At 36.8% G+C, this 115,343-nt stretch carries 105 protein-coding genes, 1 tRNA gene and 4 pseudogenes (2 of these 110 cut by a window edge); 66 read left to right on the top strand and 44 right to left on the bottom strand.

What is annotated here, in order from left to right; translation table 11 throughout:
* Window positions 1-225, top strand: partial view of a stress-induced protein YchH gene (ychH, locus tag LW139_RS11495; protein WP_072068239.1) — the 3' portion only. Its footprint begins 54 nt before the window's first position; 225 of the gene's 279 nt are visible here — the last part of the coding sequence; its start codon lies off the left edge, out of view; its stop codon occupies window positions 223-225.
* Between the two features lie 244 nt (window positions 226-469).
* Here the strand turns inward: ychH and prs are convergent, their stop codons facing one another.
* From prs to lolB, 3 genes are all read right to left on the bottom strand, one after another.
* Window positions 470-1,417 (bottom strand): ribose-phosphate diphosphokinase, encoded by a 948-nt coding sequence (gene prs, locus LW139_RS11490; protein ID WP_036912921.1) that lies wholly within the window; start codon window positions 1,415-1,417, stop codon window positions 470-472.
* A gap of 87 nt (window positions 1,418-1,504) precedes the next feature.
* Window positions 1,505-2,380, bottom strand: coding sequence for a 4-(cytidine 5'-diphospho)-2-C-methyl-D-erythritol kinase (gene ispE, locus LW139_RS11485; RefSeq protein WP_247849967.1), 876 nt, complete (start codon window positions 2,378-2,380; stop codon window positions 1,505-1,507).
* Window positions 2,377-3,015 carry a lipoprotein insertase outer membrane protein LolB gene (lolB, locus tag LW139_RS11480; protein ID WP_247849966.1) on the bottom strand — a complete coding sequence of 213 codons (639 nt, stop codon included), beginning with the start codon at window positions 3,013-3,015 and terminating at the stop codon, window positions 2,377-2,379. Before lolB ends, ispE begins: the two co-directional genes overlap by 4 nt.
* Before the next feature lie 240 nt (window positions 3,016-3,255).
* Between lolB and hemA the strand changes: the two genes are divergently transcribed.
* Genes hemA through LW139_RS11450 form a run of 6 tightly spaced genes read left to right on the top strand, consistent with a single transcriptional unit; the run spans window position 3,256 to window position 9,113 of the window.
* The gene (gene hemA, locus LW139_RS11475; RefSeq protein WP_166539997.1) at window positions 3,256-4,518 is read left to right on the top strand and encodes a glutamyl-tRNA reductase; all 1,263 of its coding nucleotides are present in this window, start codon (window positions 3,256-3,258) and stop codon (window positions 4,516-4,518) included.
* Window positions 4,519-4,546: 28 nt separating this feature from the next.
* Window positions 4,547-5,629 carry a peptide chain release factor 1 gene (gene prfA, locus LW139_RS11470; RefSeq protein WP_072064034.1) on the top strand — a complete coding sequence of 361 codons (1,083 nt, stop codon included), beginning with the start codon at window positions 4,547-4,549 and terminating at the stop codon, window positions 5,627-5,629.
* The gene (gene prmC, locus LW139_RS11465; RefSeq protein WP_166539996.1) at window positions 5,629-6,477 is read left to right on the top strand and encodes a peptide chain release factor N(5)-glutamine methyltransferase; all 849 of its coding nucleotides are present in this window, start codon (window positions 5,629-5,631) and stop codon (window positions 6,475-6,477) included. The genes prfA and prmC overlap by 1 nt, the downstream gene beginning before the upstream one ends.
* Window positions 6,461-7,270, top strand: coding sequence for an invasion regulator SirB1 (gene sirB1, locus LW139_RS11460; RefSeq protein WP_166540030.1), 810 nt, complete (start codon window positions 6,461-6,463; stop codon window positions 7,268-7,270). The genes prmC and sirB1 overlap by 17 nt, the downstream gene beginning before the upstream one ends.
* Before the next feature lie 57 nt (window positions 7,271-7,327).
* Entirely contained in the window at window positions 7,328-8,182 is an 855-nt protein-coding gene (kdsA, locus tag LW139_RS11455; RefSeq protein ID WP_166539995.1) for a 3-deoxy-8-phosphooctulonate synthase, read from the top strand.
* Window positions 8,183-8,189: 7 nt separating this feature from the next.
* Window positions 8,190-9,113: a TIGR01212 family radical SAM protein gene (locus tag LW139_RS11450; protein WP_247849965.1), complete on the top strand. Its 924-nt coding sequence runs from the start codon at window positions 8,190-8,192 to the stop codon at window positions 9,111-9,113.
* A 147-nt stretch (window positions 9,114-9,260) separates the two neighbouring features.
* Here LW139_RS11450 and dauA read toward each other — a convergent pair whose 3' ends face one another.
* Together dauA and LW139_RS11440 are read right to left on the bottom strand one after the other, a co-directional pair.
* Window positions 9,261-10,961 carry a C4-dicarboxylic acid transporter DauA gene (dauA, locus tag LW139_RS11445; protein ID WP_247849964.1) on the bottom strand — a complete coding sequence of 567 codons (1,701 nt, stop codon included), beginning with the start codon at window positions 10,959-10,961 and terminating at the stop codon, window positions 9,261-9,263.
* A gap of 578 nt (window positions 10,962-11,539) precedes the next feature.
* Window positions 11,540-11,627: transfer RNA gene (locus tag LW139_RS11440), tRNA-Ser, on the bottom strand.
* Window positions 11,628-11,944: 317 nt separating this feature from the next.
* Between LW139_RS11440 and ghrA the strand changes: the two genes are divergently transcribed.
* From ghrA to LW139_RS11425, 3 genes are all read left to right on the top strand, one after another.
* The gene (gene ghrA, locus LW139_RS11435; protein ID WP_166539993.1) at window positions 11,945-12,886 is read left to right on the top strand and encodes a glyoxylate/hydroxypyruvate reductase GhrA; all 942 of its coding nucleotides are present in this window, start codon (window positions 11,945-11,947) and stop codon (window positions 12,884-12,886) included.
* A 416-nt stretch (window positions 12,887-13,302) separates the two neighbouring features.
* Window positions 13,303-13,911 (top strand): 2OG-Fe(II) oxygenase, encoded by a 609-nt coding sequence (locus LW139_RS11430; RefSeq protein WP_247849963.1) that lies wholly within the window; start codon window positions 13,303-13,305, stop codon window positions 13,909-13,911.
* A 253-nt stretch (window positions 13,912-14,164) separates the two neighbouring features.
* Window positions 14,165-14,737 carry a TorD/DmsD family molecular chaperone gene (locus LW139_RS11425; RefSeq protein ID WP_247849962.1) on the top strand — a complete coding sequence of 191 codons (573 nt, stop codon included), beginning with the start codon at window positions 14,165-14,167 and terminating at the stop codon, window positions 14,735-14,737.
* Between the two features lie 109 nt (window positions 14,738-14,846).
* Here LW139_RS11425 and LW139_RS11420 read toward each other — a convergent pair whose 3' ends face one another.
* The gene (locus LW139_RS11420) at window positions 14,847-15,401 is read right to left on the bottom strand and encodes a lipoprotein (RefSeq protein ID WP_166541098.1); all 555 of its coding nucleotides are present in this window, start codon (window positions 15,399-15,401) and stop codon (window positions 14,847-14,849) included.
* A gap of 42 nt (window positions 15,402-15,443) precedes the next feature.
* Window positions 15,444-16,646: a multidrug efflux MFS transporter MdtH gene (gene mdtH / locus LW139_RS11415; protein WP_109407572.1), complete on the bottom strand. Its 1,203-nt coding sequence runs from the start codon at window positions 16,644-16,646 to the stop codon at window positions 15,444-15,446.
* 197 nt (window positions 16,647-16,843) lie between these two features.
* Between mdtH and rimJ the strand changes: the two genes are divergently transcribed.
* A complete protein-coding gene (gene rimJ / locus LW139_RS11410) occupies window positions 16,844-17,425 on the top strand; it encodes a ribosomal protein S5-alanine N-acetyltransferase (protein ID WP_166541099.1) in 582 nt (193 codons plus the stop codon).
* Between the two features lie 107 nt (window positions 17,426-17,532).
* Here rimJ and LW139_RS11405 read toward each other — a convergent pair whose 3' ends face one another.
* Window positions 17,533-18,168 carry a GNAT family N-acetyltransferase gene (locus tag LW139_RS11405; protein WP_247849961.1) on the bottom strand — a complete coding sequence of 212 codons (636 nt, stop codon included), beginning with the start codon at window positions 18,166-18,168 and terminating at the stop codon, window positions 17,533-17,535.
* 101 nt (window positions 18,169-18,269) lie between these two features.
* Between LW139_RS11405 and LW139_RS11400 the strand changes: the two genes are divergently transcribed.
* From LW139_RS11400 to LW139_RS11390, 3 genes are all read left to right on the top strand, one after another.
* A complete protein-coding gene (locus LW139_RS11400) occupies window positions 18,270-18,866 on the top strand; it encodes a TetR/AcrR family transcriptional regulator (RefSeq protein ID WP_109407569.1) in 597 nt (198 codons plus the stop codon).
* Between the two features lie 147 nt (window positions 18,867-19,013).
* The gene (murJ, locus tag LW139_RS11395) at window positions 19,014-20,549 is read left to right on the top strand and encodes a murein biosynthesis integral membrane protein MurJ (RefSeq protein WP_166541101.1); all 1,536 of its coding nucleotides are present in this window, start codon (window positions 19,014-19,016) and stop codon (window positions 20,547-20,549) included.
* A gap of 1,027 nt (window positions 20,550-21,576) precedes the next feature.
* Window positions 21,577-21,849 (top strand): hypothetical protein, encoded by a 273-nt coding sequence (locus tag LW139_RS11390; RefSeq protein ID WP_109407567.1) that lies wholly within the window; start codon window positions 21,577-21,579, stop codon window positions 21,847-21,849.
* 141 nt (window positions 21,850-21,990) lie between these two features.
* On the opposite strand, the gene argS is transcribed toward LW139_RS11390, so the two are convergent.
* On the bottom strand, window positions 21,991-23,721 hold the full coding sequence (argS, locus tag LW139_RS11385; RefSeq protein WP_166541102.1) for an arginine--tRNA ligase: 1,731 nt from the start codon (window positions 23,719-23,721) through the stop codon (window positions 21,991-21,993).
* 172 nt (window positions 23,722-23,893) lie between these two features.
* Between argS and LW139_RS11380 the strand changes: the two genes are divergently transcribed.
* Together LW139_RS11380 and cutC are read left to right on the top strand one after the other, a co-directional pair.
* Window positions 23,894-24,448 (top strand): VOC family protein, encoded by a 555-nt coding sequence (locus LW139_RS11380; RefSeq protein ID WP_247849960.1) that lies wholly within the window; start codon window positions 23,894-23,896, stop codon window positions 24,446-24,448.
* A gap of 154 nt (window positions 24,449-24,602) precedes the next feature.
* The gene (gene cutC, locus LW139_RS11375) at window positions 24,603-25,355 is read left to right on the top strand and encodes a copper homeostasis protein CutC (RefSeq protein ID WP_166541104.1); all 753 of its coding nucleotides are present in this window, start codon (window positions 24,603-24,605) and stop codon (window positions 25,353-25,355) included.
* Window positions 25,356-25,404: 49 nt separating this feature from the next.
* Here cutC and LW139_RS11370 read toward each other — a convergent pair whose 3' ends face one another.
* The 5 genes from LW139_RS11370 to LW139_RS11350 form a co-directional block, all read right to left on the bottom strand.
* Complete coding sequence (locus LW139_RS11370; protein WP_247849959.1) at window positions 25,405-26,979, bottom strand: ATP-binding cassette domain-containing protein; 1,575 nt, start codon at window positions 26,977-26,979, stop codon at window positions 25,405-25,407.
* A 224-nt stretch (window positions 26,980-27,203) separates the two neighbouring features.
* Window positions 27,204-28,028, bottom strand: a complete 825-nt coding sequence (locus LW139_RS11365) for a hypothetical protein (RefSeq protein ID WP_247849958.1) — start codon at window positions 28,026-28,028, stop codon at window positions 27,204-27,206.
* Between the two features lie 152 nt (window positions 28,029-28,180).
* Window positions 28,181-29,155 (bottom strand): tRNA 5-methoxyuridine(34)/uridine 5-oxyacetic acid(34) synthase CmoB, encoded by a 975-nt coding sequence (gene cmoB, locus LW139_RS11360; RefSeq protein WP_109407562.1) that lies wholly within the window; start codon window positions 29,153-29,155, stop codon window positions 28,181-28,183.
* Window positions 29,155-29,907 (bottom strand): carboxy-S-adenosyl-L-methionine synthase CmoA, encoded by a 753-nt coding sequence (gene cmoA / locus LW139_RS11355; protein WP_099660455.1) that lies wholly within the window; start codon window positions 29,905-29,907, stop codon window positions 29,155-29,157. Before cmoA ends, cmoB begins: the two co-directional genes overlap by 1 nt.
* Before the next feature lie 187 nt (window positions 29,908-30,094).
* A complete protein-coding gene (locus LW139_RS11350) occupies window positions 30,095-30,493 on the bottom strand; it encodes an MAPEG family protein (RefSeq protein ID WP_023582071.1) in 399 nt (132 codons plus the stop codon).
* A gap of 266 nt (window positions 30,494-30,759) precedes the next feature.
* Between LW139_RS11350 and aspS the strand changes: the two genes are divergently transcribed.
* The 6 genes from aspS to ruvB all read left to right on the top strand — a co-directional run bounded on the left by aspS (window position 30,760) and on the right by ruvB (window position 36,156).
* Window positions 30,760-32,544, top strand: a complete 1,785-nt coding sequence (aspS, locus tag LW139_RS11345) for an aspartate--tRNA ligase (RefSeq protein WP_166541109.1) — start codon at window positions 30,760-30,762, stop codon at window positions 32,542-32,544.
* Window positions 32,545-32,547: 3 nt separating this feature from the next.
* Window positions 32,548-32,982: a dihydroneopterin triphosphate diphosphatase gene (gene nudB / locus LW139_RS11340; RefSeq protein WP_227335350.1), complete on the top strand. Its 435-nt coding sequence runs from the start codon at window positions 32,548-32,550 to the stop codon at window positions 32,980-32,982.
* A 27-nt stretch (window positions 32,983-33,009) separates the two neighbouring features.
* Complete coding sequence (locus LW139_RS11335; protein ID WP_166541111.1) at window positions 33,010-33,765, top strand: YebC/PmpR family DNA-binding transcriptional regulator; 756 nt, start codon at window positions 33,010-33,012, stop codon at window positions 33,763-33,765.
* Between the two features lie 125 nt (window positions 33,766-33,890).
* Entirely contained in the window at window positions 33,891-34,412 is a 522-nt protein-coding gene (gene ruvC, locus LW139_RS11330) for a crossover junction endodeoxyribonuclease RuvC (protein ID WP_006536599.1), read from the top strand.
* 103 nt (window positions 34,413-34,515) lie between these two features.
* Window positions 34,516-35,136 (top strand): Holliday junction branch migration protein RuvA, encoded by a 621-nt coding sequence (gene ruvA, locus LW139_RS11325; RefSeq protein WP_109407558.1) that lies wholly within the window; start codon window positions 34,516-34,518, stop codon window positions 35,134-35,136.
* 12 nt (window positions 35,137-35,148) lie between these two features.
* Window positions 35,149-36,156: a Holliday junction branch migration DNA helicase RuvB gene (gene ruvB / locus LW139_RS11320; RefSeq protein ID WP_072068210.1), complete on the top strand. Its 1,008-nt coding sequence runs from the start codon at window positions 35,149-35,151 to the stop codon at window positions 36,154-36,156.
* 93 nt (window positions 36,157-36,249) lie between these two features.
* Here ruvB and znuB read toward each other — a convergent pair whose 3' ends face one another.
* Window positions 36,250-37,035 (bottom strand): zinc ABC transporter permease subunit ZnuB, encoded by a 786-nt coding sequence (gene znuB / locus LW139_RS11315; protein ID WP_166541112.1) that lies wholly within the window; start codon window positions 37,033-37,035, stop codon window positions 36,250-36,252.
* Window positions 37,028-37,753 carry a zinc ABC transporter ATP-binding protein ZnuC gene (znuC, locus tag LW139_RS11310; RefSeq protein WP_109408092.1) on the bottom strand — a complete coding sequence of 242 codons (726 nt, stop codon included), beginning with the start codon at window positions 37,751-37,753 and terminating at the stop codon, window positions 37,028-37,030. Before znuC ends, znuB begins: the two co-directional genes overlap by 8 nt.
* A 74-nt stretch (window positions 37,754-37,827) precedes the next feature.
* On the opposite strand from znuC, the gene znuA reads away from it, so the two are divergent.
* The 3 genes from znuA (at window position 37,828) to lpxM (ending at window position 41,190) form a co-directional block, all read left to right on the top strand.
* Complete coding sequence (znuA, locus tag LW139_RS11305) at window positions 37,828-38,772, top strand: zinc ABC transporter substrate-binding protein ZnuA (RefSeq protein WP_166541113.1); 945 nt, start codon at window positions 37,828-37,830, stop codon at window positions 38,770-38,772.
* 12 nt (window positions 38,773-38,784) lie between these two features.
* Window positions 38,785-40,110 carry a murein DD-endopeptidase MepM gene (gene mepM / locus LW139_RS11300; RefSeq protein ID WP_109408094.1) on the top strand — a complete coding sequence of 442 codons (1,326 nt, stop codon included), beginning with the start codon at window positions 38,785-38,787 and terminating at the stop codon, window positions 40,108-40,110.
* Window positions 40,111-40,215: 105 nt separating this feature from the next.
* Window positions 40,216-41,190: a lauroyl-Kdo(2)-lipid IV(A) myristoyltransferase gene (gene lpxM, locus LW139_RS11295; RefSeq protein WP_109408095.1), complete on the top strand. Its 975-nt coding sequence runs from the start codon at window positions 40,216-40,218 to the stop codon at window positions 41,188-41,190.
* Window positions 41,191-41,268: 78 nt separating this feature from the next.
* Here lpxM and pyk read toward each other — a convergent pair whose 3' ends face one another.
* A complete protein-coding gene (pyk, locus tag LW139_RS11290) occupies window positions 41,269-42,711 on the bottom strand; it encodes a pyruvate kinase (protein WP_227335344.1) in 1,443 nt (480 codons plus the stop codon).
* 231 nt (window positions 42,712-42,942) lie between these two features.
* Complete coding sequence (locus LW139_RS11285; protein WP_109408097.1) at window positions 42,943-43,785, bottom strand: MurR/RpiR family transcriptional regulator; 843 nt, start codon at window positions 43,783-43,785, stop codon at window positions 42,943-42,945.
* Between the two features lie 351 nt (window positions 43,786-44,136).
* Here LW139_RS11285 and zwf point away from each other — a divergent pair, with 351 nt between their 5' ends.
* From zwf to LW139_RS11265, 4 genes are all read left to right on the top strand, one after another.
* The gene (gene zwf / locus LW139_RS11280) at window positions 44,137-45,612 is read left to right on the top strand and encodes a glucose-6-phosphate dehydrogenase (protein ID WP_166541114.1); all 1,476 of its coding nucleotides are present in this window, start codon (window positions 44,137-44,139) and stop codon (window positions 45,610-45,612) included.
* 576 nt (window positions 45,613-46,188) lie between these two features.
* Entirely contained in the window at window positions 46,189-46,629 is a 441-nt protein-coding gene (gene mdtJ, locus LW139_RS11275; RefSeq protein WP_247851215.1) for a multidrug/spermidine efflux SMR transporter subunit MdtJ, read from the top strand.
* A gap of 2 nt (window positions 46,630-46,631) precedes the next feature.
* A complete protein-coding gene (gene mdtI / locus LW139_RS11270; protein WP_006536614.1) occupies window positions 46,632-46,964 on the top strand; it encodes a multidrug/spermidine efflux SMR transporter subunit MdtI in 333 nt (110 codons plus the stop codon).
* Window positions 46,965-47,224: 260 nt separating this feature from the next.
* Window positions 47,225-48,199, top strand: a complete 975-nt coding sequence (locus LW139_RS11265) for a lysozyme inhibitor LprI family protein (protein ID WP_166541115.1) — start codon at window positions 47,225-47,227, stop codon at window positions 48,197-48,199.
* A gap of 68 nt (window positions 48,200-48,267) precedes the next feature.
* Here the strand turns inward: LW139_RS11265 and LW139_RS11260 are convergent, their stop codons facing one another.
* Window positions 48,268-48,612 (bottom strand): RidA family protein, encoded by a 345-nt coding sequence (locus tag LW139_RS11260; RefSeq protein ID WP_072068200.1) that lies wholly within the window; start codon window positions 48,610-48,612, stop codon window positions 48,268-48,270.
* Window positions 48,613-48,695: 83 nt separating this feature from the next.
* On the opposite strand from LW139_RS11260, the gene LW139_RS11255 reads away from it, so the two are divergent.
* The 5 genes from LW139_RS11255 (at window position 48,696) to rnd (ending at window position 55,323) form a co-directional block, all read left to right on the top strand.
* Window positions 48,696-50,639: an ATP-dependent DNA helicase gene (locus LW139_RS11255; RefSeq protein WP_247849957.1), complete on the top strand. Its 1,944-nt coding sequence runs from the start codon at window positions 48,696-48,698 to the stop codon at window positions 50,637-50,639.
* Between the two features lie 92 nt (window positions 50,640-50,731).
* The gene (tsaB, locus tag LW139_RS11250) at window positions 50,732-51,433 is read left to right on the top strand and encodes a tRNA (adenosine(37)-N6)-threonylcarbamoyltransferase complex dimerization subunit type 1 TsaB (protein WP_227335337.1); all 702 of its coding nucleotides are present in this window, start codon (window positions 50,732-50,734) and stop codon (window positions 51,431-51,433) included.
* Window positions 51,434-51,519: 86 nt separating this feature from the next.
* Window positions 51,520-52,116, top strand: a complete 597-nt coding sequence (locus LW139_RS11245; RefSeq protein WP_109408102.1) for a Slp family lipoprotein — start codon at window positions 51,520-51,522, stop codon at window positions 52,114-52,116.
* Window positions 52,117-52,417: 301 nt separating this feature from the next.
* Entirely contained in the window at window positions 52,418-54,106 is a 1,689-nt protein-coding gene (fadD, locus tag LW139_RS11240) for a long-chain-fatty-acid--CoA ligase FadD (protein ID WP_109408103.1), read from the top strand.
* Window positions 54,107-54,204: 98 nt separating this feature from the next.
* Window positions 54,205-55,323: a ribonuclease D gene (gene rnd / locus LW139_RS11235; RefSeq protein ID WP_247849956.1), complete on the top strand. Its 1,119-nt coding sequence runs from the start codon at window positions 54,205-54,207 to the stop codon at window positions 55,321-55,323.
* A 369-nt stretch (window positions 55,324-55,692) separates the two neighbouring features.
* On the opposite strand, the gene minE is transcribed toward rnd, so the two are convergent.
* The 3 genes from minE to minC are packed head-to-tail and all read right to left on the bottom strand — an operon-like array spanning window position 55,693 to window position 57,502.
* Window positions 55,693-55,962 (bottom strand): cell division topological specificity factor MinE, encoded by a 270-nt coding sequence (gene minE / locus LW139_RS11230; RefSeq protein ID WP_023582089.1) that lies wholly within the window; start codon window positions 55,960-55,962, stop codon window positions 55,693-55,695.
* Window positions 55,963-55,965: 3 nt separating this feature from the next.
* The gene (gene minD / locus LW139_RS11225; RefSeq protein ID WP_036936680.1) at window positions 55,966-56,778 is read right to left on the bottom strand and encodes a septum site-determining protein MinD; all 813 of its coding nucleotides are present in this window, start codon (window positions 56,776-56,778) and stop codon (window positions 55,966-55,968) included.
* A gap of 22 nt (window positions 56,779-56,800) precedes the next feature.
* Window positions 56,801-57,502 (bottom strand): septum site-determining protein MinC, encoded by a 702-nt coding sequence (minC, locus tag LW139_RS11220; protein ID WP_166541120.1) that lies wholly within the window; start codon window positions 57,500-57,502, stop codon window positions 56,801-56,803.
* A 133-nt stretch (window positions 57,503-57,635) separates the two neighbouring features.
* Between minC and LW139_RS11215 the strand changes: the two genes are divergently transcribed.
* The 4 genes from LW139_RS11215 to LW139_RS11200 are packed head-to-tail and all read left to right on the top strand — an operon-like array spanning window position 57,636 to window position 60,263.
* Complete coding sequence (locus LW139_RS11215; protein ID WP_109408311.1) at window positions 57,636-57,923, top strand: YcgL domain-containing protein; 288 nt, start codon at window positions 57,636-57,638, stop codon at window positions 57,921-57,923.
* A gap of 24 nt (window positions 57,924-57,947) precedes the next feature.
* A complete protein-coding gene (locus LW139_RS11210) occupies window positions 57,948-59,075 on the top strand; it encodes a lytic murein transglycosylase (RefSeq protein ID WP_247849955.1) in 1,128 nt (375 codons plus the stop codon).
* Between the two features lie 51 nt (window positions 59,076-59,126).
* Window positions 59,127-59,783, top strand: a complete 657-nt coding sequence (locus LW139_RS11205; protein ID WP_109408108.1) for a fumarylacetoacetate hydrolase family protein — start codon at window positions 59,127-59,129, stop codon at window positions 59,781-59,783.
* Window positions 59,784-59,819: 36 nt separating this feature from the next.
* A complete protein-coding gene (locus LW139_RS11200; protein WP_109408109.1) occupies window positions 59,820-60,263 on the top strand; it encodes a YcgN family cysteine cluster protein in 444 nt (147 codons plus the stop codon).
* A 61-nt stretch (window positions 60,264-60,324) separates the two neighbouring features.
* Here the strand turns inward: LW139_RS11200 and LW139_RS11195 are convergent, their stop codons facing one another.
* The gene (locus LW139_RS11195) at window positions 60,325-61,212 is read right to left on the bottom strand and encodes a PhzF family phenazine biosynthesis protein (RefSeq protein WP_247849954.1); all 888 of its coding nucleotides are present in this window, start codon (window positions 61,210-61,212) and stop codon (window positions 60,325-60,327) included.
* 658 nt (window positions 61,213-61,870) lie between these two features.
* On the opposite strand from LW139_RS11195, the gene LW139_RS11190 reads away from it, so the two are divergent.
* Window positions 61,871-62,731 carry a DNA/RNA non-specific endonuclease gene (locus LW139_RS11190; RefSeq protein WP_227335334.1) on the top strand — a complete coding sequence of 287 codons (861 nt, stop codon included), beginning with the start codon at window positions 61,871-61,873 and terminating at the stop codon, window positions 62,729-62,731.
* 78 nt (window positions 62,732-62,809) lie between these two features.
* Here LW139_RS11190 and fetB read toward each other — a convergent pair whose 3' ends face one another.
* From fetB to LW139_RS20600, 4 genes are all read right to left on the bottom strand, one after another.
* A complete protein-coding gene (gene fetB / locus LW139_RS11185) occupies window positions 62,810-63,583 on the bottom strand; it encodes an iron efflux ABC transporter permease subunit FetB (RefSeq protein WP_247849953.1) in 774 nt (257 codons plus the stop codon).
* A 50-nt stretch (window positions 63,584-63,633) separates the two neighbouring features.
* On the bottom strand, window positions 63,634-64,284 hold the full coding sequence (fetA, locus tag LW139_RS11180; protein ID WP_247849952.1) for an iron efflux ABC transporter ATP-binding subunit FetA: 651 nt from the start codon (window positions 64,282-64,284) through the stop codon (window positions 63,634-63,636).
* An 84-nt stretch (window positions 64,285-64,368) separates the two neighbouring features.
* Window positions 64,369-65,289 (bottom strand): acyl-CoA thioester hydrolase/BAAT C-terminal domain-containing protein, encoded by a 921-nt coding sequence (locus LW139_RS11175; RefSeq protein ID WP_247849951.1) that lies wholly within the window; start codon window positions 65,287-65,289, stop codon window positions 64,369-64,371.
* Window positions 65,290-65,420: 131 nt separating this feature from the next.
* Window positions 65,421-66,335 carry a helix-turn-helix domain-containing protein gene (locus LW139_RS20600; RefSeq protein WP_282186872.1) on the bottom strand — a complete coding sequence of 305 codons (915 nt, stop codon included), beginning with the start codon at window positions 66,333-66,335 and terminating at the stop codon, window positions 65,421-65,423.
* A 90-nt stretch (window positions 66,336-66,425) separates the two neighbouring features.
* Here LW139_RS20600 and LW139_RS11160 point away from each other — a divergent pair, with 90 nt between their 5' ends.
* From LW139_RS11160 to LW139_RS11150, 3 genes are all read left to right on the top strand, one after another.
* Entirely contained in the window at window positions 66,426-67,046 is a 621-nt protein-coding gene (locus LW139_RS11160; RefSeq protein ID WP_109408113.1) for a TetR family transcriptional regulator, read from the top strand.
* 65 nt (window positions 67,047-67,111) lie between these two features.
* A complete protein-coding gene (locus tag LW139_RS11155) occupies window positions 67,112-67,600 on the top strand; it encodes an NUDIX hydrolase (RefSeq protein WP_166541125.1) in 489 nt (162 codons plus the stop codon).
* Window positions 67,601-68,117: 517 nt separating this feature from the next.
* Window positions 68,118-69,716, top strand: coding sequence for a methyl-accepting chemotaxis protein (locus tag LW139_RS11150; RefSeq protein ID WP_166541126.1), 1,599 nt, complete (start codon window positions 68,118-68,120; stop codon window positions 69,714-69,716).
* A gap of 95 nt (window positions 69,717-69,811) precedes the next feature.
* On the opposite strand, the gene LW139_RS11145 is transcribed toward LW139_RS11150, so the two are convergent.
* The gene (locus LW139_RS11145; RefSeq protein WP_166541127.1) at window positions 69,812-70,810 is read right to left on the bottom strand and encodes a 2-hydroxyacid dehydrogenase; all 999 of its coding nucleotides are present in this window, start codon (window positions 70,808-70,810) and stop codon (window positions 69,812-69,814) included.
* Between the two features lie 149 nt (window positions 70,811-70,959).
* Between LW139_RS11145 and LW139_RS11140 the strand changes: the two genes are divergently transcribed.
* From LW139_RS11140 to LW139_RS11130, 3 genes are read left to right on the top strand one after another with little or no spacing between them, the layout of a single operon-like run.
* Complete coding sequence (locus LW139_RS11140) at window positions 70,960-73,596, top strand: YdbH family protein (RefSeq protein WP_247849950.1); 2,637 nt, start codon at window positions 70,960-70,962, stop codon at window positions 73,594-73,596.
* On the top strand, window positions 73,593-73,799 hold the full coding sequence (locus tag LW139_RS11135; RefSeq protein ID WP_109408118.1) for a YnbE family lipoprotein: 207 nt from the start codon (window positions 73,593-73,595) through the stop codon (window positions 73,797-73,799). Before LW139_RS11140 ends, LW139_RS11135 begins: the two co-directional genes overlap by 4 nt.
* Window positions 73,800-73,809: 10 nt before the next feature.
* A complete protein-coding gene (locus tag LW139_RS11130) occupies window positions 73,810-74,142 on the top strand; it encodes a YdbL family protein (protein WP_247849949.1) in 333 nt (110 codons plus the stop codon).
* A gap of 82 nt (window positions 74,143-74,224) precedes the next feature.
* On the opposite strand, the gene LW139_RS11125 is transcribed toward LW139_RS11130, so the two are convergent.
* The 5 genes from LW139_RS11125 to LW139_RS11105 form a co-directional block, all read right to left on the bottom strand.
* Window positions 74,225-74,776: a fimbrial protein gene (locus LW139_RS11125; protein ID WP_166541130.1), complete on the bottom strand. Its 552-nt coding sequence runs from the start codon at window positions 74,774-74,776 to the stop codon at window positions 74,225-74,227.
* Window positions 74,777-74,802: 26 nt separating this feature from the next.
* A complete protein-coding gene (locus tag LW139_RS11120) occupies window positions 74,803-77,172 on the bottom strand; it encodes a fimbria/pilus outer membrane usher protein (protein ID WP_247849948.1) in 2,370 nt (789 codons plus the stop codon).
* Window positions 77,162-77,857, bottom strand: coding sequence for a fimbrial biogenesis chaperone (locus LW139_RS11115; RefSeq protein ID WP_247849947.1), 696 nt, complete (start codon window positions 77,855-77,857; stop codon window positions 77,162-77,164). Before LW139_RS11115 ends, LW139_RS11120 begins: the two co-directional genes overlap by 11 nt.
* A gap of 77 nt (window positions 77,858-77,934) precedes the next feature.
* Window positions 77,935-78,495, bottom strand: coding sequence for a fimbrial protein (locus tag LW139_RS11110; protein ID WP_247849946.1), 561 nt, complete (start codon window positions 78,493-78,495; stop codon window positions 77,935-77,937).
* Window positions 78,496-78,838: 343 nt separating this feature from the next.
* Window positions 78,839-79,462 (bottom strand): FMN-dependent NADH-azoreductase, encoded by a 624-nt coding sequence (locus LW139_RS11105; protein ID WP_166541134.1) that lies wholly within the window; start codon window positions 79,460-79,462, stop codon window positions 78,839-78,841.
* Between the two features lie 234 nt (window positions 79,463-79,696).
* Between LW139_RS11105 and hrpA the strand changes: the two genes are divergently transcribed.
* On the top strand, window positions 79,697-83,593 hold the full coding sequence (gene hrpA / locus LW139_RS11100) for an ATP-dependent RNA helicase HrpA (RefSeq protein WP_227336928.1): 3,897 nt from the start codon (window positions 79,697-79,699) through the stop codon (window positions 83,591-83,593).
* A gap of 239 nt (window positions 83,594-83,832) precedes the next feature.
* Here hrpA and LW139_RS11095 read toward each other — a convergent pair whose 3' ends face one another.
* The gene (locus tag LW139_RS11095; RefSeq protein ID WP_166541135.1) at window positions 83,833-85,227 is read right to left on the bottom strand and encodes a basic amino acid/polyamine antiporter; all 1,395 of its coding nucleotides are present in this window, start codon (window positions 85,225-85,227) and stop codon (window positions 83,833-83,835) included.
* Between the two features lie 265 nt (window positions 85,228-85,492).
* The gene (ydgH, locus tag LW139_RS11090; RefSeq protein WP_166541136.1) at window positions 85,493-86,446 is read right to left on the bottom strand and encodes a DUF1471 family protein YdgH; all 954 of its coding nucleotides are present in this window, start codon (window positions 86,444-86,446) and stop codon (window positions 85,493-85,495) included.
* A 386-nt stretch (window positions 86,447-86,832) separates the two neighbouring features.
* On the opposite strand from ydgH, the gene pntA reads away from it, so the two are divergent.
* Entirely contained in the window at window positions 86,833-88,362 is a 1,530-nt protein-coding gene (gene pntA, locus LW139_RS11085; RefSeq protein WP_210813585.1) for a Re/Si-specific NAD(P)(+) transhydrogenase subunit alpha, read from the top strand.
* 11 nt (window positions 88,363-88,373) lie between these two features.
* Window positions 88,374-89,762: a Re/Si-specific NAD(P)(+) transhydrogenase subunit beta gene (gene pntB, locus LW139_RS11080; RefSeq protein ID WP_166541138.1), complete on the top strand. Its 1,389-nt coding sequence runs from the start codon at window positions 88,374-88,376 to the stop codon at window positions 89,760-89,762.
* Between the two features lie 71 nt (window positions 89,763-89,833).
* On the opposite strand, the gene uspE is transcribed toward pntB, so the two are convergent.
* Window positions 89,834-90,784 (bottom strand): universal stress protein UspE, encoded by a 951-nt coding sequence (gene uspE / locus LW139_RS11075; protein ID WP_166541139.1) that lies wholly within the window; start codon window positions 90,782-90,784, stop codon window positions 89,834-89,836.
* Window positions 90,785-90,927: 143 nt separating this feature from the next.
* A complete protein-coding gene (locus LW139_RS11070) occupies window positions 90,928-91,686 on the bottom strand; it encodes an FNR family transcription factor (RefSeq protein WP_072068170.1) in 759 nt (252 codons plus the stop codon).
* A 571-nt stretch (window positions 91,687-92,257) separates the two neighbouring features.
* On the opposite strand from LW139_RS11070, the gene LW139_RS11065 reads away from it, so the two are divergent.
* From LW139_RS11065 to LW139_RS11025, 9 genes are all read left to right on the top strand, one after another.
* Complete coding sequence (locus tag LW139_RS11065) at window positions 92,258-94,648, top strand: DMSO/selenate family reductase complex A subunit (protein WP_227336925.1); 2,391 nt, start codon at window positions 92,258-92,260, stop codon at window positions 94,646-94,648.
* Window positions 94,645-95,274, top strand: coding sequence for a DMSO/selenate family reductase complex B subunit (locus tag LW139_RS11060; protein WP_109408131.1), 630 nt, complete (start codon window positions 94,645-94,647; stop codon window positions 95,272-95,274). Before LW139_RS11065 ends, LW139_RS11060 begins: the two co-directional genes overlap by 4 nt.
* Complete coding sequence (locus tag LW139_RS11055; protein WP_166541141.1) at window positions 95,271-96,143, top strand: dimethyl sulfoxide reductase anchor subunit family protein; 873 nt, start codon at window positions 95,271-95,273, stop codon at window positions 96,141-96,143. The genes LW139_RS11060 and LW139_RS11055 overlap by 4 nt, the downstream gene beginning before the upstream one ends.
* A gap of 14 nt (window positions 96,144-96,157) precedes the next feature.
* The gene (locus LW139_RS11050) at window positions 96,158-97,042 is read left to right on the top strand and encodes a 4Fe-4S binding protein (RefSeq protein ID WP_166541142.1); all 885 of its coding nucleotides are present in this window, start codon (window positions 96,158-96,160) and stop codon (window positions 97,040-97,042) included.
* A gap of 132 nt (window positions 97,043-97,174) precedes the next feature.
* Window positions 97,175-98,203: an NAD(P)H-quinone oxidoreductase gene (locus LW139_RS11045; RefSeq protein WP_166541143.1), complete on the top strand. Its 1,029-nt coding sequence runs from the start codon at window positions 97,175-97,177 to the stop codon at window positions 98,201-98,203.
* A 508-nt stretch (window positions 98,204-98,711) separates the two neighbouring features.
* Complete coding sequence (locus LW139_RS11040; RefSeq protein WP_247849945.1) at window positions 98,712-100,553, top strand: tyrosine decarboxylase; 1,842 nt, start codon at window positions 98,712-98,714, stop codon at window positions 100,551-100,553.
* 455 nt (window positions 100,554-101,008) lie between these two features.
* Entirely contained in the window at window positions 101,009-101,860 is an 852-nt protein-coding gene (locus tag LW139_RS11035) for a PadR family transcriptional regulator (protein ID WP_247849944.1), read from the top strand.
* Window positions 101,853-102,008 (top strand): hypothetical protein, encoded by a 156-nt coding sequence (locus tag LW139_RS11030; RefSeq protein WP_164526352.1) that lies wholly within the window; start codon window positions 101,853-101,855, stop codon window positions 102,006-102,008. Before LW139_RS11035 ends, LW139_RS11030 begins: the two co-directional genes overlap by 8 nt.
* A 666-nt stretch (window positions 102,009-102,674) precedes the next feature.
* On the top strand, window positions 102,675-104,192 hold the full coding sequence (locus tag LW139_RS11025; RefSeq protein WP_247849943.1) for a carbohydrate porin: 1,518 nt from the start codon (window positions 102,675-102,677) through the stop codon (window positions 104,190-104,192).
* A 138-nt stretch (window positions 104,193-104,330) separates the two neighbouring features.
* On the opposite strand, the gene LW139_RS11020 is transcribed toward LW139_RS11025, so the two are convergent.
* Window positions 104,331-105,116, bottom strand: coding sequence for an ATP-grasp domain-containing protein (locus LW139_RS11020; protein WP_247849942.1), 786 nt, complete (start codon window positions 105,114-105,116; stop codon window positions 104,331-104,333).
* A 253-nt stretch (window positions 105,117-105,369) separates the two neighbouring features.
* On the opposite strand from LW139_RS11020, the gene LW139_RS11015 reads away from it, so the two are divergent.
* From LW139_RS11015 to ahpF, 3 genes are all read left to right on the top strand, one after another.
* The gene (locus tag LW139_RS11015) at window positions 105,370-106,017 is read left to right on the top strand and encodes a hypothetical protein (RefSeq protein WP_109408139.1); all 648 of its coding nucleotides are present in this window, start codon (window positions 105,370-105,372) and stop codon (window positions 106,015-106,017) included.
* A gap of 284 nt (window positions 106,018-106,301) precedes the next feature.
* Window positions 106,302-106,865 carry an alkyl hydroperoxide reductase subunit C gene (gene ahpC, locus LW139_RS11010; protein ID WP_006536680.1) on the top strand — a complete coding sequence of 188 codons (564 nt, stop codon included), beginning with the start codon at window positions 106,302-106,304 and terminating at the stop codon, window positions 106,863-106,865.
* A 69-nt stretch (window positions 106,866-106,934) separates the two neighbouring features.
* A complete protein-coding gene (gene ahpF, locus LW139_RS11005) occupies window positions 106,935-108,500 on the top strand; it encodes an alkyl hydroperoxide reductase subunit F (RefSeq protein ID WP_166541149.1) in 1,566 nt (521 codons plus the stop codon).
* A 131-nt stretch (window positions 108,501-108,631) separates the two neighbouring features.
* Here the strand turns inward: ahpF and LW139_RS11000 are convergent.
* A pseudogene (locus tag LW139_RS11000) lies at window positions 108,632-108,814 on the bottom strand (phage integrase); the annotation flags it as partial.
* Entirely contained in the window at window positions 108,781-108,909 is a 129-nt protein-coding gene (locus LW139_RS20595; RefSeq protein WP_282186870.1) for a hypothetical protein, read from the bottom strand. The pseudogene LW139_RS11000 and the gene LW139_RS20595, both read right to left, overlap by 34 nt.
* Window positions 108,910-108,996: 87 nt before the next feature.
* On the opposite strand from LW139_RS20595, the gene LW139_RS20590 reads away from it, so the two are divergent.
* Genes LW139_RS20590 through LW139_RS10990 form a run of 3 tightly spaced genes read left to right on the top strand, consistent with a single transcriptional unit; the run spans window position 108,997 to window position 109,978 of the window.
* Window positions 108,997-109,173: a DNA adenine methylase gene (locus LW139_RS20590; protein WP_282186869.1), complete on the top strand. Its 177-nt coding sequence runs from the start codon at window positions 108,997-108,999 to the stop codon at window positions 109,171-109,173.
* Between the two features lie 11 nt (window positions 109,174-109,184).
* Entirely contained in the window at window positions 109,185-109,697 is a 513-nt protein-coding gene (locus LW139_RS20585; protein WP_166541430.1) for a DNA adenine methylase, read from the top strand.
* Window positions 109,697-109,978, top strand: coding sequence for a hypothetical protein (locus tag LW139_RS10990; RefSeq protein WP_166541151.1), 282 nt, complete (start codon window positions 109,697-109,699; stop codon window positions 109,976-109,978). The genes LW139_RS20585 and LW139_RS10990 overlap by 1 nt, the downstream gene beginning before the upstream one ends.
* A 62-nt stretch (window positions 109,979-110,040) precedes the next feature.
* Here the strand turns inward: LW139_RS10990 and LW139_RS10985 are convergent, their stop codons facing one another.
* Window positions 110,041-111,390 carry a KAP family P-loop NTPase fold protein gene (locus tag LW139_RS10985; RefSeq protein ID WP_166541152.1) on the bottom strand — a complete coding sequence of 450 codons (1,350 nt, stop codon included), beginning with the start codon at window positions 111,388-111,390 and terminating at the stop codon, window positions 110,041-110,043.
* A gap of 263 nt (window positions 111,391-111,653) precedes the next feature.
* On the opposite strand from LW139_RS10985, the gene LW139_RS10980 reads away from it, so the two are divergent.
* Window positions 111,654-112,508, top strand: coding sequence for a hypothetical protein (locus LW139_RS10980; RefSeq protein WP_166541153.1), 855 nt, complete (start codon window positions 111,654-111,656; stop codon window positions 112,506-112,508).
* Between the two features lie 70 nt (window positions 112,509-112,578).
* On the opposite strand, the pseudogene LW139_RS10975 reads toward LW139_RS10980, so the two are convergent.
* Window positions 112,579-113,535: pseudogene (locus tag LW139_RS10975) on the bottom strand (phage portal protein).
* Window positions 113,496-113,648 (bottom strand): annotated as a pseudogene (locus LW139_RS10970) (hypothetical protein); the annotation flags it as partial. The pseudogenes LW139_RS10970 and LW139_RS10975, both read right to left, overlap by 40 nt.
* On the opposite strand from LW139_RS10970, the pseudogene LW139_RS10965 reads away from it, so the two are divergent.
* Window positions 113,643-114,122, top strand: a pseudogene (locus LW139_RS10965) (contractile injection system protein, VgrG/Pvc8 family); the annotation flags it as partial. The pseudogenes LW139_RS10970 and LW139_RS10965 sit on opposite strands and share 6 nt — an antisense overlap.
* Before the next feature lie 52 nt (window positions 114,123-114,174).
* Complete coding sequence (locus LW139_RS10960; protein WP_166541154.1) at window positions 114,175-114,393, top strand: ogr/Delta-like zinc finger family protein; 219 nt, start codon at window positions 114,175-114,177, stop codon at window positions 114,391-114,393.
* Between the two features lie 65 nt (window positions 114,394-114,458).
* Here LW139_RS10960 and LW139_RS10955 read toward each other — a convergent pair whose 3' ends face one another.
* Window positions 114,459-115,343, bottom strand: partial view of an AIPR family protein gene (locus LW139_RS10955; protein ID WP_166541155.1) — the final stretch only. It continues 915 nt past the right edge of the window; 885 of the gene's 1,800 nt are visible here — the last part of the coding sequence; its start codon lies beyond the right edge, outside the window; its stop codon occupies window positions 114,459-114,461.

The following is a 115,343-nucleotide window of genomic DNA, read 5'->3' as shown; positions in this document are numbered from 1 at the left end:
GTCGTGATGCTCGGTAGTCTTGGTTATACGCTTCTTAGTCATATATTCCCATTAGGATTGCCTGAATTTTTAGCAGATATCTCTTTAATGGGGATTTTTATTGGTGCTCTGGTTTGGCTAGCTGGTGCCCGTATCGGTGGTAGAGAAACAATAGCAGAAAGATATTGGTGGTTACGTAATCATGATGAGCGTTATCGTCGCCATGATAATCACCGTTATCCATAATATTGTTAATGCAATTAATATCAGAATAGATAAAAAATAATAACTAAGTTTAAGATAAACTGGTATTAAGTGAATAACCGCTATCATTATGAATGTAATACACACCAATAGACCCGTTGATATTATGGCGGGTTTTTTTATTGCCTAAACTACCTTGTTTTTGGAAAACATTAACAAAAAACCCGCTATAACAAACGCTATAGCGGGTTTAGTTATCTCAAATTGCAATGAATGTTATAACAAATTAATGTTCAAACATCGCAGAGATTGACTCTTCATTGCTAATACGGCGAATTGCTTCTGCCAGCATGCCTGAAAGAGTCAATGAACGGACTTTATTTAATGCTTTGATTTCTGCTGACAATGGAATTGTATCGCAGACAACCACTTCATCAATAACAGAGCTTTTGATGTTCTCAACAGCATTACCAGAAAAGATTGGGTGAGTTGCGTAAGCAAATACGCGTTTAGCACCACGTTCTTTCAACGCTTCAGCTGCTTTACACAATGTACCACCTGTGTCGATCATATCGTCAACAAGGATACAGTCGCGGTTAGCAACATCACCGATAATATGCATAACTTGAGAAACGTTAGCACGAGGGCGACGTTTATCAATGATAGCCATATCAGTGTCGTTTAGCAGTTTAGCGATAGCACGAGCGCGAACAACACCGCCAATATCTGGAGAAACAACAATAGGGTTGTCCAAATCTTTTTGAAGCATATCTTCTAAAAGAATTGGGCTGCCGAAGACATTGTCAACCGGTACATCAAAGAACCCTTGGATTTGTTCTGCGTGTAAGTCACAGGTTAAAACACGGTCTACGCCTACACTAGATAAGAAATCCGCAACAACTTTTGCCGTAATAGGAACACGGGCTGAACGAACACGGCGATCCTGACGGGCATAACCGAAGTAAGGAATAACAGCAGTGATACGACCAGCGGAAGCTCGACGTAATGCGTCAACCATGACCACTAATTCCATTAAATTATCATTAGTAGGTGCACAGGTTGATTGAATGATAAATACATCACCACCACGTACGTTTTCGTTGATTTGCACACTGACTTCACCGTCGCTAAAACGACCTACAGCCGCGTCTCCTAGGCTAGTGTAGAGTCGGTTGGCAACACGTTGAGCCAGTTCCGGGGTTGCGTTACCAGCAAAAAGCTTCATATCGGGCACGAGAAAAACCTCAGGCTTGCGTCCAGAGAGAGATATTGTTGACCTGTAAAGAACGTGTTTATGAACATAGGGTTTGTAAACATCATCTTACGGGTGCAATAACACAGGTATCCTTGAGCGGAATAAATGCAGAGGAGAAATGTTGACGCCTTGCGCTACAAACCCATGCACCCACTCAGGGGCGTTAATTAACACTTCACTAGCGGCAACTTGTGATCCGAACTCACCGAACACACAGGCACCTGTCCCAGTTAAGCGTGACGGTGCATATTCTAACAGCCACGAAAGCAGATATTCAACCTCACGAAAACGTTTTCTTGCGATCATTTCACAGTCATTTTCGAACGGAGCCTTTAATAATGCGCCAAGAGAGCGAATAGGAGAATTACGTTTTAATTCTGGATCTGTGAAGATTGTCGGGGTTGGAATGGAAATTCCGGGGTGTGCGACCAAATACCATTGCTCTTTTGGCTCCGCTGGGGTCAAAATTTCACCAACGCCTTCGGCAAACGCAGCATGACCTTTTACAAAAACAGGAACATCAGCCCCTAAATTTACCCCTAATTCGGCTAATGTTTCATCACTTAAACCCGCTTGCCAGTGGTAATTAAGTGCAATTAATGTGGTTGCGGCGTTAGATGAACCTCCACCTAAGCCACCTCCCATAGGAAGTTTTTTATCAATACTGATATCTGCACCGTGATACTTCAAAGGAACATTATGTTGCTGGCAATAATCACGAAGCAATTTAGCGGCTTTAATAATTAAATTATCTTTATCTTCTACGCCATCAATCGGCGTTAAGATAGTTAACTGGGTATCATCACGAGGTGTAACAGTTAGTGTGTCGCCATAATTTAAAAATTGAAATAACGTTTGTAAATTATGATAACCATCGGGGCGTTTTCCCGTGATGTAGAGAAAAAGATTTAATTTGGCAGGAGAAGGCCAACTTAGTGTCATTGCTGTATATCCCAGTTATCCATTTTTAATTTGATAATACGTTCACCTTGTTTTAACTCAAGGCGTTGTGGCAGGTTGGGTGTGGTGCTTGAATCATAAGCTTGGTAAGTCACAAGCCAATCGCCTTCAGGTGCAGGTAATGTGACAGATTTTAATAAGTGATTAGCATCTAATTCGAAATCAGTTGCGTCACCCGGTAAACCAACAAGCCAAGCACGCAGATTTTTGAGTGGAATAACCATACCTGTGAGTTGGTAAATCATCTCAGCAGGGTTATCGCTATAATATTTTTTACCATTATTATCGGTAACTTCAATGACACCAGGCATGACATTTAAATCGAGTTCTGTTGTGCCTAAAGGATTGGTAAGCAATAAGCGATAACGCTCATCTGCTTTGTCTTGCCAATAGAATCGGGCATAGGTTTTGTTTGTATCTTCGATATAAGCAAAAGCACCTCGAGTTTCATATTGTGAAATTTTCTTTAATGCTTGTTGGCGAGCTTGCCATTGCACATCGTTATCAGATGCTGAGCCTTGTGTCTTTATCTGATTTAGATTACAGGCACTCAGCAACAACGCCGTAAGCGGGATGATACGCAGGAGTTGTTTGGTTGAAAAAAAGCGTGAACGCATAGCTGAGACATTCCTTTAATTCGTTATTAGTTAAAAAAAAGAGTATCATAAACCTTATGATATAACGATATTTCGTTAAATTGTGTATAGAAATCTCCTATCACTCAAGTAAGCTCTTTTATTGAATCTGTTCATCAAGTAGAATGGCGGAAATGAAGAGTCCATACTAAATGCGCTGTTTTAGGTTTACACTAAGTCAAGTCGCGAGGCGGTATTTATTCATAACTCGATATAGTTGATATGACGTTATTAGCATTAGGTATTAATCATAAAACAGCCCCCGTTGCTTTACGTGAGAAAGTTTCTTTTTCTCCCGATACCATGGGTGATGCCTTAAATAACCTTTTACAGCAACCTGCTGTCAGAGGTGGTGTTGTGCTGTCCACTTGTAACCGTACTGAGCTTTATTTAAGTATGGAAGACAAAGAAAATAGCCATGAACAGCTTATTCGCTGGTTATGTCAATATCACCAAATAGAGCCAAGTGAGCTGAAAAATAGTGTTTATTGGCATCAAGATAATCAAGCTGTCAGCCACCTAATGCGAGTGGCAAGTGGTTTAGATTCTCTTGTATTAGGTGAACCTCAAATTTTAGGGCAAGTTAAAAAAGCCTTTGCCGATTCCCAAAATTATGACTCGCTCTCTTCAGAGCTGGAACGTTTGTTTCAGAAGTCTTTTTCAGTTGCGAAAAGAGTGAGAACAGAGACACAAATCGGTGCCAATGCCGTTTCTGTTGCTTTTGCCGCTTGTACTTTAGCGCGTCAAATCTTCGAATCGTTATCCTCTTTGACTATTTTATTGGTCGGCGCGGGCGAAACTATAGAATTAGTCGCTCGTCATCTTCGTGAGCATCAAGTTGAAAAAATCATTATTGCTAACCGAACTAAAGAGCGTGCTCAGCGTTTAGCCAATGAAGTCGATGCGGATGTTATTACATTATCAGAGATTGATGAATGTCTATCACAAGCTGATATTGTTATTAGTTCTACTGCAAGTCCTTTGCCTATTATTGGTAAAGGGATGGTTGAAAGGGCGCTTAAAAAACGTCGCAATCAACCTATGTTGCTGGTGGATATTGCGGTTCCGCGAGATATTGAGCAAGATGTTGAAAAACTCAATAATGTCTACCTTTATAGTGTCGATGATTTAGAAGCGATTATTCAACATAACCGCGAACAACGCCAAGCGGCTGCTATTCAAGCCGAACATATTGTTCAACAAGAAAGTGGACAATTTATGGATTGGCTACGAGCGCAAGGTGCCGTGGGTGCGATTCGAGAATATCGAGATAGCGCTGAAATGTTACGTGCAGAAATGACAGAAAAAGCCATCACATTGATACAAAATGGAGCAGATGCAGAAAAAGTTATTCAGCAACTCTCACATCAATTGATGAATCGTCTAATTCACACACCAACGAAATCTCTTCAACAGGCTGCCAGTGATGGTGATATTGAACGCCTGAATCTATTACGTGAAAGTTTGGGTATTACCCATAATTAACTTTGTCTAACAGGATCTTAATCTACGAATGAAGCCTTCTATTGTCGCTAAGTTGGAAGCTCTACAAGAGCGTTATGAAGAAATTCAGGCACTTCTGTCAGAAGCCGATGTGATTGCCTCTCAGGAGCGTTTTCGTGCGCTTTCAAAAGAATACTCTCAATTAACCGACGTCACGGCTTGTTTTAGTCAATGGCGGAAAGTGCAAGACGACATCGAAGCAGCAGAAATGATGCTTGATGATCCTGAAATGAAAGAGATGGCGCAAGAAGAGCTGAAAGAAGCGCAAGCACTAAACGATGATTTAGAGCAACAGTTACAAGTGCTGTTATTGCCTAAAGATCCTGATGATGAATTTAACTGTTTCCTTGAAATTCGAGCAGGAACAGGAGGGGATGAAGCCGCATTATTTGCGGGTGATTTATTCCGTATGTATAGCCGTTATGCAGAATCACGTCGCTGGCGTATTGAAGTCATGAATGCTAACGAAGGTGAGCATGGTGGCTATAAAGAAGTCATTGCAAAAGTAGTGGGTGATGGCGCTTATGGGGTATTGAAATTTGAATCAGGCGGTCACCGTGTTCAACGTGTACCAGAAACCGAATCTCAAGGTCGTATTCATACCTCGGCTTGTACGGTTGCAGTATTAGCTGAAGTGCCAGAAGCTGAGTTACCTGATATTAGTCCAAGCGATTTGCGTATTGATACATTCCGTTCGTCAGGTGCGGGTGGTCAGCACGTTAACACCACTGATTCTGCAATTCGTATCACGCATATTCCAACGGGTATTGTGGTGGAATGTCAGGATGAGCGTTCACAGCACAAAAACAAAGCCAAAGCGATGTCTGTATTAGGTGCGCGTATTCGTGCTGCTGAAATGCAAAAACGTCAAGAAGCAGAAGCGTCTGAACGTCGTAACTTATTAGGCTCTGGTGATCGTTCTGACCGTATTAGAACGTATAACTTCCCACAAGGGCGAGTTACAGATCACCGTATCAACCTCACATTTTATCGTTTAGATGAAGTGATGGAAGGAAAATTAGATCCTCTAATTCAGCCTATTGTCACTGAGTATCAAGCGGACCAACTTTCTGCACTTTCTGAGTTAAATTAATGAATTATGAACAATGGCTGCGTCAAGCAGCCTTGCAATTAATTGAAAGTGACAGCCCTAAACGTGATGCTGAAATTCTACTTGGGCACGTAACACAACGTGCTCGAACGTACTTAATGGCTTTTAATGAAACGTTGCTTTCACAAGATGAATTAACACAATTATCGCAACTACTTACTCGACGTATTAAAGGTGAACCTATCGCTTATTTAGTAGGCGAAAGAGAATTTTGGTCACTGCCTTTAAAAGTCTCACCTGCAACATTAATTCCTCGACCTGATACCGAATGTCTTGTTGAACAAGCGTTAGAAAAACTGCCAACAGTGCCAACAACTATTCTTGATTTAGGAACGGGAACGGGGGCTATTGCACTTGCTATGGCATCAGAGCGCCCTGATTGCCATATTATTGGTGTGGATTTTCAAGCCGAAGCCGTGGCGTTAGCGCAAGAGAATGCGACCCGCTTAGCATTAAACAACACAGAATTTATGGAAAGTTGCTGGTTTAGTTCACTCTCTGGGTATCAATTTGGTATGATAATTAGTAATCCTCCTTACATAGATGAAAATGATGAGCATATTCATCAGGGGGATGTTCGTTTTGAACCTTTAACCGCGTTAGTCGCTGGTAATAACGGTTTTGCTGATATCGAAATTATCATCGAAACCGCCCGTCAGTTTTTAACTGATAATGGCTGGGTATTACTGGAACACGGTTGGCAGCAAGGTGAGGGTGTTCGCAAAATTTTTACTGATAAGGGTTACTGCTGTGTGGAAACTTTCCGTGATTATGGCGGTAATGAGCGAGTGACAGTAGGTCGTTGGAATTATGATAGAAACCATAGCTGATTACGAATTTAATAAAGCCCCTTTAGTGAAGGGCATGATCCTTATCTCTCAGGCTATTCGACCTGATTTTCCGACCACTTCTGTTGGTTATCAACTAGCACAACTTGTTGAGCAAGCAGAAGCTGAAATTCCTAAGCAAGGAAACATCAAAGAACAAATAGAAGCATTACTAAAACTGTTTTATAAGCAGTGGCACTTTAGTGGTGCAAGTGGTAAATATTGTCTTTCCGATACTTTATGGTTAGATAAAGTATTAGCGACACATGTGGGTTCTCCTGTTTCACTAGGTTCGATTCTTATTTATATCGCACAAGCGTTAAACCTGCCGTTAGCTCCTGTTATTTTTCCTACACAACTTATCATCAGAATAGATATTCCCAATGAAAAAACGTTATTTTTAAACCCAATAAATGGCGAATATCTATCACAACATACCTTAGAAGTTTGGTTAAAAGGGAATGTAGGAAATAATTCGGTGTTACTAGAGGCCGATTTAGAAGAATCAGAATACAGCTCCATTATTCGCAAGCTGCTAGATACCTTGAAAGTGTCTTTAATGGAAGAAAAGAATATGGAACAAGCGTTAAAAGCCAGTGAAACGGTATTAATGTTTGATCCTGAAGATCCCTATGAGATACGTGATCGTGGACTGATTTTTGCTCAGTTAGAGTGTCATCATGTGGCCATTTCCGACTTAAACTATTTTGTTGAGCAATGTCCCGAAGATCCAATTTCAGAAATGATCAAAATTCAAATTCATTCGATAGAGCAAAATCCAGTTGTTCTACATTAAAAGTTTACGCAACGTACTTGATTAACACAGTACATTACAAACAGTATAGGGATAAATATGCAACATAAAGTGGTGAATATTGGTGATATCAAGGTAGCAAACGACCTACCATTTGTGCTTTTTGGTGGCATGAATGTATTAGAATCGCGCGATTTAGCCATGCGTATTTGTGAGCACTACGTCACTGTGACTCAAAAACTGAATATTCCTTATGTATTCAAAGCTTCTTTTGATAAAGCAAACCGTTCTTCTATCCACTCTTATCGTGGTCCAGGTTTAGAAGAAGGAATGAAGATTTTCCAAGAGTTAAAAGAGACTTTTGGTGTCAAAATTATTACGGATGTTCATGAATCAGCGCAAGCTCAACCTGTATCAGAAGTCGTTGACGTTATTCAGTTACCTGCATTTTTAGCGCGTCAAACCGATCTTGTTGAAGCAATGGCAAAAACAGGTGCTGTGATTAACGTAAAAAAACCTCAGTTTGTTAGCCCAGGCCAAATGGGAAATATCGTCGATAAGTTTAAAGAAGGCGGTAACGACCAAGTTATTTTATGTGATCGTGGTAGTAACTTTGGCTATGATAACTTGGTTGTAGATATGTTAGGTTTTCATGTCATGATGCAAGCCTCTCAGGGCGCACCTGTTATTTTTGACGTAACGCATTCATTACAATGTCGTGACCCATTTGGTGCTGCATCGGGTGGCCGTCGTGCGCAAGTCGCTGAATTAGCACGCGCAGGTATGGCGGTAGGTCTTGCAGGATTATTTCTTGAAGCTCACCCAGATCCAGATAATGCACGTTGCGACGGCCCATCTGCTTTACCATTAGCAAAATTAGAGCCATTCTTAGCGCAAATTAAAGCCATTGATGACTTAGTAAAAAATTTCCCTGAGTTAGATACCAGCAAATAAAATTGTTATGCAACTGCATACGGTAGTGAATATGTTCGGCGCTGATCTTCAGCGCCGTTATCACGAAAAGATCCATAAAATCGCCCTCCATGGCGGTTTCAACTGTCCTAATCGAGATGGCACATTAGGGCGAGGTGGCTGTACTTTCTGTAATGTCTCTTCTTTTGCTGATGAACAAACGCAATATCATTCGATAGAAGAACAAATAGCGTTACAAGCCAAAAATATTAACCGAGCACATCGTTACCTAGCTTATTTCCAAGCTTATACCAGCACTTATGCCGAAGTAGAATACTTACGTACTTTATATGAAACCGCACTATTACAAGCAGATATGGTAGGGTTATGTGTAGGAACTCGGCCAGATTGTGTTCCTGTTAGTGTATTGGATTTATTGCAAGGTTATCGCGATCAAGGCTATGAAGTGTGGTTAGAGCTGGGTTTACAAACAGCTCATGATAAAACATTGAAACACATTAATCGTGGGCATGATTTTCAGTGTTATCAAGCGACAACGCGAGAGGCTCGTCGTCGTGGTTTAAAAGTGTGTACGCACCTTATTGTCGGGTTACCACGAGAAGATCATCTGCTTAATATGCAGACATTAGAACGAGTGGTTGAAACGGGTACTGACGGACTTAAATTACATCCTTTACATATTGTTGAAGGTAGTACGATAGCTAAGGCATGGAAAGCAGGGCGTATTAATGCATTGACGCAAGAACAATATGTTTATACAGCGGGTGAGATGATCCGCCATACTCCCTGTGAAATTATCTATCACCGCGTTTGTGCCAGCGCGAGAAAACCGACCTTACTTGCCCCTGAATGGTGTGAAAATCACTGGCTGGGTATGAATGCGCTTTATCAAGATTTATTAAAAAAAGGTGTGCAAGGAAGCGGGATTGGTAATGCGTTTATTTCTTATTAAGTAAATTATTTCTTATATTAAGAATAAATGTTGAAACTAATAATTTCTCAAATTAAATCTTATAATTACTCATAATAAAAAAACGCCTTTAATCTTTATTTAATATTAATTAAAGGCGTTGGTTTTTTATCTGAAAAATCTAAATAACTACTGAATTAATTCCAAATCATCCAGTGCTTTTTGTAATGAAGGATAAAAATTAAGTTCTCCTTCAATAGGCGTGACTCTTGCTCTTGCCAACGTTTTTAAAGGTTGGAAGGGAATATCACACACAATCACATGAGTATCATGTTTGACATCAGTTACGAAATGTTGGAAGGCATGTAAGCCCCCTGCATCTAAGACTGGCACAGCATCCCATTGCATAATAACGGTTTTATAACCTTTGCTACGCTCACGTAATTCATTAAAAATACGCTCAGCAGCTGCAAAGAATAGCGGGCCATTAACACGCACAACTAATAATTGTTTATCATCATCGGTATAAGGAGATTCAGTTATTTTGGTCATATTGGCAATACGACGCATAAATAACAGTGAAGCTAATACAATACCGATAGTAATGGCAATGACCATATCAAAGAGAACGGTGAGTGATAAACATAATACTAAGACAATAATATCATCTTTAGGAGCGTGACGAATGAGATCAATAACTTTACGCGCTTCACTCATATTCCATGCAACAATTAACAGTAGTGCTGACATTGCGGCTAAAGGTAAATATGAAAGAAATGGGGCTAATACCAGTAAAGTTAATAACACTAACAATGAGTGAACAATCGCTGAAACTGGTGATGTTGCACCTGCGCGGACGTTAGCTGCTGAACGTGCAATCGCTGCAGTTGCTGTTATACCACCAAAGAAAGGGGCGACAATATTACCGACACCTTGTCCTAGTAATTCACCATTAGAGTGGTGCTTTTTACCTGTCATGCCATCAAGCACAACGGCACACAGTAACGATTCGATTGCACCTAACATTGCCATTGAAAAAGCCGCCGGTAACAAAGCAGAAACTGTACTCCAATTTAATTCAAGAGATACCCCAGTGCTTGGTAAATTCCAAGGTAAAACAAACTGAGGCAGTATCGGTGGAATACCTTGTCCAGTTGATCCATCTGGAAGTAGATAACTAAACTGCGAGCCAATCGTTGCAACTTCATGGCCGAACATATTCACAATACCCATTACTGCAGTACCCGCGATTAAAGCGGGTAAATGCCCTGGTAAGCGTAAATTTAATTTTGGCCAGTAGATTAAAACAAACAGTGTTGTTAAGCCGATAAGCGTATCACCAAGGTGAATGGTAGGTAATGCAGAACCTAAGGCAATAATTTTATCGATATAAGTTTCTGGTACATGCGCCATCTCAAGACCAAAAAAGTCTTTTATTTGCATGGTCGCAATGGTGATAGCAATCCCTGAGGTAAATCCCAGTGTTACAGAAACAGGAATATACTCAATGAGTTTACCAAAGCGGGCTAATCCCATAACAACTAAAATAACGCCAGACATTAATGTGGCAATCAATAAACCACTTAAACCAAATTGCTGAGATACCGGATAAAGTATTACAACGAAAGCTGCTGTGGGGCCTGAAACACTGTAGCGAGAGCCACCAGAAACAGCAATGACTATACCGGCAATAGCTGCGGTATAAAGACCGTATTGCGGAGGAACACCGCTACCAATTGCCAGTGCCATGGCTAATGGTATCGCGATAATTCCGACGGTGATCCCTGCAATAATATCTTTTAATAAACGTGCAAAAGAGTAAGGCTCTTTTACACATGCATCAATAAATGCACTAAAGGGGCGAACCCGGTTAACTTTATGAGTTTTCATTTAGGCTTAAACCAAAATAAGAAGTCAGATGCCGAATAACGGCGATAAGGAAAAGAGAGGATATCGCTTTTATTCGCTGATAATAATGTGATACATCAAATTATTAATGTATATCTTAAAGCTTAGTGAAAATTAAATCAATTAAACTAATAAGTTAACGTAAAGAGATAATACAATGTATCTTATTGTATTTATTCTGTTGCTTGCTTGAAAATAAAGTTTAAATTTATTTAAAAATTATAAAAAGCGTTTTATTTTAGAATAAATGTCATTTATAGAGAGATAATAAAAGTCGTTTTCTGTCATAAAAATACGAATAGAGTTAAATAGCAACTAGATAAGCTATTTTTGATCATTAAAAATTAATTATTAGAGATTGTTAACTGATAAAAAATTATTAAATAAAACGATTAAGCCAAAATAAAATAAGTGGGTGTTGTATACTAAAGAAATAGTATCGAAAAATGAGTTTAAATGGGCTATAGATGGAAGCGAGAAAAAATAACTAGAATGAAAGTTGATATTTTTTCTACAAAAAAATAGAGCCTAATTAAAAAACTAGGCTCTATCTTAGAATATGGCGGTGAGAGAGGGATTCGAACCCTCGATACGTTGCCGTATACACACTTTCCAGGCGTGCTCCTTCAGCCTCTCGGACATCTCACCGTATTGTTGTTGGATATGTACTTAACATCTCTCAACGGGGCGCTACTATAGGGAAAAGGAGCATAAGCGTCAACAGCTAAATGCATTTTTCTTTTAACTTTTGTATCAAGCAGTCAAATAAAAAACAATATGCACAAATGCTAGACAAATTATGTAGTAAACCAATTCACGCAATAGGTTAGCGTATTGAAAAAAGAATTGAGATTTTCGTTAACTGGTTAACATTCTCAACATTTTTATTAACAACTTATTCAAAGAGACTTGAAATCAGAACGTAACCCTCGCACCCTATGATAAAAATGCTGGAGGAAGGCACAATGAATATTATTTATTATCATCCTTTTTTTGACGCAGAGACATGGATCAACGGTATGAAGGCGCGTTTGCCGAATGCCAATATACGCATTTGGGAACCAGGCGATAATCAACCTGCTGATTATGCTATGGTTTGGCTTCCTCCTTATGAAATGCTTGCAAGTCGCAATCACCTTAAAGGTATTTTTGCATTAGGAGCGGGTGTTGATGCTATTTTAAAACAAGAACAACAAAAGCCTGGCACATTACCAACAGGTGTTCCTGTTATGCGTTTGGAAGACACCGGAATGGGGCTTCAAATGCAAGAATATGCGATTGCGAAAGTAATGTATTATTTTCGTCGTATGGATGATTATAAACGCCAACAATCACAACGTTTATGGAAACAGCTTCCTTCTCACTCTTATGATGATTTTGTGATTGGTGTTTTAGGTGCTGGTGCTTTAGGCGGGAGTGTCGCGACTAAACTCGCTGAACTAGGTTTTAAAGTGCGTTGCTGGAGCCGTAGTGAAAAGCAAATTAAGAATGTTGAAAGTTTTTATGGTAAAGAGCAACTTAATGACTTCCTTAAAGAGAGTAATTTACTGATTAACTTATTACCTTATACACCGGAAACTCATGGTATTTTAAATTTTTCTCTTTTTGAACAACTTAAACCTTCATCCTATTTAATTAACCTTGCTCGTGGTGCACATTTAGTTGATCAAGATTTATTAGAAGCGATAGACCAAGGATACATTGCTGATGCAACTCTTGATGTTTTTGCTCAAGAGCCTTTAGCAGGTATGCATCCATTCTGGACTCATCCTCGAGTTTCTATTACACCACATATCGCGGCCTTTACCATTCCAAATATTGCAATGGATACTATAGTTGAAAATATTCAACGAATTGAAAAAGGAGAGACTCCTTTTGGTGTGGTTGATATGGATAGTGGCTATTAAGTTTCTTTCTCTTATATTTTGATTTTAGAAAGTGGGCGATAAAATTTATATTTATCGCCTATTTTTATCTCTAATTATTAAATAATATTACATTTTTAGTGTGTTATATAAATCCATAAAATTTTAATTGTAAAAAAAGATATATATTAATTATTATCAATGCTTAGAACATATTATTAAAAATAACATTTAATATTAATAAATATAAAATTTAAATTTATTAATATAAATTTATTCGTTTAAACAGAAACCGCTTTTACTCTTAACGCTAGAAGAATACACTGTGTGTTTTTGTGGTTTTTATAGAATTAAACTCTAATTAATTGGTGTTATCGAAAAGATAAGTTTATTAAATTGTCATTTTAGTCAACTTGGTGATATAAAGTAGTTTCCCATGTTTATCAGACAATATACCTATGAATATAGCAGAACTTCTTGAGCAAATAGCAGAGAAAGGATGGTGTGTATGGGATGATTTCCTCACACCAGAAGCTGTTCAACAACTACGCACTTGTTTTGGTGACAATGCACAACAAGCTCGTATTGGTCGTCATGAAAATCGTCAAGCAGAAGCAGCAATACGTAGCGATAAAATAAGTTGGCTAGAGCCAGAAATGGGTGAACCAGTACAACATTATTTAATGCAAATGGAATCTATTCAACGTGCTGTTAATCGAGAGTTTTATTTAGGACTATTTGAATACGAAGCACATTTTGCGTGTTATGAGAAAGGAGCATTTTATAAAAAACATCTTGATGCTTTTAAAGAAAATGTAACTCGGCGCTTAACCACAGTGTTATATCTTAATGAGGATTGGACAACCGAAGATGGTGGCGAATTAGTTATCTATGATTTAAAGAATAACGAACTTGCGACAATCACACCAAAAGGAGGGCGTTTAGTTGTTTTCCTTTCAGAACAATTCCCTCATGAAGTGCTCCCTACTAATAAAGAGCGAGTGAGTATTGCTGGGTGGTTTCGAGTCAATGGTGTAAGAGATAATTTTCTTGATATTGCAAGTTAACTAATGCAACAAAAATGCTGTTGTCATAAAAGAGTTTTAAAATCGTTATAATAAAACTGTTTTAAAAGATAAGTAGCATGGGATTAGGCGCGTTTCTTATATTAAGCAAAAGCTTAATTATTAAGAGCGCGCTTTTTCTGTTTTAAAAGCTCCCTTTGGTTAAATTAATACTTATAATCATAAAAAAGAAAAAAGTTGATTTTCTTGTCGTTAAACGCACAATAACGCGAAACCTTTTAGGATAAAAAATACAATGAATGAATTCTCAATAGTTTGCCGACTTTTAGGCACATTATTTCAACGTGACCCAAATGATCCTATTTTAGCGCCAATTATTAAAATGGTTGGTGAAGGAAAATTGAGCCAGTTATGGCCATTGGAGCAAGATGAGTTATTTAATACATTAAAAAATAGTGTCAAAGATTTGGCTATTGTTGAAGCTGATTACCAATCTCTTTTTGGTGGAAATGCGCCTGCTGTATCCATTTATGCTCATGATTATGAAGAGATCAAAGAAGACGATGTTCGTCAATTCTTAATTGCAAGAGGTATGCCAGTTACTGATAGTTCAACAGACAGTTTTGGCGCTTTATTACTTGCTGCTTCATGGCTGGAAGATAATTCAGCAGAAGATGAAGTATTAGCTCAAATACAGTTATTTGATGAATACTTATTACCTTGGGCTGGGGCATTTCTTGGTAAAGTGGAAGCTCACGCAACAAGTGGTTTTTATCGTACATTAGCCGCAATTGCGCGTGGTGCGTTATCGGCATTACGTGAAGAGCTTTCTGATGATGAAAAGAGTGAAGATACTGAAGCAGAGTAATATCTTATTTTCTTTGCAAAGGTATTTTACTATTCATAAAAAAGGCAAACCATTAGGTTTGCCTTTCTCATTAATGTCGATAAATATTTTTAATCAACTCACGTAACTATTAGAGTTGGATCACGAATTTACCCGGTTTAACTTCAATGCCTTTTGCCAGTTTAAATGCCGCGGCTTCAGCGCTATTTTTCTCAGGATTGAGGATATAAACAGGGTGATTATCAAAATACGTTGCAATGGTGGCATCTAAATAAGGCTTTAATGCGACAACGACAGCATCCATTTTTTCTGGCGATACTTTATAGTTATCAATAGTCATGGACTTTATGTATATCGCACCTTGATCGGCTTGATAAGAAGGTTGACCTGATAATGTAAGATCAACTTTGGCACTTGTTTTACCAAAAAATGAATTAATTTTTAGATCGGCAGTACCTGAAAGGTTAATTTTACCCGGCTCTGTACGACCAATTTGGATTGAAAGATTACTTAACTTGATATCAGCGGATACAACTTCATCTTCACCAATATGTTTTTGAAGATTTGTTTTCCGGCTAATATAGTCATTAATCAAATTTTCACTTACATCAAATTGCTTGAGCTGATCACAACCCACCACAAAGCTTGTTAGTAATAATATGGTTGTTAGAAAAATAGCTTTCATAAACACTCCTTGATCATTGATAACTAAAAGTTTACCTGATATCTAAGGAGTAAGCATGGCTGTTTCTATTTTTTTACGATTAAATTGGCGATGTAGTGCGTAAAGCGTTATTAATCCTACCGTACCTAATAAGAACCAAGGTAATTCAGGCATATCAAATTGGTTACCTAAATCGTACATCCATCCACCACCGGTATATCCGATTGCGCCACCAAAGGCCAAGCCTAAGCGACTAAATCCCATATAACTGCCACGAGCGCGAGGATCAGCCAGGGAGGCACTTAATGTTTCGCGCGCAGGCTCTGCAGTGATCGTGCCGAGATAAAATAAACCAATAATTAAGAAGATGCCTTGTAATGAATGGATCATTCCAACAGGAAACATGCTGATGCTCATTAAAAATAAGCCTGCCATTAAACGCTGTTCCAATTTGAAACGTTTTTCACTCCAGCGCGCAATAGGATAGAGCAAGGTTAAAGAGAGTAATGCTTCAATGGCATACATCCATTTTACTGCTGTGGGAGTACCAGCGATATCGTTAACGATAATAGGGAACATCAACATGACTTGAACAGACAATACAAAATAGCCTGTTAACGTTAAGACATAACTGACAAAACGTTTATCCAGTAATACACGATTTAGCCCTTCTTTAATCGGTGTTCTGGTAGTAGATATGCGGTAAGCAGGTAATAACCAAGCATTAAATAAAGCAGCAATAACAAAAACACCAGCACCAACCCAGCATACTAAATGAAAATCATATAATAATAACCAGCTACCAATCAGCGCCCCAATAACTGCTCCTGCACTATCTTGCATTAATAATAGAGAATAAAAACGACCACGTTCATAAGGACGGGTTAATTTAATAACTAGGGCTGTGCGAGGTGGATCAAATAACGTTCCCCCTAATGCAGATAAAATGCAAGATAACCAAAGTATCCACGGTTGGTCTGCCATTGCCATTAAAGCAAAACCTAAAGCACGTAATAACATTCCAGTTATTATCATTGGTTTTGCACCAAAGCGGTCTGCGATGGCGCCACCAAAAATACCTAGGCCTTGCTGGACTAATTGTCTAAGCCCTAATGCAAAACCGACAATAACACCAGCCCAACCCAATTGTTCGACGAAACGAATAGAAATCAGAGGAAAAACGACGAAAAAACCTAAGACAACTAACATATTGTCAATTAGGAGGAAGTATTTACCCAAAGTACGGGCTTGTGTTACCAGTGCCATTACTCACCATCAATAAGCAAATAATTTAAATAAAATAAGGGGGGAATGAAATAATTTATTTCTTCGACTATTCTGTCTCTAAATGTGCATAATTCCTAGTAAATTAAAGATGATATTTTTTTATTAAGGTTAGTGGCAGAATAAGAAGAGTTACTTCAGAATTAGGCTTATTTATATCAAAGGATAATGGGATCGCAATGTTTGGTTATCGTGGTGGAGTTCCTAAAATTCGTTTCGAAACGACAAGAATGATAATTCGTTTAGCTTATGAACGAGATGCGGAAAAATTGGCTGATTATTATACATTAAATCGTCGTTTTTTAATTCCATGGGAACCCTTAAGAGATAAAACACATTATTTGCCTTCCGGTTGGGAACATCGTTTGCAATATATGAACGAATTACATCGACAAGAAAGTGCATTTCATTTTTTGTTGTTAACACCAACTGAAGATGAAATTATTGGTGTGGCTAATTACAGTAATGTGATGCGTGGTGCCTTTAATGCCTGTTTTTTAGGTTATTCCGTAGGTGAGAAATGGCAAGGTAAAGGTTATATGTCTGAGGCATTAACTGAAACGTTGCGTTATATGCAACGCCAGCAAGGTATGCATCGTATTATGGCGAATTATATGCCTCATAATTTACGTAGTGGTAATTTATTGGCGAAGCATGGTTTTGAACGAGAAGGCTATGCAAAAAATTATCTACAAATAAACCAAGAATGGCGTGATCATGTATTAACCGCATTAACAACAAGAACTTACTGCAAAAGATAAATAGCTCATGTTGTTAAGGATAAAGCACTGTTTATAATTATAGTGATATCTTTTTTTCAGTGCTTTTAATCCATATATTGATGCTAATAGTGATATCGAATTTGCCTTTAGTTGATTTTTTTCAACATATAATACCAATGTTGAATATGAAAAATAGATTGTGTTAGGCGCGATGATTCTTTTCTTTCAATATAAAACCCATCTTTTTGATATAAATAAAGAGCACCTTTATGATGAGTATCCACATAAAGTGATAAATATACTTTTTTCAGAATATCTTTACTGTATTGCGATATCCATTGAAGTATTGCATAAGCGATACCATGACCTTGATAAGTGGGTAAAACAGCAATATGAGCTAAATAAACTTCATTTTCTTTTGGCGTATAATCAAATAATGAAAAGAAAATTTTTTGCTTAATATAATGAGTAATGCCATAGCGCCAATAATTAGAGAAAGGTGTTTTAGCAAAAGAATTTGACATAAATTGAGCTTCTTTTGTGACTAAACAAAATGTTGCAATTATCTTTTCATTTTCGGTGACAACAAATTGTTGGCTATTCTTTTTACACGCTAGTGTATTCCAAATGGCTTCTAATTGCTGACTCTGTTTAGGGTGAGCACTATCAATATTAAAAGCATTCAATTTAAAACGAAAAGCTTGTGCAAACAATTGAATAATTTCAGGAATATCTGAAGGCTCTGCAACACGAAGCTGATAGTGTCCATTAAGTAATTGCATGATATCGTTACTCTGCAATAATAGGGTTAACTTTTAGACTGTTTGGTCTACTTTATTCTAGACTAATCAGTCTGATTTATTTTGTCTAGAGATTTTAGGTTATGAACAAGACAGCGACTGAAAAACAAAAAGCAAAAATGAAGCACATCATTGATGCTGCAATGCGTTGCTTTGCCGTAAAAGGCTTTCATTCCACATCAACAGCAGAAATTTGTCATGAAGCAGGGATGAGTCCCGGAAATGTATTTCATTATTTTCCCAATAAAAATGCGATTATTGAAGCGATTGCATTAGAAGATGCACAGCTTTTTGATGAGATTTTTTGTCGTTATGAAGCGCAAGAAGAGAGTATTCAGGCAGTTATTGGTTTAATGACAGAGATTATAGCGCTTTATAATCATCCAGAGTACGCGCGCATTAGTATTGAAATTTTTGCTGAAGCTTCACGTAATGCGAGTATTCACGAAATTTTCATTGAAAATGAAAGAAACAATAAGCAACGTTTGATTGCCATGTTAGAAAACGGTATTAAAAAAGGGCAAATTGATCCGCTATTAGAGCCAGAAAAAATGGCTACTTGGTTATTTGTGATTGCAGATGGTTCTATGGGGAGAAATATTATCGATCCTGAGTTTAGTGAAAATGATAGCCAAACGATGTTGGAATTAATGTTGAGAAAAATATTAGCTAGACCATAAATTATAGGTGTTTTTCTCTTATTGGAATTAGTTAAAAGTAAGTTGAAACTGCTTATTTTTAGCCAATTGATGATTGATTTTTCGATGTTAGAGACGGAGTATAGTCCCTTTCTTTTTATTCCATTCAACAAAAATTAGAATGACTTTATGAATTTACTTAAATCACTGGCCGCAGTGAGTTCTATGACTATGTTTTCACGGGTTTTAGGATTCATTCGTGATGCAATCATTGCGCGTATTTTTGGCGCAGGTATGGCAACAGATGCTTTTTTTGTTGCATTTAAATTACCGAATTTACTTCGTCGTATTTTTGCAGAAGGGGCATTTTCTCAAGCCTTTGTGCCAATATTAGCTGAATATAAAAGTCAGCAAGGTGATGAAGCAACACGTACTTTTATTGCTTATGTTTCAGGTATGCTAACACTGATCCTTGCCGTTGTTACGGTGATTGGTATTATCGCTGCACCATGGGTTATTTATGTCACAGCGCCAGGTTTTAGTAGCTCGCCAGATAAGTTTCAACTTACGACCGATTTATTACGAATAACCTTTCCTTATATTTTCCTTATTTCTTTGGCTTCATTAACGGGCTCTATTTTAAATACATGGAACCGTTTTTCCGTACCTGCTTTTGCACCGACATTACTCAATGTCAGTATGATATTTTTTGCTTTGGTAGTTGCACCTTATTGTAATCCACCAATTATGGCATTGGCATGGGCGGTTGTTGCTGGCGGAATATTACAACTTGGTTACCAATTACCACATTTGAAAAAAATCGGTATGCTTGTACTACCTAGAGTCTCATTTAAAAACAGTGCTGTTTGGCGTGTTTTAAAATTAATGGGGCCTGCTATTTTAGGTGTTTCGGTTAGCCAAATATCTTTAATTATCAATACAATTTTTGCTTCTTTCTTAGTGTCAGGGTCGGTTTCTTGGATGTATTATGCTGATCGTCTTATGGAGCTACCGACTGGGGTGTTAGGGGTTGCATTAGGCACTATTTTATTACCTTCATTATCGAAGAGTTTTGCTAGTGGTAATACTGAAGAATATAGAAAGCTAATGGATTGGGGATTAAGGCTGTGCTTTTTATTGGCACTACCTTGTACGATTGGTTTAGCTGTATTATCAGGGCCGTTAACAGCATCTTTATTCCAGTATGGTAATTTTAATGCTCATGATGCGTTAATGACACAACAAGCGTTAATCGCTTACTGTGTTGGGCTGATGGGACTTATTATCATAAAAATCTTAGCGCCTGGATTCTATTCTCGTCAGGATATTAAAACACCTGTAAAAATTGCTATCGCAACATTAATACTGACACAATTAATGAATCTCGCATTTGTCGGTAGTTTAAAGCACGTTGGTCTTGCGCTTTCTATTGGTATTGCAGCTTGTTTTAATGCCTCTATGTTATTTTGGCAAATTCGTAAAAAAGATATTTATCAACCTTTGGCGGGTTGGCCAGTCTTTTTGTTAAAACTAACAATTGCGTTGGTGGTAATGGGGGCTGTTTTAGTTGGAATGTTATGGATCATGCCAAGCTGGGATATCGGAAGTATGCTTATGCGTATTTTACGTCTATTACTCGTCGTTGTAGTTGGGGCTGGCAGTTATTTTGTTGCTTTGTATGTATTAGGTTTTAGGCCTCGTCATTTTTCATTACGCGCTTTATAGTTCATAAAATATGCTCCCCGCTTTTTGTATAAAAGCGGGGAGGTTTAAATTAACAATTTTTTTATCATTACTATTCCTCTCATTTAGATCCTTTCTCTATTTCTAGACTATTTATAATGCAACATTGATCACACTTTTGGCATTTAGTTAGATTAGCTCTATGCTGTTCAAAAAGAAAAATAGAATAAAAAAATACAGAAATTTTTTTTCTTCATTATTTTTTTATTAAATTTTTTTTCCAATTTCTGAATGATTTATACAGTTTTTCGGCATTGGAATGTGTTTTTTAAGTGAGATGCATAAATTAATTTAATCATTATTCATACCGAATATCTTTAGACAATTTGTTTACTTGTATAGCTATTCTACATAAAGTAAAAAAATAGACGCTATATTCTAAGCACTTACGGTTTGACGAATTATCTTTTTTTAGATAAACTCTCTGGTGTTGTTTAGGTTTAAAAAATGACACATCTGTTAAATATTTCTTACTTAATGATGAGATATTGCAAATATTTCAAAATATTGCAGTATATTTTAAAATATTTAATTTTTTTGATTTAAGACATATTATTATTTCTTTATTCAGGTAGATTAACCGTGACTGTAAAGTTATTTGCTTGTTATCGTTCAGTACTACTGAAAGTGATCATATCTATTTTGTCTGCGCTTCAAATAGGTAATACGATTGCTAGGGATAAGCAGTAAACAATAAGTCGTGTGAATAATGAAATTAATGCTAAATCTATTATTAATAGATAATTAGATTACTGGTAATTCGGTATGGTACACTAATTGTTGCTTTCATTTGTCCGCCATTGTTTTCTGTTTTTCCCTCTCTTTTCAAAACCTTCGCAATAGTTCTTATTTTTTTCCTTAATAGCTCAATAACTCAAATATTTCTCCATTTGTTCGCTATACTCAAGGCAGTTATAAACGATTAGATATTTCTAGTTTAAAGACTACTAAATAATCAATTAGACGGTTTTTAGTAAAAATAAAAATAAAAGAGTGTCAAGGAGCTACTATGAAAAAAGCAATTATCATTTCTGTATCATTAGCTACGTTATTTCTTGCTGGTTGTACTGCTGATGGAAAAATCAATACCTCAAAATTAACGCCAGTTAACTGTGTGGGTGTATTTGACAAAACAAATGAGCAACTGTCATTTACGGCTAAAGACGTCAACGATCGCCTTTATAGCCCAAGCAAGCCAATAGATAGTGTTGATGGTTGGATTGAGGTAAAAGATATCAGAGGGCTATTGTGTCAGGATGTTATAACTGCTAATGAAGATTAATGATTAAGTAGCATTGGAAGTGAGATTGAGTAATCGTTTGAAGTGTTTTTTAGCTATATCGAATTAAGAATTAATGTATAAAAAAACCGATGGTCAAATGCCATCGGTTTTTTGTTTCTGTAATTTGTGCGCTTAAGCTAATTACATTCTATCAACCGTTTCGATCCCTAAAGTATCTAAACCTTGTTTTAAGGTTCTTGCGGTCAAGCGCGCCAGTTTTAGACGGCTTTGGCGAGTGTTTTCATCTTCAGCAGATAAGATAGGGCAGTTTTCATAAAAACCAGAGAAGGTTTGTGCCAAATCGTAGAGATAAGCACACATCACATGAGGTGTTCCTTCACGAGCAACTTGCATGATGGTCTCATCAAATTGCACTAAACGTAATGCAAGTTGTTTTTCATGAGACTGTGCTAATGTGATCGGCTGAGTTAATGTGTTTTCATCAATTTCAGCACGTTTAAAAATTGAAGCAACACGAGTATAAGCATATTGCATATAAGGTGCGGTATTACCTTCAAAGCTTAACATCAGATCCCAATCAAAGATGTAATCCGTTGTACGGTTTTTAGATAAGTCAGCGTATTTCACAGCACCAATACCAACAACGCGAGCAACATTATTTAATTCATCTTTATCCATATCTGGATTTTTTTCAGCAATTAATGTGCGCGCTCTTTCTTGTGCTTCATCGAGTAAATCCGTTAAACGGATAGTACCACCAGAACGTGTTTTAAATGGACGACCGTCTTTACCTAACATCATGCCGAACATATGGTGTTCAAGTAACATTGAATCAGGGATATAACCTGCTTTACGGACAATTGTCCATGCTTGCATTAAATGCTGATGTTGGCGAGAGTCGATATAATAGAGAACACGATCAGCATGTAGATTATCGTGACGATATTTAGCACAAGCAATATCGGTTGTTGTATAAAGGTAGCCACCGTCTTTTTTCTGAACGATAACACCCATAGGTTCGCCTTCCTTGTTTTTATATTCATCAAGGAAAACAACGGTTGCACCTTCACTTTCTACAGCAAGGCCTTTTGCTTTTAAGTCAGCAACAATACCAGGTAACATTGGGTTATAGAGACTTTCACCCATAATGTCATCTTCAGTTAATGTGACGTTAAGGCGCTGATAAGTCACTTGGTTTTGTTGCATCGTGATATCAACAAGTTTGCGCCACATTGTACGGCAATACTCATCACCGCCTTGTAATTTTACAACGTAATTACGCGCACGCTCTGCAAAGACTTCATCTTCGTCATAGCATTTTTTTGCTTCACGATAGAACTCTTCGAGATCAGATAACGCCATATCTGCGGCATTTTCGTTTTGTTTTTTTTCTAAATACGCAATTAACATACCAAATTGCGTACCCCAATCACCAAGGTGATTAGCACGAATAACGTTATGACCTAAGAAAGATAATGTACGCGCACTTGCATCGCCAATAATCGTAGAGCGTAAGTGGCCGACATGCATTTGTTTTGCAACGTTGGGAGAAGAATAATCAATAACAATAGTTTGAGGTGTAACAGATGTTACATTCAGATGTTCATCGACTAATGCGTCTTCTGCTTGCTTTGCAACCCATTGTGGCGATAAGAAGATATTGATAAAACCAGGGCCCGCGATTTCAACTTTATCTGCAATACCTGTAATATCAAGCTGTTCCAGAATTTTCTCTGCGAGTTGTCGGGGTGGGATCCCCATTTTTTTTGCTGCTCCCATGACACCATTTGCCTGATAGTCACCAAATTGCACTTTGGCTGACTGACGGACAAGTGGTTCGCTATCAGCGGGTGCGCCAGCAGCACACATTGCCACACTGATTTTTTCTGAAAGAAAAGCCTGAATATTCACCGGGTTACCTTAAATTATTGAGAAAATAAAACCTGACGACAAAAGCCTGACAGGTTTATTATAAAGAATTAGGATTAACCTTGAATTTATAACATATTCCGGCTAGAACATGCTACCATCTGCGCCTTATCTTTAAGGTTTTTTCTCTGTTTTTTCATTAAGGTTACTCAAAATGGCGTTATTTTCTTCAATCACTCAATTAAATGATTTAACTCACGAGCTTCCACAGTTTGAAGAAAAAATGATACAGCTTGCCAATCAGTTAGGTTTGAATTTTTCACTTTATCTTATTGATCATATTTCGTTACGTTGTCACGACTTAATATTGGCTGAACAATGGAGAAAAGGTCTTAGTCAATGTGGAAAGTGTATTTCTGATAATATTATTAACGGACGTCCAATTTATCTTTTTCAATTAGACACACCATTAACGGTTTTAAATCAAGCGGTTTCCATTGTTGAATTACCATTTCCCACCCATAAAAAATATGAGTACCAAGGTTGGGAACATATTGAGCAAGTGATCTCTGTTGAAGCTTCTGATTTAGTCAATAATGTTATGGCATTTTTACCATCTCCTTTACCAGAGAGTATTAGCTTAAAAATCAGTGAACCTAAAGGTGAAAAAGAACGCTTGCCCAATCCCACTGTGGCTATTTCTAATGGTAAAGTGACTGTGAAGTATCATCCTTATTCGTTACTTGAAATCGTAGAAAGTGAGTGTTGAACGACACTTTCAGAAAATAGTTTGCTTGTGTCAGCACAAAATTCTGATAGTGGAATTGAATGAATAACGATATTCGACAACTATTGTTAGTAATCGCTGAGAAATGATATTTATTTTCTGATTACTTTCTGTATTAAGGATAAAGAGGGATGATATGGCTACGTTGGAGATTTGTTGTTTTGGCGCAGAATGCGCGCTGGTGGCAGAACGAGCAGGTGCGGATAGAATTGAACTATGCACCAGTCCATCAGAAGGTGGCATTACGCCAAGCTTTGGAATGCTAAGACAAGTCAGAGATCTGGTTCGTATTCCCGTTCATCCTATTATTCGCCCTCGAGGGGGGGATTTTTGTTACACACAAGCCGATTTTTCAGCAATGAAAAATGATATTAGCCTTATTCGTGATATGGGCTTCCCTGGTGCAGTTGTTGGTTTATTAAATGAAGAAGGACATATTGATTTGCCTAAAATGGAAATTCTAATGGAACTTGCGGGTCCTTTAGCTATTACTTTCCATCGTGCTTTTGATATGTGTATTAATCCATTATTAGGGTTAGAACAACTGACTCAATTAGGTATTTCTCGTATTTTAACATCAGGCCAGCAAGCGAATGCAGAATTAGGTTTACCTTTATTACGAACATTAAATGAAAAAACACAAGGTCCCGTTATTATGGCGGGAGCTGGTGTAAGACTAAGTAATATCCAAAAATTCTTAGATGCAGGTTTAAAAGAAATACATAGCTCTGCAGGTAAAGTTGCACCCTCAACCATGATTTATCGTAAAGCCGGTGTCACAATGAGCTCAGACAGTGAAGTTGATGAGTTTACCCATTATTGTGTGGATGAAGACACGGTTGAAGCAATGAAAGATATTATGAGTATTCATGCACCATTAGCATCTTAATTAGCACAAATTAACGATTTTAGAACTGCGCCTTTATGGCGCAGTTTTTTTATATAACCTCGCCTAATAATAATGTATGTGTAATACCACAGCGTTCCACAAAAGCTTCATCATGCGAAACCAGTAATAATGTACCTTGATATTCAACGAGTAAATTTTCCAATAATTGTTTAGATCCAATATCAAGGTGATTATCTGGTTCATCAAGCAATAATACCGCAGGGGGAATTGGACTCTGGGTTAAAGCCAATAACGTTGCTTTTAATTGTTCGCCACCACTTAGTTTTTCTAGAGGGAGTAATGAGTTATCGCCTCTGATCCTTAACATACCCAGCCGTGTTCGCCATTGCTCGATAGAAATAGCGGGTTGATATTGGTGTAGTGCTTGTGCAACAGGTAATGTTTTATCAAGTAGTGCAAGATGTTGATCAAGATAACAAAAGTTTTTATTAAGACGAAACTCACCAGAGCGTGGGCTAAATTGTTGGATCAGACATTTCAATAATGTCGATTTTCCACACCCATTTTTACCTTTAATATGCCAATGCTCATTACCGTAGGCTGAGAATGAAATAGGGCGCTGATAACCATACGGAAGCTGAAGATTATCTACAAATACATTTAAACGATGCCCATCGCTTTGATAATTCAAGATCATTTTCTGCTGATGAATATGCACTTTTTCTTCATCGACACCTTGTTTTTGAGATTGCATATCTTCTATTACACGCTGATGCCGTTTTGCTACGGCTGATTGGCGTTGTTCTGCTCTATTTTTTTGCATATCCAATAAAAGTAAGCACTGGGAGCCACTTTGCCTAATTGATTCGCCTTGTCGTTTTCGTTGTGCGGCTTTTTGTAATGTCGCTTGTTGCTGGCGTTTCTCATTTTTAATTTGGCTGTTTAGTCGATCACTTGCGGCTTCCAACGAGGCTATTTCTGCACTTTTTTGTGTTTCATATAAAGCATAATTTCCACCATATTCAGATAAACCTTTCTCACTTAATTCAAGAATAGTGTCCGCATATGAGAGCAAGTTTCGATTATGACTAACAATAAGAGAGCCTGCTTTGTGCTGAGCTAACTGTTTTATTAGCCATTGTTGTCCTTGATAATCAAGATGGTTATCTGGCTCATCTAAGAGTAGAAAACTCTGCTCGCATAAAAAAGCGCGGCAAAGTGCTAAACGTGTTTGTTCTCCACCACTTAAATGCGTAATAGGAGTCTCTAATGCGACAGGGAGTTGTGCTGAATCTAATAAATTCTGCCACGTAACAGGAAGTTGCCATTTGCCATCAAGCAACTCAATATCTTCTAATGTAGCAATACCGGCATCAACACGTTGGAATGCTTGATAAATTTCATGAATATCTAACGCTTGGGCAAGTGTATTACCTTGTAATCGTGTTAATTGATCAACGTGAACAAAAGGCATATTCCAATTAACTTGCCCAGATGAAGGTATTATTTTTTGTGCTAATAATCTTAGTAGTATAGATTTCCCTTTACCGTTATTGCCGATTAATGCATTTTGCTGACAAGCCAATGAGCGAGTTAATGGTGGAAAAAGACGTTTTTGATTAAACTCGATTGTAAGTTGTGAGAAGTGACAGGCTATTGTCATAGTAATACCTCCTAAGCGAAATAGGTGGCAGACAGCCGAGATCTTTTTCTAGATGCGACGAAATAAATTATTGTCTGCCAGTAACAGAAAATGAATACCCCAAAAGGTATTTGAATAATTTTCTGGCAGAATTTAATTCATCGTAGGGGAGTGCCTTCTTAAAAATAAAATAGGATAGGTAACCAGCTCATTATAGCGATAAACATCCCCTGATCAATAGGCAATTAACGTTGTGACCTTCGAGTTACTTTTTCTCTGTTATAAATAAATTTAATTTTTTTATAAAGAGGTGAAAACATTGTAATTGTCAAAAAAATAAAAGGAATGGTATATAGAAGTGTACCTAATGCCATACCAACATGAGGCGCATTAAAATATTCACTATGCGAGGTAATTAAATTTAGATAATTTATTTTATCTAGATATTCGGGTGTTAAACCACCGTAAGGAATAATAAATCGAATTATTGCAATTAAGAAAATACAAAATAGAAAATTTAGCGTCATATATGCAGAATTAAGAATGTTTTTATTCCAAGCTTCTCTACTTTTTGCTTGATAGCTACCAATAAGGCGATTAGCGATGATAACGGCGTAGAGCCAAAGCACAATATTTTCATCGCCCATGACAAAACTATTAATCATAAAGGCAAATACGCTATAAACGGGGATAAGAACAAAGATAAGCTTAGTGCGTGCTAATACAGCCATAAATAGGCCTGAATGGACCAGAATAAATTCAAAGATAAAAATAACGGTTAAATTATAAATGGTCTGAACACTAAATAATGCGGGATAGCACCAAACGGTAATAATAAAAGCGATATAGAAAAATTGGGTAAAATAATCAAACCAAGAGAATAACTCACTGATTTTACGCTGTAATGGTGTAAGTATAACAGGTGATTCTTCTGCTAAAAAATTTTGCTTAGCAAAAAACAGCTCTCGCTTTTCACTCTCTTTTCGTTGCTTATTAAGAACCAGAGATTGCTGCTTTTGTTGTGCGATCCTTTTTTGTTTAGCTTGCTTATTTTCTTTATATTTTGCCATAGTGAGCTTTTATAGAGCCAATTTTATAGTTATAAATAGATCCAAGTTTGATGAAGTCATTTTTAAATACAATTTAATATAGAAAAAAGGATATCTCTATAAGATATCCTTTTTATAATGATTATTTGTAGCACACTTAAAATAAATCAAATTTAAGGCTTAGTTGCAATTAATATTGCACGCTTAGGTGCTGGATAACCTTCAACTGTTTTTGTTTTATCGTCAGCATCTAAGAATGCATCTAATGAATCCGTTATCATCCAATCTGTTTTACGTTGTTCATCCAGAGAGGTTGTGTTTTCATCGACAATGCGTACATCTTTAAAACCACATTTCTCTAACCAAACTTTTAGCATTTTTGCCGATGGAATAAAATACACGTTACGCATTTGTGCATAACGTTCACCAGGGATCAGACATTGAAATTCATCACCATCAACAACGAGGCTTTCTAATACTAATTCACCGCCTGAAACCAATTGATTTTTTAATTGCCATAAATGATCAAGCGGTGAACGACGATGATAAAGTACACCCATTGAGAATACGGTATCAAAGGCTTTTAATTCTGGCATTTGTTCAATACCAACAGGAATTAAATGTGCACGTTGATCATTCCCTAATAATTTTCTGACGGCTTCAAATTGGCATAAGAAAAGTTGAGTAGGGTCGATCCCCACAACAAACTCAGCACCTTCACCTAACATTCGCCACATGTGATAGCCACTGCCACAACCTACATCCAACACTAAACGGCCTTCAAGAGGGGAAAGGTGAGGTAAAACACGATCCCATTTCCAATCTGAACGCCACTCTGTATCAATATCGACCCCATAAAGAGAGAAAGGGCCTTTTCGCCATGGCATTAAGGATTTCAGAATATTATTTAAACCTAGTTGTTCGCCGGCACTTAATGTAGGTGTTTTATTGGCAATCACTCCATTTTTTAAGTCAAGCTCAGTAGGGGTTATTTCAGGCAAACCATCGAGCATTCTTTCCCATGAGGAAAAGTGACCGTGTAACGCGTTTGAGCGCCATTCTGATAATTGAGCAGGTAATGTATCTAACCAATGAAATAAGCGCTCATCTTGCGCAATAAGTTGATAGAACGAACCAAAATTAATCATTAGTTATTGCCTTTAATCGCTAAAAGAGAGCCAAAATTAAAACATTGGAACCAAACTTCTGCATGAGGGAAACCCGCATTATGTAAGCGAGTTTTATGGGTTTCAACAGAGTCTGTCAGCATGACATTTTCTAACATGCTACGTTTTTGGCTAATTTCTAATTCGCTGTAACCATTAGCGCGTTTGAAATCATGGTGCATATTAAACAATAATTCACCAATTTCTTTATCTTCAAAACTGAATTTTTCAGAAAGAACTAACACACCCCCAGGATTAAGGCCTTGGTAAATGCGGTTTAATAATATTTGGCGATCGTTTGGTGCTAAGAATTGTAAGGTGAAGTTAAGCACGACCATTGAGGCATTATTGATCTCAATATCGAGTATATCCCCCTCAATAATATCGACGGGAGTATCTGCTTTATAGGCATCAATATGGCGTTGACAACGCTCTACCATAGCTGGTGAATTATCAACACCAATAATTTTGCAGCCTGTCACATCAATATTACGACGCATCGAAAGGGTTGCTGCACCTAAAGAACAGCCTAAATCATAGACTTGGCTATTGGGTGTAACAAAGCGGCCTGCAAGCATACCAATCATAGAGATGATATTTGAATAACCGGGTACTGAGCGTTTTATCATATCAGGAAACACTTCAGCGACTTTTTCATCAAAGCGCCAGTCACCAAGGTTTGCAATAGGTGTCGCAAATAAGCTGTCTTGTTGTGATGATTTTGAATTCGACATAACTAAAATAGGTTTAAGGAATAAAAGAAGCAAGCATTCTACCAGAAGCGACGGTGCTCACAAAGTTGCATTATTTAGAAAGAAATTGGAAAAAATAAATAAACCTTTTTGATACCTTGCCGTTATTAGACACAACAGCAAGGATGTCGGTTTTGATCATGGATGATCATGTTATTCCCACGAGGACTTAGTAATAAAAGGAAAAGATTTGAATCCAAGGAAGGAAATAAATATTAGCAATGATCATCAATACCATTGATAAGTAAGTGGCGGCCATGCCTGAACGACGCCAGCGAAGTTCACGGTGTTTTAATCCATAAGAGTGTAAGAAGCGACCTGCGATTAAAATTGAGCCACAGATGTGTACCATCCAAACAAAAGCACCATTCATTTCCATGACCAGCAATAAGATCATAGAAATAGGAATATATTCTACCGCATTGCCGTGAACACGGATGGCTGTTTGTAATTCATAAAAGCCACCATCACCATAAGCAACCCGATATTGTGTTCTGAGTTTTACGACATTGAGGGACAATTTAATCAATAATAGTGCGCCCAGTACGATATAAAGCGAGCTAACCATCTTTTCTCCATTGCCAAAGCCAAAAAACGGCGAATTTAATGATAAACCTCAAAGCGACTTCTGTCGCTATAAATAATTATTATTAATTAATTGTTTGGGGATTAGCAAATCCTTGAAAAGATGTATCATATAAACTAGGTCTATACTCTTATCTCTAGGAAGAATTTTCGTTATAATGTCTGCCTTTTTTTTGACACTACTCGAAAAAGACTATTGCCAAAATTTCCGCAGCAGAAAGCACAACAAGCTGAGTAAAAGGATATTGTATGCGTACTAATTATTGTGGGCAGTTGAATAGTGCCCATGTGGGCCAAAAAGTGACTCTTTGTGGTTGGGTTAACCGTCGCCGTGACTTAGGTGGACTTATCTTTATTGATATGCGAGATCGCGAAGGTATTGTTCAAGTTTTCTTTGACCCAGAGCAGAAAGAGGCATTTTCTCAGGCATCAGAACTGCGTAATGAATTTTGTATTCAAGTCACAGGAACAGTACGCGCTCGTCCTGATAGCCAAATTAACAAAAATATGGCAACAGGTGAAATTGAGTTAGCGGCAGAATCTCTGTCTATTTTTAACCGTTCAGAGCCATTACCGTTAGATAGTAATCAAACAAATACTGAAGAGCGTCGTTTAACTTATCGTTATTTAGACCTGCGTCGCCCTGAAATGTCTGATCGCTTAAAAACCCGAGCTAAAATCACAAGCTTTGTTCGCCGTTTTATGGATGGTGAAGGTTTCCTTGATGTTGAAACTCCAATGCTGACAAAAGCGACACCAGAAGGGGCGCGTGACTATTTAGTACCAAGTCGTGTACACAAAGGTAAATTCTACGCATTACCACAATCACCACAGCTTTTTAAACAGCTGTTAATGATGTCTGGCTTTGACCGTTATTATCAAATCGTAAAATGCTTCCGTGATGAAGACTTACGTGCCGACCGTCAGCCTGAATTTACACAAATCGATGTTGAAACCTCTTTCATGAGTGCAGATCAAGTGCGCGAAGTGATGGAGCGTATGATCCACGCATTATGGTTGGATATTCTTAATGTTGATTTAGGTGCGTTCCCTGTCATGACCTTTGCTGAAGCAATGCGTCGTTATGGTTCAGACAAACCTGATTTACGTAACCCAATGGAACTCAAAGACATTGCTGATTTAGTCAAAGATGTTGAGTTCAGTGTATTTGCTCAAGCCGCTAATGATGAGAAATGCCGTGTTATCGCACTGCGTGTGCCAGGTGGCGCATCATTAACCCGTAAAAATATCGATGAGTATACACAATTTGTTGGTATTTACGGCGCTAAAGGCCTTGCGTGGATGAAAGTCAACGAAAGTGCTAAAGGCATTGAAGGTGTACAAAGCCCAATTGCTAAATTCCTGACTAATGATGTTGTTAACGCCATTTTAGAAACAACAGGTGCAACTGATGGTGATTTAATCTTCTTTGGTGCAGGCCGTAAAGGCACTATGAGTGATGCAATGGGTGCTCTGCGTTTGAAAGTGGGTCGTGATCTTGAACTGACAGACTTAAATGCATGGAAACCATTATGGGTTATTGACTTCCCAATGTTTGAAGAAGATGAAGAAACGGGGAGTTTAAGTGCAATGCACCATCCATTTACTTCACCAAAAGACTTATCACCTGTTGAGCTGACAGCACATCCAGTGGGTGCGGTAGCAAATGCGTATGATATGGTTATCAACGGTTATGAAGTAGGTGGTGGCTCTGTACGTATTCACCGTAATGAAATGCAACAAGCGGTATTTAGCATTTTAGGTATTTCGCCAGATGAGCAACAAGAGAAATTCGGTTTCTTATTAGATGCACTTAAATTTGGTACACCACCACATGCAGGTTTAGCTTTTGGTTTAGACCGTTTAGTGATGTTGTTAACAGGGACTGATAATATCCGTGATGTTATTGCATTCCCTAAAACAACAGCTGCAGCGTGTTTAATGACTAACGCACCGAGTTTTGCTAATGCTGATTCTTTAAAAGAACTAGCAATTGCAGTAACTCAAAAAGAAGTTAGCGAAGATAAAGAGTAAATAATGAAATATAAGCGCCCGATATCCGTTTTAGTTGTTATTTATGCAAAAGAGACCAAACGGGTGCTTATGCTAAAGCGTCGAGATGATCCTGATTTCTGGCAATCTGTGACTGGTAGTTTAGAAGCGGAAGAAATGCCTTTTCAAACGGCGTTGCGCGAAGTGCAAGAAGAAGTTGGAATTGATATCATAAAAGAAAATCTTGAGTTGGTGGATTGCCATCGCTCAATTCTTTTTGAGATTTTTGCACATTTTCGGCATCGTTATGCACCCGATGTGACACATTGTCAGGAACATTGGTTTACATTAGCACTGCCCGCAGAGCGAGAGCTTGTGCTAACTGAGCATTCGCAATACCAATGGCTAGACGCGCCACTGGCGGCAAAATTAACAAAATCCGCCAGTAATCAGCAAGCGATTGAAGAATTTGTTATTTAATGATTAGACCACGTTTGGAGATATTTCATGGCAGGTCATAGTAAATGGGCCAATACAAAACACCGTAAAGCAGCGCAAGATGCGAAACGCGGTAAAATTTTCACTAAAATCATCCGTGAATTGGTTACAGCAGCACGTTTAGGTGGTGGTGATCCTGCAACTAACCCGCGTTTACGTGCGGCAGTTGATAAAGCATTATCGAACAACATGACTCGTGACACCTTGAACCGTGCAATTGCACGCGGTGTGGGTAATGATGATAACGATAATATGGAAACTATCATCTATGAAGGCTATGGCCCAGCAGGTACTGCTGTGATGGTTGAATGCTTAAGTGATAATCGTAACCGTACTGTTTCCGATGTTCGCCATGCATTTACCAAAACAGGTGGTAACTTAGGAACAGATGGTTCAGTTTCTTATCTTTTCACCAAAAAAGGCGTCATTTCTTACGCACCAGGTGTTGATGAAGATGCGGTTATGGAAGCTGCGTTAGAAGCGGGTGCGGATGACGTTGAAACTTATGATGATGGCGCTATTGATGTTTACACCACACCAGAGTCGTTTGGTGAAGTGAAAGATGCGATGGATGCGGCAGGTTTTGTTGCGGAATCAGCAGAAGTTTCCATGATCCCATCAACAAAAGCAGAATTGGATATTGAAACAGCACCAAAATTAATGCGTCTTATTGATATGTTAGAAGACAGTGATGATGTGCAAGAAGTGTATCACAACGGTGATATCTCTGATGAAGTTGCAAAACAACTGGAAGATATCCTGTAATCGTTCTAACGTTTATCGAAAATAACAGTGTTGATTGCTGTTATTAAAAAGTGCGAAGAGAAGAGCAGAGCAGATTTTTTTGCTCTTTTCTCTCGCCATCGACCATATCGGCAACAGGAATTGATATGGCTATCATTCTAGGTATAGACCCCGGTTCGCGCGTTACAGGCTACGGTGTAATTCGACAACAAGGGCGACAACTTATCTATTTGGGAAGCGGTTGCATTCGCACACAAGTTCCCGACCTTCCTAATCGACTTAAACGTATTTATGCAGGTGTTAGCGAAATAATTACGCAATTTTCGCCAGATGTGTTTGCGGTTGAACAAGTGTTTATGGCTAAAAATGCGGATTCTGCATTAAAACTAGGGCAAGCACGAGGTGTGGCGATATTGGCTGCGGTAAATAACGATTTACCTGTTTTTGAATATGCGGCTCGCCAGGTTAAACAAACGGTTGTGGGTACAGGTGCTGCCGAAAAAAGCCAAGTGCAACATATGGTGCGTTCAATATTAAAGCTATCTGCCGCACCACAATCAGATGCCGCCGATGCCTTAGCAATTGCTATCACACATTGCCACTTTAACCAAAATTTATTACGTGTGGGTGATCCTCGATTAGTTTTAACGCGAGGTAGATTAAGATAAGTTGTTATCTTGGTAAATGTCTTTGGTTTTTCACAGGCTGGATATACGTCCAGCTTTTTTTATGTTATAAACTTGGCGTAAATATATTTGCGGAGGCGTTAGGGTGATAGGTCGTATCAGAGGAATTATTCTTGAAAAACAGCCGCCAGTGGTGCTGATCGAGGCAGGTAATGGTGTAGGTTATGAAATTAATATGCCAATGACCTGTTTTTATGAACTGCCCGATATTGGCCAAGAAGCCATTATCTATACGCAATTTATCGTACGTGAAGATGCTCAATTACTTTATGGTTTTAACCAAAAACAAGAGCGCGCACTCTTTCGTGAATTAATTAAAGTCAATGGCGTCGGCCCGAAACTGGCACTCGCTATTTTATCGGGTATGTCGGCTCGCCAATTTGTGACAGCGATTGAAAATGAATCTATCTCTTCATTAGTAAAATTACCCGGCGTGGGTAAGAAAACAGCAGAACGTTTAGTGGTTGAAATGAAAGACCGCTTCAAGGGTCTTAATGGTGATTTATTCGAAAATAGCGATATTGAATTACCAGAAAGTGCTTCACCTAAAGCGCCAAAAGCGGCTGATATTGAAGCTGAAGCTTCTGCTGCATTAATCGCATTGGGCTATAAACCACAAGAAGCAGCAAAAATGATCAGTAAAGTAGCAAAACTGGGTTCAGATAGTGAAACGCTTATCAAAGAAGCATTGCGCGCGGCTATTTAGGAGTAACACATTGTGATTGAAGCAGATCGCCTGATTTCAGCAGAAATTCAACAACCTGAAGAAGAAATAATAGATAGGGCTATTCGCCCTAAATCTCTTGCCGAATATGTTGGGCAACCACAAGTTCGTGAACAGATGGAGATTTTTATTCAGGCGGCTAAATTACGTCATGATGCACTCGACCATTTGCTTATTTTTGGCCCTCCTGGATTAGGCAAAACTACATTGGCAAATATCATTGCTAATGAAATGGGGGTTAACTTGCGTACGACATCAGGCCCTGTACTTGAAAAAGCAGGAGATTTAGCCGCGATGCTAACTAACCTTGAGCCTCATGACGTACTGTTTATTGATGAAATTCATCGACTTTCCCCGGTTGTTGAAGAAATCCTTTATCCTGCGATGGAAGATTACCAGCTTGATATTATGATTGGTGAAGGGCCTGCCGCACGTTCAATTAAAATTGATCTACCGCCATTTACTTTAGTGGGAGCAACCACAAGAGCTGGCTCTTTAACATCACCTTTGCGTGACCGTTTTGGTATTGTTCAACGCCTTGAGTTTTATAATGTTGACGATCTCCAACACATTGTCTCTCGCAGCGCCAGCTTTATGGGATTAGAGATGACAGATGAAGGTGCGCGTCAAATAGCAATGCGCTCACGAGGTACACCACGTATTACTAACCGATTATTACGCCGAGTACGAGACTTTGCACAGGTTAAAGGTAATGGAGCCATCGATGAGGATACTGCCTCTAAAGCGCTTGATATGTTAAATGTGGATGCTGCGGGTTTTGACTATTTAGATCGCAAACTTCTTTTTGCCATTATTGATAAATTTATGGGTGGCCCAGTAGGATTAGATAACCTTGCGGCAGCTATTGGTGAAGAGCGTGAAACTATAGAAGATGTGTTAGAGCCTTATTTAATTCAACAAGGGTTTATTCAGCGCACACCAAGAGGCCGGGTTGCCACTAACCATGCCTATCGCCATTTTAATCGTATCGTAGAAGACTAAATTTACGTTCTGCCATTTATCATAAATAAAAAATAACCCTTGATGGAGTCATTTCATCAAGGGTTATTTTTGTATTAAATTTGGATTATTTGATTACTGTTTAGTGGGTGCAAATAAACTCAAGATAAATAGGCAACTCGCCGCTAAAACAACAGAAGGGCCTGCAGGAGTGTCATAGAAAGCAGAGAAGGTTAAACCGCCAGTAATTGCCAGCATACCAACAGCGATTGCGATCACAGCCATTTGTTCTGGTGAACGAGCAAAACGACGCGCCGTTGCGGCAGGGATAATGAGCAGTGAGGTGATAATTAATGCTCCAACAAACTTCATGGCTAAACCAATGGTTAGTGCGGTGATCATCATTAGCTTTAAGCGTTCTCTCTGAATATTTACGCCATCAACAAAGGCCATATCTTGATTAATAGTCATAGAAAGCAATGGACGCCATGAACGGATAATCACAAATAAAACAATCACAACGCCAATAAAGATACTGATAACGTCTTGATAGTTTACAGAAAGTAAATCACCAAATAGGTAAGCCATTAAATCAACGCGTACATTGGACATTAAACTAACAACCACAAGCCCTAAAGAAAGCGCACTGTGTGCCATGATCCCTAAAAGGGTATCAACAGAAAGTTGTGGTTTTAATTCTAACCATACTAATAAAATAGCTAAAAGAAGTGTGACGGCAATAACGGCATAAAAAGGCTCAATATTAAATAGCAAACCAAAAGCAACACCAAGTAGTGAGGCATGAGCTAAGGTATCACCAAAATAAGACATACGACGCCAAACGACAAAAGAGCCCAGAGGGCCTGCCGCCATTGCTAAGAGCATACCGGCAATCCAACCCGGTAACAGCAACTCAATCATGACGACACTCCTTACTATGCTGGTGATGATGACGATAAATACCTAGTTGTTCAGCACCACGACTACCAAACATAGCAATAAATTCTGGGTGAGATGAAACAACATCTGGTGTGCCTGAACAGCAAATATGACCATTTAAACAGAGCACTTCATCTGTTTTTGCCATGACTAAATGAAGATCATGAGAAACCATCAAAATGGCGCAACCTAATTCATTACGAAGTTGATTAATTAAATCATAAAGGGCCAGTTGCCCATTAACATCAACACCTTGAGTCGGTTCATCTAAGACTAAAAGTTGAGGTTGATTAAGCAAGGCTCTTGCTAATAACACGCGCTGAGATTCACCACCAGACAGTTTTTGCATGGGTTGATTGATTAATTTAGCTGCATTAACACGCTCAAGGGCAGGGAGAATATCTTTATCTTGTACACCGGGTTTTAGCGTCATAAAGCGCTTAACTGTCAATGGCATTGTAGGGTCAAGATAAAGCTTTTGAGGAACATAACCAATACGTAACGTATTATGGCGTTCTACTTTTCCTGAGGTTGGATTTAATAATCCAAGAACTAAACGGATAACCGTGGATTTACCCGCACCATTAGGGCCAAGTAAAGTAAGAATACGGCCTGCTTTTAAATCAAAAGAGATATCTTTTAAAATTTCTCTTTCACCAAAAGAAACAGAAACCGATTTTAAACAAATCAAGTCAGACATAAAATTAGCACTTGCAGAATCATTGAAACGTTATAATATAACATTTCCAATGATGATTCACGAGAATTCTTCCTATGTTACATAAAAACAACAAATTTGCGCATCGTTTTTTATTGAAATCATTTTTAGCGACAGCGATGATAAGTTCATTCAGCGCTTCTGTTCAGGCTGATGTGGTGACTTCTATACGACCTATCGGGTTTATTGCCGCCGCTATCGCTGACGGGGTGACCCCAACGGAAGTTTTATTACCGGATGGTGCATCTCCACATGATTACGCATTAAAACCCTCTGATTTGAAAAAAATTACTTCTGCAGACCTAATGGTATGGGTTGGGCCTGATATGGAAGTGTTTTTAGATAGGCCATTAAACAGACTTACAGACAATCATAAGTTGGCTTTAGCGGAAACTGACGAAATAAAGTCGCTTTTATTGAAAGATGATGATGACAATGTGCATAAACATGAGGAAAATCACGAACATCATTCTCATGGTGATTATAATATGCACATCTGGTTATCACCAGAGATTGCGTTGTCGTCTGCAAAACAGATCCATGAAAGGTTAATTGCACTTTATCCAGATAAAAAAGAACTTCTGGACGTAAACCTAGGTAAATTCAGCGAACAACTCAAGCAAACTGATAAGAATCTTGTTAATATTCTGTCGCCTGTTAGAAATAAGGGTTATTTTGTCTTTCATGATGCTTATGGCTACTTCGAAAAACATTATAATTTAAAGCCATTAGGTCATTTTACTATCAACCCTGAAATACAGCCAGGTGCGCAGAAATTACATCAAATACGAACACAGTTGGTTGAGCAAAAAGCAACCTGCATTTTTGCTGAGCCACAATTTAGGCCGACAGTAATAGAAACAGTGGCGAAAGGCACTGGGGTTAAAATGGGTGTATTAGACCCCCTAGGAAGTGGGATTGCTCTAACTCAAGAGAGCTATGTGAAATTCCTTACCCAACTAGCTAACCAATATGCGAGCTGCCTGAATGAAACACAATAAGGAATTAAGAGCGTGCAGCAGAAGAAATCCATTGCACAGGTATATTTAAGTTTACCACTCCCACATAAAATCATGCTTGGTTCGTTAACTGCAGCAACATTGGCCGTCGCGATTTGGCGGCCAGTGGTTCTTCAAAATGAACAAAGCCGAGAAGTCCCTGTCAGTATTCAAATGCCTCTCGCTAATCAAGGCGAAAATACCGATGACATCATCACTGATAGTAGCGATCAACTTACAGACGAAGGCTTAGTTGGTGCAGATGACGGCACAGATACAAGTACAACCGTCGCACAAGTTCCTCATACTTATATTGTGTCTAGTGGGGATTCATTGAGTTCAATACTGACTCAGTTTGGTATTGATTCTGCTGATATCGCAACTATCTCTAATCAAAATAAAGATCTCAGAAATCTTAAAATTGGGCAACCAATTAGCTGGGAACTTGATGATAATGGGTTACTGCAAGAATTAAGCTGGGGTGTTTCTCGTCGTGAAACTCGCGTTTATACCCGTACAGAAACGGGTTTTAAAGAAACAAAAGAGTTTCAAAAAGGGGAATGGAAAAATAGCGTAACGACAGGTGTTATTCGAGGCAGTTTTTCTGTTAGTGCAACAAATGCCGGTTTAACTAACGCTGAAGCTCGTGCTGTTACTAAAGCATTACAGTGGCAAGTAGACTTTAAAAAATTACAAAGTGGTGACCAATTTGCGGCACTGTTTTCTCGTGAAGTGCTTGATGGGCGCACTGAACAAAGTGAGCTAATTGGTGTTCGTTTACGTAGTGCAGGTAAAGATTATTATGCGTTCCTTGCTGAAGATGGCCGTTTTTACGATAGCCAAGCGGGTGGATTAGAACGTGGTTTTATGCGTTTCCCAACGGTCAAGCAATTTAGAGTGTCTTCTCAATTTAATCCTCGTCGTATTAACCCTGTTACAGGACGTTTAGCTGCTCATAAAGGTGTCGATTTTGCTATGCCAGTAGGTACACCAGTATTAGCAACAGGAGATGGCGAAGTGATTGTGGCAAAATATAGCGGTGCTGCAGGTAACTTTATCGCTATTCGCCATGGTAGCCAATACACCACGCGTTATATGCATTTACGTCAATTATTAGTAAAACCTGGCCAACGTGTTAAACGTGGCGATAGAATTGCGTTATCAGGTAATACAGGGCGTTCTACAGGGCCTCATTTACACTATGAACTGTGGATCAACCAACAAGCAGTTAATCCATTAACAGCAACATTACCTCGTGCTGATGGTTTAACAGGCAAAGACAAACAAGAATATCTAGCGAAAGTCAAAGAGATTAAGCCTCAATTAGTGCTAGCCGATTGACAATAAACACGATCTTAAAGACATAAAAGCGGATGATTGATATCATCCGTTTTTGTTTTAACGTTTTTTACGCCTATTAGGGGTGTCAGTTCAGAGAGTTATCTGATGAATAAAGAAAAAGATACAGATAGCAAAGCGGGTTATGTGCCTACTTTTCACCGTGCATATTTACATCCTCGTCATTGGGGAACTTGGATAGGTGCTGGTGTTTTAAGTGCATTGGCTTATATGCCAGTAAAATGGCGTGATCCATTTCTTGCTTCTATTGGTCGTTTTGTTGGGCGTAAAGCGAAAAGCGCAAGACGTCGTGCAGATATCAACTTGAGATACTGTTTTCCAAAATGGGATAAAACACAACGTGAAACAGTTCTTGATAGTATGTTTGAAACGGCTCCCCAATCCTTTGTGATGCTAGCAGAGCTTTGTTTAAGAGGGCCTGAGCACATATTAAAACGAACAAGCTGGCAAGGCTTAGAGATCATCGAACGTTTTAAAGAGCAAGGCCGTAATGTCATTTTTATGGTGCCACATGGTTGGGCGGTTGATATCCCTGCCATGTTATTAGCCGCCAAAGGTCAGCAAATGGCGGCGATGTTTCACCACCAAAAAGATCCCGTGGCTGATTATTTATGGAATAAAGCACGCCACCATTTTGATGGGCGATTACATTCCCGCGAAGCAGGTATTAAGCCTTTTATTTCTTCTGTGCGGCAAGGTTACTGGGGCTATTATCTACCAGATCAAGATCATGGTGCAGAGCATAGCCAATTTGTGGATTTTTTCGGTACCTATAAGGCGACATTGCCTGCGATTGGGCGATTAATGAAAGTATGCCGAGCAGCTATTGTGCCGTTGTTCCCAGTGTATTGTCATAAAACACATCAGCTTCACATTATTATTCGTGAACCAATGGATGATATTGAAGATAAAGATGATGCGTACATTGCACGCAGAATGAATGAAGAGTTAGAAGCACTAGTGACACCGACACCCGAGCAATATACGTGGATATTAAAATTACTGAAGACACGTAAAGAGGGCGAAATAGAGCCTTACGCTCGTGAGAATATTTTGGACTAGTTCTTGAACGAAAAAGAAGTAAATAAAGCGGGCACTTAATTAAGTGCCCGCTTTACTGTTAAGCTTTATAGCTCGGTATTATTCAACCGTCAAAATACGGCATGTATTAGTGCTACCGATTGTACCCATAAGGTCACCTTGAGTGACTAACACTAAATCACCAGAAACTAAGAAACCTTTATCACGTAAACGAGCAATTGCTTCGTTAGCTGCAGCAATACCATCAGTATGCGTACTACAATAAACAGGTGTCACGCCACGATAAAGTGCCGTTTGGTTTAGTGTTTTCTCATGGCGAGACATTGAGAAAATAGGTAAACCAGTACTGATACGAGACATCATGCGCGCGGTACGACCTGATTCTGTCATCGCAATAATCGCATTAACACCTTTCATATGGTTAGCGGCATACATGGTGGACATCGCAATGGCTTCTTCCACAGTATCAAACACCATATCTAAGCGATGCTTAGAAACATTAGCTGCAGGCATTTTTTCAGCCCCTAAACAGACTTGGGCCATTGAAGAGACGGTTTCTGCTGGGTATTGTCCTGCTGCAGTTTCTGCAGAAAGCATAACGGCATCAGTACCATCTAACACGGCATTAGCAACGTCCATAACTTCTGCTCGTGTTGGCATTGGATTTGTTATCATTGACTCCATCATTTGAGTAGCAGTGATAACAACACGATTAAGCTGACGAGCACGACGAATTAATTTTTTCTGTACACCAACAAGTTCAGGATCGCCAATTTCAACGCCTAAATCACCACGAGCTACCATCACAACATCTGATGCCATAATGATTTCATCGATAATTTCATCATTAGCTACTGCTTCAGCGCGCTCTACTTTAGATACAATTTGGCATTCACAACCTGCATCACGGGCTAAACGCCGAGCGAGGTGAAGATCTTCACCTGTTCTTGGAAATGAAACAGCAAGGTAATCGACACCAATTTTAGCTGCCGTAATAATATCTTGTTTATCTTTTTCTGTTAATGCATCTGCGGAAAGACCGCCACCGAGCTTGTTAATTCCTTTATTATTAGATAAAGGACCACCCACAGTGACTTCAGTAAAGACTTTTAGTCCATCAACTTTGAGAACTTTTAACTGAACGCGACCATCATCGAGCAGTAGAATATCACCAGGAACTACATCGGCAGGTAGGCCTTTATAGTCAATGCCGACTTGATTTTGATTGCCTTCGCCTTTTTCAAGGGCGGCATCAAGCAAGAATTTATCACCGACATTCAGGAAAACTTTTCCGTCTTTAAATGTAGAAACACGGATTTTAGGGCCTTGTAAATCCCCAAGAATAGCAACATGGCGACCAAGTCTTGCTGCAATTTCACGCGTACGATTAGCACGAGCAAGATGATCTTCCGCAGAACCATGAGAGAAATTTAATCGAACAACATTTGCACCAGCAATAATAATTTTTTCTAAGTTATTATCACGATCTGTTGCTGGGCCTAAGGTGGTAACAATTTTTGTTCTTCTGAGCCGTCTGGACATGTATTACTCCGTTGACCTTGAACGAAAGGTGTTGGCTATTGGATAAAACAGAAATTAGACAATATTTTATCCAATATGTTAAGTGAAACGCATCAAGCTAATTGCAACATACACTACTGTTTTCATTATATGCGAGAGTTAGCTCGCAGATATGCTACCAGTTTTCAAAAAGTTATCTAGTCAGGGGCACAATAGGAAGTGTGACAATACTAACAGAATAATTAAAAACGGTTACTTATCAAACCGTGAATCACGTAAAGCTTCTTTGACGCGCTTCAAGTTATCTCTGAATTTTGGTCCTCGACGTAAAATAAATCCTGTCGCGAGAACATCAATAATAGTGAGTTGTGCAAGGCGGGAGATCATTGGCATGTAGATATCAGTATCTTCAGGTACATCAAGTAAAATAGGGAGGGTGGCTTCAGAGGCTAAAAGTGATCCGGGTGTTGTAATAGCAATCACTGCGGCATCATTTTCACGCGCAATTTTAGCTATTTCCACGAGATTTTTAGTCCGCCCCGTATGAGAGATAACCACGACAACATCACCATCAGTGCTATTGATACAACTCATACGTTGCATAACAACGTCATCAAAGTAAGTGACAGGAATATTAAAACGAGAAAACTTATTCATGGCATCGTGAGCCACAGCGGCTGATGCGCCTAAGCCAAAAAAAGAGATTTTCTTAGCTTGCGTCAAAATATCAACAGCACGATTGATTGCGGCGATATCAATATTATTTTTAACGTTCTCAAGTCCCGCCATGGCGGATTCAAAAATTTTATTGGTATAAGAGGATACTGTATCAGAATCATCAATATTACGATTTACATAAGGTGTGCCATTGGCAATGCTTTGTGCTAATTGTAATTTAAAATCAGGAAATCCCTTGGTTGCCATGCGACGGCAAAAACGATTAACCGTGGGTTCACTGACATCAGCCGTTTTAGCCATTAAGGCAATACTAGAATGGATAACAGTTTGTGGCGCAGTTAAAACAGCTTCTGCAACTTTTTTTTCTGATTTGCTCAAGATGTCCAGATTAGACTGAACCCTTTCCAATATATTCATTAAATATACAGATCCTTGGCTTTGCCAATTTCAATAAAAGGAGAAATCTATAACGGTTTTATGAAAATATACTACGCAAAGAACAAGGCTTGCAGTGTAAACCATCGGTAAACAGGGCTTTTTTCGTTAAAGTATGACGTGTGTCTAACTTTCAAAGCTGAAAACCAGAAACAAAACTGTTGTAAAGTTACAAGAAAGGATAAAACACTAGACATAAAATGAAGCGTTACAATATGTATGGTAAGTTAGAGACTAAAATGTGCGAGCGTATTTACTGAATACACCCAAAAGAGTACATTAATACAAAATTCTGTAACAAAATTACAAAATCTCATCATGAGGAGACGTACTATGGCAGCGATATCGACTGCTCAGGCCTGTGATCTGGTTATCTTCGGTACGAAAGGGGATCTAGCACGCCGTAAGCTTATTCCATCATTATATCAATTGGAAAAAGCAGGATATATTCACCCTGACTCTCGCATTATTGGTGTAGGTCGTGCTGATTGGGATGCTGAGGCATATAAAAATGTTGCCCATGAAGCATTAAAAACCTTTTTAAAAGAAGAAATTAATCCTGAAATTTGGCAGCGTTTAAGTGATCGCTTAGATTTTTGTAATCTTGATGTCAATGAAACAGACCATTTCATTGAGCTATCAAAGCACCTCAAACAAGACAAATTACCGGCTATTTATTACTTTGCAATGCCACCAAGTACCTTTAGTGCGATGTGTAAAGGTTTAGGCCATGCAAAACTTAATAAAGAGCCAAACCGTGTTGTGATGGAAAAACCATTGGGCACAGACTTAGCATCTTCGGTTTCTATTAATGATAGTGTGGCTAAATACTTTAAAGAGAGCCAAATTTATCGTATCGACCACTATTTAGGTAAAGAAACAGTTTTAAATCTATTAGCACTGCGCTTTGCAAACTCACTGTTTGTTAATAATTGGGACAATAAAACGATTGATCATGTCCAAATTACGGTTGCAGAAGAAGTGGGTATTGAAGGGCGTTGGGGATATTTCGATCAAGCGGGTCAAATGCGTGATATGGTGCAAAACCACTTGTTGCAGATCTTAACGATGATTGCAATGTCACCACCCGCTGATTTAACCGCTGACAGTATTCGTCAAGAAAAAGTGAAAGTCTTACGTTCATTACGCCGTATTGATAACACTAATATTCGCGAAAAAACGGTTCGTGGGCAATATACAGGTGGTTTTGTACAAGGTAAAAAAGTACCAGGTTATCTTGATGAAGAGGGTGCAAATAAAGCTAGTCATACAGAAACGTTTGTTGCTATCCGTGCGGATATTGATAACTGGCGTTGGGCAGGGGTTCCCTTCTATTTAAGAACGGGTAAGCGCCTACCAAGTAAATGTTCAGAAGTTGTGGTTTATTTTAAAAAGCCTGCGCTGAATATTTTCAGTGAAACTTACCAAGAGTTACCTCAAAATAAGCTAACTATTCGTTTACAGCCAGATGAAGGTATCGATATCGAAGTGCTAAATAAAGCTCCGGGACTCGATCATAAACACCGTTTACAAACAACCAAACTGGACTTGAGCTTCTCTGAAACATTCAATCAAACACATTTAGCGGATGCTTACGAGCGCTTATTGTTAGAAGCCATGCGTGGGATCCAAGCGCTATTCGTGCGTCGTGATGAAGTGGAAGAAGCCTGGAAATGGGTAGATTCAATCATTAACGCATGGGAGTGTGATAATGAACTGCCTAAGCCATATCAAGCAGGTACTTGGGGACCAGTGGCATCTGTTGCAATGATCACCCGTGATGGTCGCTCTTGGAATGAAATTGAATAACTGATTTTGATTATCCATTCTAAAGAAAAAACACCCAGCATAGCTGGGTGTTTTTGTATCAGACAAATATCTTTAAGCATAATTACAGCAATTGAGATGAATAAAACTACTGAAGGATCGTAAAAACACTGATTAACTATGCAATCTGATTTTGGTTAGAAACTAAAACTTAAATAAAACCAATCAATTAACAAAAATATTTTGCAAAAAGGCATTGCTTTAAATAATTCGGCATGATAGAAATATCATGTAACATTTAACCATCTTATATGAGGGTTCGGAGTATATCGTGCGGATGGTCTGTGCGATGAAAGAATAAATAATCATGACTAGCGCCAAAAGCGTCAAAGTTAAACGTTCTACCTATAAGTTATTCCTTTCTGCTATTTTGTCCAGCGAACACTACTGGTGTGGCGCATTATAGAAATCTCTCATCTTAATTCCTGACGCAATCAGGAAATGACGTTGCCTTAACGTTCGGCTTTTATTGCCGCCAGAAAGACTATCTACATATTCTCTATCTTCCTGCGCAAGAAACGTTTCGGCGTATTTCAAATGTGTATGAGAGATGAAAAAATGATTTATTGGATATTTTTAGCATTAGCTATCGTTTGTGAAGTTATTGGTACTTTATCAATGAAGTACGCCAGTGTAAGTGGTGGTTATACTGGCATGATAGTGATGTGGTTAATGATTGCCACTTCCTATATCTTTTTAGCCATAGCCGTTAAGAAAGTGGCATTAGGTGTAGCGTATGCACTATGGGAAGGTATTGGAATTGTCATTATTACGACATTCAGCGTTCTGTGGTTTGGTGAATCGCTGTCACCATTAAAGTTAGGTGGTCTAGCGATGTTAATTGCAGGGATCACGCTTATCAAATCAGGTACTAAAAAATCGACTGTTGCTAAGAAAACAACTGACTCGGTAAAAAGTATCGCGGGTAAAGCCAAGCACGTTGCAAGTGCCGTAAAAGGAGCGAATAAGCCAATTTCTGCCAATATCAAGGAGGCTTAATTATGTTAGCTCAATTTGAATGGTGGCATGGTGCATTCCTAATACTTGCCGTAGTGCTTGAGATTGTTGCGAATATATTCTTAAAAATGTCTAACGGCTTTAGCCGAATGGGATTAGGAATATTATCACTGGTTTGTGTGTTAGGGGCCTTTAGTGCGCTGGCAATGGCAGTGAAAGGGATAGAACTTTCAGTTGCTTATGCACTTTGGGGAGCATTCGGCATTATTGCTACTATCGCTGCCGGTTGGATTTTATTTAATCAGAGACTCAATTATAAAGGATGGGGTGGAATTATATTATTACTGGTTGGTATGGTAATGATTAAATTTGCCTAAATCTACTTAATGCAATGAGTAATGAATAGGTAAGAGCAATAAAATTAATATCACAGTAAAATTAGAAAACAACCAAGGGCTGAGTTTTTCTGAACTCAGCCCTTTATTTTTATACCTAAAATATTATTGTTCTATTTTTTGAGTCAAAATTGTGTTTCTGATATCAGTTAAATAAAGTGAAATTAAATATATTTAATATAAAATATATTTAACTATTTTTACTTTAAAATGTGATTGCTTGAGATTATCGGAAAATGACAATGAAAATGAAATATATCGCTCTATGCTTTCCTTTATTATTAACAGCTTGTGGTGAAAAAACAGAACCTATTGGTTGTTCTTCAGAATTAACACAATCTGCTTTTAAAGATGCTTTAAAAAAAACAACACTAGAAGAAATTTCTCGACAAACAAGTAATTATTCTGATGTCACAAATCAATTAAAACGAGCAACATTAGAAGAGATTAGTTTTAATGTGTCTGAAATAATGACTAAAGCGAACGATCCTAATAGTACGATGAAGTCATGTTCTGCAATGGTGTCAATGACCATACCTGCAAATAATTATGAAATATTACATGATTATTATCGTACTGAATTCAATAGTAATCTTGATAAAACTCTTGAAACTTTATCATTAGAGCAAAACGCGAATACTTTCTCTGCGAGAATAGATTATAGTGCTCAGCCAACTGATGATAATAAAACAGTATTCGTAAATATTGCGCCAAGAAATAGTATTTCGAATGGTGCTGCTTTTGTTTCTACTCTATCTATAATAAAACCGATTAAAGAACAGCAAAGAATATTGCAACAACAGCAACAGCAAGAATTACAAAAGAAACAAGAAGAACTTCGCCAACAGCAAGAATTGAATCGTCAACAACAATTATTAGACCAACAAGCAGAGCAAGAATCACTACGCCAACAGGCGTTAGAGCAACAAGAAGTTCGTCGTCAAAGACAAGCTTTGCAAGAAGCGCAAGAAACACCAGAACTTTCACTTTCTCAAGCAAAACAAGATTTTCTTACAGCAGATGCTGAATTAAATAATAGATGGCAAAGTTTAAGTAGTGAACAAAGAAAAGCTTTATTATTAGGTCAGCGTCAGTGGATAAAAAATAAAGATCTTATTTGTGGAAAAGTCACCTCTGAAGGTGGTGATGAAAAATTAGCCAAAATATACCGTTGTCATGCCGAGACAATAAAAAATAGGATCCCTGAGTTAAAATAACATTATAAAAATAGGTTAAATCAAAGAAAATAAGCACCTATAAAAGTAGGTGCTTATTATAAATATATTTACATTGCCGCAATAATTTTAATTTCGACTTTATACTCAGGATGCATTAATTGTGCTTGCACTGTACAACGTACAGGTGCACTACCTTTAGCAACCCAAGCATCCCATGCTTTATTCATCCCTTCAAAATCGGCTTTATCAGCTAAAAAGATTGTCGCATCAAGAATTTGGGTTTTATCAGAACCTACACGTTGTAATAAGACATCGATTGCCGCTAATGTATCTGCTGTCTGTTCAATAATATCGCCCGATAAATTTTCTGGTACAGCGGTGTAATAAATAGTGTCATTATGAATAACCGCTTCAGACCAGCGATCTTCAGGGTCGATACGTTTAATTGTCATTGAGTTCTCCTTTGTATTAACGGCATAGGTGGTACTTTTGATTATCCACTGGCATAATTTACGTCTTATTTTATAAAAAGAGTATGCCTGTGTCAGACGATTTTGCAGAAAACGGGATTTTAACCCGAACTATTCCTGGATTTCATCCCCGTGAAGCTCAACGACAAATGGCGAAATCAATAACAGATATTATTGATAAGCAGGGTGTACTTATTGCGGAAGCTGGCACGGGAACAGGGAAAACCTATGCATACCTTGTACCTGCTTTGCGTTCAGGTAAAAAAACCATTATTTCAACAGGCTCTAAAGCCTTACAAGATCAACTCTATAGTCGGGATTTACCGACAATCATTGAAGCAATTAATTATGATGGCAACACCGCCTTATTAAAAGGACGTTCAAATTATTTGTGTTTAGAGCGACTCGATCAACAAATGCTCAGTGGTGGTGATCTGGAAGCAGAAGTATTATCTGATGTGATGTATGTACGCCAATGGTCAACACAGACAGAAGATGGTGATGTTAGCCGTTGTCATAGTGTTGCAGAAGATAGCCGAGTTTGGCCTTTAGTTACGAGCACCAACGATAACTGTTTAGGGAGTGATTGTCCTCGCTACAAAGAGTGCTATGTTTTAAGCGCGCGTAAAAAAGCAATGGATGCGGATGTCGTGGTAGTTAATCACCATTTATTTATGGCGGATACTGTCGTTAAAGATACGGGTTTTGGTGAGCTAATTCCGGAGGCTGAAATTATGATCTTTGATGAAGCTCATCAAATACCAGATATTGCCAGCCACTATTTTGGTCAACAACTTACCAGTAGACAGCTTTTTGATCTCGCCAGAGATATGACCGTTGCTTATCGCACAGAAGTGAGAGACCAAGTTCAGTTACAAAAAAGTGCCGATCGATTAACGCAAATGGTGATGGATTTTCGCTTAGCGTTAGGTGAGACGGGTTATCGTGGAAATTTACGCGAGTTATTGCAAGGTGGCGAAACAAAACGTTTTCTAACGTTACTGGATGATGCCTTAGAACTGAGTTATGACGTAATGAAACTCTCGTTAGGGCGCAGCCAATTACTTGATAGTGCTTTTGAACGTGCCACCGTTTACCGCAATCGCTTAAAACGCCTGATTGATACCACAATCCCGGGCTATAGTTACTGGTTTGAAAGTTACGGTCGCCATTTCTTACTCGCTATTACGCCACTTTCTGTTGCAGATAAATTTCGTGAATTAATTAAATCACATAAAAGTAGTTGGGTATTTACCTCGGCAACACTCTCTGTAAATGAACAAATGTCCTATTACACAGATAGGCTAGGTTTAGAAAACGCAACAACATTGATTTTAAACAGCCCGTTTGATTATCAACATCAAACATTATTGTGTGTCCCACGTTATTTGCCTCCCTTAAATCAGCCTTATACGGCGAAACGTTTAGCCGCTATGCTAACGCCTGTCATTTTAAAGAATCAAGGCCGCTGTTTTTTCCTCTGTACTTCACATGCCATGATGCGAGGGCTTGCCGAAGAGTTTAAAGCCAGTTTGCCATTACCTGTATTGATGCAAGGTGAAATGAGTAAAACGCAATTGCTGCAAAAATTTGTTTCATCAGGAAATGCGCTTTTAGTGGCGACTCAAAGTTTTTGGGAAGGTGTTGATGTGCGTGGCGATACGCTGTCTTGCGTGATTATTGATAAATTACCATTTACAGCACCTGATGATCCTTTATTAAGAGCACGTATTGAAGATTGTGAATTACGAGGTGGTGATGCATTCCGAGATGTGCAAATTCCTGATGCTGTAATTAGTTTAAAACAAGGTGTTGGACGATTAATTCGTGATGTACACGATTATGGCGCAATTATAGTGTGTGATGATAGATTAGTTTCTCGTGCATATGGCGAGGTTTTTTTAAGCAGTTTGCCTCCATCGCCACGCACACGCTCGCTTGAGAAAACGATGGAATTTTTGAGCCAACGCGCACAGCATGATGAAATACAAGAAATATCGGGTTCATAATAGCGATCGCACAGAATGTGTGTTTATTCTGCTGAACACTATTATGATATTATTCTTTCTCTTTTAATTATCGAATTTGCCGGAGTTATGGCGTGTCACTGCGAATTTTAGCAATTGATACTGCAACAGAATCCTGTTCAGTTGCAGTTTGGAATGAAGGCGTTGTTGCTTCACGTTTTGAAATCTCACCTCGTGAACATACACAAAAGATTTTACCTATGGTCAAAAGCGCCTTAGAAGAAGCGAACTTAACATTGCAATCATTAGATGTCCTTGCCTTTGGGCGTGGTCCAGGTAGTTTTACTGGGGTTCGTATTGGCGTCGGTGTTGCACAAGGTATCGCATTGGGTGCTGAATTACCCATGATTGGCATATCATCACTTGCCACCATGGCAGAAGGTGTATTCAGAACAACAGGGATCAAGCAGGTTTTGGTTGCAATAGATGCACGTATGGGTGAAATTTATTGTGCTCAATATCAACGTAATGACGAAGGGATTTGGTTAGGCGAAGAAACAGAAGCAGTGATGAAACCTGAACACTTTGTTGAAGCCTTACAATCAACCACGGGTACTTGGGCAATGGCGGGTACGGGTTGGCAAGCCTATCCTGAATTAAAAGAGGGATTACTTTTTACCGTTGTTGAAACTGATATTACATTGCCGGCAGCACAAGATATGCTACCGCTTGCCGTTGCTGCTTGGCATGAAGGAAAAGCTACAAGAGTGGAAGAGGCTGAACCTGTTTATTTACGTAACGAAGTTACGTGGAAAAAACTACCTGGTCGTGAATAGATTATGAGTATCTATTAGAAATTACAGAGTAAAGCTATAATAGTATTATAGAGTGACGTCAATAATGACTTGCAATGAGGTGGTTTATGAAAAGACAATTAAACTACCGTTTGGTAAGCAAAGCGCTATTTTTATCTGGTGCTTTGTTTCTAGCGGGATGTGTCTCAATACCTGAATCAATAAAAGGAACATCAGCAACGCCTGTCACTGATTTAAATGGTATTTTTGTAGCGCCTGAACTTTATGTAGGTCAAGAAGGTCGTTTTGGCGGACGTGTGATTGATGTTAAAAACCTTCAATCATCCACACAGCTAGAAATTGCCGTTATGCCCCTTTCTCAATATGATGCGGCACCTGAATTACAACAACCGTCTATTGGACGTCTCTATGCAAATGTCATGCATTTCTTAGATCCCACAGATTATAAAAACCAATATGTAACGGTAGTTGGAACGATTAAAGGTGTTGAAACAGGGAAAGTCGGAGAAGCAAGCTATCCATTTTTACGTATGGATGTAACAGGAATGAAACGTTGGACTTTGACACAGCAAGTGATTATGCCAGCGCCTGTTATGACATGGGGATATTATGGTGATGGCCCATATTGGGGTTATCATCATGGATATGGTGGTTATGGTGGATATCCATATGGAACTGGTCAGGTCGTGCCCATTTTAGAATAAAAACTGGGTTTGTGATCGCATGACGATATAATATTTCATCTCCATTTGGGTGAAACGGTGTATAATTGATATCTATAATATATTGGGTAACTATCTAATAGCGTTATTAAAGTTGAATAAAAATAAAAGAGAGGGCGGTTTTGACCGCCTTCTTTTTTGTTAATCTAAAAATAAAATATTTAGTGACACACTTCGCATCTTCACAACAGAAAATTGTTTGTGCTGGTAGGATGAGTTAATACTTTGTTAAAAATGAAACATAATATTAACCCAAGAAGTGCGATTAATCAGGAGTACTACTTTGGAAAAAGTCTGGCTTAAACGTTATCCGGCAGATGTCCCGGCTGAAATTGACCCGGACCGTTTCGCATCCCTTGCTGAGATGCTTGAAAACGCTGTCGCAAATTACGCAGATCAACCCGCCTTTATCAATATGGGCGAGGTCATGACTTATCGCAAACTTGAAGAGCGTAGCCGTGCTTTTGCAGCATACCTGCAAAATGGCTTAGGATTGAAAAAAGGTGATCGTGTTGCCTTAATGATGCCTAATTTATTGCAGTATCCTATCGCGCTTTTCGGTATTCTTCGTGCAGGTATGGTTGTCGTAAACGTAAATCCACTTTACACACCAAGAGAACTTGAACATCAATTAAATGATAGTGGTGCAAGTGCCATTGTCATAGTCTCTAACTTTGCACATACACTCGAAAAAATCGTATTTAATACCAGTATTAAACACGTTATTTTAACCCGAATGGGTGATCAGCTATCTCGACCTAAAGCAACATTAGTCGATTTTGTTGTTAAATATATCAAACGATTAGTGCCTAAATATAATTTGCCCGATGCCATTTCATTTCGTAGAGCAATGCATTTTGGCTATCGTATGCAATATATTAAACCTGAAATTACAGGAGGAGATTTAGCCTTCTTGCAATATACAGGGGGAACAACAGGTATTGCTAAAGGAGCCATGCTAACGCATCGCAATATGTTGGCAAATCTTGAACAAGCAAAAGCGGCTTATGTACCTGCATTACATATAGGTAAAGAGCTGGTGGTAACGGCATTACCGCTGTATCACGTCTTTGCTTTAACGGTTAACTGTCTGCTATTTATTGAGGTTGGTGGCAAAAACTTACTGATCACTAATCCACGTGACGTGAAAGGTACTATTAAAGAGTTAGGGCGTTACCCTGTCACGGCTATTACAGGTGTAAACACGTTATTTAACGCTTGGTTGCAAAATCCTGAATTTCGTCAACTTGATTTCTCCAAACTAAATCTTTCTGTTGGTGGTGGCATGCCAGTACAAAGCAGTGTCGCCAAAGAGTGGGAAGAGTTAACAGGCAAACATTTATTAGAAGGTTATGGCCTGACAGAATGTTCTCCTCTGGTCACTGGTAATCCTTATAATCTGAAAAAATACAGTGGTAGTATTGGATTACCTGTACCTTCAACTGACGTTAAGTTTATCGATGATGAAGGTAACGAAGTTGACCGCACTGTAGGCGGTGAAATGTGGGTTCGTGGACCTCAGGTCATGAAAGGATATTGGAACCGCCCTGATGCCACTGACGAGGTTTTACACGATGGTTGGGTTGCAACGGGTGATATCGCAACAATGGATGACGAAGGTTTTATTCGCATTATTGACCGCAAAAAAGATATGATCTTAGTCTCAGGATTCAACGTTTATCCCAATGAAGTTGAAGAAGTGGTTACGGCTCACCCTAAAGTATTAGAATCAGCAGCAATTGGTGTACCGAGTAAAAGTTCAGGTGAGACAGTTAAGATTTTTATTGTGAAAAAAGACCCTACATTGACGGAAGATGAGGTAAAAACACACTGTCGTCGCTATTTAACTGGTTATAAAGTACCTAAAATTATTGAGTTTCGTGATGAATTACCAAAATCTAATGTCGGTAAAATTTTACGCAGAGAGTTAAGAAATGAAGAAAAACAGTTGAAAACCTCAACTGAATCTTGATACAACACTCAATAACCTTTTTCAATTTCGCCGGTTTATACCGGCGTTTTTGTCATTACATAAAAAGTCATTAGACATAAAAACAAGAGAAACCTGTTTTGAATTATCAATTGATTACGACAGACACTGCATTAGAAACCGCTTGTAAAGCTGCATCACAAGCTTCACAAATCGCATTAGATACAGAGTTTGTCCGCATACGTACCTACTACCCACATCTTGGTTTGATCCAGATGTATGATGGTAAACAGATCTCTCTTATTGATCCCCTAGCAATAATAAATTGGGCTCCCTTTGTTGAATTATTAACTGATCCAAACATCATGAAATATCTCCATGCAGGGAGCGAAGATCTCGAAGTATTTTCCCACCAATTTGGTTGTGTTCCCACACCAATGATTGATACTCAAGTAGTTGCTGCCTTTTTGGGCTATCCGATTTCTTGTGGATTTGCAACGTTAGTTGAGAAATATGAAGATATCGCGTTAGATAAAAGTGAATCGCGCACTGACTGGTTAGCTCGCCCTTTAACGGAAAAACAGTGCCAATATGCCAGTGGTGATGTTTTCTATTTACTCCCTCTCGCTAAAAAGCTTATTGCAGAAGCACAAGACGCTGGTTATATGGACGCGATAACTGATGAATGTGAAATGATAGCAGAACGCCGTCAAGAAACTGTAGTACCTGAGCTTGCTTACCGTGAGATTAGCAATGCATGGCAATTAAAAGGCCAACAGTTAGCCTGTTTACAAATGCTTGCTCAATGGCGCTTAAATCAAGCTAAAGCTCGTGATATGGCATTAAACTTCGTTGTGAGAGAAGAGCATTTATGGTCTGTTGCTCGTTATCTTCCTTCTTCTTTAGCAGAATTAGATGCATTGTCACTCTCTGGACAAGAGATCCGTTGCCATGGTCGTCGCTTATTAGATTTTGTTGCGAAGGCGAAAGAAATTAAAGATGAAGATTGCCCTGAATCTATTAGCAATATTATTGAACAGCCAAACTATAAAAAAGCATTTAAAGCTATCAAGGCGGTTATTCAAGAAATTAGTGAAGGGGAACGATATAACCCCGAGCTATTGGCATCAAGAAGACAGATTAACCAATTATTGAGTATTCATTGGAAAATAAAAGAAGGGAAACCGGAACTTATTTCACGCTGGCGTAAAGCATTACTAGAAGAGAAAGTATCTGAAATTCTGGCGCAATATCCTTAATTTTATTGAGCATTTATTTTCTATCTAATATGAAACAGATATGTGTAGCACAGTAAATAGATGCAATAGTCAAAGTAAACAGCAAAGAATAATGGGAGTCTCTTTAGAGACTCTTATTTTTTATGCACAAAAAAACGCCTATAAGAATAGGTGAGAGTAACAAATGCATTAAATAGAGAAACATGTTATTGCGGAATAAAATGGCTCCTGTGACTTATCACCAATGATTAAAATAGCAACGAGATATAGCGCTATTTGCGCATTCAGGTGAATTCAATTTGTATATAATTAAACACAGAGCCAATCAAATTAATTATAGTTCATGGTTGGCTCTGTGAATAATGGCTTATGTAAAGCGTAAAATATGATTTACTTTGTTGGTTCTTCGCTTTCAGGTAAGGTCACATTTAGCTCTAATACAGAGATATCATCACCTTTTTGTTCAAATTGAACAGAAAGCATCTCTGGATCTATCTGCACATACTTACAGATAACACCTAATAAATCTCTTTTCATATCAGGTAAATAAGCTGGCTCGCTATCACCACGGCGGCGTTCAGCGACGATAATTTGCAAACGCTCCTTGGCAATATTAGCTGTCGACTTTTTACGCGACAGGAAAAAATCTAGTAAAGCCATCTTTTACCCCCCAAAAAGGCGTTTCAGAAAGCCTTTTTTCTCTTCTTCAATAAAACGGAATGGATGTTCTTCACCTAACAAACGATTTACTGTATCTGAATAAGCTTTACCTGCATCAGACTCGCTATCTAAAATAACTGGTTCACCTTGGTTAGATGAACGTAAAACAGATTGATCTTCGGGAATAACACCCAAAAGTGGAATGCATAGAATTTCAAGAACATCTTCCATGCTTAACATATCACCACGGCTCACTCGGCCTGGATTATAACGTGTTAATAACAGATGTTCTTTAATTGGATCTTCACCGCGCTCAGCACGACGTGATTTAGAGGCAAGAATGCCTAAAATACGGTCGGAGTCACGTACAGATGAAACTTCTGGGTTTGTTGTGATGACTGCTTCATCTGCAAAATAAAGGGCCATTAATGCACCACTTTCAATACCTGCAGGAGAATCACAAATAATAAAATCAAAACCCATTTCATCGAGTTCATCTAATACTTGTTCTACACCATCACGAGTGAGCGCGTCTTTATCTCTTGTTTGTGAAGCAGGGAGTATAAATAGGTTTTCTGTACGCTTATCTTTAATCAATGCTTGATTCAAAGAGGCATCACCCTGAATAACGTTAACAAAATCATAAACAACTCTACGTTCACAACCCATGATAAGGTCTAAATTACGTAACCCAATATCAAAGTCGATAACAACCGTCTTATGACCTTTTTGAGCGAGGCCGGTAGAAATGGCCGCGCTGGAAGTTGTTTTACCAACCCCACCTTTACCTGACGTAACAACAATAATGCGTGCCATGGAGTGATTCCTTGTCGATGCTCTAAATTAAGTTCTCGATTGTTAATTCATTCTCTTGCAAACTCAGTTGTACTGATTTACCAACAAAGTCTGTAGGAATTTGATCGCTTAGCCAATATTGGCCAGCAATGGAAACAAGTTCAGCAGACAGATGTGTACAAAAAATATGACTCTCTTGATCACCCGATGCTCCGGCCAGTACACGTCCACGCAATATGCCGTAAACATGAACATTACCATCAGCAATTAATTCAGCGCCTGCACTCACATTACTAATAACCACTAAATCGCTATTTTGAGCATAAATGCGCTGTCCTGAACGTACAGGAGTATGGATGATTTTTGTTTTTTGACGCACAGCTGAAGGTGCTTCATTCGTTTTATCGTTATTTGCCTGAGTTGTTGGCTTAGCTATTTTACCCTCATTTAAGATAGGTAACTGTGCGGCAATTATCGCTTCTTTCTGTTGAGCGTCTGAACTACCACTAATTCCCACGACACGTAAGCCAGCATCTTCTACAATTCGCCTCAGTTTTTTAAAATCAATATTGTCACCTGCTAATGCAGAGACATTGATAACCACAGGCGCGTTTTTCAGAAATTGAGGCGCTTGTGCAATTTTTTCTGAAATTGCCTGACGAATAACTTTCGGTGTTCCATCATTTAAATGAAGTACCGAAAGGGTAAAATTACTGCCTTTTAACTCAATGGGCGTGTTTGACATCTATCTGACTCAGTAAATTTTTTATAATCTGGCACAAAAAACCAGAGACGATATTACGAAAGTATATAAGCATGTTATATTTACTAAAATATTCAGGCAAGTCGCTTATTTTAATAATTAGAGTTTAATGAAAATGATTTGTGCAATTTATCGTAGTACCAAACGTGATCAAACTTATTTATACATCGAAAAAAAGGATGATTTTTCTCGAATTCCGGACGAATTATTACAAAGTTTTGGTGAACCTCAATTTGCAATGTTGCTCAATCTCGCGGATAGACAGCGTTTAGCGCATGCCGACATTGAAAAAGTTAAAAAAGCATTAGTTGAGCAGGGTTTTTACTTACAAGTTCCACCACCTGTCGAAAGTATGTTAAATGCTTATTTAGATGAATTAAAAAAATCAGAAAAAACTGAATAAATCATCGAGATAAAAGGAGCATAAATGTTCAAATATTCGTTCATCGCTGTGATTGTTTCTGGTTTAATGCTATCAGCGTGTACTAATAGCCAACAAAAATTGGCGGAAAGACAAATTATTGCGCCAGAGGCAACGGCAGTTGAAACACAAAAAACACCTCTATGGAAACAAGTGGATATTGCATCATTAGAACAGGCTTTTCCTAAAGATGCTCGAACAGCTGCACAATTTCCTGCTTATGTTGAAGCACTGAAATTGAAAGCGGTTCAATTGGGATATAAACAAGAAACAATAGATTTTGCTTTTTCAGAAGCACATTTTATTGAACGAGTAATTAAATCGGATCGAAATCAACCAGAAAAGAAAATTACACTCGATGTTTATTTACCTCGCATTGTTACCAATGGTCGTTTAACCCAAGGGGCTAAACTTTACCAAGAAAATCAAGATACCTTAGAACAAATCAGCAAAAAATATGGTGTACCTGCAAACTATATTGTTGCGTTATGGGGACTTGAGAGTGGGTTTGGTAAGGTACAAGGCAAAGAAGATGTCGTTTCTGCACTGGCTACACTAGCGTTTGAAGGTCGTCGAGAAGAGCTATTTGTACGCCAACTTATGGCAGCACTTGAAATTATTGAGGAAGGGCACTTACCTCAAGGACAGCGCCTCAAAGGTTCCTGGGCGGGAGCTATGGGACAAACTCAGTTTATGCCATCTTCTTTCCTTACTTATGCTGCAGATGGCAATGGTGACGGAAAAATCGATATCTGGAATACGCGTGAAGATGCATTTGCTTCGGCTGCTAATTATTTAGCGACTGAAGGCTGGAAAAGTGGACTTCCTTGGGGGGAACAGGTTACTTTATCAGTAGATTTTAACCAGCAACTTGAAGGCATTAAGGCCGAGCAACAAAAAACAGTCGCTCAATGGAAAGCATTAGGCGTTCAATTGCCTGCTAATAGCCAATTAAGTGACAATATGCAGGTATGGTTAATAATTCCAGATGATGATTTACACAGAAGTTATTTAGTGACACAAAACTTCCGCACAATTATGCATTGGAATAGTTCTTACTTCTTTGCCCTCAGTATTGTCACAATGGCTGATGGCGTTGCTAATAAAATAAACTCACTGCCTAACGCGGGTTAGCCATATTTGCAGTGAAATAAAACACAGCAATTTACCTAAAAGGAACACATTATGTATCAACATCGCGATTGGGAAGGTGCGTTACTTGATTTCCCTGTCAATAAAGTCATTTGTGTTGGTAGTAACTATGCAAATCACATTAAAGAGATGGGTTCAGTTCGTTCAGAAGAACCAGTGATTTTTATCAAGCCAGAAACTGCTATGTGCGATCTTCGACAACCTATTGCAATTCCAAAAGATATGGGTGCCGTTCATCACGAAATTGAATTAGCTGTACTTATTGGTCAACCACTCAAACAAGCTAATGAAGATCGTGTTGATCGCGCAATTGCGGGTTTCGGTATTGGTCTTGATCTTACGTTACGTGATTTACAAGGTAAATTGAAAAAAGCAGGACAACCATGGGAAAAAAGTAAAGCGTTTGACGGCTCTGCACCGCTGTCAGGTTTTATTCCCGTCAATTCTTTTGGTGATCCACAAAATGCCGATTTAATGTTACGTGTTAATGACGAGATTCGTCAGCAGGGTAACAGTCGTGATATGCTTACTCCTGTTTTACCCCTTATCAGCTATATGTCTCGCTTTTTTACCCTACGTCCTGGTGATGTGATTTTAACGGGAACACCTGAAGGTGTTGGCCCTCTAGAATCGGGTGATATGTTGGTATTAAGTGTTAACGAGCATCAGCTGACAACGCGGGTTATTTAATTCGTATCAGATGAGCAATAAGGTAATAACGTAGAGATGACAAAGGCTTTTTGGCAGACTAAAACATTAGATGAAATGAGTGATGATGAGTGGGAATCACTTTGTGACGGATGTGGACAATGTTGTTTACACAAGTTAATGGATGATGATACCGACGAAATATATTTTACCAATGTCGCTTGTAATCAACTTAATATTAAGACTTGCCAATGCAGTAATTACGAAGATCGTTTCCGTTATGAGCCAGATTGTATCAAGCTTACACGGTATAATTTACCGACATTTGAGTGGTTACCACTGACATGTGCGTATCGTCTTCTTGCTGAAGGCAAAACATTACAAAGTTGGCATCCACTTATTGCGGGAAATAAAGCAAAAATGCACCAAGGTAATATATCTGTAAGGTATATTGCAGTGCCAGAAACGGAAGTTGAAGATTGGGAAGATCATATTCTTAATCGTCCGAAAGGGCGTGGTTAATTAAAACCCAAAAACTTTGCGTATTATAAATTAGAAAAAGCCCTTTTAGGGCTTTTTCTATTTAAATATGAATTGTCTTTTCTCCGAATATAGCGGCTTGCCCGCCAACACTAACACGAAGAATTTCCTGAGCGTGTGAATTAATCGTCACTTCAAGCAATGATGAGCATCCCATCGCCCGACCTTGTTCTAAAAGAAAATAAGTTTCATTAGGAAAAACGTAATTGACCAAATAGCAGCCTAATGCTCCGCTAGAACTGCCCGTTGCAGATTCTTCATTAATACCATACAAAGGCGCAAAATTTCGGCAATGAGCTGTAATGGCGGTATCTTGGCTTAATTCAAATACGTGAAAACCAATGGTGTTAAATTCACGACTTAGGTTTGCAATCGCATCAAAGTTGGGTTGTAAAGTATCTAGTGAACCAGGTTGCACAGGCACAATGATATCGTGTAAACCTGTCGAAATGATCGTAATAGGTAAGCCCGTTTTTTCAATAACATCACGGTCTACACCCAATGCTGTGGCGACAACATCAATATTAGGACCTTGACGCATAACAGGACGTGTTTGCTCCATAACAATACTTTGTGAGTTTACTGCGACACTTAGAATACCCGCTTTTGTTTTTTGCGTGTAACTACCCGACTCAATGAGATTAAGTGAGGCCAGAGTATAGAAGGTGGCTAATGTTGCGTGCCCACAAAAATCAACTTCTCCTTCTGGAGTGAAAAAATCAACCTTAAAATCTGTCTCTTTGGCTGTATAGACAAATGCTGTTTCAGAAAAACCAACTAAACGCGCGATCTCTATTTTTTGTGTATCACTTAGATTAGGGGGATTAAGTACGACACCTGCAGGGTTACCTCCAGAATTATTTCGAGTAAATGCGTTTACAAGGTATACCTTTATTTCGTGCTCAATGGGGAGGATGGTGCTGTTTTGCATCTGGATTTCTCGTGTTATAACCCAACTCAATGTAAATCTTTTATATAAAGTTTAATATGGTTAATTATTGGTAAGTTATAGTTTTATATAGTAAAAAATGATGATATTTCTTTTCTATTAGATTTTGAATAATAATACATACGAAAAAATAAAGCTCTAGGATCTACTCACTGATTAGAAGTATTAATAATTCAAGAGCAACAAGAAAATTGTGATGTAAATAATTATCTCCGTATTAATGAAAATAAAGATAAATTTTTCTATATATAAAAATATAATTAGAAAACATATTGACTAAATAAGAATTATATCCCATGATTATTCTCATGGTGAAAGTTTAGTCTTTACCAAACCTAATAATTTTCAAACCTCGCTTAATGCGGGGTTTTTTGCTTTTGGGGACAGTGAAAATAAATATCCACCATGAACGGTGTTCGTAATATTTGATGTTTAGATTTTTTACTCACCGTTTTTTATTTCTTAGCAAAATTCTGAGCTGTAAATTGTGATTAAAAATAGCCTCATTAATACGATGGGGCTTTTGTATTGCAGTTTATAGTTGGAATACATCATTGAGAGAAAATAGGATTTTTCTCTTTTAACAAAAAGCTCGCTTCGGCGAGTTTTTTTGTTTCTTCATTTTAAAAAGGAATTTTATATGAAACGTATTACACCTATTATTTTATCATTTCTTATGATCTCCACCAGTTATGCGAATACCGATATAACTGTTGAATCTAATGCTAATGTTGGATCTTCATTGTTAACTTCAGATCGTGATATTTCCAAGCGTTCAATGAATGATGAAAATTGTGGCATTGGTTGTCCATTAGGAGGAAGTGAAACCACTATCCAAAGAGATGTTTATACATTAAATAATAATAGCGAAACCAAGTTTGCAGACTGGGTTGCTTATTTAGTAACCAAAGACAGCATCGGTAGTGGTAAAGCGCGTAACTGGAAAAAAGATCCGGCTTTAGGCAATGATGAAACCTTATCGCCAGCGGATTACAAAAATGCCAATGCCACATTAAAAGTTGACCGTGGTCATCAGGCGCCTTTAGCTTCATTGGCTGCATTACCAGGTTGGAGTGCACTTAACTATCTTTCTAATATCACACCACAGAAAGCAGATCTAAACCAAGGTGCATGGGTGCGATTAGAAGATCAAGAGCGTAATTTGGCAAAAGCAGGCCACAAAGTCTTTACAGTGACAGGCCCTATCTATGAAAGAGATATGGGTAAATTGCCAAGTACAGATAAAGACCACACAATTCCAAGTGCTTATTTTAAAGTGGTTTTTCTAAATGATTCACCAGAAAATTCTTCTTATGCGGCGTTTATTATGGATCAACAAATACCGAAAAAAGCAGATTTTTGTGAATTCCAAGTAACTGCGGAAGAAGTGGAAGCACGAACAGGTTTAACACTTTGGAGCCAGTTACCTGAAAGCGCTCAAGATGTAAAATCTCAAGCTGGTGAGTTAGTTAAAAAAATGGGGTGTACGGTATTAAAGTAATTATTTAAACCTGCATACTAATAATAAAAGGTCACTTTATTTAGTGACCTTTTTCAATAAAATTAACTATTTTCTAAATTAACTATTTTCTAAATTAATTAGCTGATGGCGTTGATTAAAGAATTTTTTATAGGTTAAGTAACATGCAATTATAGTCGAAATACTGGCTGTTGCCATCAACATAAACGTCACCATAATTTGATATTTCACGGCTTGTAATGGATCAACACCTGCAAAAATGAGCCCTGACATCATACCTGGTAAACTTACAATACCGACGGTTTTTGCCGCATCAACCGTTGGGATTAATGAAGATTTAATACTGTCTCTGATAATACTCATTGAGGCTAGTTTAGGGGTAGCTCCAAGACTTAACATCTCTTGTAATTGCTGTTGCTGATTTTGAAAACGTTGCCCTAAATTATTATAACAAAGGCCAGTAGCTATCATTGCGTTACCTGCAATCATTCCGGTAATAGGGATGATTTGTATAGGAGTAAAAGCAATCGAACTAGTGAGTAATAAAATAGTTAGGGTTAATAGTGCCCCGGTGGTAATAGCCGTAAAAGAGATAAGAAAAATATCTTTAATATATTTACTGCGTTTTTTAGCGTTATGTGCTGCGTTATAACAGATAAATAGCACCATTAAAAAGGTGAGAATAAAATGGTCTACATGGAATATATAGGTCAATACATAGCCAACAATTAAGAGTTGGACAATGGCTCTAGCGGTACTCCAAATAATATCTTTTTCTAATGATAATTTTTCTTTACGGCTAATTAGAATAGCCACAAGAACGAGTAAAAGTGAGAAAATAAGAGATTCATTGCTAATCGTATGTTCGTTCATAATATTATGTTCGCTCATAACAAAAAGGTGACTGATAAAGAAATAAAGAATCAGGCATCATTGTGAGAAGGTAATAAAATCACATCATCAGCGTGTTTTATTTCATTTTGATCGTGAGTGACCCATAACACGGCGAGATTTTGATCTTTAACATAGTGGTGAATAATGTCATTTACTTTTGTTTTATTATCTTCATCTAATGCACTTGTTATTTCATCAAGCAATAAGATTTTAGGCATAAATTGCAGATTTCTTATTAATGAAATACGTTGTTTTTCACCACCAGAAAGCTCGTTGATCCCTTTTTTCATAATAGATATGGGCAAGCAAAAATAATCTAAATCGTGTGCCAGTTTTTTGTCATCCACAGAAAGTTTTCGTAATAAATAAGGAAACTTAAGGTTATCGTAAACAGTTTCATCAAATAACATCGGAGTTTGTGTACAGTAAGAAACTTGCTGACGATACGCTTCTGGTGAGAGCGTTAAATAATTTTTCTTTTCGAAGAAAATGCTACCGCTGGTGGGAGATAGCAGAGAGGAAATAAGCTTAAGTAAGGTACTCTTACCACACCCCGAAGGGCCTGTAATAAGTTTAAATTCAGAAGGCTGAAGTTCAAAATTTACGTTGTCGAGGATAGTTTTGTTGTCAATTCGATAGCCTATTTTATCAAGCCGTAAAAGTGCAGTTGTACTTTCCATTCTTATCCTAATTATAGAAGAGAGAATAGTTATCATTATACAGAAATAGTGATATAAAAATCCTGTTTTAAGTCAGTTATTAAGCTATTTCATAAATAGCGTATACCATTGCTGTATATCTCTGATTATTTCACTTGTTAAACGTTCGCCTTGTTCATTATAAAATCCATGATCTAATTTATCGTATTTAATAAATTTCACATTAGGTTGGTTAATATCTTGGCTTAGTTGATGGAAGCTATCAACGTTTACATTTGTGTCATTGAGTGTTTGAATAATTAAGATAGGGGTGTGTTGATTGCTTTTAATTACTTTAAGTAAATCAATAGTAAAAAATTGCTGCCACCATATTTTGCTGTGTTCGCTTATAAATTGTTCATCATCAATTTGATTATTTTTTATCGCATCAGCAAATTGCTGAAAGCCCTTTACAGCATCTTCGACGTGTTCTTTCGGTGTGGTATGACGGATATTATAAAGAACATCATCAAGAAAAAAACGACCGCCTCCATTTATTGCAATAGCGGCTTTAATATCATTGCGTTTAGCTATCACTAAATGCACCATCGTAGCGCCTTCACTTCCACCAATTAAAATAATATTTGGGTACTGCGATGATAATTTATTTAAAATAACTTCATAATCTTCAAATCGTTGCTTCGGATTATCATGACGTTTATAGCTTATAGGACAATTAAGACGTTCATCATTATATTGAGAATAGGGCAATTGGGCTGTAATACCGTATTTTTCTACCATTAAAACATCACTATCAGGTAACCATTTGCCAAATGTTTCTTGAATAAACATGTTGTTTTTAATGCTATTACAGTCAGAGCCTTGCATTAACACTATCAGGGTTTGATTTTTTTCAGCTCGTTTATCCAAGTAATAGTTAATTTCACTACCATCTTTGCGTGGAAGTAGATGTGTCGATATTTTGGCATAACCTGTAAAAGAAGGAAGCAAAAAAGTAGAGAGAAAAAATAGAAGTGAAGTACGCATGATGACCTTATTAATTTTTATAGAGATACAGAACAGGTGATTTAAATTAAGTATAACTTTTAAATGAGTAAAGTTTCTTATAAAAAGAAAGGGTAAAAAGCCTGAAATATTCAGGCTTTTTAGTACAGCTATCAGTGAATTGGAACGAAATAATCTATTTCTAAGGTTTTTGGTAATTCCATTAAATCGATATCTGTTTCTATACTGATATACTTTTCGATATCAGCTCCTAAACGACGGCATAGACCTAAAGCAGGAAGTGTATAAAAGTAAATTTTCATCGCAAATTGCTTATATTCTTCCAGTGTCCCTTTAAATTGAAATCTTACATAACGACCCGATCCTATAAGTTTTTTTCTAAAGCCACTCGTTTTTGTAAAATGATCTAAGCTATTTAAGCCAATCTCATAGTCAATTTGGATTTTATTTTTACGCAACGTATTAGGTTGATATGAAATCAGTACTGTACTTTCTGTAAAGTTCTTATCGGTATACAGTAAAAAATCATTCCAAAATTGATGGCGAATATCTTCATGTAATTTTCCAATATCTTCGATAGAACAAAAATATTGGTATTGCATGCCATAAACATAACTTTCTGGCAGAACCATAATCTTAGGAATGGGCAAATCAGTGACATCAAAATTAATTGGTGGTTGAAAATTATCACCACAAAGATTATCAAGTTTGCGGTATTCGGTGGGGGTGACACCAAACGTGGCTTTAAAACGACGCGTGAATGATTGCTGAGAATCAAATTGATAACGCAGTGCCACTGTCAGAATAGGCAATTTTGTTAAACGTAATTCGGTTGCTGCTTTTGTTAAGCGTCGCCCACGGATATATGAAGCCAGTGTTAAACCTGTAGCCTGCTTAAATACTCGTTGTAAATGCCATTTTGTATAGCCAGATTTAATCGCAACATCATCAAGTAGCAACGGTTTTTCCAGATTTACCTCAATCCAGAGAAGAAGTTCTTTGATAATTTCTATATTAAATGTGGATAAGGTATTTAAGGGAGCAAACCCATTGTACGGAGATGACATGATAATTTCCTGAAAATATTTTGTTCAGTTTACACGAAACTGATACCCATATATTATTACATACTTATGGTATGTTTTAAGGGTTTTATCATGAAAATAAAATCACGGCAACAAGAGAATTCAGAGCAAACACGCACAGCATTACGTGAAGCAGCGCAAGAACTATTTATAAATCAAAACTATTGTGATGTTTCCATAGATGAAATATCACGTCACGCAAGAGTGACGAAAGGGGCGTTTTATCATCATTTTAGTAATAAGAAAGCGCTGTTAAAAGAGTGCTATCTTTTTCAAGTTGATAACGTTATGAAGCAACTAGTTAAAATTCCTATTTATGATGATAAATGGCAAGAGCTTGAGGCTATTTTTAGTTTTTGTGTTGATCATATCTACCAAAATAAAGACAAGCTTATTCCGCTACAAGAGATTATTTCAGTTTTAGGTTGGAAAGAGTGGGATGAAATAGATGCACAAATTCTTATTCCTCGAATCAAATTCTGCGTAGAAACACTCTATTCTAAGCAAGAAATTTGCACTTACTCTCCTGATGTTGTCGTTAATTTAATCTATGGTTTTCTCACACATATTGCGATTAACTTAAAAAATGAAGCCACATTACCAGAAAATGCCTGCAAGGATTTTAAGAAGATCTTTTTTGATTTTTTGATGGGGATAAAACAAGCTTCAACAAATGCGAAAAATAATCAATAGCACAAAAAGTAGAGTGACTTGATGTACATTGGAACAAGATTATAAAACTTAAGGATACGCATGTTATGTCAATAGAAGTACCTAAAAGCCATTTCACTGCAACAGGTATTGTATTTAATCAACAGGGGCAATTTCTTTTCCATTTACATCCTAAGATAGGATATTGGCTACCACCAGGAGGCCATATCGAAGAAAACGAAGAACCACAAAATGCCGTATTAAGAGAAATAGAAGAAGAAACGGGATTATTGTGTGAGTGCTTGTGCTATCAGCCAGAATTTAACCTTGGTTTAAATCTTGATTTAAATAATGGTGATGTTATTGAGCTTGTTAAACCCCTCGCTATTTTAAAAGAACCTATTCACGATAAAAAACAAGGATTTCATTATCACATTGATATGATTTACCTTTGTAAACCGCTAAAAAATAGTCAATTGGCAAATAAATCTTTCCAATGGCTTTCTTTGGATGAACTAAAAAAAAGAAAAGCACCGTTGAATGTGATAAGACTTATTGAACTAACTGAAAAGTTATTAATAAAAAAAATTATTTAAGTTTCTCAATAAAACTAAATTAATCCTAATAAATAAGCAGTAAAGGCAGTTTTTAGAAACTGTCTTTTTTTATTTGGAAATAAATCATCTTTAATATTTGATATAAATTAACACTGTAATTAAATAAATTAATGATAATAAGTAAATGCACTTATTTTTAATAAGATAAAAACAAATAAATAAAGTATAAAAACTAAAAAATATTTAATAAATTATCTTTTTCTGAGTAAAATCAGCATCATTGCGGGATATTATAGAGTTAATTTATCTCTAGCTGGATAAAACAATCGTTTATTTGGTAAATGAAAAATGCTTTTCACTGCACTCTAAAGTTTTCTCTCATTATTACCGACATTATAAGCAAAGGCAGATCTTACGTGCCTTTATATTCTAATGAGTAAATTTTAGCCTTATTTTATTACACCAGGGAATACACTCTTTGTCAGAGAAAGAGTGCATTCTGATATCTTACAAATGTACAGATAAAAAACTCTGTATATTTTGATGGAATATGACCATGTTTAAAAATATCAGTATAGAAAAGACCGTTAAGGTCATGCTGGCCATTTTATTTGCGTTGATTATGAGCATTATTTATTTTAGTTATGATGCTTCCACTCGATCTTATAATAATTTCGTTTCATCAAATAGCCTAAGCCAGCAAATGTTACTAATGGGCAAAGCTCGATATCAAATGGCTGTGATAAGGGCAAATATTAATGGTTTAGATGGGCAATTAAGAGTTAATGAAAAACCATCTGCAAAATATTTTCATCAAACAGCTGAGTATATTGAAATTACCCGTGAAGAGATCCACCGTTGGGCAGATGCTGAAAAGTTAACGATGGAAGGGCGTGAAATAGCAGACGATATGACAAAACGCTTTGATGAACTGCTCGATATTTTTACGGGAGCGTTAGAACGATTGCGTCGAGGTGAGCTGACAACACATTCTGCTAGCGTAAAAATGGACGAGCTAAACGATATCACCATGCAATATTATGCTGTGGCTAATGGTATTGAAAATAGTTATATCGATATTGCAAAAGTATCACAAGAACGCTTGATGATAGTGTCGATTACAACTGGCATTATCGTTATTCTATTATTTATCTTTATATTACGTTGGTTCTCTCATACTTTTATCGGCAATATCAAAATACTTATCGATATTTTTAGTAAGATGAGCCAAGGTGATTTAAGTATGCGAGTGGATAATCATGGGACTAATGAATTTGGTCAATTATTCAATGAAATGAATAAGATGAAAAATTCACTCAGCCACATGATCTCTTCTGTCAAAAATGCTGTTAATACCATTAGTGTGAGTGCAAGCGAAATTGCGACAGGAAACACTGATTTATCTTCTCGTACCGAAGAGCAAGCAAGTGCATTACAAGAAACGGTTGCAAGTATGGAGCAGATTAAAACAACGGTTGAAAAAAATGCGGATAATTCACGAGAAGCCAGTAAATTAGCTTTAACAGCGACAAGCTCTGCTCAAAATGGGGAGAGTGTTATGGATAGCGTGGTAGAAACCATGTCTTCAATCTCTGAAAGTGCGAAGAAAATCGCAGATATCAATGACATCATTAATAGCATTGCAAACCAAACCAATATTTTATCATTAAATGCTGCCGTTGAAGCTGCTAGAGCTGGTGAGCAAGGTCGTGGATTTACCGTTGTTGCATCGGAAGTGCGTAATTTGGCAAGTCGCAGTGCAGAAGCCGCCAAAGAGATTAATGAACTGATCACCCATTCTGTTAATAAAGTACATGTAGGCTCTCAGCAAGTGGCTCAAGCGGGGCGTTCGATGTCAGAGATCGTTACGACAATTAATCAAGTAAATGATTTTATGCAACAGATTGCCCTTGCTTCTAATGAGCAGAGTATGGGGATCAATCAAATTGCGTTAGCTGTCAGTGAGATGGATACTGTGACGCAGCAAAATGCGGCATTAGTTGAAGAATCAGCAGCAATTACAGCCAATATGGATGATGAAGCCCATCAGTTAGCTAAATTGGTTTCACAATTTAAAGTTGATGAAGATAACGGAAAATTATCTCGTTTTGGTGTTACAAAATCGGCTGAGGTTCTCGATACCCAAGAGAAATAAATACGACATTGCTCGCTGATAAAAAAGCCCCCTTGGCTAAATTATGCCGAAGGGGGCTTTTGCTTTTTTATTACTTTTAATCTGAATGCTGAGTATTACGCTTTAATCTGGTTTATACAGGTATTGCCTGAAGCAACTTCTTTAATATTATGTAATGTAGTTTCACTAATACTAATCAAGGCTTCTTCTGTTAAGAATGCTTGATGCCCTGTAAATAACACATTATGACAAGATGAAAGGCGACGGAAAATATCGTCTTGAATAACGTCATTGGATTTATCTTCAAAGAAAAGATCACGTTCATTCTCATAAACATCCATACCCAATGCACCAATTTTGCCTTGTTTTAAAGCATTAATCGCTGCAGCAGAGTCAATTAATGCACCACGGCTAGTGTTAATAATCATCACGCCGTCTTTCATTTGTGCAAAAGCAGATTCATTTAATAAATGGTGGTTATCTGCGGTTAACGGACAATGTAATGAAATTACATGAGAGTTTTCGTAAATTGTAGCTAAATCGACATATTCAGCACCTAAATCAAGTACAGCTTGATTTGGGTAAGGATCATAGGCTAGTAATTTCATACCAAAACCTTTTAATATGCGTAATGTTGCTAGCCCAATTTTGCCGGTGCCAATAATACCCGCAGTGCGATTATGCATATTAAAACCGGTTAGACCTTCTAGTGAGAAGTTTGCATCACGAGTACGCTGATAAGCTCTGTGTATACGACGATTTAAGGAGAGCATCATACCAATAGCATGTTCTGCAATAGCCTCTGGTGAATAGGCTGGCACACGGACAACAGTGATACCCAATTCAGCGGCTGCATCTAAGTCAACATTATTAAAGCCCGCACAGCGTAAAGCAAGTATGCGAATATTAAGGCTAGCAAGTTCTTGTAAAACCGCGCGATTGGCATCGTCATTGACGAAGATACAAACTGCATCTGCGCCAACGGCATTTTTTGCGGTTTGTTCTGTCAAATTAAAATCGAAATATTCAATATCATAATGATATCCATTATGCTGATTGACCCATTCCATGTGTTTACGATCATAATGTTTAGTACTATAGGAAACGATTTTCATCCAGTTTTCTCTACTCTCGATTAAAATTTTGTTCAGAGACTGGAAAAACAAGAATTATCCAGCCCCAATATGAAAGAAATTAATACTATCATTATAAACAATTTAACGAGGTAAGTGGATGATTCAGGTTTGTTTAAAAGGAATATGATGTGTTGTTAAGAAAAACAATCAAATGGACAGGGACGATACTGGTAGGTGTAGGCCTAATCAGTACGGCGTTGTGGGTGTCTATCCCTCGTTGGTTGCCTGTTATTGCTAAATCTTACCTACCTGAAGGAGTCTCTCTTTTATTATCTCAGCCTCAATTACAGCGAACAGGCATTTCTATTGAGAATATTGCATTAACGACAGCCCGTTGTACTTTAGCAAATATTGACAATTTTGCTTTTTCTTATCGAAAAGAACAGATTGATAAACTGCAATTTAATAGCCAGCAACTCACTATTGATGAACATTGTTTTTCAACGATGCCACCTAATAAACAGGAAGAAACAGCAACAGTGCCTGTTGAGATAAATTCATTATTAACATCGATACCTTACTTAGCCGTCAATGTGGAAAATGTATTTTTAAAAGAAAATACTCGCTATCAAGGTGCGCTACAGTTAAAGACACAACAAGGTGGCCGATTAGTGACGTATCAAGGAGAAAATGTTCAACTTGGTATTTTTATTAGAGACAATAAATGGCTGGATATAAAGCAGTTTAAAATAAATTTACCTGATGATAATAATATTGAACTTGCTGCTGAAATAGCATTACCCCTTGATATTACCTCATTACCTGAAAAAGGTACGATTGATGCGACCTTATTAACCTCGCATTATGCTTATCCCTTAGTTCTTATTCTTGAATGGGTAGGACAATCAGGCACTATTTCACTTGCGGAACAAGGGGGAGGCCATGCATTAGCTCTGCTACCTTGGCATGTTACTCCCGAAAATATAAAAATTGAACAAGGTCGTTGGGAATGGTTTGGACTAGATCAGCCATTACGTGGTGGCGTTAATATTAATATTGCCCAATGGCAAAAAGGCCTGTCTAATTTAAGATTAACTGCACGATTAAATGTAATGACAGAAGGTAATGCTGGAAAAGGAAATTTAGTTATTTCAATTCCTGAAACAGCAGTAAATATACTAGATGCACATATTCCTATTCAGATTACTGGTGTGGTTAATAAACAATTAATGCAAGCCAGTGCGCAATTACCTGTTTTCGTGACGGGAGCATTAGCTGATCCTACGATTGAATTTCAATCTGGTTCATTACTTCGCTTTAAAGGCCCATTAACTGAAACGCTCACTATAAAAGATGCACGCTTACCATTAGCAGGAACAACATTTTCATCAAAAGGTTTTAACGGTCGTTTAAATGCGATTGTTGTCGCACAAGATAGTATTTGGGGCGACTATCGTATTCATTTTCAAGGTAAAGCAATTGATTTTTTACCTGATAATGGAACGTGGCAATGGCGTTATTGGGGGGAAGGAAATTTATTGCCTTTAAAAGCTCGTTGGGATATTGCTGGTACAGGGTATTGGGCTGATAAATTGGTCAGTTTTGAAAAGCTTAATACAGGGTTTGATGTTTTAAAATACCAACATACAACGATGACTGCACCTCGATTATCTTTAGAGAGTCCATTTCGCTGGGTAAGAGATGAGAAAAAACCAACATTTGGTGGAAAATTAAAATTAACCAGTCAACGTATAGACTTTCCTGCTGGTGGTTTTCTAGATAAAACCGATTTTATTGCCACAATCAATGGTAAATCACCCTTTAATTTTAATATGAAAGGTGAATTAAGTGCCAAACCCAATATAGGACCAATTGCAATTAATACGCGTTGGGATGGTGCTAGGCTGAGAGGGCAAATGCGTTGGCCTTCACAACCAATAAATGTTTTTCAATCTTTAGTGCCAGAAGATTTAGGAATTACTCTTGATAAAGGAGAACTCTATACTCAAGCAGATTTTTCTATTGCACCAGAACAAGGTTTAATTGCTGGAGGACATCTTGTTGTTAAGCAAGGAGGAATGTGGCTTAAAGATGGAGTTTTAGAAGGGTTAGATTTTATTTTACCTTGGCGTTTAAACGGTGATGAATGGCAACTTGGTGTTAAACAGCCTGTTCAGTTACGAATAAAGCGTGTTAATAATCTTTTTGAAATGACCAATATTACAGCTGATCTTCAAGGTTTTTATCCGGCAACAGAAAATAAACCATTAGTTTTATCCAATGTGAATGTAGCTATGCTTGATGGAACCATTTCATTGGAAAAACTCACTATTCCACAACGAGATGCGGCAATTATTTCTCTTGATAATATTCAATTAAGTCATCTATTTACTTTATTAAAAGTGACTCAGTTTGCTGCATCGGGTAAAGTTAGTGGCGAATTTCCATTCTTTATTAACAATAATCAATGGATTATTAAAGATGGATGGCTTGCTAATTCATCTTACTTGACGTTAAGACTTGATAAAGATTTTGTTGATTCAATCGATGATAATAATATGTCAGCAGGTATTGCTATGGCGTGGTTGCGATATTTAGAGATCAGTCGTTCATGGACTCGCGTCAATTTAAGCAATTTAGGTGAGTTAATATTAGAGGCTGAAATTCAAGGAACGAATCCTCTAGAAGATAAACGTCGACAAGTTAATCTCAATTATCGGCATGAAGAGAATATCTTTCAATTATGGCGAAGTTTACGATTTGGCTCACAATTGGAAGAGTGGTTAGAAAAAAGCTTATCAGATTTAGGGAGTGAGTCAGAGTGAAACCATTATTTTTAAAAAAACTATTTTTATTAACGGCCTTAATGATGGGAATATCAGCGTTAACAGGATGTATTCGACTAGAAGTCGCTACGCCCGATAAGCCGATTAATATTAATATGAATGTTAAAATTGAACATGAGATTAATGTAAAAATAGACAGACAAGTCGAAGATCTCTTGAAAAATAACAGTGCCATTTTTTAAAGGATAAATGATGAATTATAAAAAATATCTCTTAAGCTTTGGTCTAATGATAGCTTTAACTAGTGTAAATGCCATAGCATTAACGCTTGATGAAGCAAGATCACAAGGATTAGTAGGCGAGACCTTTAGTGGCTATATTGAACTTGTGCAGACAAATAACAAACAAGCTCAACAACTTGTTGATAAAATAAATCAAGCTAGAAAAGCTAAATATGCTGAAATCGCTAAAACTAATCAGATAACGCCTGAATCTGTGGCTCGATTGGCTGGTGAAAAATTAGTGGCAAGAGCCAATGAAGGTGAGTTTGTTAAAGGTATTAATGGAAAATGGGTAAAAAAATAGTAACGCCTTAAATAAGCATTTAATTTCGTTAAAAGCACGATCTATTATAAATAGCTATCGTGCTTTTCCATAATTGCAATCACTAACTATCGCTAAACGTAACAACATCATCATTTATTTTTATAGTGAACTGAATATTGGATTGTATATAACCGGGTTTTGGAGGTATATCATCTTTTTTTACATAATTAGCAAAAAAATAAAACTCAACTTTGCCATCAATGAGATTTTCAACAAACTCATTCTCTTTATTAAGATCTAGTGGTCTTTGTTCTTCATTGTATAATAATTGAAATGTAATATTAGCACTTGCACTATCGTCAGTGATCTGATTTTTTAAATAACCAGTATTATTATCAATACTTGAATTTTCAATTTTCAAACGAACTTCGCCATGGCTTTTAGAGCAATCATTTATAGTAACAATAATAATGTGACTGTCTGTATCAGCTAATGTTCCCGCTTCATGTGATGAAAAATCATTTTCATTAATAGAAATCTTATCGCTGATATTTTCATAGATATAATCAATATCACAACTTAAAGGAATTTCATGATCACCGCGCCTAGGTGCTGATGATAATGAAAAAGAGATAAGTAGTAACATAATCATTAAATAGATGTTTTTTTTCATAATTTTCTTAATAGAGATAAATTAGTTTAAATACAATTGATTTCTTTTTTTATTAGAGTGATGTTCTTTTCATTATCATCAATTTCATAGTTAAATTGACACTGCTTATCTTCTCCCCATTTTACTTTTACTAGTCCACTCTCTGTAATACCAGAAAGAAAAATAATATTATTTTCCGATACTAATCCGTGAGAAATAATATTACCGTTTTTATCGAACGTGGTGACTGTCGATGCAAAGGGAAGTGGAGTTGTTGATTTAAAAATAACACGATAACCAATTTTTATTGGGAAAATTATTTTAGACACTGAGCCTAATGTAGGAATAATATTTTTACTATAAACTTCTGTTTCTGCTTGTTGGGGTAATGTCGTTGCATTTAATTTAATGTTGTTTATTCGATAAGGTGTTATGTTATTTAAAATTAGATTTCCAAAAATATCTGTTTTCGCTTTTGTTGAAAATGATGTTTTAACTCCAGATATTCCTTGAGTATTAATCAGTGCAAATGTTCTACCTAAACGAGGAGTAAGAGTAATACCATTAGAATGAAGGACAATTCCTCCATTGATAGAAACATTGTAATTGTAACTATTTTCCACTTTGTTTACATTAAATGTGTAAAATTGATAGTTATTTTGGTAACGGGCATTGGTGGAAAAACGGTTGAACTTTCTTTTCTCATCATAAGAGTGTTGATAATTTACTGAATAACCTAAATTGTAATTAAGTAGAGCACCTCCAATGTTGGTCGTGTTGATATAGTGTTTCTTCTTATTTTGATAATCTATTTGATTATTAAACCAATGATAGTGTTCACTATTATTACCTAATGGTATATGGAGATTAAGTGAGAAGGAATGATCAAAAATAGATCTGTCTTTTTTAAAATTATATTTAATATTATAGTTTATTTTATTTATTGAAGATGAGAAAGAAGTACCTAATTCAAAATTTTTAGATGTGGTTTTATATATTTTTTCGTGATACTGAAAAGAAAGATAACCTAAATCACTAAAGTTTTGTGATAAAGAAAATGAATAATTTATTTTAACTCTATCTTTTTTTTGGAAATTATCTAAATAATGATAAAAAGATATTCCAGAAGTAAAGTAGGCTTGCGTTTTTGATATTTTTTTTTGATAGCGAAGTTGATATTTAAATTTATTTTTACTATTTTCATAACTTAAGTCTGTTGCTAAACCACCCAGTATACCTAAATCAAGAGATAGTCCAGATAAATAATTCATATAGTTATCTCGTTTTTTTATCGCGCTATATGAGGTAATTCTTTGACTAAGACCATATGATAATTCACTTAAAAGGAAAATTGAATTTTCTTTATCGCTATTCTTTGCTAATGTACCGGAAATGAAATTATATTGATAACTACCTTTATTTAGTTGATTAGGTAATGATGTGAAATAATGTGTTGAGGTTTTTATTCTTCCATCGGCTTCTTTAACTTCTAAACTGAGTTTTTCACTCCCTAAAACAGGTAATGAATTTATAATAAAAGGACCTGGGGGAACGGTGCTTTCATAAATGACTTTGTCACCTTGCTTAATCACCACTTGAGCTTCAGTATCAGCAATTCCTTCAATAATAGGTTTGTTAGCATAAAGAGTATTACTTAAAATTAAATTATTGGATATTAATTGAAAGCCAATTATTTTATCAGTTGGTAATATTCGTGTTGTAGGTGAGAACTTGCCTCCATAAAAAAGAGCAGAAAAAGAATTAATTTGGCGATAGGTATATATTGATGAAAGCTTCGATTGGTAACGATTTTTATTCCAATAAAAACTATTTTGACTGCGTATGCGCCAAGTACCTAAATTAAGGCCTGTTTGTAAACTGAGTTTTTGTTCTAGGTCTTTTTTTTGATGATGCCTAATTGAATAGGAATATTGACTAAATAATGCAGTGATCCCGTTATCCCAATCTTTTTCATCGATAATTTTATTTTCTCTTTTTATCAATGCTTTTTGTGGAATAATTAAATTTAGTTTCTGATTTGAAAAAGAGTATTTAAAATCAATTGAGTATTCAATTAAAGGAATTATATCTTGATGCTCTTTTTTTATTGAATAGAAATCAGCATCAATACCAAGAGAGATAAAATCATTAACAGAGAGGCAAGGGATTAACTTGTTGTCTATATTTTTAAAATAAAGGAGTTTTGCCATTTTTTTTCTATTGTTGATATGAATAATAGAATAATAAAACCCTTCAGGTTTTTTATTTTCAAGTAGTTGTTTGATAGTTTCTTTATCAATTTTAGAAAATGAATGAGCATAAATTGAGAGTGAGCTATCTTCAGCTATAGTATGTTGATTATAAATAGATATTAAAATAAAAAATGTTAATTTTGTTTTTATATGATTAATAATCATTAATAACTTCCTTATCCATCACCTCTATAGCTACACCATATTGATTAAATGTTTTCCATTTAACGTTCCCACTTCCTGAAATTATTTTTTTTGTGTTATATTTTTTAAATGGCGGGATTGTTTTACTTTCATTAACTATTAATATCCTATTAAAATATACTGAAGATAGAGAAATAAAATAAGGTGTAGGGTTGTTTATAATAAACTCATTATTTTTATTTTTTAAAAATTCAATTTTTTTATAAGCATCTTTTGCATCTTTTTCTATTGATATAGGTCTATATATTAAGTTATATACTGAATTTATAGAGACATGTAACATATTTTTACTGTTATCAGAGTTTAATAGAATAGGTATTCTTTTAATGTTTATTCTATATAATGTTTCTCTATCTCTTTCTTTTATTTCATCTTTTTTAAATATCTTTAAAGAAAAGGTTTCATCTTTTTCTATCCTGAAAAGAGGTGGGGTTACCATAAAAGGAATTTCATTACTATTTTCTTTATCATAATGTGTAATCCAACTTTGTATAAAGTAATCATTATTTGCTTTGTTGTTTATTTCAATTATTTCTTGATTGATACTTTCAATGAAAATAAATTTATCTTTATTTATTTCTATTGATGATTGACTATATGTAGGAAAGATGAAAAATAATACGAAAAATTTAAATTTTTTAAACATATTCTTTTGCTAGCTAGAGTAGAAAGTATAAATGTTAAAACAAAGCTGGTATTCCAGCTTTGTTGATTTATGGCATTTTAATCCACAGCAATATCACTATATATAACATCAAAAGTTAAAGTGGATGATACTAAACCTGGTGTCGCATTTATTCCATTAGGCTTCATATAGTTAACATTAAATAAAAATTGTGCACTTTTATCTTCTTTATCTATTTTTGTTTTAAATGCGTTAGGTTTTTCATTACTTAATTCAATAATGTTTTTATCAGTATCAAAAATAGCAATGTCAACATTGCTACCGTTATTGGCTAAATTTTTTAAAAGTCGTTTAGTTTGTTTTGGTATTTGTAATTGTACGCTATTAATGTTTTCGCCACAGTTAGTAAATTGAATCTCAAGAGGTTGAGCTGGAGTTTTAGCAATATTATTATCACCAAAGTTACTCGCTTGAACTGGCGGTAACTCAATAGGTTGTATTTCATCTAATTGACATCTTGGATTTGGTGTAACAGAACCATTAATTGTAATTGTTCCTACATTTTTTTCTGTATATTCAACAGCATTTGATTGAGTTGAAAAAAGAGTTGTAGATAGAATGAATATTGAAAGTATACTTTTTTTTATCGTAAATTCCATTTATTGAATTAATAAAATTATTTAATTACTTCTATATTACTTAAAGCGATTAAATCTTATTGATTTATTCTTTATAAATCCAATTTGTTTTTTATATAAACATTTATTTATAGTATGAATAAAAAGATAAAAATTAAAATATGGTTGCTAAAACAACCTGTATTTTAATATTATTTCAAGGATTTTATTAAAAATAGAATTTATCTCTATTAAGGTTTGTAAATTATAAATTAACTATGATTTTTTTATAAAAGAAAAATAATGTAATAATTATTGCAATGGAATATTAAATTTAGGTATAAAAAAAGCACCTGAGTAGGTGCTTTAAGAAAAATATCAATTATTATTTTACTGCAATGCTTCTTGTATTAATGATAGCATCAATTTCTTTTTGTGCTTGTTGGTGAGATTGCTGTGCGTATTCTTCACCAAAGGCAGTACCTTCAGCCATAATAAATTGTACGTCGTTAATACCAATAAATGCCAAAAATTGTTTTAGGAAAGGAGCGATAAGATCAGAAGGTTGATCTTTATGAACGCCACCACGGCTCGTTAATACAATCGCTTGTTTATCTTCAAGTAAACCTACAGAACCCGCTTCGGTGTATTTAAATGTTTCACCCGCACGAGCGATATAATCAATGTAATGTTTTAATTGTGCCGGAATTGAGAAGTTGTACATTGGTGCAGTGATAACAATGATATCATGTGCTTTTAATTCGCTAATTAATTCATCAGATAATGCTTTAGCAACTTTTTGTTCATCAGATAGCATTGTTGTTTCTTTTCCAAAAGCGAATAGAGTAGCTTGGTCTAAGGTTGGTACCGTATCTTTAGCAAGATCACGCACAGTAATAACATCATCTTTATGGTTATTCTGCCAATTTCCAATCAAGTAATCAGCCATTTTATTGCTGTGTGAGTAGTTTTCTAAAATGCTAGACTTCAGTACAAGGATCTTTTTCATTATTTTCTCTTGATCTATCAAATATGCTATTTGTTTAAATTTGCTGGTTTACGGTATTTTACTCTATCTTTTAAAGATCACATCTCAATCCTTTGAATATGCTATTCAAATATATTGATTATATAAAATCATAGACTAAGAAATTTAACCAAGCCTTTATGTGCCAATAATCTGTTGTGATATCATAAAGGCATTAGTTTTGATTGAAAATAACCTCAAAAAGGATAATAAAAGGTGACATTATCATCTGCCATGCTCTATCAAGAAATAGAGCAATTATCGTTGCGGGAGCAGCAACGGTTAAGAAAACGTCTACGTGGCGTCGCTAAAATTAATAATGAAGAGTCCAAACAGGCGGTATTAAGTGCAATTAAGCAAGATATCACCACAGCACACCAGATGATAATTCGCCGCCAAGCTAATTGTCCTGAAATTACTTACCCAGAAAACCTTCCTGTTAGTCAAAAGAAAGATGCTATTTATAATGCAATAAAAGATAACCAAGTCGTTATTATTGCAGGGGAAACTGGCTCAGGTAAAACAACACAGATCCCTAAAATTTGTCTTGAATTAGGGCGAGGGATCAAAGGATATATTGGCCATACTCAACCGCGCCGTTTAGCCGCGCGTTCTGTATCTGAACGTATTGCTCATGAGTTAAAAAGTACGTTAGGAGAAGCTGTAGGTTATAAAGTTCGTTTTAGCGATCATGTTGGTGACAATACACTTGTTAAATTGATGACTGATGGGATTTTGTTAGCAGAATTACAGCAAGATAAACTGTTACTGCAATATGACACGATTATTATCGATGAAGCCCATGAGCGTAGTTTAAATATTGATTTCATTCTTGGCTATTTAAAACAGCTATTACCTAAACGTCCTGACTTAAAAGTCATCATCACGTCAGCAACCATTGATCCTGAGCGCTTTTCTAAACACTTTAGTCAAGCTCCAATTATTGAAGTTTCAGGTAGAACTTATCCTGTTGAAGTGAGATATCGCCCAATTGGTGGTGATGAACTGGATAGCGATAAGGATATGACTGATGGGATTATCGATGCTATTGATGAATTAAGCCGAGAAAGTGCGGGTGATATTCTTATTTTTATGAGTGGTGAACGAGAAATTCGCGATACTGCTGATGCTCTGAATAAATTACAACTTCGCCACACCGAAGTATTACCTTTATTTGCCCGCTTATCTAATAGTGAACAAAATCGAATTTTTCATCCTCATAATGGCAGACGCATTATTTTAGCAACCAACGTTGCCGAAACTTCATTAACTGTACCTGGTATTAAATACGTTATTGATACCGGTTTTGCGCGTGTCAGTCGTTATAGTTATCGTACTAAAGTACAACGACTTCCAATAGAGCCTATTTCTCAAGCTTCAGCAAATCAAAGAAAAGGGCGTTGTGGTCGTGTTTCTGATGGTATTTGTATTCGTCTTTATTCAGAAGATGATTTTATTTCTCGTGCTGAGTTTACTGATCCTGAAATATTAAGAACTAATCTTGCTTCTGTTATTTTGCAAATGACCTCAATAGGATTAGGTGATATTAGTGCATTCCCATTTGTACAGCCACCTGATAAACGTAATATTCAAGATGGTGTTCGATTATTAGAAGAGCTAGGTGCATTACAAGAGGGAACAGATAATAATGGTGCTTATCGTTTAACCCCTATGGGAAAACAACTTGCACAACTTCCTATTGATCCTCGTTTAGCAAGAATGGTACTTGAAGCGCGTAAATATGGTGCTGTTAAAGAGTTGATGGTCATTACTTCCGCACTTTCAATTCAAGATCCTCGTGAAAGACCGATGGATAAACAACAAGCTTCTGATGAGAAACATCGGCGCTTCCAAGATAAAGATTCTGATTTCTTGTCTTTTTTAAACATGTGGGATTATTTGAAAACTCAACAAAAAGAGTTGAGTCATTCCCAGTTTAGAAAACTGTGTCGCCAAGAGTTTTTAAATTTTATGCGCGTGCGAGAGTGGCAAGATGTTTATACGCAATTACGACAAGTTGTGAAAGAATTAGGTTTCCCTGTCAATAGTGAACCTGCTGATTTTAGAAGTGTTCATGTTGCACTCCTAAGCGGTTTATTGTCGCATGTTGGACAAAAAGATGCGGATAAACAAGAGTTCACTGGTGCAAGAAATGCTCGTTTTTCTATTTATCCAGGCTCAGGTCTATTCAAAAAACCGCCTAAATGGACAATGGTGGCAGAGCTCGTCGAAACATCTCGTTTATGGGGGAGGATTGCGGCTCGGATTGAACCTGAGTGGATTGAACCTATTGCTGAACATTTGGTGAAGCATCAATATAGCGAACCTCATTGGTCAAAAGCGCAAGGCGCAGTAATGGCTAATGAAAAAGTGACATTATATGGTTTACCTATCGTTGCCTCTCGACCTATAAATTACAGTCAAATTGATCCGCTTTTATGCCGTGAACTCTTTATCCGACACGCCCTAGTGGAAGGGGATTGGCAAACTCGTCATGCTTTTTTCCGTGACAATTTAAAACTACGGACAGAAGTTGAAGAATTAGAGCATAAATCCCGTCGTCGTGACATTCTTGTCGATGATGAAACAATGTTTACCTTCTACGATCAGCGAATACCTCAGGACGTCGTTTCATCTCGTCATTTTGACAAATGGTGGAAAGATGCACAAAAAATATCACCTGATCTGCTTAACTTTGAAAAAAGTATGCTTATCAAAGATGATGCTAAACGAGTTAGTGCATTAGATTATCCGAACTATTGGCAACAAGATAATTTAAAATTACGCCTCACTTATCAATTTGAACCCGGCACTGCAGCTGATGGTGTCACCGTTCATATTCCATTAGCTATTTTGAATCAGGTAAAAAATGAAGGATTTGACTGGCAAATTCCGGGTATTCGTCATGAATTAATAGTGGCTTTAATTAAATCATTACCAAAACCTATCCGTCGTAATTTTGTACCAGCACCTAATTATGCTTCTGCATTTTTAGAGCGAGTGCCTCAAGTTGAAGGTGATTTGCTTGATAGACTTGAAAAAGAGTTACGTCGAATGACTGGGGTAATGGTTGATAGAGAAAGTTGGCAACTTGATCAAGTTGCCGACCACTTAAAAATGACATTCCGTGTTGTTGGCGAAAAAAATAAAATACTGGCAGAAAGTAAAGATCTCAATAAATTAAAAGATAACTTAAAGGAAAAAGTGCAAGAAACATTATCAGCAGTAGCCGATGATGGTATTGAACAACAAGATTTACATATTTGGAGTTTTGGTGATTTGCCTCAGCGATATGAACAAAAACGCGGTGGTTATTCAGTGAAGGCTTATCCTGCTTTAGTTGATGAAAAAAACAGTGTAGGTATTAAGCTTTTTGAAACAGAAACTGAACAACAAGCATCAATGTGGGAAGGGATACGACGGTTATTACTATTAAATATTCCTTCTCCGATTAAATATTTGCATGAAAAATTACCAAATAAAGCAAAACTTGGTCTTTATTTTAATCCTTATGGCAAAGTGCTTGATTTAATTGATGACTGTATCGCTTGTGGTGTTGATAAACTTATGGCGTCTTATGGTGGCTTAATTTGGCAAGAAGACGAATATCAAAAACTACAAGAGTATGTCAGAGCAGAACTAAATGATGCTGTGGTTGATATAGCAAAACAAGTTGAAGCAATTTTAACGCAGGTATTTGCCATCAATAAACGCTTAAAAGGGCGGGTTGATATTAGTGTTGCTTTTGCATTATCTGATATTAAAGCCCAGCTTGGCCAGTTGGTTTTTCCTGGTTTTGTTACCTCTCACGGCTGGAAACGCCTTGCTGATATTCCTCGTTATTTGAGTGCGATTGAAAAACGAATGGAAAAATTAGCTATCGATCCTAATCGTGATCGTGCACAAATGAGTCGAGTTGAAAATGTTATACAGCAATGGCAACAATGGCTAGGTAAACTGACTGAAAAACAAAAGCAGCAAGAAGAAGTGCAAAATATTCGTTGGATGATAGAGGAGTTAAGAGTGAGTCTATTTGCTCAACAGATAGGGACTCCATATCCAATCTCGGATAAACGTATATTGCAGGCAATGGAACAAATTAATTTTAACTAATTAAATAGCGACATGTTTGAACCCACGAAAACTAATGCTTTTCGTGGGTTTTTTATTCTCTTGCCAATTAATAGTCACCTATATATTAGTTACAACATACTATATGTTTCTTGATTTATAAATACCTAACCATCAGTGCGAAAAATAACAGCTTAGCAGGAAAATTTTTTTGACCTAAGTGAAATTGATTTTGAAGAGAGAAGAGAGGTACTGTTTTTCCAGTACCTCTAAGATTATTTCTAGTAAATAGTTAAGTAACCTAATGCTGGAATAGAGCCAAATAAGACAAGAGCTAACAGAATTTTTTCACTTAAGAGTAGCGGCTTTTTGTCTTTATATTGTTTACGTGTGTATAAAAACATCAGGATACCTGGTGCATACAGAACAACAGAGAGTAATAAATTAATCACACCTGATGCATAAAGTAACCATAAACCATATAAACTTGCGGGTATGGCAATTAATAATAAAGCACGACTACTGCGTGCAATTGCTACTTTAAATAAAAATGCACCTACGAGAAAATAAGGAACAAGGATCATCTCTGATGCAATAGTCAGTAATGTGTTGTAATTACTTCCCGTCAGCCAAATTAAAACTAAAGAGAATTGAACAGCATAATTGGTAAACCATAACGAAGATGAAGGAGCATCATTTTTATTCTGTTTCCCTAATTGTTTAGGGAAAGAGTGATGTAGTGCGGCAATATACGGTACTTCTGCAGCCATAATTGTCCAGCTTAAATAAGCACCACATACAGAAAGAATAAGACCTGCAGCAATAATTATTTCGCCCATACTACCAATCAGTTGTACAAGCAGAGGAGCCATTGACGGGTTTTTCATTGCAGCTAGATCAGCTTGGCTGACTAAACCTTGTGATAAAAGTGTCACAAGAATATAAATAATCAAAGCAATAACAACAGCAAGTACAGTCGCTAAACCAACATCTCGTCTATTTTTAGCTCTTGCAGAAACGACGACGGCACCTTCAATACCAATAAATACCCATAGTGTGATCAGCATTGTATTTTTAACTTGGTCCCAAACAGGAACACCCATATTTATTCCTTGGAAATCAAGGGTAAATATGTCCATATTGAAAGCTAATAGGGCGACAATAATAAATAATCCCAGCGGAATAAGTTTTGCCATTGTTGCCATTAAATTAATACTGGCTGCTGTTTGTACACCACGCAAGATAAGAAAGTGAACAACCCAAAGTAATATGGATTCTCCTATTAAGGCCTGCCAAGTATTACCATCACCAAAAATGACATTTTCTGGGGAGTCTGTAAAAAAACTGAAGGCAGCAAAGACAATAACAAGATAAGAAACGTTAGCGACAACCGCACAGACCCAATAACCCCATGCAGAGCAAAAACCAATAAACTCACCAAATCCTTCTTTAGCGTAAGTGAAAATACCCCCATCAAGATCGGGGCGAAGGCGAGAGAGAAGCAATAAAGACGTGGCAAGAAAGAGGATCCCAACACCCGTTATCACCCAGCCAATAATCAATGCAGCAGGGCTAGCAACTTCAGCCATATTTTGAGGCAAACTGAATACACCTGCACCAACCATTGAGCTTAACACTAACGCGGTGAGTGATATTAAGCCAAGTTTCTTATTCAAGGATAATTACCTACGTGATTAAAATTGTAAATAAATAGCGTATTTTCTTGTTTTTTGGTCAGTAAATAGAATAAATATGAATATCCCAAATTTAAATAAAGATAAAAACACTAAAAAACAGCGAGATTTTACGGAGAGTTAACTTGGTTGTCTATGCATTAAATCATAAAAATTATGCACTTTTACAAAATGTGATTTATTTGATTATATTTTGAGTAAAAAAAAACCTCGCATAAGCAAGGTTTTTATTAATTAGGAAGTTTTATTACTTGAATAGGTCAGCAGTAATAGTGACTGTACCACCATCACTTTGCCATTCATTTGTAATATGGTAATACTTGGCACCTTTTGCGGCAGCACGTTTAGCAACCTGATAAGAAATTTCTGGTGAGTTTACAAAGTATCCGCTAAATGTAATGGTATCAAAAGGGTCCATTAATGCAGCAGCAGCTTTGTTGACTTCTTGGATTTCAGTACCATCAGGTAATGTGACAGTGTAACGACCACTTGCACCCGAAGTTTGTGTATCAGCAAATGCACCTACACTTCTATCAAAATCAGTGTTTGATGCAAGACCTGGCTTTTCAACTTTATTGGCAGAAGCTCCGCCTTCAGCAATAAGTGCGCGACCGGCATCAGAATCATAAGGAACAACGGCTTCTGGTGCTTGAATAGCGCGTTTAGGTGCATCTTTTTTGTAGATATAAGCTGTAACTTCTTGGTTACCACCATCATTTGTCGATACATTACGTACAATAAAGAATGATGCAGCACCTTTTTTAGCAGCCGCTTTTGCAATTGCATCGTTAATATCAGGGGTTGTTGGGAAGTAACCACGGATAGAAACAGTATCAAATGGTTGTAACAGAATTGCTTCAGGTTTTGGTAATTCAGTTACGCCATGAAAAATACGGTAGCTTTCTTCTTCTGCTTTGGGTGCATCTTTATGGTATAGATCAGCAGTAACACTCATGTTGCCACTATCACTAATATCATCTAGACCTTGAATGTAGAAACTATCAGCACCGACTTTATCCGCACGACGAGATACCGCATCAGCGGCTTCATAAATAGCGTTAAAACGACCGATAACTGTGATTCTTTCAAATGGTTTTAGTTCTGCAGCTTGTTCGGGTGTTAATTCCTGAGCAGCCTGCGCAACAGTGATATTAGTTAAAGACAACATCGCTGCTGCGATGACTGAGGTTTTCAGCTTCATACAAAATCCTTCCGCCTTGCGCAATTAATATTGGTCATGTGCTGAACGTAGTGGTTTATCACATAGGGATTAATTATTACATGTAATAATAGCATTTGTCGCATTATTTTATTTAGCGAATCACCACAGAGTCAAATGACCAGTATATGTTACCAGATATTTACCTGAATATAGTGAATAATTCATAAATATGCCTTTTCGACTAAAATGATCCAATTAAGTTCAATTTTAGCTTTACACAGATATAGATTATTGGTTTTATTTTCAGTAGGTTATTAGAGCTCCGATTAATGGCATGCATATTATTATTTTTAACATTTTTTTTGCATGAATGTGAAGTTAACGGAGAAGTTTTAACAGGTCACTATGGATAAGAAGGGAAAATTATGCGAATTGGTATACCCAAAGAGCGACTTTCTAATGAAACAAGGGTTGCGGCAACACCAGCCACAGTAACACAACTCATAAAATTAGGATTCACAGTCGCAATTGAAAATGGTGCTGGTATTGCTTCAAGCTTTGAAGATAAAGCTTATCAAGAAGCTGGTGCTGAAATCCTCGACCTCCAAAATGTTTGGCAGTCAGACATTATTTTGAAGGTTAATGCACCACTTGATAATGAAATAACATTATTGCAAGAAGGTGCAACGTTAGTGAGCTTTATATGGCCAGCACAAAATGCGCCATTGCTCGAAAAACTAGCTGAAAAGAACATTAATGTTATGGCCATGGATAGTGTGCCACGTATTTCTCGTGCACAATCTCTTGATGCATTGAGCTCGATGGCAAACATTGCTGGTTATCGTGCTGTTGTTGAAGCAGCTCATGAGTTTGGTCGATTCTTCACAGGGCAAATTACTGCTGCGGGTAAAGTACCACCAGCTAAAGTGATGGTGATTGGTGCCGGTGTTGCAGGTCTTGCTGCAATTGGTGCAGCAGGAAGCCTTGGCGCAATTGTTCGTGCATTTGATACTCGCCCTGAAGTGAAAGAACAAGTTCAAAGTATGGGCGCTGAATTCCTTGAGCTTGATTTTAAGGAAGAAGCAGGCAGTGGTGATGGTTACGCGAAGGTAATGTCAAAAGCCTTTATTGATGCTGAAATGGCGTTATTTGCAGAACAAGCAAAAGATGTTGATATCATCATTACAACCGCATTAATTCCAGGAAAGCCAGCACCTCGTTTAATTACGAAAGAAATGGTTGATTCAATGAAGCCAGGGAGTGTGGTTGTTGATCTGGCTGCCCAAAATGGAGGGAACTGCGAATATACCGTACCTAATAAAGTCTTTACGACAGAACATGGCGTAAAAATTATTGGTTACACAGATCTTGCAGCTCGCTTGCCGGCACAATCGTCTCAGCTTTACGGTACTAACTTAGTCAATTTACTGAAATTACTTTGTAAAGAGAAAGACGGCAATATCAATATTGACTTTGATGATGTTGTTATTAGAGGTGTGACTGTTATTCGTGCTGGTGAAGTAACATGGCCTGCACCACCGATTCAAGTTTCAGCACAACCTAAAGCTGCACCTGCTGCGAAACCACAAGAGAAACCCGTTGCTAAACCTGTTTCACCTTGGAAGAAATACGGCTTATTAGCTATTGCTTTCTTATTATTTGCATGGCTTGCCAATGTTGCACCAAAAGAGTTTTTATCTCACTTTACAGTATTCGCGCTTTCTTGTGTGGTGGGATATTACGTTGTGTGGAATGTTAGCCATTCATTGCATACACCATTGATGTCAGTTACAAACGCAATTTCAGGCATTATCGTTGTCGGTGCTGTACTCCAAATTGGGAGTGGTGGTTGGGTTAGCCTCTTTTCGTTTGTCGCAATTTTAATTGCGAGTATTAATATTTTTGGTGGATTTACTGTTACTCAACGTATGTTGAAAATGTTCCGTAAAGGATAAGGGAGACAATTATGTCCAGCGGAGTTGTTACAGCGGCATATATTGTCGCCGCAATATTATTTATTTTTAGCCTTGCCGGCTTATCAAAGCATGAAACCTCTAAACAAGGTAACTACTTTGGTATTGCAGGGATGGCGATTGCACTGTTCGCAACCATTTTTGGGCCTTATGCTGGCAATGTAGGTTGGATCATTATTGCAATGGTAATCGGTGCTGTTATTGGTATCCGTTTAGCTAAAAAAGTCGAAATGACTCAAATGCCAGAATTGGTTGCAATCTTACACAGTTTTGTAGGTTTAGCGGCTGTATTAGTTGGTTTTAACAGTTATCTTGACCACAACACAGCAATGGATCCTGTGATGGTGAATATCCATCTAACAGAAGTCTTTTTAGGGATCTTCATTGGTGCTGTTACATTCACAGGTTCGATTGTTGCTTATGGTAAATTAAGTGGAAAAATGTCGTCGAAACCGATGATGTTGCCTAATCGCCATAAATTAAATCTTGCTGCTTTAGTTGTTTCTTTCTTATTGATGGTTTGGTTTGTTAAAACCGACAGTGTTGGCTTACAAGTTTTCTTAATCATCGTAATGACAGTAATTGCATTAGCATTTGGTTGGCATTTAGTTGCATCGATAGGTGGCGCTGATATGCCAGTGGTTGTTTCGATGCTGAACTCCTACTCAGGATGGGCCGCCGCCGCCGCAGGCTTTATGTTGAGCAATGATCTGTTAATCGTAACCGGTGCATTAGTGGGTTCTTCAGGTGCGATCCTTTCTTATATTATGTGTAAAGCGATGAATCGTTCCTTTATTAGCGTAATAGCAGGTGGATTTGGTACAGATGGTTCAGCTCCAACTGAAGATGGTGAAATGGGAGAGTATCGCGAAACAACGGCTGAAGAAGTCGCTGATATGCTGAAAAATTCAACATCTGTCATTATCACTCCTGGTTATGGATTAGCGGTGGCTCAAGCACAATACCCTGTGCATGACATCACTGAGAAATTACGTCAACGTGGTGTGAAAGTACGTTTTGGTATTCACCCGGTAGCAGGGCGTTTACCGGGCCATATGAATGTATTGTTAGCGGAAGCTAAAGTACCTTATGACGTTGTATTAGAAATGGATGAAATTAATGATGACTTCTCTGATACTGATACTGTTTTAGTTATTGGTGCTAACGATACGGTAAACCCAGCAGCACAAGATGATCCAAATAGCCCAATTGCAGGTATGCCTGTGTTAGAAGTGTGGAAAGCACAAAACGTCATTGTGTTTAAACGCTCCATGAATACAGGTTATGCTGGGGTTCAGAATCCTCTATTCTTTAAAGAGAATACGCAAATGTTATTTGGCGATGCTAAAGCTAGCGTAGACGCAATTTTAAAAGCACTGTAATAGATACAGATAGTGAATAGTGAAAAGCCAGTCAATTCTTTGACTGGCTTTTTTAATGGATACTTCAACTATCAATCGTGATCGCTATCAACTGTAATAGGGCAGGTAAAACCATCTGGTTTGATGGCCAATAAATCACATTTGATATGGTCTATCAATTGTTCTGCGGTATTTCCTAAGAAGGCTGCTGAAAGCCCGGTTCTTCCTAAAATACCTAAAACAACAATACCTGCATTTAACTCTTCACAAACTTGAGGAATAACTTGTTCTGGTAATCCTTCTTTAACATGTGTTTTCTCTTCAGGGATGCAGAATTTCTGGCGCAACTCTTTCATCGCAATAAGATGCTGACCACGAAGTGCATTGTTATAAAGATTAGGATCAAAATCAGGTAACTCAATCGCAATATTAATCGGTGCAACAGGATAAGCACTGAGTAGATGAACATCAGGATCTTTTTGTATGCGATGAGACAAATCAGTTGTTAATTCAATAAGTTTTAGATTAAGAGCATCATGATAAGATTCTTCATTTGATAAATTTGCTGCTACGACAATAGCGCCGTATTCAGGCCACTCTTTATCTTTAACCATCCAGACAGGGCAAGGGCATTTTCTAAGTAATTGCCAATCTAGAGGAGTAAAAATAAGTGAACCTAATTTATCGTGTTGATGAGCCATTTTTATGAGTAAGTCATGCTGATGTGCTACGACTTCTTCAATAATGGCTTCATAAGGTCGATTATGCCAAATGACTTTAATATCAATTTCTATACCGGCTTCAAGGTAATAGCGAGACTGTTGTTTGATCCAAGCTGCTTTTTGACTAATAACACCTTTGCGCATTGCGTTGCGTTCATCGGGAGATAAAAGGGTTGTCATGTCATAGGAGAGATCATAAACAGGTAGAAAAGCTTTTATCCGCCCACCATTACGCTGAACGATATAGACAGCACGGCGAAGTGCTGGTTGGTCATCTTGGTTAGGATCAATGACAACGAGAAGGTTTTGATATTTTTCCATTGTAATATCCTCTTTAGGGCTGGATTTATCCATCTACAATTTAAAGATAACCCAAGAAGATAAAATTCAATAGTACAAAATAGAAAACGGGGCACAAATTTGTGTGCCCCGTTATAAAATTAGCGAGTGAAATGTAACAGATATTAAACTTCAGCTGACGAAGGAAGTTTACCCGCTAGTTCACTTAATAACGTACCATCTTCGATGGTAATATATTTACCTTTAACGCTTAACATGCCACTTTTTTGGAAGCGACCTAATAAACGGCTAATCGTTTCAACGGTTAAACCCAAGTAATTACCGATATCACCGCGTGTCATGGTTAAACGGAATTCACGAGGAGAAAAACCACGCTGAGCGAAACGACGAGAGAGGTTATAAATAAAAGCAGCCAGACGTTCTTCTGCATTCTTTTTCGATAGCAGTAAGATCATCTCTTGGTCACCTTTGATTTCACCACTCATCAGGCGCATCATTTGTTGACGTAAGTTAGGCATTTTGCCTGACAGATCATCCAAAGTCTCAAATGGAATTTCGCAAACCATTGATGTTTCTAAGGCTTGAGCGAAACTAGGGTGTTCAGTATTAATAATGGCGTCAAATCCAACCAAATCACCAGCAAGATGAAATCCTGTTATTTGCTCGTCGCCTTCTTCCGTAATAGTATAACTTTTAATAGTACCGGAACGTATGGCATAAAGTGATTTCAGCTCATCACCGGCTTTAAACAAGGTTTGACCTTTTTGGATGGGCTTTTTACGCTCGATAATATTATCGAGTTGATCAAGCTCATGCTCGTTTAAAGTAAACGGGATGCAGAGCTGGCTAATACTGCAATCCTGACAATGGATTGCACAACCGCCAGATTGGATTCGGCGAACGACGCGTTTTTCTGGGATCATAAGCTTGCTCATTACAAATAAAAATATTGATATGCGTCAATTTTAACACATATTGCAGTAATTGGTAAGGGGAATAACGATACGTGTAGAAATAATTCTGAATGTAACAAAACATGTATCTTGATAAAAACGATGTTTTGCTTAAAGGCTTATTTAGAACAATTTGCGCTAACCCTATACTCGATTGGTATATTATTCGATTTTCTAATGAAATTATAGTGCTATTACTAAATTATCCTCGTCAAAAGCCAAAAATGAAGGCGTGCTTCAATATTTTCTATCTTTATATTGACATTTAGTTTACGGCTTTACCTTAAATTCGTGTTTTTTATACATAACTCTTTATTTTCTTAACAAAAAATAAGTAAAGTTAACTAGGTGTATTTTTGATACAACTTAATGCTACCTTGAATTAGCTTTTCCTTATAAAAGATGGGGGAACTGCAAAGAAGTGCGGAAAATTGAAACATTCTATTACCTATTAAGTGGTATTGATATACATCAATGAGGGTTTACCACTATACCCTATTATTTTCACTGATGAGAGTTGTTATGTGAGAATGATAAACTAATGAAAAAAATAGAAAAAAGTGAAGAAAACAAAGGGATGATGTCTTTAAGTCGTCGCCATTTTGTTCAAACAAGTGCGGCATTAGTTACTGTGCCTTTTTTCGCACGAAATGCACAAGCTAATATAGATAAAAGCTTACCTATTGCACGAAATGATAACGAACCGGCCACTGTTGTTGCTACATGTAGTACTTTTGACTGTGGTGGTAAGTGTGATATCCGTGCACATATAAAGGAAGGTATTGTTACTCGTATTACCACGAGACCAGATAATGAATTAGATGAAGCTATGCCTGTTATGAGGGCATGTGTGCGTGGACGAGGTTATCGCAAGTTTTCTTACCATGCTGATAGATTGAAATACCCAATGAAAAGGGTCGGCAAACGTGGTGAAGGCAAATTTGAACGCATTTCATGGGATGAGGCAACAACGCTCATTGCGGAAAATGTGACTCGTTTAACGGAGAAACATGGTGCTGGAAGTCGTTTTTTAACAGTGAGCACAGCAGTAACAGGGGGGATCTTCTCTGGTGATACCATGATGAAGAAACTCTTTAACTTAACAGGAGGCTATCTTCCTTATTACCATTCGGTTAGCTTGGGTAACACCTTAAAGGTAACGCCTTATACTTATGGTATTGCAAAAACAGGTAGCTCTTTAGACACCCTCGAAGACACACCATTAGTGATCTTATGGGGCCATAACCCTAATGAAACTATTTTTGGGCATACTAACCATTATTTTCAAAAGATGAAAAATAATGGTACTAAGTTTATTGTGGTCGATCCTCGTTATTCTGATACTGCGCAATCTTTAGCTGATCAATGGATACCTCTCTTACCAACGACAGATAATGCCTTAATGGATGCAATGATGTATGTCATTGTTACTGAAAATCTTCATGATAAACCTTTTATTGATAAGTATGTCGTGGGTTTTGATGAAGATCACATGCCTGAAGGTGTTCCTGCTAATGAATCTTTGGTTGCTTATTTAACGGGTAAAAAAGATGGCATAGAAAAAACACCTGAATGGGCAGAAAAAATCACTCGAGTACCCGCTAATACTATTCGTCAGCTAGCACGCGAATATGCAATGACTAAACCTGCTGCTCTAATTCAAGGTTGGGGACCTCAACGCCATATTTGTGGTGAACGTAGTGCGCGAGGATCTTCATTATTGGCAGCAATCACAGGTAATGTGGGTAAAAAAGGCGCTTGGGCTGCGGGTTACGGTGGTATTGGTAATCGTCAATCTATGCGTGGACCTAATATTGGTAATAATCCAGTTAAAGCTAAAATCTCGATAATGAACTGGATGCAAGCTGTTGAAGATGCAAGTAAAGTTCGTGTTGAGGATGGGCTTGTTGATGCGGATAAACTTGATTCAAATATCAAGATGATCTTCTCTTTAGCGGGTAATTATTTAGTTAATCAAAACCCAGATGTGAATGCAGCCGCTAAATTACTAGAAGATGATTCAAAGGTAGAATTTATTGTTGTCAGCGATCTCTATTTATCACCTTCTGCAAAATATGCCGATCTCGTTTTACCTGAAACCAGTTTCTTGGAACGCTGGAACATAGGAAATACGTGGGGAACAGGAAATTACTTCCTACTTTCTGAAAAAGTTGTTGAGCCCGCTTTTGAACGCCGTTCTGATTATGAATGGATTACAGAAGTTGCGGAAAAAATGGGTGTAAAAGAAGCTTTCACTGAAGGTCGTAGTGAGAAAGAATGGATTGCTCACCTTGTTGATATTAACAAAACACGTTTTGAAGATAGACCTGATTTTCCTAATTTTGAAGAGTTACAAAAAACACGCCGTTATCTTTTTAAAGATAAACCTTTTGTTGCCTTTGAAAAAAACATCAGTGACTTTGAAAATAATCCATTCCCAACACCTTCAGGTAAAATTGAGATTTTTTCTAAACGTCTTTATGACATGAATAATCCGGATATTCCGGCTTTGTCTCATTATGTGCCAGCAATTGAAGGCCCAGAAGACAAATTAACAGAAAAATATCCATTACAAATGTTGACTTGGAAAGGAAAAAATCGAGCTAACTCAACGCAGTACGCTAATCCTTGGTTACAAGAAGCTCAACGTCAAGAGGCGTGGATAAATCCAATTGATGCTGAAAATAGAGGTATCAAAAATGGTGATATGGTGCGTATTTATAACGAACGCGGAATAACTGAGATCCCAGCATTAGTAACACAACGCATTATTCCTGGTGTTGTTGGTTTACAAGCCGGTGCTTGGTGGGCTCCCGATGAAAACGGCGTTGATCATGGGGGGTGCCCTAACGTTTTAACATCGACACGAATGACACCATTATCACATGGTAATTCACATTTAACTGTTTTAGTTGAGGTAACCAAAGCATGAGTGACTTTAAAGAATATGCACCGGTAAGCGATGAACAGCTCGGTTTCTTTATTGATTCCTCTCGTTGTTCTGGTTGCAAAGCTTGCCAAGTAGCATGTAAAGATAAAAATAATTTAGAAGTTGGTCGCCGTTTTCGCCGTATTTATGAAGTAAAAGGAGGCGGTTTTGCACCGACAGGGCAAGGTGGTCTGGTTAATAATGTGTTTGCATATACATTAACTATTTCTTGTAACCACTGCGAATCACCCGTTTGTGTGAAAAACTGCCCAACAACAGCAATGCACAAACGTGAAGGTGATGGCATTGTTCGTGTTGATACCTCTAAATGTGTAGGTTGTGGTTATTGCGCATGGTCATGCCCTTATGGCGCACCACAAATGAATGAAGAGACCGGACAAATGTCAAAATGTGATTTTTGTATTGATTTACTATCAGAAGGCAAAAATCCAATTTGTGTTGATACATGCCCGCTAAATGCGATTAAGTTTGGCAAGATTAAAGAGTTAAGAGCGAAATATGGGCATTTAAGCCAAGTTCAAGGATTACCTGACTTTACGATGACAAATCCAAATTTAGTTATCAAACCTCATACTGGTGCGACGAAAAAGGGAGGAGTTCAAGCATGAATGAATGGCCATTAGTGACCTTTACTTTATTCGTCCAGAGTTCTGTTGGCGTAACTCTTTTTTCAGCCCTTTATTTTTGTTGGTTAGAAAAAGAGATTGGTAATCAAAGAGCCACGGTTGCTATGCGACCCGTGTTATTAACTGCCGCTATTTTAGGGTGTTTAGGATTATTAGCATCAACGTTACATATGGGATATCCATGGAATGCTTTTCATGCATTACGCCATATTTCTTCATCATGGTTGAGTCGTGAAATCATATTTGCTGCCGTTTATCTTGGTGCGTTATGCCTTTATACCTTAGTGGTTTTGATTAAAGGGCACATGAACAAAACCTTATTAGCGGTTATTGGTCTGCTTGGCATCATTGATATAATATGTATGGCGTCATTGTATTACAACACTTCGATGCTGACATGGATGCACGTTAATACTTACTTTATGTTTATAGGCGCACTATTTTCAACTGGGGCCGCTATAGCGCTATTAATAACAGCACTTCGCGTTAAAGCCTTTGTAAATAGTGAGCTAGCAAAAAGAATTGTAATCAGTGCATTAGTGGTTATTTTTCTTACAGTAACATTACGTATGGCGGAGCAACCCTTTTATTTAGAATGGATGTCATCAGTCATTTCAACAAATGATGCAATAACGTTCCCTCATACGCCTATCATTGCGTATAATGAAACATTCGGATTAAGAATATCTGCATGGATTTTGTCAATTCTTGGTATTTTAATGATGGGATACAGCGTATGGAAATATCGTAATGCTGTATTTACTTCAGGATTGCGTATGGTATTAGCAAGTAGCGCAACAATACTGATTGCAGAAATTCTCAATCGTTTTGCATTCTTTATTGTAAAGTAGTGGAGTAGTGAAGTATGAGGCGTTTTATTAAGGTGGATCTTCCTCCTGAACCAATTATTAATGATAAATGTGTTAGAAAACGCCTCAAACAAAGCCTATGTGATAGTTGCTCTAAAGTTTGTCCTGTGGGCGCTATCACTTTTGGTCATCTAGAAGTAAAAATAGATAATGAACGCTGTTTTCAATGCGGTAATTGTCTATTTACTTGCCCTGTCGATGCAATAGAAAACATTACACCTCATGAAAGAACACATCAGGATAATTATCTTGTTGTTAATCATGATGAACCGCTAGCAAGCACAGAAGAATTGTTAGTGTGGCATCGTCAATATCACATTAGAGGAATGAAAATAGCGCAACCTTTAGTGGATAAATGGCTTCCTGTTTTGGCGAATTTAAATCTTCAACTAAAAACATTACAAGAGCCTATCTGGCAATTAATGATCACAGAACCTACTGATATTGATAGTGGTCGTCGTTTTATGCTTTTTCGTCAAAAACTTGATGAAAAACCATTAAATAAAGATCAAGTAAGAACAGGATTAAATGCAAGAAAACAACTATATCCAGAAGATAGTTGGTTTCAAATTCAGTTAGATACCGAAACATGTATTCTTTGTTCCGCATGTGCAAAGGTCTGTGATGAAGGTGCGATTGAACTCGAAAACAATATATTCAAACTGGATGAAAAACGTTGTACTGGTTGTATGAATTGTGAAGTTGTTTGTTTCCCTAAATCCATTCATGTTAAAGAACATGTCGCTAAAAATAACGAACCCATTTTTTATCACTATTATGATGCACACTGTGAAAAATGTCGGTTAGCTTTCTTATCATGGAAATCTGATGCAACATTATGCCCGATTTGCATACAACATCAGAAGCAAGGTTGGTTATAATCTTCCTTTAAATACACTTTGATCTATTTATTGCTTAATCGGCGAACACTTTTCTTGAAATAAGTAAGATAAGTGATAGAAAAAGCTTAATTAGCGTTAAGATCAGAGAGTGGATAAATTAAATGGGAGCATATGATGAATACTGTTTTACCTGCAAACATGTTAGAGATTGCTATTACAGAACCTGGTGATATAGACAAATTACAAGCAAAAATATCACCCATACCTTCACTTCCTCCTCATTATCTTTTAATTAAAGTTGCCGTCTCAGGTGTTAATCGACCTGATATCTTTCAAAGACAAGGAAGCTATCCGCCACCAGCAGATGCTTCGCCTATTCCAGGCCTTGAAGTTTCTGGAGAAGTAGTGGCTTTAGGTGAAAGTTGTACTAAATGGCAATTGGGTGATCGGGTTTGTGCTTTAGTCGCAGGTGGTGGTTACTCTCAATATTGTATTGCACATGAAGACATCGCATTACCATCAATGAATTTAACAGATATTGAAGCAGCTGCATTACCTGAAAACTTCTTTACCGTCTGGGCTAATTTATTTCAATTAGGCAAACTAAAACAGGGCGAATCTGTTCTTATTCATGGTGGAACTTCTGGGATCGGTTCTACTGCAATTATGCTTGCCCATGCTATAGGGGCAACCATTTATACAACCGTAGGTTCTGAAGAAAAAAAGGAAGTAGCTTACAAAATTGGTGCTGATTATGTCATCAATTACAAACAAACCGATTTTGCTAAAGAAATTCCTATCTTAACTCACGGTAAAGGTGTCGATGTTGTACTTGATATTATCGGTGGAGATTATGTCGAGAAGAACTACCAAGTTGCGAGCAAATTTGGACGCATAATACAAGTGGGCATGATGAAAGGGATGCCTAAAAATGTAAATATGATGCCAATGATGGTTAAACGATTAATTCATACCGGCTCAACGATGCGTTCCCGTTCAGTAGAAGAAAAAGCTCACATTGCACAAGAATTAAAACAACATGTGTGGCCATTGATTGCTGAAGGTAAAATTAAGCCAATAATTAATGCCATTTTCCCATTAACAGAAGCAGGAAAAGCTCATCAGTTAATGGAGTCTGGTGATTTAATTGGTAAAGTTGTGCTAGAAAATACGACTTATAACGTAAATGATAGTAACTAAGAGTATTAAATATTATTTGTTATAAGAAGTAATGGTTATTTTTTGTTTAAAAAAGCGAATATTCCGAAAAACACATGAGCAATTTATCATGTGTTTTTTTATATATTGAAGTAAAAATGAATAACAATTAAATAAATATATTTTTGGTGGCGCATAAAATTTAATATCTATCCTCTTTAATTGATGTTGGGCGATAGAAATATTTATTAATTCTAATTAAGGTGGGTTTAAGTATTAACCTTAGTAAAAATAATATCACATTGACTGAAAAGTAACTTAAATCAAAATTGATAATAAAATAAAGAAACTAACAAATAAAACTAAATCATTAATCATTAAATAGAGAAAACTTTAGGTTGAATTGAAAAAATCTTAACTGATATCAATAAAATAAAGAAGATTCTTACTCATCATGTAGTATATCATTTGAATAGAGATTAATTATTTACGATTAATAAACACAATTCTCATTAAAACAAATAACAAAAATTTATATATAGGTGCGATGATGGCAAATCATAAACAAACCTGTCTGAGTGCTGCAGAGCGTGTATACCATACCCAAACCGTTGATACGCTAGCATGTTATCATCGAGAGATGGCAAAAATATTAATGAATAGTGAGTATTCTTTTCCTAATGCAAGTAAAGCAAAAAAAAATAATAGTGATAATTTAGAGACTAAAATAAAAAATTGTACAATTGAAAAAAAAGTAGTAGATAATTCTTTTGACTCTATTTTAGAGTCGCTAAAACAGCAAAGCAATTTTACTCAATCAGATATTGAGCCTTATTTTTCTCATCATCATTCACAGGTGATGCAATTGGCTAAATTCGGCTATCTTTCTGCATTGGCTTACAATTCAGATAATGTTTTTAATCACCATTCGCCCTTACAAAAACAACAAGAAAAGGAAATTATAGAAGATCTCTGTAAATTAATTGGCTTTTCATCGAAAGATGCATTTGGGCATATCACGACAAGCCATACCCTTGCTTGTTATGAAATATTATGGGCACTTAGAAATTTAAAAACATTACCAATGGCAATTGCCCGCCATCCCAAGTCACGAGATTTGGTTGCAGATAAAAAAGCATTTGAGTTATTCAATATGTCTATCTCAGATATTCTAGCTATGGGTGAACAACTCCATAAACGTAAGATTTTTGATGATGTTAGTTATTTGACATGCCGGGGAACGGGTATGACAAAAACAATGCATTTAGGGAAATTACTTGTCCCTGTTTCGCGTTTTGAATTTTGGAAGAAAGCAATGGATATATTGGGGTTAGGATATGACAACCTTATTGCATTGCCTATTGATGGATCATTTAAAACAGATACTGAAAAAATGCGTAGTATTGTTTTACGTCTTATTGAACAGGGCGAACCTATTTTGGGTATTATTGGTATGTTAGGCTCCCCATCTTATGGCAGCATTGATAAATTAAGACCACTTTTTGAATTAAGAAGAGAATGTGAGGAGAAATACAAAAATTCTTTTTATATTCATATAGATGCTTCACAATTTGGTTATATGAAAAGTTTGTTTCTTGATGATAATTACGAACTTATTCCTTATAAGACGTTGTGCAAAAAACTAAAAAAAGAAGCGCCTCTACTTGAATTAACGCCAGAAATATATGAAAGCGTCACACAGCTTTCTCTTGCAGACTCTGTCTCTTTTGAGCCTTTTCAAGCTGGCTTTTCACCTTATCCCACGGGTGTCGTTTGTATTAAAGATGCACGCATGAGTCATTTTCTAACCAATCCACCAAGATTATGTCCAGAGCAAGCTGATGGTGTTCCCGAAATTGACGGTATTCAATCAGCACCTGCAGTGGCTTCGATGTGGAGTGTACATCAACTTTATCCCTTTACTTTATCGGGATATGGAAAATATGCTCAAATTCAATGGGAAACACGAGTCAAACTTGAACAATTCTTTAATCAAGCTCAATCCTTTGAAAAGGAAGGGGAGCACTACTTTATTCGAGTTTTATCAGCATCCGATTTTAATAAATTGAATTTTGCAGTTGTGAAAAAAGGGAATACGTGTTTAGAAACACAAAATAAGCTGAATAAAGAAATATATGAACACTTAGTTGTAAAAAGTCACTATAGACAAGACCTAAGCTTACTTACACTTTGTGTTCGTAATAGTGATGATGCACCCGCACAGTTTTGTCATGAGTGTTATCTAGATAAAAATGAGTGGGAAACAATCAAGCATTTAAGTCTGTTACAACTTACTATAAAAAGTACGCAAATAGGTGATAAACAACAAATTGAGGCAGGGTACCAATATATTAAGAAGGTCGTTTTATCTGCGCTAGAGAGAGAGTTATAACAATAACTTTTGATCACTAAAAATATCCAGCCTGAAAAACGAAGAAGTGAGTGATATCTCATTATCTTCGCTTTTTGGGTGGTTTAATGTCCGCATCTAATTGTTCCCCTTACAAAATAAGTGACATCGTCACTTATCGTTTTCTCTTTATTACTTACAATCATCAGCTCACTAAAACAGAACGACGATCACTTCCTCAAAATTTATTTTTTATAACTATTTTGATTTTTTCTTCTTTTATTTCCATTGATAGCACATAAAAGCAAGCTAGAGAATGAGAATCATTCATAATAACACTCTTTCTTGTATGGATATAATCATAAATAAATCATATTGTTAAAGATAAAATTGATTTAGTAATACATTTAGATATATCTAAAGCTTGATAATTTAGATATATCGGTTTATATTGCATTACATGAATTCGATATATCTAAAACAATGAGGGAATATTTATGATGATTCGAGCATTACACTCACTTTATCAACAGCGTGCTGAAAATGGTGAACATGGTAGTCATGGTCACGGAAACGGAAAAGGGCGTTGTGGAGGTAAAGTTAAACAAGGTCGGAGCCATGGAAATCACGGCGAGCATTGCTGTCATGGTGAACATGGTCACGGACATGAAGGTCATGGTGAGCATGGTCATGGACATGAAGGTCGCGGTGAATGTCGTCATGGTGAACATGGTCATGGACATGAGGGTCACGGTGAATGCTGTCATGGTGAACATGGTTCTGAAAGACAAGGCAAACAACGCGGTCGTGGATGCGGTGGGCGAGGTAAAGGTCAAGGACGTCAATTAAAACGTATGTTTGATCATGGTGATTTACGAGTTTTATTACTCAGCATGATTGCGAAAAAACCGAGCCATGGTTATGAAATTATTCGTGAAATTGATGAAGCCTCTTCAGGATTATATGTGCCTAGCCCCGGTGTTATTTATCCAACACTAACATTACTTGAAGAGCAAGATCTACTGGTTGCCACCATTGCTGAAAAGGGTCGTAAAAATTACAGCATTACACCTGAAGGCTCTGCATTTTTAACTGAACATCAGGAAATAGATGCCAATATTCAAAGAAAACTTGCTTATGCGAGAGACTTGTCTCAAAACGCGGGTGGTGTTTCAGAAGAGATTGAATCTGCGGTTGGAAAATTAAAGGCTGTATTACGCCATAAACTGGTGTTAAAAGAGCTTTCTGTGGAAAAAGCGGAACGTATTGCTTCCATTCTTAATGAAGCAGTTGAGAAAATCGAAGCTATTAATGAGGCATTGATCTCAGAGGAAAGGGAAGATGAATAAAACAGATACTCAACCACAAAATACAAGAAGACATAATGAAATAGAAAAAGAGGATTTAGAAAATAATCCAGCTGTAAAAGAGCAAATTTGCCCTAAAATGCCAGTTTCTTACTTTCGTAGAGCATTACGTAAACCTGGCAGAATATGATAATGATGGACGGAGGTTATCATGATATGACCTCTGTCAGTTTTTCTTCTACCCGTTGTTCCTCCTATCTACTGCTTTACAAAGTGGTTTTTAACTAACAGAAACCAACAATTTCCTTGTAAAACTTGTTTTACTTCCCAATGACTATCTTAGCAATCACTACCTTCATTTATTTTTGTAAGTCATCTTTTTTTGATGGCCGTTTGTGGCGTTTTTCTTAGGTTATTGTACTGATATCAAAAAAATCATAAATGTTTGTGGAAATGTTCCATGTTAGCGATTATTTTATTTAGGTTAGTAAGCCATTATAAAAATAGAAAACGTAAACCAGAGATATGCTTGTAATAACAATAAAATAAATACCAGATCAAAATAATAAACGTTCGTAAGCACTTAAACGAGAATAAGTGCATTACTTCAAACGTATACCTTACTCGATAATGCATGCATTTAATGCGCATAAATTAGAGAAAAGTAACATAGATAGTGGTTTATTTATTGTTAAGAATAGAAAAAGCGATGCGAATAAGCGGTTGATATTCATAAAAATATTTCCGCATAAAAATAACAATACGCTCATCAAATAGAACAATCGATCGACTAAGTTGATTGTTATGTATTTGCCGTACTTATTGAATCAACATTTGCTAACTTAGGAATATTCGAATGAAAGTGAAAGCATTATCTGTAGTGATAAGTTTGATACTCGCTACACCGTTATGTGCTAATGCGCAAACTGATATAAGTGCTATTGAAGCAAGATTAAATGCGTTAGAACAACGTGCGAATGCAGCTGAAGCAAGAGCTGCTGCTGCAGAACAAAAAGCAGCTCGTCTTGAACAACTCGTTAATTCAAATAATGGATATAAAGGAAAGCCTACAAATAACGTTGCTTCAATGAATATGGAGCAACGCATTGCTGTATTAGAAAAGCAATCAGATGAAGCTCAAGCTAAAGCCAATATCGCTCAAACCCAGCTAAATGAACTTCAACAAAAACAATCAGTTCAGCTTGCTAATACAGGGAATAAAGAAGCTACAGGTTTTTTCTCTACTAATACAAATTGGGGTGACCTCAAATTGTATGGCGATGTTGAATATAATATTGATGCGGCAAGTAAAAAAGGTCAATTAACATCAATGAGAATGATGCCTGGTAAGCAAAAAGACTTTGAAGATAACGAAAAGTGGTCACTTAATGGGCGTATTTTAATTGGTATCGATGGTGAGAGAGAATTAAAAAATGGCAATTATGCTGGTTTTCGTGTTCAGCCTATGGCTGACATGACCGGTAAAATGAATCTAGATGATGCTGCCTTTTACTTTGGTCAACGTAATAAATGGGAATATAAAATTGGCCGTTATGAAGCGTATGATATGTTCCCTTTAAATCAAGATACTTTTGTCGAATATTCAGGTAATACCGCAAATGATTTATATGGTGATGGTTTTGGCTATATTTATATGATGAAAGAAGGGCGTGGTCGTAGTAGTGATGGCGGTAGCATGATGGTTAACACACATTACAACGACTGGTATTTTGAGTTAAATGCATTAGTTGAAGATGGAACTTCAGTTTTCAAAGATGGTGAGTATCACGGGCGTAAACTTGATAATCGTAAAAATGTTATTTATATGAGACCTGTTGTTGCATGGCAGAAAGGTAACTTAACAATTGCAGGTGCGATAGACGCAAACGTAATAAGTAAAGCTTATGGTTACGAGGATGAAAATGGAAAATTCCAAGATCAATCACGTCGTACTGGTTATGGTCTAACGTTAAAATGGGATACTTTAGCTGATGATCCTATTAATGGCATTGTTGCAAATTTAAGTGCTGCTTATCTTGATGCTAAAGATGAAAATGATTTTTCAATTGGTAGTAATGTATTGTGGCGTAAATTCCAATTAGGTTATATCTATGCACATAATGATATTAAAGCTTACTATCAAACAAGCGGAAATAATGAGCAAAATGAAACCTATCTAACGCTTAATCCTGGTAAGTACAATATCAATACAGTATTTGCTTCTTATGAATTACCTAATATCTTGGATATGGATAATTTTAAAACCTATTTAGGTGCTTATTATTCACGGATAGATGGCAAAGACGAGATAAATGTACATAGTAGTGATAAGGATCGCTATGGTGCTCGTATTCGCTTTAAGTATCTCTTTTAATTTTATTTTTGATACTTTAAGTTAGACATCAGTCCCACATCGAAAGACTTCAATTTTTAATGTACTGTTATTAGTTGAAGTCTTTGCTTTTTATGTATGTATAGCGATAAGTATGTAAAATGGTAAATATGTAAAACCTCAAATACCGGATAAAAGAAAGGTTTTGACCAGTTTTTCAACCTGCCACTCTTTAATATCCGAAACTTGCCCATCACCAATCTCAACTAAGCGTAACTCTCCAGCAGCATTCCTGACTACATCTATGGAATAAAATGGCGTGTTTATCTGTTTCGCTACTTTTCTTACAAGTTCAGGAATTTCATTATCCGCAGAAAATATTTTCTGATTTAAAACAAAATATCTACGCTCACTATTATTAATAAATTCTTCAACTCGGCGAAGGCTGACGCCACCTTCAATATTTCCCCTAAATTGTGTAATCAGTTTTAATATTTCCCTAATCTCATCTGCATTTTTAGCGATAGAGCCTCTCGTTGTCGTTAGCGATTTTACATAATCTTTCACAAAGTAAGCTGGCCATTGAAGCTGCTTAGTTAACTTTTCAAAATCTGTTTCTGCATTAACAATAACAGTTTCTGGTGTGAACTCTTTACAATATTCATACCAACCAGTTATATGATGGTTACGAATATAATCTTCAGGTGTTTCAAGCATTTTTCCGCCATGAACATCCACAGCATGGTATAACTGTTGATACTCATTTTTATTTAACATCCATCCTCGCCAAATAACGGGATGTTCTGATTCAAGTGGATGTGAAAACTTATATTTACCCAACGCGACATCTTCTGATGAGAGTAACAAGCAATGGATGTTGAGTGCTTTGGCACAACGATATTCTTGCTCAAAGGCCTCATCGGGTTTGCCAATTTTAGAATAATCATCAGGGTAAATTATTTGCATAAGTAATTCCTTTTAGTTCAATAAATTCAAAGAAAGATATTTTAATGCTCTATTTAATGGTTTGAAGCTTTTTTCTCTTAATTACATGTTCTCTTTTTTAAGTTGTGAGATCTCTCGATTTTTTGATCTTTTCTCAGCTAGATAACTGATTTTACTCGTGCCATAGTTTTATTTCCTGCCATAATCTGTTTAACAAATACAGACATAAAATAACGTATTTAAATACGATTAATATTAAGCAGGAAACAATTCAATGTCTTTCTATACACAAAACAGTTATTCAAATAATAAGACCTATAAGCAAAATAGAATAAAAACACTATTAATAGGTTTGGCCTTAATTCCTTCCTTCGTATTTGCAGATGACCTATCACAATTACCACAAAAAGAGCGAGTAGCTTATTTTACTCAAGCTCAGCAAGCAGGGATCACTGGTGTTGCTATTAAAACCAAGCCTGTATTGGCAAGGCCGGCTAAAGAAGGTGAAATCATCACAACCATTATTAAAGGTGAAGGTGTTGAAACTGTCTCTGAACCTGCAAAAGGGGGAGATTGGGTCGTACAAAATATCTGTCCAGAGACAGGTAATGAAGAAATATTGGTAAGAAAAGCTAAATTTGCTCAACGTTACAATACGGCAGAGAAAAATGAAATTAATTTAGTGTCTTATCCTAATGATTATCAACCTTTTATCCCAAAAGGGATCGAAATGAATTATTTTATTGTACCGGGATCTACACCTGCATTTGCAATGGAAGCTCCATGGGGAGAATTGCAACGCTTTCAACCGGGTGATGCGGTTGTTCAATCCACAACGGATGACCAAGATATTTATCGTATTCAAAAGGCAGCATTTGAGTGTACTTATACTATCCTTAAACCTGCTAAATTAGCACAATAATATTAAACTAATCTGTTGTAGGTTGAATTATTATTTTTATAATTCATAATGTTATAAGTATATCGCCATTTAAGGCAAGGATGTTAAATAGAGAGAGTTGTTGATAGTAAGTAAGGCATGCTGCATTGTTGTTTAATTGCATTAATAGCTACATTTCGTTAACCTATCTCTATCAATTTCTTCAACTCATTAGGTAAAACCTATTGAACTGATAGCAGGAATGTATTAGCTATTCTCAAGTGGAATAGGTACATTAGTTCCCATACCAAACAGGAGGAAATACAATGTCTTTAATTAATACCCCAATCAAACCATTCAAAAACATGGCATTTAAAGACGGTCAATTCGTAGAAGTGACTGAAAAGGACGTCGAAGGCAAATGGAGCGTTTTCTTCTTTTACCCTGCAGACTTCACTTTTGTGTGCCCAACCGAATTAGGTGACTTAGCGGATCATTATGCTGAGTTCCAAAAAATGGGCGTAGAAATCTATTCAGTTTCTACCGATACACATTTTACCCATAAAGCATGGCACAGCAGCTCAGAAACTATCGGTAAAATCAAATATGGTATGATTGGCGACCCAACTGGCGCATTAACTCGTAACTTCGAAAATATGCGTGAAAACGAAGGTCTTGCAGACCGTGGTACTTTCGTTGTTGACCCACAAGGTATCATCCAAGCAATTGAAATCACAGCTGAAGGTATTGGCCGTGATGCATCAGACCTGCTGCGTAAAGTTAAAGCTGCTCAGTATGTAGCTAGCCACCCAGGCGAAGTTTGCCCAGCAAAATGGAAAGAAGGTGATGCAACTTTAGCTCCATCACTGGATTTAGTTGGCAAAATCTAAATAAGAATTAAGCCACTAAAAAGTTATTTATCGGGTGTTTCGGCACCCGATTTTATTGAGGGTGCAAAAATGTTAGATAATAATTTAAAAGCTCAATTGAAAGCTTATTTAGAACGATTAACTCAGCCAGTTGAGTTAGTAGCAACATTAGATGACAGTAAACATTCAGCTGATATTCAAGCGCTATTAAAAGAAATCGAACCATTATCCGATAAAGTCACTTATCGTGAAGATAATAACGCTGATGTGCGTAAACCATCTTTTCTTATTACTAACCCAGGAAAAGAAACGGGTGTTCGTTTTGCAGGTTCGCCATTAGGCCATGAATTTACTTCATTAGTTTTAGCATTACTGCAAACTGGTGGTCACCCATCAAAAGAAGCACAAGAATTACTTGAACAAATTCGTCAGTTAGACGGTGAGTTTCATTTCGAAACCTATTATTCGCTCTCTTGTCATAACTGCCCAGATGTTGTTCAGGCATTAAACTTAATGGCGATTTTAAATCCGAAGGTCACTCATACAGCGATCGACGGAGGCATGTTCCAAAATGAAATTCAGGAACGTAATATTATGGGCGTTCCTGCTGTATTCTTAAATGGTAACGAGTTTGGTCAAGGTCGCATGACTTTAGCTGAAATCGTTAACAAAGTAGACAGCAATGCAGAAAAACGTACTGCGGAATTATTAAACCAAAAAGATGCATTTGATGTATTGATTGTTGGTAGTGGCCCTGCAGGTGCATCAGCGGCTGTTTATTCAGCACGTAAAGGTTTAAACACGGGTCTTATTGGTGAACGCTTTGGTGGTCAAGTTCTTGATACTGTTGATATTGAAAACTATATCTCTGTACCAAAAACAGAAGGTGCAAAACTTGCGGGTGCTTTAAAAGCTCACGTTGATGATTACCAAGTGGATGTGATTGATAGCCAAACAGTCAGTCGTTTAATTCCGGGGGCATCAGAAGGGGAATTACACCAAATTGAAACAGCATCAGGTGCAATTTTAAAAACCCGTAGCTTAATTATTGCAACAGGTGCTCGCTGGAGAAATATGAATGTTCCCGGTGAAAATGAGTACCGTACTCGCGGTGTAACTTATTGTCCACACTGTGATGGCCCACTGTTTAAAGGCAAAAGAGTCGCTGTCATTGGTGGTGGTAACTCAGGTGTTGAAGCGGCAATTGACTTAGCAGGCTTAGTTGAACATGTCACAGTATTAGAATTTGCGCCAGAAATGAGGGCCGATGCTGTATTACAGAAAAAACTGCGTAGCTTAAACAATGTAGAGATTATCTTAAATGCTCAAACTACAGAAGTGTATGGTGATGGTACTAAATTAACCGGTCTAAAATATAAAGATCGCACCAATGATTCTATGCACGATATTGCGCTAGCAGGTATTTTCGTTCAAATCGGCTTATTACCTAATACACAGTGGTTAGAAGGTACAGTTGAGCGCAATAAAATGGGCGAAATTGTTGTTGATGCTCGTGGCGAAACCAATATTAAAGGTGTTTTTGCCGCTGGTGACTGTACTACAGTACCTTATAAGCAAATTATTATTGCTGCTGGTGAAGGTGCTAAAGCCTCACTTAGCGCATTTGATTACCTTATCCGCACGACTGCAAAATAAGCAAATCAAAGATAATCAATAAGTTATAGAGAAAGGCATCTTTTTTAAGATGCCTTTTTTTGTACATAAAATCATCAAAAAGGGCTGAAAAGTGCCCTTAAGTGTTCAAGTGTGGACAATATGTGGACACTCTAAACCAGTAATTCTGTACTACCTTTCAAGGGGTTATATTGAATGGCATCTTGTAAGAAGTCTGGTGCAAAGTGTGCATAGGTCAACGTTTGTTGCAAATTAGTGTGTCCTAAGATGCGTTGTAACGTAATAATACTTCCGCCGTTCATCATAAAATGGGTGGCGAATGAATAGCTTCTTGCTTCTTTTCAAAGCGTCGTCTGATCCGTTTTCCATTACGGCCAGTTGGTCTAATGTCCACTTCATATTGACCATTTTCGAGTTTCTTAATTGTCATAAGAAAACCCTCCAATGGTACAAATGCTTTGTGAATTAATAAACTCACAAAAATCTAGATATATCGTTATCCAATTTTCTTGTCTGAGTGGGACGATTGCGTGTTTATAACGAATATTTAATTGCTGATGCCAATCAGGATTTAATTAATTTATATCATCATGTTTTAAATAACACTTCGGTGATGAGTAGAGATGGTTATCATGATTGGGAAAAACTAAACAAAGCTGATACTTATTACACAATAAGAAAATCATTTAATTAAATTGGCATTAAATACATGTCAACACTCTCAGTGTTTCTCATTTTTTATATTTAAATCGCCATTGTTATAACGGTCTGTGTAGATATAACAATTCAGGTGAATTTAATGTGCCATTTGGAAAATATAAAAATATTTATTTTCCAGAAAAAGAAATTTATCAATTCGCTGAAAAAACCGTTAATGCCATTATCGCCTGTTTAGAATGGCAAGATACTTTGTCACTCGTTGATTTTGGGGATGGAGTTTATTGTGATCCCCCTTATATGGGAGATGAAGGTAGTTTTACTAAATATCATCACACTGATTTTACTCACGCTCATCAAATTGAATTAGCTCAAGCGTTAAAGGCATTAAATCAATCACAAGGTAATCCGATTACCGTCTCTAATTCCATTCACGCCAAAGAACTGTATGCCGACCTTGGTTTTCTTATTCACGAGATTGATGCGCCTCGTTCTATTTCTGCAAATGGAAACCGCCAATCAGCAAAAGAAATTATCGCCGTATTACAGGAGGTGTGCTGATGGAACAGGGCTATGTTGATATTCAAGATCCAAAAAAATGGGGTGCATATCAAAAATGGAGAAGGACTTTTTATTCAAGTCGTTCAAAGTCAGATAATGGGCACATTGCTGATAATGATTATTTTAAACATCATAAAATTTTTGATGAGGAAACGTATTGGGATGTTGTTCCATCTATTAATATGGGGTGTTATAACTTTTTAAATATGGAAAATATAAGAAATGATAGGGGTGATGATTATTTTAATGAAATGATATTGTGTCAATTCAATGGGAATTGATTTGTGGAATTAATGAAAAATGGCTTAAAATATTCTTGAGAATAATTTAAGCCATTATGAAATTAATCTATGGACATATCATCAAAGTAATCAATTATCTTTTCTAAATATCTTATTTTTCTACCAGAATAACTGTCTATATCTCTAAAGTAATTATTATCTTTAAGCTTTTTAAACTCTTCACCAGTAAGCAATTCATAGCGAAGTACCATATACAAATAGTGAAGTGATGTATCAAATAAATTCTGATCTAATGGTATATTCAATATGGTAAGTACTTCTTCTGGAGTTATATTTTTTCTTTTTAATTTTTCTAATAACGGTTCATTGTTAATTTTTATAAAACAAATCAAGCCAACAATAACTTGATGTGCACTATTAAGCATCATTATTTTATTGGAGTTTTTTATAATTGAAATTAAAGAATAACATTTTTCTATTTCTCTAAGAGATACATTGTTGAAGTTAAATAGGTACAGTAACATATTGAATACATCGCTTTCTCTCATAAAAATATTATTTTTATCTATGTGTTGAAGATAAGTTCCTAAAGTTAAATGTTTAGGCATACGATATCCTTCACTATTTATGTATTTATCTGTTGTGAATATATCTTTAGGCAAAGTAAACCAATAATCTATAAATTTATTTAAATATAGTGATGAGTTAATATTTCCATATCTTATTTTTATTGATTCTTCAAATTGTTGCTTATTCATAACTAGCAGAAAATAAAAACCTTCAACATTAAATATGTGTTTTATTAATTCTAAAAGATTTAATGAAAAATCAGGTCTTGCTCTATCTAACTCATCAATAATAAACAAGGTTTTATTATTTGTTTTTTGGTGTATAGACCTTAATATGGCTCTAAAACTTTCGATTTTATCCTCTTCTTCTTGTGAGTTTTTTATTTTATCTTCAATGTAACTTTCCCAAGGGGCATTTGTGGCATCAACAATTGATTCCTTAATTTTATCTATATCATCACTGTCGATTAATTTAGAGGTTAATATATTGATTATACTTTTAGGAACTTGTTTTGAAATGCTTAAAGCAACACTTTTACCTGTTTGGAATACTTTCTCTTTTATAGATTTTTCATCATGTTCTATACTATTGTATACACATGATATCATTGGTAATAATGGGTCTTTTTGGTAATCATTTTTAAAAGAATCAAAGTAAATAACATTAATATTATTTTCTGATAGTTCTAATTCTGCTTTTAGCATTTTTACAAAAGAGGTTTTACCATTTCCCCATTTATCATTTAATGCAAGAACTAAGTTACTATCTTCAGAATGGTTTACGACATTAATAATTTTGTCATATAAAGCTTTCCTATTAAAAATATCATTTTCGCTTGTAAACCCTTGAAAAAAATCAGGTTCTTCTGGTGACAATCTCATAACAACTCCTTAAATACGTTTAATATGAAATCTATTTAGATAGTTACTATTGCATGGTAAGCAATTCTGAATAATTTTGCATGATATTGAATCTATTGTGCCGTCATTTTTTATATACACTAATGCCATTGCAGGCGCTATGATGAGAATTTGCATCTGCATAAAAATCGACACATTTAGTGCGCGGGCGTGGCGGGGTCACGATTGCGTTTTGAGGGGCCAAACGTTAAGCTAAAAGTTAATGAAAAATTAAAGGATATATTATGTTTTCTTCTAATATTGATGATAATGAAATAAAGAAAAGAATGGATAACTTTAGGAATAATATAGAAAAAGGAGTAAATAAAGGAGATATTACTCTTGAGCTTATGTCTATATTTGGGGACAATTATATTTGTCCGGTTGAAATGAAAATCTATGATATAGGAACTCCTTTTTATCGAGTTCGCCCCATTCCTTCAGAAGATATTTGTAATCCTTTTAAAACAATATCTAGAATTGAAGATGCTTGGGAACCACCTGAATATATTATAAAAACAAGAGGTCGACTAAATAATATAAATGAAAGTATTTTATATTGTTGTCCTGATGATTTTGAACTAGCTATTGATGAAGCTAGAGCGAGAGATAATTCATATATAGCAATCATGGTATATAAGTCATATCGAAAAATAAAATATACTGTATTGGGAGACTATGAAAACTCTAGTTTACCTAAAGATAATAAAACAAAACTATTATATTCATTTTTAAATGAGGAGTTTTCAATAGTTGTTGAAAATGGTGAGGAAAATCGCTATTCGATTACTCACGCGATTGCAAATTCATATTTTAGTTACCCTGAGCAAGATGCTTGGTGTTATCGTTCTATACAGTCATCTAAAAAATTTAATGTTGCATTTTTACCCAAAAAATCAAAAGATTGTCTTAATCTTATGGGGGTTATTATTTGTAATCCTAAAAAATTACCTAATGGAAATTATAATGTAAAATATGTAATTGATTTTGATAAAGTATCAAATAATATACGTTACCATAAGATTGATTCTGAATGGCAAAAAAAAATATTTCCTGAAATTATAAATGGTGAAGTTTCTTCCACAGTAATAAAAAAATAAAAATACCACTTTATTTTTTGTTAATATCTTGGAAAAAATTATACTTTTCCAAGATATTTTCTATTAATATTTACTCATCATCCAATGTGTACTTATCAAACTTAATCACTTCTTCACCTAACCAATCATTAATCTGTAATATCTTGCTTTGCAGTGGTGCCAACTCATTACGAAAGAAAACCTTTGCCGCTTTCTCAACGTCACCAAAGCTACCGGTATTTTGTGGAATGATCCCCATCATTTGAGGTGGTACGCGGTGTGCCGCTAACATATCGTCACGGCTGACATTCTTGATATTAAGAAATTCATCTTTTGCGCAATCTCACTTAGTGGAATAACTTGTACGCCGTCTTTCTTGCCGTTCGGTGCATGGATAAACAAGTTGCGGAAATTGCCGGGACCTTTTGAGTTTTGCATTGCTTTACGGATTTTATCAATATCACTTTGGTTTTGTGATGCGTCACTGACGTATAAAATAAATCCGGCATGGCTTCCATTACGATAATACTTAAGACGGAACAGCATTCAGTAGCACTGACATGGTGGACGCCAGATATTCCGGTAACCCGTACAACTCTTGATTTAAATCGGGTTCGTATAACTGAAATACACTGCCGGGTTTAAACTCATAAGGTTGTGAGTCATAGCCGTAACGTACAAACCAATAACTGTCATCGGCAACACCACGACGGGTATATTTTGCCAGTGTTGGTGTGAGTTTTAATAAATTACCCACCATATTATTACGCCGTTCAAGATAGGCATTGCCGAATGTTAAGAAGTCGAGCGCAAACCGGCTAAAGTCTAACTTAGAGAGAAGACGGTTAGGCTGAAATGTGCTGACTAAAATATTACGTTTGACATAAATTGCACTACTATGATGAGTCGCAGCGCGAAATAATTTTGATAACCCATCAAAGCTAATTGGGGGCTCATACCAATTATCAATTTGCGCACATTCCAGATAATCAAAGATTTCTCGTTTATCTAACACCGGAGCGAGATCACCAAAGGTAAAGGCTTCCATGCTGTTATTGGCGGTGCCACGTTGAAAAGGGCGTGCATCGTTGCCCACGCAAGGTCAGCGTGTCCGCCTGAGGCTTCATAAGTGAGGCGGTTACCGCTTTCTGTGGTAGTGTGGGAGATGGACACCGTTTTTCATTGGTCGATAGAGGCGCTTATACCGGCGTGACTGCAAATTATTTAAATACCCGTAAACCGCAAGAGAAAACACAATCACAAATTAGGCGCAGAAAACCCACTACTGATAAACCGAAAAAAGAAGAAGAGAAACAAGGGGAGTACCTTGTCGGTGAAGAAGGTAACGTGATGGTGTTGTCTCATACTTACGCGAGTAAAACCAATGCCGAACGCGCCGCGAAAGCCGCGTGGGAAAAAATACAGCGAGGTGTTGCTTCATTTAGTATTACGCTGGCGAAAGGGCGTGCAGATCTCTTTCCTGAGTTACCGGTACAAGTGAGCGGTTTTAAACCTGAGATTGATAATGCTTATTGGACGTTGGTCACGGTGAGCCATTCGCTGAACAATAGCGGGTTTACCACCTCGTTAGAATTAGAAGTCAAAAGCAGTGATATAGATATGGATAAGGAATAGTGCCTGTGTATAATTACAGGTAATTTCCACATCATAAAGAGGTAACCCGTTTATGATGATTTGTCCTGTTTGTGGTCATGCCGCACATACTCGTAGTAGTCAGCAAATATCTTCCGATACCAAAGAACGTTATAACCAGTGTCAGAATATCAATTGTGGCGCGACGTTCGTCAGCCATGAAACCGTAACGCGGTTTATTTCAAAGCCTCAATTGATTGAACGAGTAGAGCCACATCTTGATAAGTGTTGTCAGCAGGCGTTGGGGATTTGATGGAAATCCCCGGAGAGAAAAATTGTACTATAAAAACTCAGGGGATCTTAGTTTCATTTTTTATTTTATATTTTATTTACAATATTTTTTATAAAATTCATGTACGGATTTGTAGGATCTTTTTGCTTAGACATTAAAAATGTTGTACCAAATATAGCTTCAAATTGGCCACAACTATCTTTTATTGCAGATTGGTTCGATAATCGATTTTTTAATCCTGGTTTTAGCATTTGTAACTGGAAAGAAGAAATAGTTAATAAATCTTTCCATAAGTTAATACAGTCATTCCTAGTAACAGTATCTTTAAAACCAATACGATATGGTGATTTGATACTATTTTCGATAATTACTTCAATTATACGTCTAATTGCATGTATTATTAAAAAAGAACTTCCTCTTTCATTTAAAAATGATAGGAAATTTTTTTCGTGCTCTTTGATTTTAGATTTTCTATCCTTATTTTTTAATTCTTCTTGTAAAATATTACAAGCTTCAAGTAGTGTATAGATAAAAATGACATGTCTTGCTGTAATGGAAGGATTAAATACTTTTTGATAAAGATTATCATCTTCCCATATTTTCATTTTATTATGATAGCTATCATATGGGCTACCGTGCCATGCCATTAAAGCTTGAGCAGCTGTATGAGCATCTATTTTTAATTTTTTATTTGCACAAGGTACTCCACGTAAACCACCATCATAATTTCCTGACTTGTGCTTTGAAAACTCTTGTCTTAATCTTTTTTGTATAGGATCATTAGCTCTAAAGTCTGATTGAATAACTTTGTTTTGGCTATTGTTGTACCGAGTTATTTCCTCTATTAATTTTTTATTTTCACACTTTATAAAGCGTATACCTATTTCTATTTCATCTAATTTTACTTCTTTCTTTAATGTTCCAAGTGAACCAGTTGTTTGGGCTCCATTAACTATAGAAATTCCTTTAAT

The organism is Proteus vulgaris, from assembly GCF_023100685.1.
Classification (GTDB): domain Bacteria; phylum Pseudomonadota; class Gammaproteobacteria; order Enterobacterales; family Enterobacteriaceae; genus Proteus.
This window is presented reverse-complemented; position numbering and strand designations above follow the sequence as displayed.

What these genes read in the sequence shown, in the direction of transcription:
- ispE (WP_247849967.1), bottom strand. Translation starts at nt 2,380, where the DNA reads ATGACACTAAGTTGGCCTTCTCCTGCCAAATTAAATCTTTTTCTCTAC.
- lolB (WP_247849966.1), bottom strand. Translation starts at nt 3,015, where the DNA reads ATGCGTTCACGCTTTTTTTCAACCAAACAACTCCTGCGTATCATCCCG.
- hemA (WP_166539997.1), top strand. Translation starts at nt 3,256, where the DNA reads ATGACGTTATTAGCATTAGGTATTAATCATAAAACAGCCCCCGTTGCT.
- prfA (WP_072064034.1), top strand. Translation starts at nt 4,547, where the DNA reads ATGAAGCCTTCTATTGTCGCTAAGTTGGAAGCTCTACAAGAGCGTTAT.
- prmC (WP_166539996.1), top strand. Translation starts at nt 5,629, where the DNA reads ATGAATTATGAACAATGGCTGCGTCAAGCAGCCTTGCAATTAATTGAA.
- kdsA (WP_166539995.1), top strand. Translation starts at nt 7,328, where the DNA reads ATGCAACATAAAGTGGTGAATATTGGTGATATCAAGGTAGCAAACGAC.
- LW139_RS11450 (WP_247849965.1), top strand. Translation starts at nt 8,190, where the DNA reads ATGCAACTGCATACGGTAGTGAATATGTTCGGCGCTGATCTTCAGCGC.
- dauA (WP_247849964.1), bottom strand. Translation starts at nt 10,961, where the DNA reads ATGAAAACTCATAAAGTTAACCGGGTTCGCCCCTTTAGTGCATTTATT.
- ghrA (WP_166539993.1), top strand. Translation starts at nt 11,945, where the DNA reads ATGAATATTATTTATTATCATCCTTTTTTTGACGCAGAGACATGGATC.
- LW139_RS11430 (WP_247849963.1), top strand. Translation starts at nt 13,303, where the DNA reads ATGAATATAGCAGAACTTCTTGAGCAAATAGCAGAGAAAGGATGGTGT.
- LW139_RS11425 (WP_247849962.1), top strand. Translation starts at nt 14,165, where the DNA reads ATGAATGAATTCTCAATAGTTTGCCGACTTTTAGGCACATTATTTCAA.
- LW139_RS11420 (WP_166541098.1), bottom strand. Translation starts at nt 15,401, where the DNA reads ATGAAAGCTATTTTTCTAACAACCATATTATTACTAACAAGCTTTGTG.
- mdtH (WP_109407572.1), bottom strand. Translation starts at nt 16,646, where the DNA reads ATGGCACTGGTAACACAAGCCCGTACTTTGGGTAAATACTTCCTCCTA.
- rimJ (WP_166541099.1), top strand. Translation starts at nt 16,844, where the DNA reads ATGTTTGGTTATCGTGGTGGAGTTCCTAAAATTCGTTTCGAAACGACA.
- LW139_RS11405 (WP_247849961.1), bottom strand. Translation starts at nt 18,168, where the DNA reads ATGCAATTACTTAATGGACACTATCAGCTTCGTGTTGCAGAGCCTTCA.
- LW139_RS11400 (WP_109407569.1), top strand. Translation starts at nt 18,270, where the DNA reads ATGAACAAGACAGCGACTGAAAAACAAAAAGCAAAAATGAAGCACATC.
- murJ (WP_166541101.1), top strand. Translation starts at nt 19,014, where the DNA reads ATGAATTTACTTAAATCACTGGCCGCAGTGAGTTCTATGACTATGTTT.
- LW139_RS11390 (WP_109407567.1), top strand. Translation starts at nt 21,577, where the DNA reads ATGAAAAAAGCAATTATCATTTCTGTATCATTAGCTACGTTATTTCTT.
- LW139_RS11380 (WP_247849960.1), top strand. Translation starts at nt 23,894, where the DNA reads ATGGCGTTATTTTCTTCAATCACTCAATTAAATGATTTAACTCACGAG.
- cutC (WP_166541104.1), top strand. Translation starts at nt 24,603, where the DNA reads ATGGCTACGTTGGAGATTTGTTGTTTTGGCGCAGAATGCGCGCTGGTG.
- LW139_RS11370 (WP_247849959.1), bottom strand. Translation starts at nt 26,979, where the DNA reads ATGACAATAGCCTGTCACTTCTCACAACTTACAATCGAGTTTAATCAA.
- LW139_RS11365 (WP_247849958.1), bottom strand. Translation starts at nt 28,028, where the DNA reads ATGGCAAAATATAAAGAAAATAAGCAAGCTAAACAAAAAAGGATCGCA.
- cmoB (WP_109407562.1), bottom strand. Translation starts at nt 29,155, where the DNA reads ATGATTAATTTTGGTTCGTTCTATCAACTTATTGCGCAAGATGAGCGC.
- cmoA (WP_099660455.1), bottom strand. Translation starts at nt 29,907, where the DNA reads ATGTCGAATTCAAAATCATCACAACAAGACAGCTTATTTGCGACACCT.
- LW139_RS11350 (WP_023582071.1), bottom strand. Translation starts at nt 30,493, where the DNA reads ATGGTTAGCTCGCTTTATATCGTACTGGGCGCACTATTATTGATTAAA.
- aspS (WP_166541109.1), top strand. Translation starts at nt 30,760, where the DNA reads ATGCGTACTAATTATTGTGGGCAGTTGAATAGTGCCCATGTGGGCCAA.
- nudB (WP_227335350.1), top strand. Translation starts at nt 32,548, where the DNA reads ATGAAATATAAGCGCCCGATATCCGTTTTAGTTGTTATTTATGCAAAA.
- LW139_RS11335 (WP_166541111.1), top strand. Translation starts at nt 33,010, where the DNA reads ATGGCAGGTCATAGTAAATGGGCCAATACAAAACACCGTAAAGCAGCG.
- ruvC (WP_006536599.1), top strand. Translation starts at nt 33,891, where the DNA reads ATGGCTATCATTCTAGGTATAGACCCCGGTTCGCGCGTTACAGGCTAC.
- znuB (WP_166541112.1), bottom strand. Translation starts at nt 37,035, where the DNA reads ATGATTGAGTTGCTGTTACCGGGTTGGATTGCCGGTATGCTCTTAGCA.
- znuC (WP_109408092.1), bottom strand. Translation starts at nt 37,753, where the DNA reads ATGTCTGACTTGATTTGTTTAAAATCGGTTTCTGTTTCTTTTGGTGAA.
- znuA (WP_166541113.1), top strand. Translation starts at nt 37,828, where the DNA reads ATGTTACATAAAAACAACAAATTTGCGCATCGTTTTTTATTGAAATCA.
- lpxM (WP_109408095.1), top strand. Translation starts at nt 40,216, where the DNA reads ATGAATAAAGAAAAAGATACAGATAGCAAAGCGGGTTATGTGCCTACT.
- pyk (WP_227335344.1), bottom strand. Translation starts at nt 42,711, where the DNA reads ATGTCCAGACGGCTCAGAAGAACAAAAATTGTTACCACCTTAGGCCCA.
- LW139_RS11285 (WP_109408097.1), bottom strand. Translation starts at nt 43,785, where the DNA reads ATGAATATATTGGAAAGGGTTCAGTCTAATCTGGACATCTTGAGCAAA.
- zwf (WP_166541114.1), top strand. Translation starts at nt 44,137, where the DNA reads ATGGCAGCGATATCGACTGCTCAGGCCTGTGATCTGGTTATCTTCGGT.
- mdtJ (WP_247851215.1), top strand. Translation starts at nt 46,189, where the DNA reads ATGATTTATTGGATATTTTTAGCATTAGCTATCGTTTGTGAAGTTATT.
- mdtI (WP_006536614.1), top strand. Translation starts at nt 46,632, where the DNA reads ATGTTAGCTCAATTTGAATGGTGGCATGGTGCATTCCTAATACTTGCC.
- LW139_RS11265 (WP_166541115.1), top strand. Translation starts at nt 47,225, where the DNA reads ATGAAAATGAAATATATCGCTCTATGCTTTCCTTTATTATTAACAGCT.
- LW139_RS11260 (WP_072068200.1), bottom strand. Translation starts at nt 48,612, where the DNA reads ATGACAATTAAACGTATCGACCCTGAAGATCGCTGGTCTGAAGCGGTT.
- LW139_RS11255 (WP_247849957.1), top strand. Translation starts at nt 48,696, where the DNA reads ATGCCTGTGTCAGACGATTTTGCAGAAAACGGGATTTTAACCCGAACT.
- LW139_RS11245 (WP_109408102.1), top strand. Translation starts at nt 51,520, where the DNA reads ATGAAAAGACAATTAAACTACCGTTTGGTAAGCAAAGCGCTATTTTTA.
- minE (WP_023582089.1), bottom strand. Translation starts at nt 55,962, where the DNA reads ATGGCTTTACTAGATTTTTTCCTGTCGCGTAAAAAGTCGACAGCTAAT.
- minD (WP_036936680.1), bottom strand. Translation starts at nt 56,778, where the DNA reads ATGGCACGCATTATTGTTGTTACGTCAGGTAAAGGTGGGGTTGGTAAA.
- minC (WP_166541120.1), bottom strand. Translation starts at nt 57,502, where the DNA reads ATGTCAAACACGCCCATTGAGTTAAAAGGCAGTAATTTTACCCTTTCG.
- LW139_RS11215 (WP_109408311.1), top strand. Translation starts at nt 57,636, where the DNA reads ATGATTTGTGCAATTTATCGTAGTACCAAACGTGATCAAACTTATTTA.
- LW139_RS11210 (WP_247849955.1), top strand. Translation starts at nt 57,948, where the DNA reads ATGTTCAAATATTCGTTCATCGCTGTGATTGTTTCTGGTTTAATGCTA.
- LW139_RS11205 (WP_109408108.1), top strand. Translation starts at nt 59,127, where the DNA reads ATGTATCAACATCGCGATTGGGAAGGTGCGTTACTTGATTTCCCTGTC.
- LW139_RS11200 (WP_109408109.1), top strand. Translation starts at nt 59,820, where the DNA reads ATGACAAAGGCTTTTTGGCAGACTAAAACATTAGATGAAATGAGTGAT.
- LW139_RS11195 (WP_247849954.1), bottom strand. Translation starts at nt 61,212, where the DNA reads ATGCAAAACAGCACCATCCTCCCCATTGAGCACGAAATAAAGGTATAC.
- LW139_RS11190 (WP_227335334.1), top strand. Translation starts at nt 61,871, where the DNA reads ATGAAACGTATTACACCTATTATTTTATCATTTCTTATGATCTCCACC.
- fetB (WP_247849953.1), bottom strand. Translation starts at nt 63,583, where the DNA reads ATGAACGAACATACGATTAGCAATGAATCTCTTATTTTCTCACTTTTA.
- fetA (WP_247849952.1), bottom strand. Translation starts at nt 64,284, where the DNA reads ATGGAAAGTACAACTGCACTTTTACGGCTTGATAAAATAGGCTATCGA.
- LW139_RS11175 (WP_247849951.1), bottom strand. Translation starts at nt 65,289, where the DNA reads ATGCGTACTTCACTTCTATTTTTTCTCTCTACTTTTTTGCTTCCTTCT.
- LW139_RS20600 (WP_282186872.1), bottom strand. Translation starts at nt 66,335, where the DNA reads ATGTCATCTCCGTACAATGGGTTTGCTCCCTTAAATACCTTATCCACA.
- LW139_RS11160 (WP_109408113.1), top strand. Translation starts at nt 66,426, where the DNA reads ATGAAAATAAAATCACGGCAACAAGAGAATTCAGAGCAAACACGCACA.
- LW139_RS11155 (WP_166541125.1), top strand. Translation starts at nt 67,112, where the DNA reads ATGTCAATAGAAGTACCTAAAAGCCATTTCACTGCAACAGGTATTGTA.
- LW139_RS11150 (WP_166541126.1), top strand. Translation starts at nt 68,118, where the DNA reads ATGTTTAAAAATATCAGTATAGAAAAGACCGTTAAGGTCATGCTGGCC.
- LW139_RS11145 (WP_166541127.1), bottom strand. Translation starts at nt 70,810, where the DNA reads ATGAAAATCGTTTCCTATAGTACTAAACATTATGATCGTAAACACATG.
- LW139_RS11130 (WP_247849949.1), top strand. Translation starts at nt 73,810, where the DNA reads ATGAATTATAAAAAATATCTCTTAAGCTTTGGTCTAATGATAGCTTTA.
- LW139_RS11125 (WP_166541130.1), bottom strand. Translation starts at nt 74,776, where the DNA reads ATGAAAAAAAACATCTATTTAATGATTATGTTACTACTTATCTCTTTT.
- LW139_RS11120 (WP_247849948.1), bottom strand. Translation starts at nt 77,172, where the DNA reads ATGATTATTAATCATATAAAAACAAAATTAACATTTTTTATTTTAATA.
- LW139_RS11115 (WP_247849947.1), bottom strand. Translation starts at nt 77,857, where the DNA reads ATGTTTAAAAAATTTAAATTTTTCGTATTATTTTTCATCTTTCCTACA.
- LW139_RS11110 (WP_247849946.1), bottom strand. Translation starts at nt 78,495, where the DNA reads ATGGAATTTACGATAAAAAAAAGTATACTTTCAATATTCATTCTATCT.
- LW139_RS11105 (WP_166541134.1), bottom strand. Translation starts at nt 79,462, where the DNA reads ATGAAAAAGATCCTTGTACTGAAGTCTAGCATTTTAGAAAACTACTCA.
- ydgH (WP_166541136.1), bottom strand. Translation starts at nt 86,446, where the DNA reads ATGAAGCTGAAAACCTCAGTCATCGCAGCAGCGATGTTGTCTTTAACT.
- pntA (WP_210813585.1), top strand. Translation starts at nt 86,833, where the DNA reads ATGCGAATTGGTATACCCAAAGAGCGACTTTCTAATGAAACAAGGGTT.
- pntB (WP_166541138.1), top strand. Translation starts at nt 88,374, where the DNA reads ATGTCCAGCGGAGTTGTTACAGCGGCATATATTGTCGCCGCAATATTA.
- uspE (WP_166541139.1), bottom strand. Translation starts at nt 90,784, where the DNA reads ATGGAAAAATATCAAAACCTTCTCGTTGTCATTGATCCTAACCAAGAT.
- LW139_RS11070 (WP_072068170.1), bottom strand. Translation starts at nt 91,686, where the DNA reads ATGATCCCAGAAAAACGCGTCGTTCGCCGAATCCAATCTGGCGGTTGT.
- LW139_RS11065 (WP_227336925.1), top strand. Translation starts at nt 92,258, where the DNA reads ATGAAAAAAATAGAAAAAAGTGAAGAAAACAAAGGGATGATGTCTTTA.
- LW139_RS11060 (WP_109408131.1), top strand. Translation starts at nt 94,645, where the DNA reads ATGAGTGACTTTAAAGAATATGCACCGGTAAGCGATGAACAGCTCGGT.
- LW139_RS11055 (WP_166541141.1), top strand. Translation starts at nt 95,271, where the DNA reads ATGAATGAATGGCCATTAGTGACCTTTACTTTATTCGTCCAGAGTTCT.
- LW139_RS11050 (WP_166541142.1), top strand. Translation starts at nt 96,158, where the DNA reads ATGAGGCGTTTTATTAAGGTGGATCTTCCTCCTGAACCAATTATTAAT.
- LW139_RS11045 (WP_166541143.1), top strand. Translation starts at nt 97,175, where the DNA reads ATGATGAATACTGTTTTACCTGCAAACATGTTAGAGATTGCTATTACA.
- LW139_RS11040 (WP_247849945.1), top strand. Translation starts at nt 98,712, where the DNA reads ATGGCAAATCATAAACAAACCTGTCTGAGTGCTGCAGAGCGTGTATAC.
- LW139_RS11035 (WP_247849944.1), top strand. Translation starts at nt 101,009, where the DNA reads ATGATGATTCGAGCATTACACTCACTTTATCAACAGCGTGCTGAAAAT.
- LW139_RS11030 (WP_164526352.1), top strand. Translation starts at nt 101,853, where the DNA reads ATGAATAAAACAGATACTCAACCACAAAATACAAGAAGACATAATGAA.
- LW139_RS11025 (WP_247849943.1), top strand. Translation starts at nt 102,675, where the DNA reads ATGAAAGTGAAAGCATTATCTGTAGTGATAAGTTTGATACTCGCTACA.
- LW139_RS11020 (WP_247849942.1), bottom strand. Translation starts at nt 105,116, where the DNA reads ATGCAAATAATTTACCCTGATGATTATTCTAAAATTGGCAAACCCGAT.
- LW139_RS11015 (WP_109408139.1), top strand. Translation starts at nt 105,370, where the DNA reads ATGTCTTTCTATACACAAAACAGTTATTCAAATAATAAGACCTATAAG.
- ahpC (WP_006536680.1), top strand. Translation starts at nt 106,302, where the DNA reads ATGTCTTTAATTAATACCCCAATCAAACCATTCAAAAACATGGCATTT.
- ahpF (WP_166541149.1), top strand. Translation starts at nt 106,935, where the DNA reads ATGTTAGATAATAATTTAAAAGCTCAATTGAAAGCTTATTTAGAACGA.
- LW139_RS20595 (WP_282186870.1), bottom strand. Translation starts at nt 108,909, where the DNA reads ATGACAATTAAGAAACTCGAAAATGGTCAATATGAAGTGGACATTAGA.
- LW139_RS10990 (WP_166541151.1), top strand. Translation starts at nt 109,697, where the DNA reads ATGGAACAGGGCTATGTTGATATTCAAGATCCAAAAAAATGGGGTGCA.
- LW139_RS10985 (WP_166541152.1), bottom strand. Translation starts at nt 111,390, where the DNA reads ATGAGATTGTCACCAGAAGAACCTGATTTTTTTCAAGGGTTTACAAGC.
- LW139_RS10980 (WP_166541153.1), top strand. Translation starts at nt 111,654, where the DNA reads ATGTTTTCTTCTAATATTGATGATAATGAAATAAAGAAAAGAATGGAT.
- LW139_RS10960 (WP_166541154.1), top strand. Translation starts at nt 114,175, where the DNA reads ATGATGATTTGTCCTGTTTGTGGTCATGCCGCACATACTCGTAGTAGT.